Source organism: Flavobacterium collinsii (genome assembly GCF_902804485.1).
GTDB classification, from domain to species: Bacteria; Bacteroidota; Bacteroidia; order Flavobacteriales; family Flavobacteriaceae; genus Flavobacterium; species Flavobacterium collinsii.
Genome location: NZ_CADCST010000086.1, coordinates 1 through 115,343, shown reverse-complemented (window position 1 = coordinate 115,343; position 115,343 = coordinate 1). Strand labels below are relative to the sequence as shown.

General features: G+C 35.2%; 98 protein-coding genes and 2 riboswitches (1 of these 100 running past the window's edge). Of the genes, 51 read left to right on the top strand and 47 right to left on the bottom strand.

All coding sequences use genetic code 11. The features are described from left to right. The 11 genes from FLA105534_RS13220 to FLA105534_RS13175 form a co-directional block, all read right to left on the bottom strand. Positions 1 to 71: the start of a hypothetical protein gene (locus FLA105534_RS13220; protein WP_173966595.1), read on the bottom strand. Its footprint begins 73 nt before the window's first position; only the first 71 of its 144 coding nucleotides appear in the window; it begins with the start codon at positions 69 to 71; its stop codon lies off the left edge, out of view. A 40-nt stretch (positions 72 to 111) separates the two neighbouring features. Beyond that, positions 112 to 255 carry a hypothetical protein gene (locus tag FLA105534_RS13215; protein WP_173966594.1) on the bottom strand — a complete coding sequence of 48 codons (144 nt, stop codon included), beginning with the start codon at positions 253 to 255 and terminating at the stop codon, positions 112 to 114. 35 nt (positions 256 to 290) lie between these two features. Next, a complete protein-coding gene (locus tag FLA105534_RS13210) occupies positions 291 to 434 on the bottom strand; it encodes a bacteriocin (RefSeq protein WP_173966593.1) in 144 nt (47 codons plus the stop codon). A 38-nt stretch (positions 435 to 472) separates the two neighbouring features. Then, entirely contained in the window at positions 473 to 601 is a 129-nt protein-coding gene (locus tag FLA105534_RS23945) for a hypothetical protein (protein ID WP_262888453.1), read from the bottom strand. 61 nt (positions 602 to 662) lie between these two features. After that, complete coding sequence (locus FLA105534_RS13205) at positions 663 to 806, bottom strand: bacteriocin (protein WP_173966592.1); 144 nt, start codon at positions 804 to 806, stop codon at positions 663 to 665. Positions 807 to 864: 58 nt separating this feature from the next. Then, positions 865 to 1,008 carry a hypothetical protein gene (locus FLA105534_RS13200; RefSeq protein WP_173966591.1) on the bottom strand — a complete coding sequence of 48 codons (144 nt, stop codon included), beginning with the start codon at positions 1,006 to 1,008 and terminating at the stop codon, positions 865 to 867. Between the two features lie 135 nt (positions 1,009 to 1,143). After that, complete coding sequence (locus FLA105534_RS13195; protein ID WP_173966590.1) at positions 1,144 to 2,433, bottom strand: HlyD family secretion protein; 1,290 nt, start codon at positions 2,431 to 2,433, stop codon at positions 1,144 to 1,146. A 16-nt stretch (positions 2,434 to 2,449) separates the two neighbouring features. Continuing rightward, a complete protein-coding gene (locus tag FLA105534_RS13190; protein ID WP_173966589.1) occupies positions 2,450 to 4,678 on the bottom strand; it encodes a peptidase domain-containing ABC transporter in 2,229 nt (742 codons plus the stop codon). A gap of 143 nt (positions 4,679 to 4,821) precedes the next feature. Further along, complete coding sequence (locus tag FLA105534_RS13185) at positions 4,822 to 6,558, bottom strand: tetratricopeptide repeat-containing sensor histidine kinase (RefSeq protein ID WP_173966588.1); 1,737 nt, start codon at positions 6,556 to 6,558, stop codon at positions 4,822 to 4,824. A 95-nt stretch (positions 6,559 to 6,653) separates the two neighbouring features. Then, on the bottom strand, positions 6,654 to 7,046 hold the full coding sequence (locus FLA105534_RS13180) for a hypothetical protein (protein ID WP_173966587.1): 393 nt from the start codon (positions 7,044 to 7,046) through the stop codon (positions 6,654 to 6,656). 204 nt (positions 7,047 to 7,250) lie between these two features. Further along, positions 7,251 to 8,213, bottom strand: a complete 963-nt coding sequence (locus tag FLA105534_RS13175; RefSeq protein WP_173966586.1) for a hypothetical protein — start codon at positions 8,211 to 8,213, stop codon at positions 7,251 to 7,253. A gap of 102 nt (positions 8,214 to 8,315) precedes the next feature. On the opposite strand from FLA105534_RS13175, the gene FLA105534_RS13170 reads away from it, so the two are divergent. After that, positions 8,316 to 9,062 (top strand): LA_2272 family surface repeat-containing protein, encoded by a 747-nt coding sequence (locus FLA105534_RS13170; RefSeq protein ID WP_173966585.1) that lies wholly within the window; start codon positions 8,316 to 8,318, stop codon positions 9,060 to 9,062. Between the two features lie 4 nt (positions 9,063 to 9,066). Then, complete coding sequence (locus tag FLA105534_RS13165) at positions 9,067 to 9,684, top strand: hypothetical protein (protein ID WP_173966584.1); 618 nt, start codon at positions 9,067 to 9,069, stop codon at positions 9,682 to 9,684. 78 nt (positions 9,685 to 9,762) lie between these two features. Here the strand turns inward: FLA105534_RS13165 and FLA105534_RS13160 are convergent, their stop codons facing one another. The 4 genes from FLA105534_RS13160 to FLA105534_RS13145 form a co-directional block, all read right to left on the bottom strand. Then, entirely contained in the window at positions 9,763 to 11,898 is a 2,136-nt protein-coding gene (locus FLA105534_RS13160; RefSeq protein ID WP_173966583.1) for a polyribonucleotide nucleotidyltransferase, read from the bottom strand. A 163-nt stretch (positions 11,899 to 12,061) separates the two neighbouring features. Then, positions 12,062 to 12,328, bottom strand: a complete 267-nt coding sequence (rpsO, locus tag FLA105534_RS13155) for a 30S ribosomal protein S15 (RefSeq protein WP_026983900.1) — start codon at positions 12,326 to 12,328, stop codon at positions 12,062 to 12,064. Between the two features lie 87 nt (positions 12,329 to 12,415). Continuing rightward, positions 12,416 to 13,369 (bottom strand): energy transducer TonB, encoded by a 954-nt coding sequence (locus FLA105534_RS13150; protein WP_173966582.1) that lies wholly within the window; start codon positions 13,367 to 13,369, stop codon positions 12,416 to 12,418. Between the two features lie 39 nt (positions 13,370 to 13,408). Continuing rightward, the gene (locus tag FLA105534_RS13145; RefSeq protein WP_173966581.1) at positions 13,409 to 13,864 is read right to left on the bottom strand and encodes a GAF domain-containing protein; all 456 of its coding nucleotides are present in this window, start codon (positions 13,862 to 13,864) and stop codon (positions 13,409 to 13,411) included. Between the two features lie 72 nt (positions 13,865 to 13,936). On the opposite strand from FLA105534_RS13145, the gene xrtF reads away from it, so the two are divergent. From xrtF to FLA105534_RS13115, 6 genes are all read left to right on the top strand, one after another. After that, entirely contained in the window at positions 13,937 to 14,473 is a 537-nt protein-coding gene (gene xrtF / locus FLA105534_RS13140; protein ID WP_173966580.1) for an exosortase family protein XrtF, read from the top strand. Continuing rightward, positions 14,463 to 14,909 carry an exosortase F system-associated membrane protein gene (locus FLA105534_RS13135; protein ID WP_173966579.1) on the top strand — a complete coding sequence of 149 codons (447 nt, stop codon included), beginning with the start codon at positions 14,463 to 14,465 and terminating at the stop codon, positions 14,907 to 14,909. Before xrtF ends, FLA105534_RS13135 begins: the two co-directional genes overlap by 11 nt. Positions 14,910 to 14,954: 45 nt before the next feature. Next, entirely contained in the window at positions 14,955 to 15,350 is a 396-nt protein-coding gene (locus FLA105534_RS13130) for an HYC_CC_PP family protein (RefSeq protein ID WP_173966578.1), read from the top strand. A 114-nt stretch (positions 15,351 to 15,464) separates the two neighbouring features. After that, positions 15,465 to 17,471, top strand: a complete 2,007-nt coding sequence (locus FLA105534_RS13125; RefSeq protein ID WP_173966577.1) for a TonB-dependent receptor plug domain-containing protein — start codon at positions 15,465 to 15,467, stop codon at positions 17,469 to 17,471. Between the two features lie 176 nt (positions 17,472 to 17,647). Next, positions 17,648 to 17,989, top strand: a complete 342-nt coding sequence (locus FLA105534_RS13120; RefSeq protein ID WP_173966576.1) for a heavy-metal-associated domain-containing protein — start codon at positions 17,648 to 17,650, stop codon at positions 17,987 to 17,989. Positions 17,990 to 18,119: 130 nt separating this feature from the next. After that, complete coding sequence (locus tag FLA105534_RS13115) at positions 18,120 to 18,800, top strand: DedA family protein (RefSeq protein ID WP_173966575.1); 681 nt, start codon at positions 18,120 to 18,122, stop codon at positions 18,798 to 18,800. Between the two features lie 207 nt (positions 18,801 to 19,007). Here FLA105534_RS13115 and rodA read toward each other — a convergent pair whose 3' ends face one another. The 6 genes from rodA to purH form a co-directional block, all read right to left on the bottom strand. After that, a complete protein-coding gene (gene rodA / locus FLA105534_RS13110) occupies positions 19,008 to 20,243 on the bottom strand; it encodes a rod shape-determining protein RodA (RefSeq protein ID WP_173966574.1) in 1,236 nt (411 codons plus the stop codon). Between the two features lie 15 nt (positions 20,244 to 20,258). Further along, a complete protein-coding gene (gene mrdA / locus FLA105534_RS13105) occupies positions 20,259 to 22,223 on the bottom strand; it encodes a penicillin-binding protein 2 (RefSeq protein ID WP_173966573.1) in 1,965 nt (654 codons plus the stop codon). Next, positions 22,220 to 22,726 (bottom strand): rod shape-determining protein MreD, encoded by a 507-nt coding sequence (locus FLA105534_RS23820; RefSeq protein WP_246253240.1) that lies wholly within the window; start codon positions 22,724 to 22,726, stop codon positions 22,220 to 22,222. The genes mrdA and FLA105534_RS23820 overlap by 4 nt, the downstream gene beginning before the upstream one ends. Then, positions 22,719 to 23,543: a rod shape-determining protein MreC gene (gene mreC, locus FLA105534_RS13100; RefSeq protein WP_173966572.1), complete on the bottom strand. Its 825-nt coding sequence runs from the start codon at positions 23,541 to 23,543 to the stop codon at positions 22,719 to 22,721. Before mreC ends, FLA105534_RS23820 begins: the two co-directional genes overlap by 8 nt. Before the next feature lie 109 nt (positions 23,544 to 23,652). Beyond that, positions 23,653 to 24,681 carry a rod shape-determining protein gene (locus tag FLA105534_RS13095; protein ID WP_007804822.1) on the bottom strand — a complete coding sequence of 343 codons (1,029 nt, stop codon included), beginning with the start codon at positions 24,679 to 24,681 and terminating at the stop codon, positions 23,653 to 23,655. 54 nt (positions 24,682 to 24,735) lie between these two features. Then, entirely contained in the window at positions 24,736 to 26,262 is a 1,527-nt protein-coding gene (gene purH / locus FLA105534_RS13090; RefSeq protein ID WP_173966571.1) for a bifunctional phosphoribosylaminoimidazolecarboxamide formyltransferase/IMP cyclohydrolase, read from the bottom strand. 166 nt (positions 26,263 to 26,428) lie between these two features. Here purH and FLA105534_RS13085 point away from each other — a divergent pair, with 166 nt between their 5' ends. Both FLA105534_RS13085 and FLA105534_RS13080 read left to right on the top strand, forming a co-directional pair. Beyond that, positions 26,429 to 27,676 (top strand): ABC transporter permease, encoded by a 1,248-nt coding sequence (locus FLA105534_RS13085; protein WP_173966570.1) that lies wholly within the window; start codon positions 26,429 to 26,431, stop codon positions 27,674 to 27,676. 98 nt (positions 27,677 to 27,774) lie between these two features. Next, positions 27,775 to 28,821 carry an NAD(P)-dependent alcohol dehydrogenase gene (locus FLA105534_RS13080; protein ID WP_217427702.1) on the top strand — a complete coding sequence of 349 codons (1,047 nt, stop codon included), beginning with the start codon at positions 27,775 to 27,777 and terminating at the stop codon, positions 28,819 to 28,821. 220 nt (positions 28,822 to 29,041) lie between these two features. Here FLA105534_RS13080 and FLA105534_RS13075 read toward each other — a convergent pair whose 3' ends face one another. The 5 genes from FLA105534_RS13075 to tamL all read right to left on the bottom strand — a co-directional run bounded on the left by FLA105534_RS13075 (position 29,042) and on the right by tamL (position 35,064). Continuing rightward, the gene (locus tag FLA105534_RS13075; RefSeq protein ID WP_173966569.1) at positions 29,042 to 29,410 is read right to left on the bottom strand and encodes a DUF5004 domain-containing protein; all 369 of its coding nucleotides are present in this window, start codon (positions 29,408 to 29,410) and stop codon (positions 29,042 to 29,044) included. Positions 29,411 to 29,464: 54 nt separating this feature from the next. Further along, complete coding sequence (locus FLA105534_RS13070) at positions 29,465 to 29,863, bottom strand: helix-turn-helix domain-containing protein (protein ID WP_173966568.1); 399 nt, start codon at positions 29,861 to 29,863, stop codon at positions 29,465 to 29,467. 575 nt (positions 29,864 to 30,438) lie between these two features. After that, positions 30,439 to 31,293, bottom strand: a complete 855-nt coding sequence (gene accD, locus FLA105534_RS13065; protein ID WP_017498373.1) for an acetyl-CoA carboxylase, carboxyltransferase subunit beta — start codon at positions 31,291 to 31,293, stop codon at positions 30,439 to 30,441. Between the two features lie 83 nt (positions 31,294 to 31,376). Then, positions 31,377 to 32,444 carry a class II fructose-bisphosphate aldolase gene (gene fbaA, locus FLA105534_RS13060; protein ID WP_173966567.1) on the bottom strand — a complete coding sequence of 356 codons (1,068 nt, stop codon included), beginning with the start codon at positions 32,442 to 32,444 and terminating at the stop codon, positions 31,377 to 31,379. A gap of 58 nt (positions 32,445 to 32,502) precedes the next feature. Continuing rightward, complete coding sequence (gene tamL / locus FLA105534_RS13055) at positions 32,503 to 35,064, bottom strand: translocation and assembly module lipoprotein TamL (protein ID WP_173966566.1); 2,562 nt, start codon at positions 35,062 to 35,064, stop codon at positions 32,503 to 32,505. A 37-nt stretch (positions 35,065 to 35,101) separates the two neighbouring features. On the opposite strand from tamL, the gene FLA105534_RS13050 reads away from it, so the two are divergent. Then, positions 35,102 to 35,830, top strand: a complete 729-nt coding sequence (locus tag FLA105534_RS13050; RefSeq protein ID WP_173966565.1) for a TrmH family RNA methyltransferase — start codon at positions 35,102 to 35,104, stop codon at positions 35,828 to 35,830. A gap of 9 nt (positions 35,831 to 35,839) precedes the next feature. Here FLA105534_RS13050 and porT read toward each other — a convergent pair whose 3' ends face one another. From porT to FLA105534_RS13030, 4 genes are all read right to left on the bottom strand, one after another. Further along, on the bottom strand, positions 35,840 to 36,550 hold the full coding sequence (gene porT / locus FLA105534_RS13045; RefSeq protein ID WP_173966564.1) for a type IX secretion/gliding motility protein PorT/SprT: 711 nt from the start codon (positions 36,548 to 36,550) through the stop codon (positions 35,840 to 35,842). A gap of 1 nt (position 36,551) precedes the next feature. Further along, a complete protein-coding gene (ubiE, locus tag FLA105534_RS13040) occupies positions 36,552 to 37,283 on the bottom strand; it encodes a bifunctional demethylmenaquinone methyltransferase/2-methoxy-6-polyprenyl-1,4-benzoquinol methylase UbiE (RefSeq protein WP_173966563.1) in 732 nt (243 codons plus the stop codon). Between the two features lie 572 nt (positions 37,284 to 37,855). Beyond that, positions 37,856 to 38,338, bottom strand: a complete 483-nt coding sequence (locus FLA105534_RS13035; protein WP_173966562.1) for a dihydrofolate reductase — start codon at positions 38,336 to 38,338, stop codon at positions 37,856 to 37,858. A gap of 11 nt (positions 38,339 to 38,349) precedes the next feature. Beyond that, on the bottom strand, positions 38,350 to 38,694 hold the full coding sequence (locus FLA105534_RS13030; RefSeq protein WP_173966561.1) for a 2TM domain-containing protein: 345 nt from the start codon (positions 38,692 to 38,694) through the stop codon (positions 38,350 to 38,352). A gap of 237 nt (positions 38,695 to 38,931) precedes the next feature. Between FLA105534_RS13030 and FLA105534_RS13025 the strand changes: the two genes are divergently transcribed. Next, the gene (locus tag FLA105534_RS13025; RefSeq protein ID WP_173966560.1) at positions 38,932 to 39,228 is read left to right on the top strand and encodes an isoamylase early set domain-containing protein; all 297 of its coding nucleotides are present in this window, start codon (positions 38,932 to 38,934) and stop codon (positions 39,226 to 39,228) included. 39 nt (positions 39,229 to 39,267) lie between these two features. Here FLA105534_RS13025 and FLA105534_RS13020 read toward each other — a convergent pair whose 3' ends face one another. From FLA105534_RS13020 to FLA105534_RS13005, 4 genes are all read right to left on the bottom strand, one after another. Further along, a complete protein-coding gene (locus tag FLA105534_RS13020) occupies positions 39,268 to 40,119 on the bottom strand; it encodes a thymidylate synthase (protein WP_173966559.1) in 852 nt (283 codons plus the stop codon). A 114-nt stretch (positions 40,120 to 40,233) separates the two neighbouring features. After that, entirely contained in the window at positions 40,234 to 40,857 is a 624-nt protein-coding gene (locus FLA105534_RS13015; RefSeq protein WP_173966558.1) for a bifunctional nuclease family protein, read from the bottom strand. Positions 40,858 to 41,023: 166 nt separating this feature from the next. Further along, positions 41,024 to 41,992 carry an electron transfer flavoprotein subunit alpha/FixB family protein gene (locus FLA105534_RS13010; RefSeq protein WP_173966557.1) on the bottom strand — a complete coding sequence of 323 codons (969 nt, stop codon included), beginning with the start codon at positions 41,990 to 41,992 and terminating at the stop codon, positions 41,024 to 41,026. A gap of 73 nt (positions 41,993 to 42,065) precedes the next feature. Beyond that, complete coding sequence (locus FLA105534_RS13005; RefSeq protein WP_173966556.1) at positions 42,066 to 42,812, bottom strand: electron transfer flavoprotein subunit beta/FixA family protein; 747 nt, start codon at positions 42,810 to 42,812, stop codon at positions 42,066 to 42,068. Between the two features lie 470 nt (positions 42,813 to 43,282). Between FLA105534_RS13005 and FLA105534_RS13000 the strand changes: the two genes are divergently transcribed. Together FLA105534_RS13000 and FLA105534_RS12995 are read left to right on the top strand one after the other, a co-directional pair. Next, the gene (locus FLA105534_RS13000; RefSeq protein WP_173966555.1) at positions 43,283 to 44,260 is read left to right on the top strand and encodes a pyruvate dehydrogenase complex E1 component subunit beta; all 978 of its coding nucleotides are present in this window, start codon (positions 43,283 to 43,285) and stop codon (positions 44,258 to 44,260) included. A gap of 70 nt (positions 44,261 to 44,330) precedes the next feature. Further along, the gene (locus FLA105534_RS12995; protein WP_173966554.1) at positions 44,331 to 46,832 is read left to right on the top strand and encodes a DUF5686 and carboxypeptidase-like regulatory domain-containing protein; all 2,502 of its coding nucleotides are present in this window, start codon (positions 44,331 to 44,333) and stop codon (positions 46,830 to 46,832) included. Between the two features lie 150 nt (positions 46,833 to 46,982). On the opposite strand, the gene gwsS is transcribed toward FLA105534_RS12995, so the two are convergent. The 4 genes from gwsS to FLA105534_RS12975 all read right to left on the bottom strand — a co-directional run bounded on the left by gwsS (position 46,983) and on the right by FLA105534_RS12975 (position 49,353). Continuing rightward, entirely contained in the window at positions 46,983 to 47,987 is a 1,005-nt protein-coding gene (gwsS, locus tag FLA105534_RS12990; RefSeq protein ID WP_173966553.1) for a grasp-with-spasm system SPASM domain peptide maturase, read from the bottom strand. Further along, entirely contained in the window at positions 47,968 to 48,171 is a 204-nt protein-coding gene (locus FLA105534_RS12985) for a hypothetical protein (RefSeq protein ID WP_173966552.1), read from the bottom strand. The genes gwsS and FLA105534_RS12985 overlap by 20 nt, the downstream gene beginning before the upstream one ends. Further along, a complete protein-coding gene (gwsG, locus tag FLA105534_RS12980) occupies positions 48,172 to 49,137 on the bottom strand; it encodes a grasp-with-spasm system ATP-grasp peptide maturase (protein ID WP_173966551.1) in 966 nt (321 codons plus the stop codon). Positions 49,138 to 49,206: 69 nt separating this feature from the next. Continuing rightward, the gene (locus FLA105534_RS12975) at positions 49,207 to 49,353 is read right to left on the bottom strand and encodes a hypothetical protein (RefSeq protein ID WP_173966550.1); all 147 of its coding nucleotides are present in this window, start codon (positions 49,351 to 49,353) and stop codon (positions 49,207 to 49,209) included. Positions 49,354 to 49,728: 375 nt separating this feature from the next. On the opposite strand from FLA105534_RS12975, the gene FLA105534_RS12970 reads away from it, so the two are divergent. The 4 genes from FLA105534_RS12970 (at position 49,729) to FLA105534_RS12955 (ending at position 54,744) form a co-directional block, all read left to right on the top strand. After that, positions 49,729 to 50,781 carry an acyltransferase gene (locus FLA105534_RS12970; RefSeq protein WP_173966549.1) on the top strand — a complete coding sequence of 351 codons (1,053 nt, stop codon included), beginning with the start codon at positions 49,729 to 49,731 and terminating at the stop codon, positions 50,779 to 50,781. A 47-nt stretch (positions 50,782 to 50,828) separates the two neighbouring features. Next, positions 50,829 to 51,428, top strand: a complete 600-nt coding sequence (locus tag FLA105534_RS12965; protein ID WP_173966548.1) for a DNA-3-methyladenine glycosylase family protein — start codon at positions 50,829 to 50,831, stop codon at positions 51,426 to 51,428. A 110-nt stretch (positions 51,429 to 51,538) separates the two neighbouring features. Further along, complete coding sequence (locus FLA105534_RS12960) at positions 51,539 to 52,069, top strand: inorganic diphosphatase (RefSeq protein WP_173966547.1); 531 nt, start codon at positions 51,539 to 51,541, stop codon at positions 52,067 to 52,069. Positions 52,070 to 52,191: 122 nt separating this feature from the next. Then, the gene (locus tag FLA105534_RS12955) at positions 52,192 to 54,744 is read left to right on the top strand and encodes a sodium-translocating pyrophosphatase (protein ID WP_173966546.1); all 2,553 of its coding nucleotides are present in this window, start codon (positions 52,192 to 52,194) and stop codon (positions 54,742 to 54,744) included. A gap of 268 nt (positions 54,745 to 55,012) precedes the next feature. On the opposite strand, the gene FLA105534_RS12950 is transcribed toward FLA105534_RS12955, so the two are convergent. Next, complete coding sequence (locus FLA105534_RS12950) at positions 55,013 to 55,627, bottom strand: deoxynucleoside kinase (protein ID WP_173966545.1); 615 nt, start codon at positions 55,625 to 55,627, stop codon at positions 55,013 to 55,015. After that, complete coding sequence (locus FLA105534_RS12945; protein ID WP_173966544.1) at positions 55,627 to 56,445, bottom strand: hypothetical protein; 819 nt, start codon at positions 56,443 to 56,445, stop codon at positions 55,627 to 55,629. The genes FLA105534_RS12950 and FLA105534_RS12945 overlap by 1 nt, the downstream gene beginning before the upstream one ends. A gap of 224 nt (positions 56,446 to 56,669) precedes the next feature. On the opposite strand from FLA105534_RS12945, the gene FLA105534_RS12940 reads away from it, so the two are divergent. The 3 genes from FLA105534_RS12940 (at position 56,670) to FLA105534_RS12930 (ending at position 62,581) form a co-directional block, all read left to right on the top strand. Beyond that, a complete protein-coding gene (locus FLA105534_RS12940; RefSeq protein WP_173966543.1) occupies positions 56,670 to 57,569 on the top strand; it encodes a GLPGLI family protein in 900 nt (299 codons plus the stop codon). Positions 57,570 to 57,600: 31 nt separating this feature from the next. Continuing rightward, entirely contained in the window at positions 57,601 to 60,288 is a 2,688-nt protein-coding gene (locus FLA105534_RS12935) for a carboxypeptidase-like regulatory domain-containing protein (RefSeq protein ID WP_173966542.1), read from the top strand. Positions 60,289 to 60,379: 91 nt separating this feature from the next. Beyond that, entirely contained in the window at positions 60,380 to 62,581 is a 2,202-nt protein-coding gene (locus tag FLA105534_RS12930) for a CDC27 family protein (RefSeq protein WP_173966541.1), read from the top strand. Between the two features lie 60 nt (positions 62,582 to 62,641). On the opposite strand, the gene FLA105534_RS12925 is transcribed toward FLA105534_RS12930, so the two are convergent. Continuing rightward, on the bottom strand, positions 62,642 to 64,414 hold the full coding sequence (locus tag FLA105534_RS12925) for a DUF4153 domain-containing protein (RefSeq protein WP_173966540.1): 1,773 nt from the start codon (positions 64,412 to 64,414) through the stop codon (positions 62,642 to 62,644). Between the two features lie 180 nt (positions 64,415 to 64,594). Here FLA105534_RS12925 and FLA105534_RS12920 point away from each other — a divergent pair, with 180 nt between their 5' ends. After that, on the top strand, positions 64,595 to 66,061 hold the full coding sequence (locus tag FLA105534_RS12920) for a M28 family metallopeptidase (protein WP_173966539.1): 1,467 nt from the start codon (positions 64,595 to 64,597) through the stop codon (positions 66,059 to 66,061). 348 nt (positions 66,062 to 66,409) lie between these two features. Here FLA105534_RS12920 and FLA105534_RS12915 read toward each other — a convergent pair whose 3' ends face one another. Both FLA105534_RS12915 and metK read right to left on the bottom strand, forming a co-directional pair. Further along, positions 66,410 to 68,785: a tetratricopeptide repeat protein gene (locus FLA105534_RS12915; protein WP_173966538.1), complete on the bottom strand. Its 2,376-nt coding sequence runs from the start codon at positions 68,783 to 68,785 to the stop codon at positions 66,410 to 66,412. Between the two features lie 618 nt (positions 68,786 to 69,403). Then, a complete protein-coding gene (gene metK, locus FLA105534_RS12910; RefSeq protein ID WP_173966537.1) occupies positions 69,404 to 70,654 on the bottom strand; it encodes a methionine adenosyltransferase in 1,251 nt (416 codons plus the stop codon). Between the two features lie 533 nt (positions 70,655 to 71,187). Between metK and FLA105534_RS12905 the strand changes: the two genes are divergently transcribed. The 10 genes from FLA105534_RS12905 to FLA105534_RS12860 all read left to right on the top strand — a co-directional run bounded on the left by FLA105534_RS12905 (position 71,188) and on the right by FLA105534_RS12860 (position 84,675). Beyond that, entirely contained in the window at positions 71,188 to 74,034 is a 2,847-nt protein-coding gene (locus FLA105534_RS12905) for a TonB-dependent receptor plug domain-containing protein (protein ID WP_173966536.1), read from the top strand. A gap of 410 nt (positions 74,035 to 74,444) precedes the next feature. Next, positions 74,445 to 74,633 carry a hypothetical protein gene (locus FLA105534_RS12900; protein ID WP_173966535.1) on the top strand — a complete coding sequence of 63 codons (189 nt, stop codon included), beginning with the start codon at positions 74,445 to 74,447 and terminating at the stop codon, positions 74,631 to 74,633. Positions 74,634 to 74,701: 68 nt separating this feature from the next. Then, positions 74,702 to 76,006 (top strand): O-acetylhomoserine aminocarboxypropyltransferase/cysteine synthase family protein, encoded by a 1,305-nt coding sequence (locus tag FLA105534_RS12895; protein WP_173966534.1) that lies wholly within the window; start codon positions 74,702 to 74,704, stop codon positions 76,004 to 76,006. 179 nt (positions 76,007 to 76,185) lie between these two features. Further along, positions 76,186 to 77,274 carry a homoserine dehydrogenase family protein gene (locus FLA105534_RS12890; RefSeq protein WP_173966533.1) on the top strand — a complete coding sequence of 363 codons (1,089 nt, stop codon included), beginning with the start codon at positions 76,186 to 76,188 and terminating at the stop codon, positions 77,272 to 77,274. 602 nt (positions 77,275 to 77,876) lie between these two features. Further along, on the top strand, positions 77,877 to 78,077 hold the full coding sequence (locus FLA105534_RS12885) for a hypothetical protein (protein ID WP_026110069.1): 201 nt from the start codon (positions 77,877 to 77,879) through the stop codon (positions 78,075 to 78,077). A gap of 188 nt (positions 78,078 to 78,265) precedes the next feature. Then, a riboswitch (SAM riboswitch) is annotated at positions 78,266 to 78,374 on the top strand. 77 nt (positions 78,375 to 78,451) lie between these two features. After that, positions 78,452 to 79,435, top strand: a complete 984-nt coding sequence (locus FLA105534_RS12880) for an alpha/beta fold hydrolase (RefSeq protein WP_246253239.1) — start codon at positions 78,452 to 78,454, stop codon at positions 79,433 to 79,435. 1 nt (position 79,436) lies between these two features. Then, complete coding sequence (thrA, locus tag FLA105534_RS12875) at positions 79,437 to 81,851, top strand: bifunctional aspartate kinase/homoserine dehydrogenase I (RefSeq protein WP_173966531.1); 2,415 nt, start codon at positions 79,437 to 79,439, stop codon at positions 81,849 to 81,851. 217 nt (positions 81,852 to 82,068) lie between these two features. Continuing rightward, entirely contained in the window at positions 82,069 to 82,497 is a 429-nt protein-coding gene (locus FLA105534_RS12870; RefSeq protein ID WP_173966530.1) for an OsmC family protein, read from the top strand. 336 nt (positions 82,498 to 82,833) lie between these two features. Beyond that, positions 82,834 to 84,006 (top strand): trans-sulfuration enzyme family protein, encoded by a 1,173-nt coding sequence (locus FLA105534_RS12865; RefSeq protein ID WP_173966529.1) that lies wholly within the window; start codon positions 82,834 to 82,836, stop codon positions 84,004 to 84,006. A gap of 258 nt (positions 84,007 to 84,264) precedes the next feature. After that, positions 84,265 to 84,675, top strand: a complete 411-nt coding sequence (locus tag FLA105534_RS12860) for an RrF2 family transcriptional regulator (protein ID WP_008466594.1) — start codon at positions 84,265 to 84,267, stop codon at positions 84,673 to 84,675. A gap of 106 nt (positions 84,676 to 84,781) precedes the next feature. Here FLA105534_RS12860 and FLA105534_RS12855 read toward each other — a convergent pair whose 3' ends face one another. Further along, positions 84,782 to 85,564, bottom strand: a complete 783-nt coding sequence (locus FLA105534_RS12855) for a sulfite exporter TauE/SafE family protein (protein ID WP_173966528.1) — start codon at positions 85,562 to 85,564, stop codon at positions 84,782 to 84,784. 311 nt (positions 85,565 to 85,875) lie between these two features. Between FLA105534_RS12855 and FLA105534_RS12850 the strand changes: the two genes are divergently transcribed. The 18 genes from FLA105534_RS12850 to FLA105534_RS12765 all read left to right on the top strand — a co-directional run bounded on the left by FLA105534_RS12850 (position 85,876) and on the right by FLA105534_RS12765 (position 110,113). Beyond that, the gene (locus FLA105534_RS12850; RefSeq protein WP_173966527.1) at positions 85,876 to 86,778 is read left to right on the top strand and encodes a sulfite exporter TauE/SafE family protein; all 903 of its coding nucleotides are present in this window, start codon (positions 85,876 to 85,878) and stop codon (positions 86,776 to 86,778) included. A gap of 27 nt (positions 86,779 to 86,805) precedes the next feature. Beyond that, entirely contained in the window at positions 86,806 to 87,516 is a 711-nt protein-coding gene (locus FLA105534_RS12845; protein WP_173966526.1) for a phosphoadenylyl-sulfate reductase, read from the top strand. Between the two features lie 86 nt (positions 87,517 to 87,602). Further along, positions 87,603 to 88,520 (top strand): sulfate adenylyltransferase subunit CysD, encoded by a 918-nt coding sequence (cysD, locus tag FLA105534_RS12840; protein ID WP_202700681.1) that lies wholly within the window; start codon positions 87,603 to 87,605, stop codon positions 88,518 to 88,520. A 109-nt stretch (positions 88,521 to 88,629) separates the two neighbouring features. After that, positions 88,630 to 89,874 (top strand): sulfate adenylyltransferase subunit 1, encoded by a 1,245-nt coding sequence (locus FLA105534_RS12835; RefSeq protein ID WP_173966525.1) that lies wholly within the window; start codon positions 88,630 to 88,632, stop codon positions 89,872 to 89,874. Positions 89,875 to 90,054: 180 nt separating this feature from the next. Then, positions 90,055 to 92,145 (top strand): HEPN domain-containing protein, encoded by a 2,091-nt coding sequence (locus tag FLA105534_RS12830; RefSeq protein WP_173966524.1) that lies wholly within the window; start codon positions 90,055 to 90,057, stop codon positions 92,143 to 92,145. After that, complete coding sequence (cobA, locus tag FLA105534_RS12825) at positions 92,138 to 92,911, top strand: uroporphyrinogen-III C-methyltransferase (protein WP_173966523.1); 774 nt, start codon at positions 92,138 to 92,140, stop codon at positions 92,909 to 92,911. The genes FLA105534_RS12830 and cobA overlap by 8 nt, the downstream gene beginning before the upstream one ends. 105 nt (positions 92,912 to 93,016) lie before the next feature. Then, positions 93,017 to 93,598: a precorrin-2 dehydrogenase/sirohydrochlorin ferrochelatase family protein gene (locus FLA105534_RS12820; RefSeq protein ID WP_173966522.1), complete on the top strand. Its 582-nt coding sequence runs from the start codon at positions 93,017 to 93,019 to the stop codon at positions 93,596 to 93,598. A 96-nt stretch (positions 93,599 to 93,694) separates the two neighbouring features. After that, on the top strand, positions 93,695 to 94,747 hold the full coding sequence (locus FLA105534_RS12815) for an NAD(P)/FAD-dependent oxidoreductase (protein ID WP_173966521.1): 1,053 nt from the start codon (positions 93,695 to 93,697) through the stop codon (positions 94,745 to 94,747). A 365-nt stretch (positions 94,748 to 95,112) separates the two neighbouring features. Continuing rightward, positions 95,113 to 95,227: riboswitch (SAM riboswitch) on the top strand. 325 nt (positions 95,228 to 95,552) lie between these two features. Then, positions 95,553 to 96,557, top strand: a complete 1,005-nt coding sequence (locus FLA105534_RS12810; RefSeq protein ID WP_173966520.1) for a homocysteine S-methyltransferase family protein — start codon at positions 95,553 to 95,555, stop codon at positions 96,555 to 96,557. A 344-nt stretch (positions 96,558 to 96,901) separates the two neighbouring features. After that, the gene (gene metH / locus FLA105534_RS12805) at positions 96,902 to 99,577 is read left to right on the top strand and encodes a methionine synthase (RefSeq protein WP_173966519.1); all 2,676 of its coding nucleotides are present in this window, start codon (positions 96,902 to 96,904) and stop codon (positions 99,575 to 99,577) included. An 82-nt stretch (positions 99,578 to 99,659) separates the two neighbouring features. Continuing rightward, positions 99,660 to 100,016, top strand: a complete 357-nt coding sequence (locus FLA105534_RS12800) for a four helix bundle protein (RefSeq protein ID WP_173966518.1) — start codon at positions 99,660 to 99,662, stop codon at positions 100,014 to 100,016. 69 nt (positions 100,017 to 100,085) lie between these two features. Continuing rightward, positions 100,086 to 101,042 (top strand): methylenetetrahydrofolate reductase [NAD(P)H], encoded by a 957-nt coding sequence (metF, locus tag FLA105534_RS12795; protein ID WP_173966517.1) that lies wholly within the window; start codon positions 100,086 to 100,088, stop codon positions 101,040 to 101,042. A 133-nt stretch (positions 101,043 to 101,175) separates the two neighbouring features. Beyond that, positions 101,176 to 101,832, top strand: coding sequence for a class I SAM-dependent methyltransferase (locus FLA105534_RS12790; protein ID WP_173966516.1), 657 nt, complete (start codon positions 101,176 to 101,178; stop codon positions 101,830 to 101,832). A 167-nt stretch (positions 101,833 to 101,999) separates the two neighbouring features. Continuing rightward, positions 102,000 to 103,223 (top strand): dicarboxylate/amino acid:cation symporter, encoded by a 1,224-nt coding sequence (locus FLA105534_RS12785; RefSeq protein ID WP_173966515.1) that lies wholly within the window; start codon positions 102,000 to 102,002, stop codon positions 103,221 to 103,223. Positions 103,224 to 103,537: 314 nt separating this feature from the next. Continuing rightward, positions 103,538 to 104,947, top strand: a complete 1,410-nt coding sequence (locus FLA105534_RS12780) for a pyridoxal phosphate-dependent decarboxylase family protein (protein WP_173966514.1) — start codon at positions 103,538 to 103,540, stop codon at positions 104,945 to 104,947. 293 nt (positions 104,948 to 105,240) lie between these two features. Continuing rightward, positions 105,241 to 107,586 (top strand): TonB-dependent receptor domain-containing protein, encoded by a 2,346-nt coding sequence (locus tag FLA105534_RS12775; RefSeq protein WP_246253238.1) that lies wholly within the window; start codon positions 105,241 to 105,243, stop codon positions 107,584 to 107,586. A 35-nt stretch (positions 107,587 to 107,621) separates the two neighbouring features. Continuing rightward, on the top strand, positions 107,622 to 108,866 hold the full coding sequence (locus FLA105534_RS12770; protein WP_173966513.1) for a DUF4374 domain-containing protein: 1,245 nt from the start codon (positions 107,622 to 107,624) through the stop codon (positions 108,864 to 108,866). Between the two features lie 92 nt (positions 108,867 to 108,958). Continuing rightward, positions 108,959 to 110,113, top strand: a complete 1,155-nt coding sequence (locus FLA105534_RS12765; RefSeq protein ID WP_173966512.1) for a PepSY-associated TM helix domain-containing protein — start codon at positions 108,959 to 108,961, stop codon at positions 110,111 to 110,113. A 500-nt stretch (positions 110,114 to 110,613) separates the two neighbouring features. On the opposite strand, the gene FLA105534_RS12760 is transcribed toward FLA105534_RS12765, so the two are convergent. Beyond that, positions 110,614 to 112,734: an outer membrane beta-barrel family protein gene (locus tag FLA105534_RS12760; RefSeq protein ID WP_173966511.1), complete on the bottom strand. Its 2,121-nt coding sequence runs from the start codon at positions 112,732 to 112,734 to the stop codon at positions 110,614 to 110,616. A gap of 496 nt (positions 112,735 to 113,230) precedes the next feature. Beyond that, the gene (gene gldA, locus FLA105534_RS12755; protein ID WP_173966510.1) at positions 113,231 to 114,127 is read right to left on the bottom strand and encodes a gliding motility-associated ABC transporter ATP-binding subunit GldA; all 897 of its coding nucleotides are present in this window, start codon (positions 114,125 to 114,127) and stop codon (positions 113,231 to 113,233) included. A gap of 144 nt (positions 114,128 to 114,271) precedes the next feature. On the opposite strand from gldA, the gene FLA105534_RS12750 reads away from it, so the two are divergent. Beyond that, entirely contained in the window at positions 114,272 to 114,850 is a 579-nt protein-coding gene (locus FLA105534_RS12750; RefSeq protein WP_173966509.1) for an outer membrane beta-barrel protein, read from the top strand. Positions 114,851 to 114,925: 75 nt separating this feature from the next. On the opposite strand, the gene FLA105534_RS12745 is transcribed toward FLA105534_RS12750, so the two are convergent. Continuing rightward, a partial coding sequence (locus FLA105534_RS12745; protein ID WP_173966508.1) for a hypothetical protein occupies positions 114,926 to 115,343 on the bottom strand: 418 nt, incomplete at its 5' end.

Sequence of the window (115,343 nt, the reverse complement as noted above, 5' to 3'; positions counted from 1 at the left end):
GAAAGTGGTTTTAGATTTTTTAGTTTTGTATCTTTTTCTGAGTTTGAGATTTTGGATTCTTTTATTGTCATAGTTTTTTATAGTTATAAGATGGTGTAATTAGATTTAATATTATTCCCCAACGCTTGTTGTTGTTCCTCTGGAAGTTATTGGCCCTCCTACAACAGCTTCTAGTTGGCTTTTAGAAAGTGTTTTTAGGTTTTTTAGTTTTATGTTTTTCTCCAAACGAGCGTCTTTTGTTTCTTTATTTATCATTGTGTTTTTAAATAATAGTTTAGGAGTTATATATATTAGTTTTGCACTTGTGTTGTCGTTCCTCTTGAGGTTTCCGGTCCTCCAACAATTGTCTCCAATTGGTTTTTAGAAAGTGGTTTTAAAGTTTTCAGTTTTGTAGCTTTTTCTGATTTTACGTTTTTTATTTCTTTATTTTTCATCTTTTTTGTGATTAAGTATGTTAGAATAGTTAAAAGGTTTAAGTTGCTACTTTTATTTCAGTCCCCCTGGAAGTCTCAGGTCCTCCTACAACAGTTTCCAGTTGGTTTTTAGAAAGCGGTTTTAAGTTTTTAAGTTTTGTGATTCTTTTTGAGTTTGTGGTTTTCATTTTTAGTCTTTTCATGTTTTTTAGAGAAGTATGGTTAGAAGAATCAAAAGAGGAATGGTGGTTAATGACCAACGCTCGTTACAGTTCCTCTGGAGGTCTCAGGTCCTCCCACAATAGTTTCAAGTTGGTTTTTGGAAAGTGGTTTTAGGTTTTTTAGTTTTATTGCCTTTTCTGATTCTATAAGTTTTGTGATTTCGTTCTTCATGATTCTTTTATTAAATAGAGTAGATTTAAATTCTTTGTAAAAGTGGATTTATGTCTCTTTAATGCTGTACAGAAGTCTCAGTTCCTCTGGAAGTCTCAGGTCCTCCTACAACAGTTTCCAGTTGGTTTTTAGAAAGAGATTTTAGTTCTTTTAGTTTCGTTGTTTTTTCTGATGTTGTAACTTTTACAGATTTGCTTTTCATGTCATTTTATTTTTTGGTTATAGAAATAAAAATAAACAAAAAAGCTAGACGGCTGTAAAATAAGGTAGGAAAATTTAGAACAAAATAAGGTTGTTAATTTGTTCAATAGATTATTGTAAAAAAAGAGAATGAAGCTTATCTGCGGATACTTTTCTTAAAACTATAAAACAAACGCTCGGCCAAAGTTTTATTCTCTGTAATAATTTCGGCAGAGGCTGTCATTCCGTTTCTAAAAGTTATTGAGGTATTGTTGGTTGTTTTCTGACCATTAGGAAGAATTACAGTGGCATAAAAACTCTTGTTTTCAGGAGTTGGTATCTGAGCTATCGATTTTATTTGACCTTGGGCTGCGCCAAATTCTTCAAAAGGGTATCCTTGAAATTTAACCAGTACAGTTTGTCCTATTTTTATTTTTCCAAAATTATCCTGAGGGATTTTTATTTCTCCTAAGTATTCATTTTTGCGATTGGCGATATAAAGTACAATGCTGTCCGCTTTAAGATTTTGCTTGGCTTGCAAGGAACCTGTAAAGTTTACAACGCCTTCACTGGGAGTTGTCAAAATGTAAGTATTTTTCCATAAAGCGATAACACTTCTTAATGTATTGAGCGATTGTTTGAAAGTTTCTTTTTGTTCGAGTACAAGTTTGTCCAGATCCAGAAGTTCTTTCTCTTTGGTCCTGATTAACATGATGTTGTTTATCAAGAAGGTCTCGGTATTCTTTATAGGTATTTTTTTTGCTAATAATTTACTTTCTTCTTTGTTTAAGTCGGCTGGTGCAATTATATTTTGTTTGTAAAGAGATTGGTTCATTTTGAACTCTTTTTCCTGTAAGGCTACATCCTGATTTAAGATCACTTTTTGATTTCTCAAATTTTGAGTCAGATGATTTAATTCCTGGATGTCACGTTTTAAGAAATTTTGCTTTTGCTGGTAATATCCTTCACTGAATAAGGCGAGAGTTTGCACATAGACTTTTTGAAAATCCTGATAGGAGGTTTGGACATCTCCCAGATTTTGGTAGTTTTTTAAACGCCAATCTTTCAACTTTGCTAAATCTTTTTGATTGACAATAGTAACCAACTGACTTAGTTCTTTGTCAAGATTTAAAACCTCTTCGTGAACAGCGGTGTTTTCTATATAACCTAAGGTTTGTCCTTTTTTTACAATTTGATTGTCGTTTACAAATAAACGTTCCAGGCGTCCATTCACTTTTGCAATTATGGGTTTTGGTCCCTCTGCCGAAATCAGTTTAAAATCACTGCGAACTATAGAAGGGTACTCGATGAACCACGTAATAGCAAATAAGATCAACAGGACAGAACAAAGAATTATAGTTCCCCATCGTATTAATCGATTTGGAATTTGTTCTAAATAATCTCTTACAGCTTCACTACTGGAATCTATTTCTGGCGTATGTGGCATATCTGATGTATTAAAATTATTCACCAAGTTCTAGTTGGTTTTTTACTAATGTAAAATAGTACCCTTTTTTAGAGACCAATTCACTATGTGTTCCTTGTTCAACCACCTCACCTTTGTTGAGTACAATGATTTGATCTGCATTTTTTACAGTACTCAGACGATGTGCGACTACAATAACCGTTTTGCTGTTATTCGTAATAGAATCTCCTTTAAAAAAATCATTCAGATTCTTCATAATTACAGTCTCATTGTTGGCGTCCAAAGCAGAAGTAGCTTCGTCAAAAAAGATAAATTCGGGGTTTTTGTAAACGGCTCTGGCAATTAGTATCCGCTGTTTTTGACCGCCGCTTATTCCGATTCCGCTGGAGCCAATTTTGGTTAAATAACCATTAGGTAACTCCTCAATGAATTCAGTTATATTAGCAGTATGTGATGCAATCCTTAGTTTCTTCTGGTCGGTCATCCCATTTATGTCCGACTCACTGATGTTTCTGGAAATAGTATCTGCAAAAATAAATCCGTCCTGCATAACAGCACCGCAGTTGGATCTCCAGGAATTAAAACCCAGATTTTTCAGATTGGTGGGGCCAATATAAATCTGACCACTGGTAGGTTCGTTGAATTTTAGCAGTAGTTTTAATAATGTAGTTTTACCACTGCCACTAGCACCTACGATAGCGGTGACCTTTCCTTCGGGAATTGTAATGTTGATGTTTTTTAAAACCATTTCTGAAGCCGAACTTCCATATCGAAAATGGAGGTTTTCAATTTTGATTGTTTTGTTTTCTGGAAGTTCATTGATGAAACCACCATCTACCGGTTCTTCGTTCGGTTTGTTGTGAATTTCAGAAAGTCGGAGTAAACTTAATTTAGCGTCCTGATAACTTCTTATAAAGCCTAAAAAGTTGTTGATTGGCACATTCATCTGGCCAATAATATACTGTACAGAAAGCATCGTTCCCAGAGTCATCTCTCCGTTAATAACTGCTTTGGCTGCAATAAAACTAATAAAAATATTCTTTATCTGATCGATAAAACGTCCTCCTTCATTTTGACTCTGGTTTAAGGATAGATTTTTAATGTTTAGCTTAAAAAGAGTCGTTTGCAGCGCTTCCCAGTCCCAACGGCGACGTTTTTCAGAACCGTTGAGTTTGATTTCCTGCATTCCGTTGATTAACTGAATTGTTGTATTTTGATAGTTTGCCTGCTGATCAAAATAACGGAAATCCAACTCAGCCCTTTTTTTCATGAACAGCATGATCCAGGTCATATATAAAGCAGAACCGATTACGAATACTAAAAAAAGATACAAATTAAAATAAGCCAATATACAGCTAAAGACCAAAAGGGTGAGTGTAGAAAAAAGGACATCAAGTGTGGTAGTGGATAAAAACTCCTGAATTCTATAATTGTCTTTTAGCCGCTGTAGAATGTCGCCGGTAGCCCTGCTGTCAAAATACACAATCGGAAGATTCATTAACTTAATAATAAAATCCGAAAGCATTCTTAAGTTCATTCTGCTTGTAACATGCAGAATGATCCAGTTTCGAAAAACACTTAATGCCGACTGCGATATAAAAAGAACTACCTGAGCAATTAAGATGAGGTAGATAAAGTTGAGGTTGCGAGTATTGATTCCGGTATCTACAATTTGTTGTGTAAGAAACGGAAATATTAATTGTATAACCGTACCAAAAAATAATCCCAAAAAAACCTGCGCAATATATTTCCTGTGGGGTCTAATGTATTGGTTTAAGAATCGGATTAAGTTGGGTTTTTGGCTGGTATGTTCTTCCTCTTCATAGAAAAGAGGGGTGGGTTCTAATACCAATACGATACCTTCAGAATCTTCGTGCGGTTTTTTGGTTGCAAGCCAGCCTTCTAAGAAATCTTTTTTTGTATACGTTATTAATCCAAAATTTGCAGGGTCACCTACAATTATTTTATCTTTTTTGATTTCATATACTACGGCATAATGACGCTGGCGCCAATGAACAACACAGGGTAAAGGAATGTCTTCGGCCAAGGATTCATAGGTAATTTTAAGCCCCATGGTTGCAAAGCCAATTTTTTCAGAAGCATCAACTAACCCAGCCATCGAAGTACCTTGTCCTGATATAAATGATATTTCACGTAAGTATGCCAAATCGATATTTTTAGCATAGTATTTGCAAATCATTTTAATGCATGTAGGGCCGCAATCCATAAAATCATATTGATGATAATGGGGGTATTTTTTTCTCATTCTTTTATTTCAAATTGATGCAGGTTTGATCTTTAGGCAATAAAATACACGCTAATATTTGAAGATTAGCGTGTAATCATTTCCTGTTTTGTAGCTATAAAAGTAATTTTATTTTAAGAACAATCACTGTATGCGGAAAATTTTTACGCAATTGTTTTTGGGAAAGTCAAAATCATTTTAGTTCCTATATTGAGCTCACTTTCTATGGCTAATGTTCCGCCATTTTTTTTGATCATTTGTTTGCACAGCTGCAAACCTAAACCGGTACCTATAATTTCAGAATTATTTTTTTTGGCGAGTAAAAAAGTATTGTCGGTAAGTAATTCTCTGATGGTTTCCGGGCTCATTCCGATTCCGTTGTCCTCAAGGATCAGATCGCAAAAATCAGGATTGGTTTCCCGGGTATAAAAGCTTATTTTGCCATTTTCATTCGAAAATTTAATCGCATTGTCTAATAAATTACGAAGTACAATTTTTAACGAATCGAGGTCTACGAAGATAAAACTATTTTTTGAAACTAAATTCTCAAAAGTAATGGTTTTGTCCAGTAACAAAGGTTTGTAGTTGTATTCGATTTGCTGTACGATAGAATACAAGTGAACGGATTCTTGGTGAAAGTACAATTGTTTGGTTTGTAACATGGCCCAATGCAGTAAATTATCCAACAGGTTGTATGCACCGCTTGCAATAGTACTGTTTTGAATAATGAGCTGATTCAATTCATCATAATTTTTAGTTTCCAGTGTTGCCGATAACTTCGCGTTACTTGTTTTGAGCGCATTTACCGACGAGCGCAGATCGTGGCTTACAATAGAAAACAGTTGATCTTTGGTAGCGTTTAATTGATCGAGTTTGTTTTTTTGTAGCAATATGATTTTGCCGTTTTTTACTTTCTGGGCATAGAGATAAACTCCGGCTGTCAGGATTAATAATAAACCAATGGCGGCAAAAAAGAAACCATTACGTTGGGTGTTCTTAAGTCTATTCTCTACTTCTAAAACTTTTATCTGCTTTTGCTTTTGGGCTACAGTAAATTTTTTCTCAAAGTCGGCAACTGCCCAGATTTTGTTTTGATTGTTGAGGGAGTCTTTCCATTGTCCGGATTCTTTTCTGTATTCTAAGGCTTTTTTGTAGTTTCCTCTGTTTTCTTCAACTGCTGACATGTTTAGAGAGGTTTTTCTTTTTATATCAAAATCTTTTACATTTGCGGACAAAGTATAGGCTTTTTCAAAGTAAGGAATTGCCAGCTGGTCTTTGTATTGAAGATAGTATAAATTTGCTATGTTTAAATATAAATAGATAAGACATGCTGTGTCATTCTCTTTCTCTTGTAATTTAAGACTTTTGAAGAAGTATTCTTCAGCTTTAATGAATTGATTAAGGTGTAAATATGAAATGCCTATATTTGTATAAACGATGCTTATTTTATATCCTTGATTGATAGTAATTGGGAGTTTCTCTATTTCTTTGAAATAATAAATTGCTTTTTTAAATTCTTTTAATTCTAATGAAATTTGACCTAAATTTTTGTTAACTAAAGAATAAGCTTTAAATTTTTTAGAAATTAAATTCATTTCTAGTTTGGCTTCTTTGAATAGTTTTTTTTCTCTAAAACTATATCCTCTGAAAAAATGGCAGTAATCTACTAATTCTTTGTTTTTGCTTGAATCTAATTGTTTCATTGAATAAACGAGAGTAGAGTCCCAATTGTTTTTAGTAAAAAAAAATTGAGCTTTTTTGAAGTTACTTTCATTTTTGTAATTAGAAACTTTTTTCTGAAGCGTTTTGTTGAAAAGATTGTTTATCGGTTGTTCCTGAGAAAACAGAATTAATGGTGTTGTTAAATATAAGGAAATTAAGAATAGCTTAAATTTAATCATTTCAGATGATTCTTTAGTTTTAAAAGAAATATAGATTGTATAAAAAGGATATCGCTTAATTGGAGAATTAATTAAACGATATCTTTTAGTTTTAATTAATTTTGGACTCCTGTTTCAGTTCCTCTGGAAGTTTCAGGGTCCAAATTTCTTAAATAAGATGTAACGGTCTTGATGTTATTAATTGTATCAGAGATATAATCCACTTCAACATACCAAACATCGTAAGTGTCAGGAGTGCTTTCGTCCCAGTCGTAATCAAAATAGATTTCGATATTAGTGTCATTTTCGATTAGGGTTCTAACCGCCGGGCTTTGTGAATCTTTAGAATTAATGTAAACCGTAGCACAGATTTTTAAGGTAAGTACACCCTGATTTCTGTAAAGCTGTGCTGAGGCTAAAGGAGGGATTGGAAAAGTAAGACTGCTTTTATCAGAAAAGACAAAATCTTGCTGATTAATTTTTGTGATTTGGGTAACGTTAAAGTACATAATTGTGTTTTAAGGATTATTAATTTGTTTTTTTGGTGTGTTAAAGATATTTTATTTTCACATATAAATGTAAGGTTTGTCGTGTTTTTTTGTGATTTTTCTAGTAACTAAGGGAAATTTTAGTTATAAAATGCCATAAAAACGAAAAACCCCAATTCAAATACATGAATTGGGGTTTTCTATGAAATTTAATAGAATCTATTTTTAAAAAAATAAGTCGACTTGCGAGTTTATCTTTTCGATATAATAATCGATTTTTCTAATGGCTCTGTTAAAGAATAAATTTTGCTCTTTAATACCTGATTGTCCTAATGGCTTTGAATTACTAATTTGCTGCTTAAAAAACTGATGTACATTTTTGCAACTGTCATCATTGTCAGTAATGAAATAACCAAGTAAGGTATAAGGAACAAACATGGTCAATTTCTGGTCAGTTTCAATAAGCATATTGTTGTTTAGTAAGATCAGTTCATTATAATAAATGGTAAAATTAGTATTGGGTTTATTGCATTTTTCCTGTATTAGATTGATGACCCTTTTTAAGTCTTTACAAAGTGCATTAGCGCTTTTTAAATCTAGCAAACTAGCTTCGTAAAAATATAGAATCTGCTGTAGGCTACTGTTTATAGTAGTATCGTTCCAGATTTCATTTACAAAAGTATTTTCATATGCTTTTTTTAGTTTTTGCATGAATTCGGTAAACGATTCTTCGATAACAAAATTCTCAAAAGAAATTTTTTTCTGATTTGTATTTAAAAGATTCAGCCAAACAAAAGCTTTGAATTTAGACAGTATAGTTCCGTCCATAAAATAAAATAGCGGAATATCTTTTGCAGAATAATAAAGTATGGTTTCTGGATTCTTTGTTAGTATTTCAACTTGTTCTGCTGAGGATTTGAAATACTGAAGCATATCTTTTAAGGTCTCGATTTCGATTGTTTTCTCGACAATGACTTTCTCTTTGTTGAAAAATAAATTGTCTAAAGAGATATTAAAATGATCGGCAAGTTTTATTGCTTCATCTATTGAAAATTTGCTCTTTTGAGATATTCTCCGGTGTGAAGCATCATAGCTAATTTCTAAAATAGCCGCTATCTCATCTATTAAAGAAACCGATGGAGAAACTTTGGATCTAATTGCTTTTAATAAGGATTCTTGATATTTCATAATTTGCGATAATCACAAATGTAGTAAATAGTTTTATTGATTTTTGCAAACTCGTATGTGATAATAGCAATACGTTTGCCTTGTAATTTTAAAACTATAATTATGAAAACATCATTTTTAGTACTGTTATTATTTGTCTTTGGAGTAATACGCGCTCAGGATACAATTAAAATTCAGGTTATTGATTCTGTTAAACAGCATTCGCAAATTTTTAGTCTTTCTCCAATCTCTAAAAAAGTAGACAAAGTAAATGGATTGGTTCTTGGAGTTGGTCATGTTGAAAATAGACATATCAGCTCTCAGGTAATTAACGGTTTAAATATAGAAGCAAATCCGGCACCTGCCGTTGGGGCTTTAATGGGGTTTATGTCTTTGATGTATCTTCCGGAAATTATTAAAAATAATAAAAAAAGCAACCAGATTAGAAATAGTGAGGAAGATTACAAAATTAAAAACATGAGTTATACGCCCGAATTGAAATTGAATGGTTTAAATATTAGCTCAGGATGTTTTTTTACCACGACCAGTATGAACGGATTAAATATTTCGGCTGGAAATAAATTCAGGAATTTTAATGGTCTTTCGGTTACTGTTTTAGGAGCGATTACTGATCATCAAAACGGACTTTCGGTAGGTATTTATAATGCTAATAATGATTTGAGTGGTTCAACAATTGGAGTCTACAATCAATCGTATCAATTAAGCGGGTTGCATATAGGGGTTTTTAATCAAACGAGAATCAATAGGGGTTTGCAGATAGGAGTTTTTAATAAATCGAATTCGAAAGGTTTTCAGTTAGGGATTTGGAATGTTAATAATAAAAGGTCAATGCCTTTTTTAAATTGGTAAGATCATGAGAAGAGTTTTATTGTTGTTAATTTCTATGTTTTCAATAGTTGCGTTTTCTCAAACTGAATCTAAGGATTCTTCTGTTGAATATGAAAGAATTTATATCGAGGCAGGCTTTTTGCAGCCCATAGGAAAACTTTCGAATAAGTTTGATTTATCACCATCGTTTGGATTTTGGTATAGGACAAAAATGAATCGCGAAGATTTTATAGATTTTGGTTTTAATTTTTTCGTACCTAAAAAGCCTTTAAATATTAATTTTAAATACCGTGATTCGGTTGTGCAATATAAATCAAGTCATTTTGCAATAAATATAGGAACTCGTTTTGCAAAAGTTATTTCGTTATCGCAACGAAAAACAGATTTTAATTTAGAATGGAATTCCGGAATTGGATTGGCTCTAAATTTTTATAATGCTCAAAAGGAATTAGAATTTGAAAGTGGCGAGCATACAAAAGAAGTTTTAACTACATTTTATTTGTCGCAAGGAATTAAGCTGAATTACAGAAATACAGGATTGCAATGTCATTATCAGTGGTCGCCGTATGGTTTGTTTAATGACCAGGTCGAAACGAATTTTGGTTCACAAAGTCTTATGTTTGGAATAGTTTACAGGCAATAACTTAAAAACGAAAAACCCCAATTCAAATACATGAATTGGGGTTTTCTATGAATAAACCTTTAGTAAACTAAGATCTGATTACTCTTTTTTCTCCTCACGTGGAGGTCTTTGTAAAAGCGCTTTTCTTGACACTTTTTCTTTTTTAGTTTTAGGATCTACACCTAAGTATTTCACTTGGAATACATCGCCCATGTTTACAACATCGGTAACATTTTCAGTGCGTTCCCATGCTAGTTCAGAAACGTGTAATAAAACTTCGTTTCCTGGTGCGGATGTATATTCTACTACAGCTCCAAAATCTAACATTTTAATTACTTTTACTTCGTAAGCTTCTCCCATTTGTGGTTTGAAAGTGATCGACTTAATTTTTGCCAATACTGCTTCAATTCCGGCAGGATCTGTACCTAAGATTTCAATCACACCTTGTTCGTCAACTTCGTTGATTACAATAGTAGTTCCTGTAGCCTTTTGTAACTCCTGAATTACTTTTCCACCAGGTCCGATCAATGCTCCAATAAAGTTTCCAGGAATAGTTCTGGTGATGATTTTTGGTGCATGTGCTTTTACGTCAGCTCTTGGAGTTGCAATTGTTTCAGTTAATTTACCCAGAATGTGTAAACGTCCTTCACGTGCTTGTCCTAAAGCCTGCTCCATAATGTCATAACGTAAACCATCAATTTTGATGTCCATTTGACAAGCGGTAATACCGTCAGCAGTTCCGGTTACTTTAAAGTCCATATCTCCTAAGTGATCTTCATCCCCTAAAATGTCTGACAATACAGCAAATTTCTCACCGTCAGTAATTAATCCCATAGCGATTCCTGAAACCGGTTTTGTCATTTGAACTCCGGCATCCATTAAAGCCATTGTTCCTGCACAAACGGTTGCCATAGAAGAAGAACCATTAGATTCTAATACTTCAGAAACAACACGAATGGTGTAAGGACAATCAGCAGGGATCATGTTTTTCAAAGCTCTTTGAGCCAAGTTACCGTGACCTACTTCTCTTCTTGAAGTTCCTCTTAGAGGTTTTGCTTCACCAGTTGAGAAAGGAGGGAAGTTATAGTGTAAATAGAATTTCTCTTCACCTTGTTCAGATGGAGAGTCAATTTGATTTGCTTCTCTTGAAGTTCCAAGAGTTACAGTTGCCAATGCCTGAGTTTCTCCACGTGTAAACAATGAAGATCCGTGAACTCTTGGTAAATAATCAGTTTCACACCAGATTGGTCTGATATCTGTTGTTTTTCTACCGTCTAAACGAACGCCTAATTCCAACACTACGTTACGAACAGCTTCTTTGTTCGTTTTGTAGAAATATTTAGAAACTAAATCTCCGTCAGCAGCCAATTCTTCTTCTGTAAATAAAGCTTTTACTTCTTCTTTTACTTCAGCAAATGCAGCGCTTCTTTCGTGTTTAGCCGAGCCAACTTTTGCAATAGCATAGATTTTATCGTATGCTGCAGCTTTTACTTTTTTATAGATTTCTTCGTTTTCTTTCTCACCTTCGTAAGTACGAATTTCTTTTTTACCAAAAGCAGCCTGCAAACGCAATTGCGCCTGAATTTGTACTTTAATAGCTTCGTGAGCAAACTTAATAGCTTCAACCATTTCAGCTTCTGAAATTTCTTTCATCTCACCTTCAACCATAGCAACAGAATCTAACGAAGCTCCAATCATCATATCGATGTCAGATTTTTCTAATTCTACTCTGCTTGGGTTGATTACGAATTTTCCGTCGATACGTGCAACACGTACTTCAGAAATTAAGTTATAAAATGGAATATCTGAAACTGCTAATGCTGCAGATGCCGCTAAACCAGCCAAAGCGTCTGGCATAACCTCTTCGTCATGAGACATTAATTGAATCATAACCTGAGTTTCAGCATGGTAATCGTCTGGGAAAAGTGGACGTAAAACACGGTCAACTAATCTCATTGTCAATACTTCGTTATCACTTGGACGAGCTTCTCTTTTAAAGAAACCACCTGGAAAACGACCTGCTGCTGCAAATTTTTCGCGATAATCTACTGTTAATGGTAAAAAATCAACGCCTGGGTTAGAAGTGCGAGCTGAAACTGCTGTCGCAAGAATCATAGTATCGCCCATTCTTACTACTACAGAACCGTCTGCTTGTTTAGCTAAACGCCCTGTCTCGATTGTGATGCTTCTACCATCACCTAAATCGATCTTTTCTACAAATAATTGTGGAATCATAATTTTTCCTTATTGGTTATACAATGGGTTTTAGTTGTGTTGTAGTTGTTGTTGTGTGTAGTTATTGTTCTAAAACCCAATGAAAAACCAAACTTTTTTTCTTATAAAATGCTTGTAATGTAAAAACAAAAAGAGGCACTCTCGCACCTCTTTTCTATATTGATTATTTTCTGATATTCAATACTTTGATAATCTCACGATATCTGTTGATCTCTTTCTTTTTCAAGTAGTCCAACAAAGCTCTTCTTTTACCTACTAATAGTACAAGTGAACGCTCAGTGTTGTAATCGTGACGATTTTTTTTCAAGTGTTCAGTTAAGTGTGAAATTCTGTAAGTGAACAATGCGATTTGACCTTCTGCGCTTCCAGTGTTTGTTGCAGCACCGTGTTGTGCGAAAATCTCTTCCTTTTTTTCTTTAGTTAAATACATTCCAATATTATTTAATGATTTTTATGTATGTCGTACAACTTTTGTAAGACGGTGCAAAATTAGAACTTTTTTTTGGAAAAACGAATTTTATCGTCCGTTTTTTACAATTGTAATGGGTAGTTTGTATAGAATCCTTGCAGGTATCCCTCTAATTAAGCCCGGATTCCATTTTTTAGCTTCTTTAATTATCTGAATTGCATTTTCATCCAATCCATAACCAACACCTTTTATTACTTTTGGGTCTACCAGATTTCCCGTTTCATCTACTATAAAAGTCATGTATATTTTTCCGGACACTTTGTTTCTTATTTCCACGGGGATAACCATTTTGCTGCTAAAATATCTGTAAAATGAATCAATACCGTTTTTCGGAAGAGGTTTTTTGCTTATGATTTTGTAACTGTGTTCAATGTTTGAAGAATCAATACTCTTTCCGGAAATTAATTTGCCGTTTTCATAATGCTCCGTAAAAGTGTATTTGGTTTTTAGGTTCTTACCTTTCCATATACCATCAGGAAAACCCTCTTTTATGGTGCCGTTTTGTTCAATATCGTACGTAGTATCTTCAACTTTGCCATTTCCTGCAGTTACAGTTTGTTCTTTATTAAGAGTCCAGTAGTTATTAACTTTAAAATCAACCTCTCCTTTTTTATAGTCAGAATACTCAAGTTCCGATTTCAGGTTTCCGTTTTCATACCAATTGAATTCTTTCCCTGTTTTTTTTGAGTTAACGTAAGACACGGAAGATTTTTTGTTGCCATTTTCATAATAAGAGACAGCTTGCCCTTCATTTATAATGACGTCTTTGTTTGTAGTATTTGCAATATATTTTATTGCCCCGGATTTATAATGGTCTTTGTAGACATAGGATTTTTTTTCAGAATAATAGTCTTCAATAAGACGTGTATACTTATAATTTTCAGGAGTACCAGGTGTCCACAAAGAGTCGAGATAAATTAACTTATTAGCCGAAGCAGGGGCTTGAGCAAATAATTTTGCTGAAATTATAAAGAAAAAGAAAACGCGTAAAATTAGTTTCATGGAATTTAATAAAAATAAAATTACGCGAATGTATTATTTTTAGTACAGTTTAGCAACTTCCTGATTTACGAATTCTAAAAATCGTTCGTCAGCTTCTGTAAACGGATCTATAACATGACTGTCGATATCAATCTGACCAATATTTACTCCATCAACAAATAACGGAACAACAATTTCAGATTTTACCGTAAAGCTGCAGGCAATATAGTTGTCTTGCGCCGCAACATCGGGTACTACAAAATTAGCATTACTTTCGGCTACCTGACCGCATATTCCTTTCCCGAAAGGAATAACAGTATGATCCGTTTCAGCTCCAACATACGGGCCTAAGTGTAAGGTTTTGTTCTCGTGATTGGCAAAATAAAAACCAACCCAGTTATAGTATTCAATATTTTCGTTTAGTAACTGACAGATTGCTAATAATTTTTCGTCTCTAACTAATACTGAATCAGAAACAATAGCACTTATTTTTGGTTGTAATTCTTGAAATGTCATGATGTTAAAATTTTATACAAAAGTATTTAAAGCTAAACTCAAAAAATACATAAATTTGAAAAAAAAATTCCGTTGAAAAAATATTTAGTACAGTTTAAGCCCTTCCTGATTTTTATAAGCACTTTTTTTGCGGCCTATATTGTACTAACGTTGGCGTATAAGTTCTATTTGAACGGTTTCGGACCCAATGAAGTAGATGGAATAACCAATGTTGTGGGACGAAATGTCGAACAACTCATGCAATTGTTTCATTGTGATATCAAAGTTCATAAAAGCCTCACCGATTCATGGTTAGAAGTTTGGTACAATAAACATTATTCGGTTCGAATCGTTGAAGGCTGCAATGCGGTAAGCGTTATGATTTTGTTTGTTGCGTTTGTACTGGCATTTTCCGGAAAGTTTAAAGCCACTTTGTTGTTTATAGTATTTGGAATCTTTTCTATTTATGTTTTAAATGTAGCCAGAATTGCACTATTGGTGGTTTTGCTGTTTCGTTTTCACGAACACAATCATTTTTTACACGGAACTTTGTTCCCTTTAATGATTTACGGTTTCGTTTTTCTTTTGTGGACTGTTTGGGTAAACAAATTTTCGAAGTATGCTAAATAAAATCCTCGAACACAAATTCAAATTAGTAATTGCGACAGCGATTGTATTGTGTTTTGCCGTTATCAGAGCTTTTGAAAATCAGCTGTTTTATGATCCTTTTCTAAGTTATTTTGACGGGAATTTTAAAAACTTACCTTTACCGGAAGTAGAGACTTTTGCTCTTTTTTGGAATCTGTTACTTAGATACGTCCTGAATATGATTCTGTCTCTTGTATTAATCTATACCTTGTTTCAGGATCGTGATATGTTTCAATTCAGCCTGTTTTTATATGTGTTTTTTGCCGTCCTGCTTTTGGTAATGTTTTTTGTTATTCTCGAATGTTTTCCACAATGGAATTGGCTTCTTTTTTATGTACGACGATTCATTATTCAGCCCATATTTGTGCTGTTGTTTATTCCTGCATTTTATTATCAGCAACAAAATTTAAAAAAATAACACTTTATGCAGTCTTTTTTGGTGTCTTTTAAATAATTTTGCAGTATGAAACTGAAAAAGTGCACCGGATTATTTTTAGCCTTCCTATTGTTGGTCTCCAACATTGGGTTTGCTTTTGATGTGCACTATTGCGGAGGTGAGATTGCTTCCGTTTCGTTAAACACAACAGCTGCAGCTTCTGAAAAGAATTGTTGTGGAGCCTCTGAAAAAAAGTCATCTTGCTGTAAAGACAAAGTAGTTCATTTTGAGAAAAAATCGGACAATGCTACTCTTAAGATTTTCTTTTTTCAGTTTGCTTTTCTTCCGGTAACTCAGGAATATAAGTCAATTGTTTTTCTTGCAATTCCAAAATTCAAAAGCAGCCAGGTTGCTTCGTATTATTCTGATGCAAATGCACCTCCCTTATTTAAATTATACCATCAGTACATCTTTTATTCCTGATTTTAATGTTTAGAATCAAGTCGCTTTGACTTGTGCTATGTTGTTTTGTTATTTCTTTTTTTGGAGAAATTTCTATAAAAACAGCCTTCTAATTAACATTAAAATCATTTTTTCATGCAAAAAAATATAATGCTTTTTGTTATGTTTTTGCTTTCAGTATCCATGTTTTCACAAGAAGATTTACAGGAAGTGAAAATTACAAAAAAACAGAAAGGAATAAAAAAATCCTATACCCTTACTGCCAATACATCTGTTATCACAAGCAAAGAGTTGCTAAAAGCAGCCTGCTGTAATCTAGCCGAGAGTTTTGAAACAAACCCTTCAATAGATGTAAATTTTTCCGACGCTTTAACCGGAACCAAACAAATTAAAATGCTTGGACTAACAAGTCCGTATTTATTAATTAGCGAAGAGAATCTTCCTTCGGTACGAGGAGCTTCACAAGCTTACGGCTTATCGTTTACTCCGGGAACATGGATAGAAAGTGTTCAGATTACAAAGGGAGCGGGGAGTGTTATTAATGGTTATGAAAGCATTTCGGGACAAATTAATACCGAGCTTTTAAAGCCGTTAAATGATATTCCATTTTTCTTAAATGCTTACGGTTCTACCGATGCCCGTTTTGAATTAAATACCCATTTTAATAAAAAATTATCGGATAAATGGGCAACGAGTTTATTTGTTCATGGTAATGCGCGTGTAGCGAAAAACGACATGAACGACGATGGGTTTTTGGACAATCCGTTGGGGAAACAAATTAATGTTTTAAACCGTTACCAATACTACAATCCGGATAGTGGTCTGGTGAGTTTTATCAATTTCAGATATATGAATGATAAGAAACAAACCGGAGAAGTAGATTTCGATAAAGATACCGATCGCGGGACAAAAAATCATTGGGGTTCAGAAATAAATACGGAACGTTTTGATGTTTCTACTAAGATAGGATATGTATTTAAAGACATGCCCTATCAAAGTATTGGTTTTCAGAATGCCTTTAATACCCACAATCAAAACTCTTATTTTGGTTTGAGTCTTTATGATATCAGGCAAAATAGTTTTTATTCGAATTTAATTTTCAATTCGATTATTAACAATACAAAGCATAAATTCTCTACCGGTTTAAATTTTGCTTACGATCAGTATCAGGAATTTGTAAACGCAAATGATTACAGCCGAATTGATAATTCTGTTGGTGCATTTTTTGAGTATACTTATGATAATACCGATAATTTTAGTTTGATTTTGGGAGGTAGAGTAGACAATCATAATCGATTGGGGGTATTTGTTACACCGCGTCTGCACATGAGATACAATCCTTGGAAGTTTGGAGTGCTTCGTGTTTCTGCCGGAAGAGGGAAACGTTCGGCCAATATTTTTTCCGAAAATCAACAGCTTTTTGCAAGTTCAAGAGCGTTTTCGATTTTAGATCAAGGTGGGAAAATTTATGGGTTGAATCCCGAAATCGCATGGAATTACGGAGTGAGTTTTTCTCAGAAATTCCGTGTTTTTAATAAAAATGCTGAAGTTGGATTTGATTTCTATCGTACCGATTTTCAAAATCAGGCCGTTGTCGACTTGATGCAAAGTCCGCAGGATGTTTTGTTTTACAATCTGAAAGGAAGTTCGTTTGCGAATAGCTTTCAGCTGGAATTTAATTTTGAATTTATCCATAATCTGAATTTAAGAACGGCTTACAAGTATTATGATATTCAAACGGATTATTTGCGTGGTACTTTTCAGCGTCCCTTACAGGCGAAACACCGTTTTCTGGGAAATTTGGAATATGAAACCAAGCTGAACAATGATAAACAATGGAAATTTGATTATACTTTTAACTGGTCCGGAAAACAACAATTGCCTTATACAGCGTCAAACCCGACTGCAGATCAGTTTCCTGATTTTTCGCCTTCGTATGCGGTGATGAATGTTCAGGTAACGAGAATTTTTTCTCCTGTTTTTGAAGTATATGTAGGAGGGGAGAATATTGGAAATTACAAACAGGACAAAGCCATTTTAGGAGCTTCAGATCCATTTGGTCCTAATTTTGATGCTTCTGTTGCGTATGCTCCTATTTTTGGACAGATGTATTACGCAGGATTACGATTTAAGATAAAGTAATTGTAAAATGTGATCTGTGAAAAGTGAGATGTGATCTGTAAAACGTAAAAATTTATTCAACCATCTTATATGAAACATCTAACATTTCAAATAAAACATTTCACACACACAAAAAACATTTTACATGCAGCATCTCACATTTCACATAAAAAAAATAACACTAAATAATAAACAAGATGAATAGAATAATTTTAATGGCGCTGATAACCTTTTTAGGATTTTCAGCTCAGGCACAAACGAAGAAAAACAAGAATTTAAAGTATACCACCGAGGTAAACGGTAATTGCGAGCAATGCAAAAAGCGTATTGAAAAGGCAGCTTATAGTATCCCTGGAGTGAAGTCTGCAACTTGGGATATTAGTACGCATCAGCTTGCAGTGATTTTAAATGAAGAAAAATCATCTCCTGCAGATTTGAATGCTGTTATTGCTAAAGTTGGTCATGATACTAAGGATGTTAAAGCCACGGATGCGGATTATGATAATTTGCATTCTTGCTGCAAGTATGTAAGAGAGTAAAAAAACGGAAGAGCCCGGGTGTATATTCGGGCTTTTAATAGTTAATTTATCTTTAAAATACGGCATTTAATTGTGGTTGAAGCAAATTATTGCTAATTTCACAAACTTATAAATATAACCAAACGCATTTATGAATAATTTTGATTGGACGCAATTAATCAACCCTGAATTTTATATAACATTAAGCATTGGAGGGGTTCAAATTGGTTTATTTATTGTTCTCTTTATAGTTTTTGCAGAAACTGGACTTTTTGCAGGATTTTTTCTTCCGGGAGATAGTTTACTTTTCTTAGCAGGGATTTACAGTCGTGATTTAATGCAGAATGTTGTTGATATTCCGGCAGACTTTCTTAATGTCTTTATACTTTCAACCCTTGTTGCTATAATGGGAGTTTTGGGAAATATGACCGGATATTGGTTTGGAGCCAAAAGCGGTTACTATCTGTTCAAAAAGGAAGATTCTTTCTGGTTCAAGAAAAAGTACTTACTGCAATCAAAAGATTTCTTTGAGAAGTACGGTGGAAAAGCGATTATCTATGCGCGTTTCCTTCCAATTTTCAGGACTTTTGCTCCTATTGTTGCAGGAATTGTTTCTATGGATAAACAAAAATTTATGTTCTATAATGTTTTGAGTTCTTTCTTATGGTCGTTTATATTGATCTTCGCAGGACACTATTTATATGGTGTGTTCCTGAAAGAAGGAATAGACTTAAAACATCACATTGAATATATTATTATTATCATTGTAATCATATCTACATTTCCGGTGTTGGTAAAGCTTTTTAAAAAGAGACCAAGCGAAAAAATATAGTTTAAAATAATTAAGTTATAAAAAAGTCCGAAACTTAGCTGTTTCGGACTTTTTTTATGGGATATGTTTTCTTTTGTGAAATGTAAAATGTGAGATATGAAATGCAACTCTAACTCTAACTCTAAATATCAATCTCTGAATCGTTGAGTTTCTGAATAAAAAACTTAGCACCTTAGTACCTCAGAACCTTAGCGCCTCAAGAAAAAACTACCATTCATTCACTTTATTGGCATCCATTTTTAAGAAGATAAACAACAGAATTGTGAATCCCCAGAGTCCGGAGCCTCCATAAGAAAAGAAAGGCAGTGGAACCCCAATTGTTGGGAAAATTCCAATAACCATAGCGATGTTAACAAAAAAGTGGGTGAATAAAATTCCGGCAACACAATATCCATATACCCTGCTAAATTTTGTTTTCTGTCTTTCGGCTAAGTAGATGACTCTTAGAAATAGCCCCACGAAAAGTGCAACTACAACTAAAGATCCTGCAAAACCCCATTCTTCACCAACGGTTGTAAAGATGTAATCGGTGTGTTGTTCAGGAACGAATCCTCCTTTGGTTTGAGTTCCTTCGAGGAAACCTTTTCCGATCCATCCTCCTGATCCAATAGCAATTTCAGATTGATTGGTGTTGTATCCAATACCTTTCATATCTACACTTTTTCCTAATAAGATATTAAAACGGTCACGGTGGTGCTGTTTAAAAACGTTATCAAAAACATAATCTACAGAGAAAACAAAACCTGAGATAATAAGCAGAAGAATACCGCTTAAGATAATGTTTCGGTCAACGACTCTTCCTTTGAAATGTATGATGGTTAAAACTCCCAGAGCAATTAGAATAACTACATAAGGCTCCAGAACGAGTGTTAATACAAATAATAGTATGGTGATAAAGCCAGTCCAAACATACCAGGATGGCAAACCTTCTCTATATAATACAACAATGAAAATACTGTAGATTAAGGCACTTCCCGGATCGGGTTGAGGCAAAATCAATAATACCGGTAAAAATACAATGGCCAGGGCCTGAATCTGTCGGTTGGTATCTTTCAGGTTGATTTGGGTATCACTTAAATATTTGGCCAATGCCAATGATGTAGCGGCTTTAGCAAATTCGGATGGTTGCAAAGTGAAGCTTCCTATGGCATACCAACATCTTTGTCCGGCAATAGTTTTTCCAAATAAAAATAAACCGGCTAAGGATAATAACGAGACTCCAAAAATAATAGTTGCGTATTTTTCATAGAATTTTCCGTCCACAAAAAGCACCACAAAAATTAGAGGGATAGTACATCCAATAAAGATTAATTGCTTTTGGTAGGTTCCTTCTGTTGATAGTAATGATGAAGAATAGATATTTAGCCACCCTAATATCACCAACGAAATGTAGATAAAAACGCTTATCCAGTCAATGTTATTTTTTACACTTTGATTTTTCATTTGAAATAATCTTTGTTAGTTCTTTTTAGTGGTGTCTGATACGGTCTTCTTTATTTCTGCTTTAGGTGTTACCGGCTTAGGGGTAATGATTTTAGCTTTTAAAAGAGAATCTTTTGGAGTAGATTCAATCGCGCTGGCTTCGTTCATACCACCTAATTTTGCATACTCACTTGCTAAGCTTTTGTTTAAGACCCGGGTTTCTAAATCGGTTCTTGTGATTTTATGTCTTAGATATTTTTCAATCATTAAACTGGCAATTGGACCTGCTACTGTTGCTCCGAATCCTCCATTTTCAATCATAATTGCGATTGCAATTTTTGGATTGTCTTTAGGTGCAAAAGCGACAAATATAGAGTGGTCTTTAAGCTGTGTTCTTTTTCCGTTAATTTTTGCAAAATTCTCTGCCGTACCCGTTTTTCCGCAAATATCAATACCCTCTACGCGAAGTGCGTAAGCCGTTCCTTTGTTGTAAACATCAAACAAACCGCTTATGACCGGTGGGAAATACTTTTGGTCAATTGTGGTAACGTGTTTGGTGGTGAATTTAGCGTCAATTTTCTTTCCTTCAATTTTTTTAATAATGTGAGGCGTGTAATAGTAGCCTTGATTGGCTACAGTTGCCATCATATTGGCTAGTTGAATAGGAGTCATTAAAACTTCTCCCTGACCAATAGAATTGGATACAATGGTTGTGCTTCTCCAGCCTCCGTTAGGATAAATTTTCTTATATGTTTTTGATGTCGGAATGTTTCCTCTTTTACCTGTTGGTAAATCATACCCCATAAATTGTCCCAATCCAAAACTTTTTACGTGGTCACTCCAAACGTCAACCGCTTTAGCAGGATTTGAATATTTGTTTATAGTTAACATGTAAGATTGTGCAAAATAGGTATTACAAGAATTGTAAATTCCGTTATGTAATTGATGAGGTCCAAAACCGTGACATTTCATAAAGCGACCTCTACCATAGCTAAATCCATGATGACACATAAAGGTAGTTTGTTCGTTGATAACGCCTTCCTGCAAAGCAACCAGACCTGTCAGGATTTTAAACGGAGAACCCGGAGGATACTCGGCCAAAAGCCCTCTGTCGTAGAGTGGTTTTGCGATTGAATCGTGATATAAAAGTGTATAGTTTTTAGAACGTTGTCTTCCAACTAAAATTCCGGGATCATAAGAAGGTGCAGTTACTAACGCCAGGATTTCCCCTGTTTTAGGCTCGATAGCGACAATTCCTCCTCTTTTATTGATCATTAACTCTTCTCCGTATTTCTGAAGCTCGGCATCAATTGTTAGATTGATATCTTCTCCGGCTACAGCAATAGTGTCGTACTTGCCATCTTTATAAGAGCCAATTTCTCTGTTGTATTTGTCTTTCTGGATGTATTTTACGCCTTTAATACCGCGTAGAATGTCTTCATAGCTTTCTTCAACGCCTTGACGTCCAATTAAATCCCCGCTATTGTAGTAAGGGTTTTTAGCAATCAAACGTTCGTTTACCTGAGTAATAAAACCAAAAATGTTTGCACCGTAATCTACTTCATAATCACGAAGAGAACGCTTTTGAAAATAGAAACCTTCATACTTTCGAATTTTTTCCTGAAAAGCTGCAAACTCATTCTTGTTCAATTGTGATAAAAATACCGAAGGAAGTCTTGGGCTGTATACTTTAGCTTTTGCAATTCTTTTGTCGTAATCTTCTTGAGTAATGTTCAATAAAGCACAGAATTCAGGGATATTAAGGTCTTCCTTAATTTCTCTTGGAATTACCATGATATCATAAGAAGCCTGATTTGCGACTAATAATTTTCCATGTCGGTCATAAATATAACCCCTTTCAGGATAGTCATATTTTTTCTTTATCGCATTATTTTCGGATTTTAACTTAAATGTATCATCAATAATTTGCAAATAAAAGATCCTGATCACTAGCAAAGATGCTGCAATAATAATTAAAGAGGGCAGCAGAACTTTTCTCATCGTTTATTAGGCTTAATAAGGTAAATTATGATAATTGAGGTGATTATTGTAAAGATAGAACTAAATAAAGTTCGGAGTAAAACATCCAAAATAAATTTAAATTGAAAAGCTTCTAGTATAAATAACACAATATGATGCAATACAACAGAAACCAGAATAAAAGAAAACCGTTCAGGGGTTAAGGAATCATTCAATTTAATGGTTTGATATTCGTAACTAAGCCCAAAAGAGAACTTAAAAATGTAAGGCCTGTAATAAGCAAGTACAAGACAAGCTGTTGCGTGAATCCCACCTGAATTACAAAACATGTCCATGATAATTCCAAGCAAAAAGCTCGATACTATCAAGCCGGTTCTGTTGCTATTAACAGGATACAGGATAATGTACAAGATGTATGGGAAGGGACTTATGTACCCTAAAAAATTCATATTATTGAAAATAACAACCTGAATTGCTAGTAACATAATAAATCGAAAAATATTGAGTAACAAAGCGCTATTCATTTTTTTCCTTGTTTTCTAAATTAATAAGTTCTTCTCTGTCCTTACTTTTGATGATATATACGTGTCCAAGATTGGTCATGTCGTTAAATAACTTAACTTTTATAACATAAAAACTTGAATTTTCCTTTTTGTATATATTTTCTACAGTACCAATATTAATTCCTTCCGGGAAAATTACAGATTGCCCTCCAGTTACGATGGTATCTCCTTTTCTTACAGAAGCTAATCTAGGAACATCTTCCAGTTGTACAAAGCCCGTGCTTTTTCCATCCCAGGTTAAAGAACCAAAGTGGTTTGTCTTTTTTAGTTTAGCATTTATCTGTGATTTCATATTCAAAATACTCACGACAGTTGCGTATCTTGGTGAAGTATTGTCTACAACCCCAATAATTCCTAAACTATTGATTACTCCCATATCTGGTTTAACACCATCATTTGATCCCGAATTTAGCGTGATGAAATTTTCGTGCGTGTTGTAGGAGTTGTGAATTACTTTTGAAACAATAATATCCGCAGGCTTAACTCCTTTTACGCTGTCTGCTAAAGGTAGTTTTGAGGTGTCTTGTTTATTGAATAATAGACTTTTTAATCTTGCGTTTTCAAGTACAAGTTCGTCATTTTCAGTTCTTAAGTTCAAATATTCGTTTACGTGATTGATTTTTTCATAAACACCTCCGGTTAAAAAATTAGCCGAACTGATTATTTTACTTCTGTGGTAGGAATGTGATTGAACTGAGAGCGCCAACGAAATACCTAAAAGCAGCAAAAACAGCAATCGATTACTGTTTCTTATAATGAAATTAAAAATTTGCTGCATTTCTTGTGTGGTTATTTTGTTTCAGGATATGCTTTTGGTTTCAAAATTTATTAGAGTTGAACGTTTAAATTCAACTCTAATAAAAATATATTGATTGTTATTTTGAATCTTATTTGATTAAGATACTTTTAAATTTCGCAATGTTTTTAAGTGCCATTCCGGTTCCGCGAACAACTGCTCTTAAAGGGTCTTCAGCAATGTAAACAGGTAAATCTGTCTTTTGCGAAATACGCTTATCAAGGCCTCTTAACATAGATCCACCACCAGCTAAGTAAATACCTGTATTGTAAATATCGGCTGCTAATTCAGGAGGAGTCTGAGATAATGTTTCCATTACCGCGTCTTCGATACGTTGAATTGATTTGTCAAGTGCTTTTGCAATTTCACGATAAGAAACATCTACTTGTTTAGGTTTACCTGTAAGTAAGTCTCTACCCTGAACTGACATATCTTCTGGAGGTCCGTCTAAATCTTCGATAGCGGCACCAATTTGAATTTTTATTTTTTCAGCAGTACTTTCTCCAACAAAAAGGTTGTGTTGTGTACGCATATAATAAACGATATCGTTTGTGAAAACGTCACCTGCAATTTTTACAGATTTGTCGCATACAATTCCGCCTAATGCAATAACTGCAATTTCGGTTGTTCCTCCTCCAATATCAACAATCATGTTTCCTTTTGGCTGCATGATATCGATACCAATACCAATTGCTGCTGCCATCGGCTCGTGAATTAAGTAAACTTCTTTTCCGTTTACTCTTTCACAAGATTCTTTTACAGCTCTCATCTCTACTTCGGTAATACCGGAAGGAATACAAACCACCATTCTTAAAGCTGGAGTAAACATTCTTTTTTTCAATGCAGGAATACTTTTGATGAACATATTGATCATCTTTTCTGAAGCATCAAAATCTGCAATTACACCATCTTTCAAAGGCCTTATGGTCTTGATGTTTTCATGCGTTTTACCTTGCATCATATTGGCTTCCTTACCAACAGCAATGATTTTGCCTGATATTCTATCACGTGCAACGATCGACGGACTATCAATAACAACTTTATCATTATGAATGATTAAAGTGTTTGCGGTACCAAGGTCTATCGCAATATCCTCGGTCATGAAATCAAAAAATCCCATAAGTTTTTTAGGGGTTTAAAATGTTATAAATTATTTTGAACAAAGTTAAACAAATTAATGTTTAAAATGACGTGTTCCCGTAAATACCATTGCAAGATTGTTTTCATTGCAATAATTTATGCTTAATTCGTCTTTTATTGAGCCTCCTGGCTGAATAACAGCAGTTATTCCTGCTTTTTTGGCTAATTCTACACAATCCGGAAACGGGAAAAATGCATCACTTGCCATTGAAGCACCGGTTAAATCAAATCCAAAAGCTTTTGCTTTGTCAACTGCTTGAACTAAAGCGTCTACTCTTGAAGTCTGACCTGTTCCTGACGAAATTAATGTTCCGTTTTTGGCAAATACGATTGTATTTGATTTGGTGTTTTTACAAATTTTTGAAGCAAATATTAAATCTTCTATCTCTTCAGCTGTAGGCTCAGTAATAGTAACGGTTTTTAAATGCTCTTTAGTATCTGTAATATTATTTCTGTCCTGAATTAACAAACCATTAAGACATGTTCTTACTTGTCTTGAAGGTAATTCAACTTCATTTTGAATTAATATGATTCTGTTTTTCTTTTCTTGTAAAACAGCAATTGCTTCGTCATCATAACTTGGAGCAATTACCACTTCGCAGAACAACTTGTTGATTTCCTGTGCTGTATCCAGGTCGATTTTAGTATTTGCAATCAAAACACCTCCAAAAGCCGATGTAGGATCACAAGCCAAAGCTGCTAGATAAGCCTCGCTGATTGTTTTTCTTGAGGCCAAACCACAAGCATTGTTGTGTTTTAAAATAGCAAATGTTGGTCCGTCAGTTTTAAACTCATTAATTAAGTTTACTGCGGCATCAACATCTAATAAGTTGTTGTATGATAATTCTTTTCCGTGAACTTTTTTGAACATAGCGTCAAAATCACCAAAGAAAAATCCTTTTTGATGAGGGTTTTCCCCGTATCTTAAAACCTGACCATCTGCAATACTTTCTTTGTAAATGGTTTCGTCAGTATTGAAATAGTTAAAAATAGCGCCATCGTAGTGAGATGAGACGTGGAACGCTTTTGTAGCAAGTAATCTTCTGTTTTCAAGAGTTGTTGCTCCATTTTGCTCTGTAATCAAATCTAAAAGCAGACTGTATTCGTTTACCGAAGCTACAATTACGGTGTCTTTGAAGTTTTTTGCACCGGCACGGATTAATGAAATTCCGCCAATGTCAATTTTTTCAATAATATCCTGCTCGCTTGCACCTGAAGCAACAGTTTTCTCAAACGGATACAAATCAACAATTACCAAATCAATTTGTGGAATATCAAATTCCTTCATTTGCTGAACATCACTTTCGTTATCCTGACGGTTTAAAATTCCACCAAAGATTTTCGGGTGAAGTGTTTTTACTCTTCCTCCAAGAATTTCAGGGAAAGAAGTGATATCTTCAACAGGAACAACAGGAATGCCAAGATTTTTTATAAAATCTTCGGTTCCTCCAGTCGAGTAAAGTGTTACGTTTTGTTCGTGTAATTTTCTAACGATTGGCTCTAAACCGTCTTTTGAAAAAACAGATATTAATGCCGATTGTATTGTTTTAGTTGTGCTCATCGTGTAGTTATGATTTTTGAGACTGCAAAAGTAGTTTTTTTAAACCTTATTTTAAAGAAAATTAATGTAACATTATGCTAAAAAAAACTACTGATGAGTAAGTTAACTTTTATTAGGTTTTTGATTTTAAATTATTGAATTTTACTTTATTGAAAAATACTACTATATGCTTGTTTATCTTAGATTATTAAAAGAAAGTTTGAGCTTTGCTGTTAATGCTTTGCGAAATAATAAACTACGAACTTTATTGTCTTTGTTGGGAGTAACAATTGGGATTTTTTCAATTATTGCTGTTTTGGCAGCAGTTGATTCTTTAGATCGTAAAATTTCTAAGGATTTAAGCAGCTTAGATAAAAATACGATTTATTTAGTGAAGATGTCTTTTGGCCCAACTGAAATTCCGCAATGGAAAAGAGATCAATTTCCAAATGTGAAATACGACGAGTACATAGGACTTAAAAATTCTCTTACGAATACTGATCAGGTTGCTTATCAGCTTTTTGTAAAAAGGGAAAGTTTAAAATACGATTCGAAGACAGTTAGCGATGTAAATATTGTTCCTTCGTCAAATGAAATGGTTGATATTGACGGATTGACTTTAGAAAAAGGAAGATTTTATACCGAATCTGAATCGAATTCCGGAGCTCCTGTTATTGTTTTGGGATACGAAATTGCTGAAGGACTTTTTGGTACAAGTGATCCTATTGGAAAAAATATTCGTTTGTACGGACAACGTTTTACCGTTATTGGTGTAATTGCAAAGCAAGGTGCGGGTTTTTTTGGAGAAAGCTATGATACCACCGTTTATTTACCGGCTAATTTTCTACGCCGAATGTATGGTGACAGTGATGCCATGACCCCCGTAATTGTTATAAAACCATCGAAAGGGGTAGATATGGATGCTTATAAAGCGCAGGTTGCGCAAAAATTAAGAGCAATGCGTGGAATGAAAGCCGGCGAAGCGGATAATTTTTTCATTAATGTACTTTCCGGTTTTACCGATTTTATAGATGGGATTTTGGGACAGATGAATGTTGTAGGATGGATTATCAGTGGATTTTCTCTTTTAGTTGGCGGTTTCGGAATTGCGAATATCATGTTTGTATCCGTAAAAGAAAGAACCCATTTAATTGGAATTCAGAAATCATTAGGAGCTAAAAATCGATTTATTCTATTTCAGTTTTTATTCGAAGCGGTTATTCTTTCTGTTATTGGCGGAATAATTGGCTTGCTGATGGTTTGGGGTATTGCCCTTATTTTGACAAAAGTACTTGACTTTGAGTTTGTTTTAAGCACAGGGAATATAATTTTAGGAACAGGACTGGCCGCAATTATCGGATTAATTTCCGGAATATTACCGGCTATCTCTGCCGCAAATTTAGATCCGGTTGAAGCGATTCGAACCGGGATGTAAGCGCACTACAGAAAAAAAAACATTTTTGGATCATTTTAATTTTGGTTTTGCTGTTGAATTTTATCGTAATTTTAATACCCTAATTTAAAAACGATAATATGATACCAGTAAAAGCTTATGCAGCCTATGATGCTGTAAATCCGTTAAAACCTTATACGTTTGAAAGAAAAGAAGTTGGTGCTCATCAGGTTCAGATCGAAATTTTATACAGTGGCGTTTGCCATTCTGATATTCATACTGCAAAAGGCGACTGGGGGCCTGTTGACTATCCTTTAGTTCCCGGTCATGAAATTGTTGGCCGAATTGTAGCTGTTGGAAGTGAAGTCTCTAAATTTAAAGTTGGAGAACTGGCTGGGGTAGGTTGTTTCGTAGATTCTTGTAGAGTTTGTCCAAGCTGTCAGTCGGGTGAAGAGCAATTTTGCGATGAAGGAATGACAGGAACTTATAACAGTGTCGAAAGAGGAACCAATATTCCAACCCGTGGAGGATACTCAAACAGTATTATTGTTGATGAGAGTTATACTCTCCATGTTTCTGAAAAACTGGATATTAAAGGAGTTGCTCCGTTACTCTGCGCAGGAATTACCACTTATTCTCCGTTACGATATTTAAAAGTAGGTAAAGGGCATAAAGTTGGAGTTTTAGGACTTGGTGGTTTAGGACATATGGCTGTAAAGTTTGCCGTTTCTTTTGGTGCCGAAGTTACAATGTTAAGTCACTCTCCTTCAAAAGAAGCTGATGCGAAGAAATTAGGAGCGCATAAATTTGCTTTAACCTCAAATACTGAAACAATGGAATCGTTAGCAAATAGTTTCGATTTTATTCTCAACACTGTTTCGGCAAAACACGATCATAATGCCTATCTGAATTTATTAACTACTAACGGAACCATGATTGTTGTTGGAGCTCCACCAGCACCCGCTGAAATTCCTGTTTTTACTTTAATCATGAAAAGAAGAAGTATTATTGGAAGCTTGATTGGAGGAATAAAAGAAACTCAGGAAATGTTAGATTACTGTGCTGAACATAATATTACTTCTGATGTTGAAATCATAGATATGGCGTACATTAATGAAGCTTACGACCGAATGAATAAAAGTGATGTGAAGTATCGTTTTGTAATTGACATGGCTTCCTTGAAGTAATTGAGGTTCTGAAGCACTAAGGTTCTGAGGGGCTAAGATCTTGAGTTTTTATTACACCGGATTTTTGATTTTGACTCTTAGGCTGCGGTATTTAATTGTCTTGGCATAACACCTCTTCGAAGCTTAATCACATAAAAATAAAGTCCGTAAAGCTTGTCTTAGAGCTTTGCGGACTTTTTAATTTTATTATGTGTGGGTTAGTTTAAGGTTTTTGGATGTATCAGTTGTTTACCTTTTTGTATTCTAAAGTCCCAAGTTGATCTTGGGTAATAACACGTTTCTGGCTGTCGAAGTATTCAATTTGAAATTTTACAGGTATTAAATTAACGGTAACGGTTAAGACATCATTTTTTTTAGAAAGTTTCCATTTGCCGTTGGTAGTTTTGTCTCCTACGATTCCTGTAAATTTTCCATCTTCATTGAAGACCTGAAACACCTGATCGCTTTTGAATTTCTCTTTTATATCTTTTTCTTTCCCGTTTTTAGTGAGTTTTACCAATTGCCATTTACCTACAAGTTCTTTCGAAGTTTGCGCCTGAATGGAGAGTGATGCTAACATGATAAGTGCTAGAAAAGCAATCTTTTTCATAAGGTTACGATTTTAAAGTTAGATTTTGAGGAATTAATATGTTTTTGAAAGAACTTATTTTTCTTTCAATATTTTTTCTAAATACTCAACTTTTTCTTTTTCTGCCTGAAGCATACGTTCGTAGAGTTCAATGACTTTATCTAATGGATTGAAATTGCAATAATTTGCATGAAACATTCCATTTGCTCCATTACAGCTGTTGTCGTAAAAATTATTGAAGTAACTAATCATATTTTCGTCTGTAAAGTTTTTTATAGCTTCAATACTTACACCAAGTGCTTTTGCTACTTCTGCAAGTTTTGCATCATCTATGGTTTCACTATTCTCTATTGCAGATACGGTCTGCTGAGATGTTCCTAAAGCCTGAGCCAAAGCTTCCTGCTTCATATCTCTTAGTTCACGAATACGACTAATTTTTCGTCCTATATGGTTGGGTTTTGTTGTTGTGCTCATAGTTCAAAGATATTTATATTGCTTTTAAAGAAAATGGTTTTGGTAGAAAACAAGTCAGTTTTTGTTAAATACATTTTCTGGTAGTTCGCTTGGGTACAAAACTGTTATTTGTGTATCAGAAACAAAAATACAATTTTTCAGACAAGTATTAATTAGTTGCTATTAAAATTGTTAGTTAAGAAAATTCAATAGGAATTAAATGTCGGTAGGCGGAATTTATCGCGTTGAAGTTAAGATTGAAGCCATACGCCGATAGAAATTCCATAGAAATGAAATCTCTCGGTAGCAACGGAATTTATTCCGTTAAGAATTAAGATTGAAATCGCAAACCGCGAAATATTCCGTAGGAATTAAATATCGGTAGAATTTATCGCGTTGAAGTTAGGATTGGGTTTACACATCGATAAAAATTCCGGAGGAATGATTTATTTTGTAGCAACGGAATTCATTCCGTTGAACATGATCAATTGCGAATCCGTGAGTTTCATAGGAACGGGATATCTTGTTGGTTATAAAAATAAAAAAATCCCAAGAAGCAATTTCTTGGGATTTCGTATAATTTAGAAGTTTAAAAACTATCTAATATCGTTATTCTGAATCAAATCGATATACAAGTTGATCTTGTCTTTTAATTCTTTTCTTGGCGTGATAAAGTCAAGGAAACCGTGCTCTAATAAGAACTCAGCAGTTTGAAAACCTTCCGGTAAATCTTTACCTGTTGTGTCACGAACTACACGTGGACCAGCGAAACCAATCAAAGCACCAGGCTCAGAGATGTTGATGTCTCCTAACATAGCGTATGATGCAGTTGTTCCTCCGGTTGTTGGATCTGTACAAAGTGAGATGTATGGTAGTTTAGCTTCTGCCAATTGCGCTAATTTCACAGATGTTTTTGCTAATTGCATTAAAGAATAAGCAGCTTCCATCATACGAGCTCCACCAGATTTAGAAATCATTACAAAAGGTAATTTGTTTTTGATCGCATGATCAATACCTCTGGCAATTTTTTCTCCTACAACAGCTCCCATAGATCCACCGATAAAGGCGAAATCCATACAGCAAATTACAAGTTCTTTTCCTTTAGATTTTCCCACTCCGGTACGCACAGCGTCCTTTAAGTGTGTTTTCTCCATTACATCTTTTAATCGTTCTGCATATTTTTTTGTATCCACAAAATGCAGAGGATCTTTAGAAGTCATGTTTTTATCTAATTCAACAAACTCATTATTGTCGAACAAAATTTCAAAATAGGTTGCGCTTCCAATTCGAACATGAAAATCATCTTCCGGGCTTACAAATAAGTTTCGGGCTAATTCGTCAGCGTCAATAATTTTTCCTGTAGGAGATTTGTACCACAATCCTTTCGGAACGTCCATCTTGTCTTCAGTAGCAGTTGTAATCCCTTTTTCCTGTCTTTTAAACCAAGCCATTTTTTTAGATTTTAGATCTTAGACTTTAGATTTTAGATTTTAGACTTCGAAAAATCTAAAATCTAAAATCAGAAATCTAAAATTTATAGTGTATTTACGTTATTCAAGTCTGCAAAAGCTTGTTCAAGTCTTGTATTGAATGTTACTTCGCTTTCACGTACCCATTTTCTTGGGTCGTAATATTTTTTGTTAGGAACATCAGCACCTTCTGGGTTACCAATTTGAGTTTTTAAATAGTCAATATTTTTAACCATATAATCACGAATTCCTTCTGTGTATGCAAATTGTAAATCGGTATCGATATTCATTTTGATTACTCCGTATCCAATTGCTTCTCTGATTTCTTCAAGTGTAGAACCTGAACCTCCGTGGAAAACGAAATCTACCGGATTATGACCAGTGTTGAATTTGTTTTGAACGAAATCCTGAGAATTTTTTAAGATTTTTGGAGTTAATTTTACGTTTCCTGGTTTGTAAACACCGTGAACGTTTCCAAAAGCAGCTGCAATTGTAAATTTAGGGCTTATTTTAGATAATTCTTCGTAAGCAAAAGCTACTTCTTCTGGCTGAGTGTATAATTTTGAACTGTCAACGTCAGAGTTGTCAACACCATCTTCTTCACCACCTGTAATACCAAGCTCGATTTCTAATGTCATTCCCATTTTGCTCATTCTCGCCAAGTACTCTTTACAGATTTCGATGTTTTCTTCGATTGGCTCTTCAGACAAATCGATCATATGAGAACTGTATAATGGTTTTCCTGTTTCTGCAAAATGTTTTTCAGAAGCATCTAATAAACCATCAATCCAAGGTAATAATTTTTTTGCGCAGTGGTCAGTATGAAGAATTACAGTTGCTCCGTAAGCTTCTGCTAAAGTATGAATGTGTTTTGCTCCGGCGATTCCACCAGCAATTGCTGCTTTTTCTCCTGCATTAGATAGTCCTTTTCCAGCGTTAAATTGTGCTCCTCCGTTTGAAAATTGGATAATAACCGGTGCGTTTAATTTTGCTGCAGTTTCAAGAACTCCATTGATTGTACTTGAACCAGTAACGTTTACTGCAGGTAAAGCAAATCCTTTCTCTTTCGCATAGTTAAAAATTTCCTGAACCTGATCTCCTGTAGCTACCCCCGGTTTAATATTGTGTGCCATTGTAATTTTTTTTAGTTGTTTTTAGTTTTTAGGTTGCAAAAATAAGAATTAATTAGCATTAGAATGGATAATTTATTCCAAAATTTAAAACCGAGTGCCCAAAATTGTATTCTTTAAACCAGCGATCTCCCTTCTCATGTGCTGGGTTATAGGTCTTAAAGCCCATATCCAAACGAATAACAAAAAAGCTCAAATCGTAACGTAAACCAAATCCTGTACCTAGTGCAATTTCAGCTAAATCGTTTACGCCAGAGAATTTTGCCTTCTCGTCAATCACATTATCGAGCACATTCCAGATATTTCCGGCGTCTGCGAAGATGGCTCCTTTGACACTTCCAAAAATTTTAAAACGAAGCTCGGCACTCATTGCTATTTTCATGTTGGCCTCGTTAAAATCATTTGCAGCATTAGTGCTTCCGGGACCCAAAGCATAGGGCTGCCATGCCCGGTTGTCGTTTGAACCTCCGGCATAATAACTTCGTGAAAATGGGATGTAGTTTGAATTTCCAAATGGAATCGCAATTCCAAAAAAGCTTCGTACTGCCAGTACTTTTTCTTTTCCAAAATCCCAGTGTTTGATATAATCAAATTCAGTTTTGATGTATTCTGAATATTCCAGATTAAAAATTTCATAATTGCCTTTGCCATTTTTTTGAAAGTTCCCAATGTTTGAAATAGCTGATAGCAAAGTACCGGCTGATTCTATTTTGGTTTTAAACTGATAGAATGTATTATCGGCAAGATCTTTTTTTGTGGTTTTGGTAAAAGTATAGCTTGTGGCCAGAATAAAATCATTCTCGGTTAGACGAACTCTTCTTTCTTCAATGCTTTTTACATCTTTATAGTCCTGATCAGGAAGGATTAAATTGGAGTTGGGGGACAATACATCATTGGTGAATCCGGCAGTTCCTTGAGGAATCGTAAGGTTTTGATCGTTCGGATTGTCAAAATAAGACTCGTTTTTGTTGTATTGTTTACCAATGTTATTAAGCTCTCTGTATGATGAAGTGTAAACGTTAAAATAGTTACCCGGATTTAAATTACGTACAAATTGTGCATTAAGCAATTCAAATTTTGCTGTATTTCCTCGTTTTGGAGACCAGTTATAAGCAATACCTCCGGTGAAATTTTCTTTGTCCAGACCAATGTTCCTTTGTTTGGAGAAACCTCCTGCAATACTGGTGGAAGGAATCATTCTTTTCGGAATAATTTTTTCAGTTCCAAAAGGCAATAAAATCCTTGGGAAATTTAGTTTTAAATCAACACCATACTCTGAAACGTTGAAGAAATTGTTGTTGGGATTTGCCATATCGCGCGATGAACCTAAATTCAAACGGGTAGAAATTTCTAAAGTTTCGGCCCTGTTAAAAACGTTTCGAATCGTTTCGGAGATACTGGCTCCGATACCAAAATCCTGAATGTTAGAATGCGTAACGTCAAAAGTGGCTCCGAAACTATATTTCTTTCTAGGCGTGAGGTAAACATTTGCAATTAAAGACTGTGCAGTCGAGTCACGTTTGTCAACTTCATATTGAATAGACGGATAGTTGAAAATTTTCAAATTGTTCAGATATCTTGAAGAAAGTGTGGTTCTGGTATCCGAGAAAGTACTTCCCTTACTGATAAAAACCGCATCGGTAATGGCGCGTGGTTTGTATTTTAGTTTTTTATAACTGTAAAGGTTAAAGTTGTTGTAACTGGTGCTATCTGTAATTTTATTTTTTGCATTTGCAGCAGAATAATCGGTGTAGATGTTTACATCGCTGATTTTGTATAATTTAAAAGGTTCTGTTCTGCTGGAATCTCTTTCCTGAATGTTGTTGTTGTTTACAATTAGCATTACATTGGCTTTGTCTTTTTTACCAATGGTATCAATGTCAAAAGTGACATAAGTAGGTTGAAAATAATAAGCGCCATGATTTCGGAAGTAGGTGGTAAGACGATTTTTTTCTTCTTCAAAATCACTGGTTTTGTATTGTTTTCCTGATTTTAAAGCTGAAGGATCGTTGTTGACTTTATATAATGAGTCCAAGGCGGGAGTCATTATTTTGGTTTTAATAGTATCTAAAGTATAAGCTGGACCGGTTTTGATATTGTAATTTATCTTGGCTTTCTTTCTTCCGACACTATCAATGGTATAATCTGTAGCAACTTTAAAATAACCATTGTTGAAATAATAATATTTTAAACGCAGGAGTGTTTTCTTTGTTTTTGAAGTGTCAATAATTACTGGCGCTTCACCAGTGCTTTTTAAAAATTCATGAATACCTTTGTACATGAAAGATTGTCCAAGGCGATCGACTTGTTTTGCTGATAAAAGTTTTGACTGGCGTTCGTATAAACCTGGATTGTTCTTGAATTTAGCCTGATATGTAGAATCCGGATTTAAATTTGCTAAGTTGTATAAATTCAAACGAAGACGATATCCTAATAGGGTACCATTTGGTTTTTGGTACATTTGATTAAAGGCAGTTTCGTCGTTAGTTGACTTACCATTTACAAGAATAGTATTTTTTACAAGAAGATTTTTTCCATCAGGAACTCTTTTTACAGCATCACAAGCGCAAATAAAAATTGCTATTAGGATAAATGCTATTATTTTTGTGGAATTCTTTTTCAAGTGTTCTTAAATATTTAATTCAAAAGTACATTATTTTATGGTTAGTAAAAACCAAATAAAACTTATCTCAGGTTTACATCAAAAAAAGCAACGTTTTGCAAATCAATTGTTTTTCGCCGAAGGAGTAAAAGTAATTCAAGAATTGTTGCAATCCAATTTTGAATTAGAGCATTTATACACGACTCTAAATGATTTTGAAGAGGTTCATTCTTCAAAGCGAACACTGATTTATGAGCAGGAACTTAAAAAAATAAGCGCTTTGTCTACTCCTAATTCCTGTTTGGCTGTCTTTAAAATCCCTGCCGAAAACGAAATAATCAATTCGGGCTTAATTTTGGCCTTAGATGATATTCGCGATCCCGGAAATTTAGGCACAATTTTGCGTCTTTGTGACTGGTTTGGGATCAAACAAATTGTTTGCTCTAAAGAAACCGTTGATATTTACAATCCAAAAGTGGTGCAGGCTACAATGGGTTCTATCACAAGAGTAAATGTTAATTATGTTGATCTCGAAACGTTTATAACTCAAACAGAATTAGCCGTATTTGGAACTTTTATGGATGGCGAAAACATCTATAAATCCAATTTGCCTCAAAATGGAATCATTATTATGGGTAATGAAGCCAATGGTATTTCGGAGCAAATTGAAAAAATGGTGACAAGCCGACTCACAATTCCAAGATTTGGGGAGCTTCAAAAAACCGAAAGTTTAAATGTAGCTACAGCAACAGCAATTATTCTTAGTGAGTTTAAACGAAATAGTTAAGTATTTGTTTTAATGAAAAGTGAAATTTATTAAAATAGCTCTTGATTTCATAGAATCGATATTGTCCGTCCATGGACTAGGTCCGTTTGCCGGATTATCACGAATAAGTTCATCGGATATACCAAACATTCCGCGTATTGAAGGAGAGAAGATGAAATATTCAGAGAAAATGTCGATTCCAAAACCCAGTTCGTAAGCAGCGGTCCATTGCTTAACTCTGAATTTTCCTTCAAAGTTATCGTCTTTTGATTTGGCGTTACTGGATAAATTAAGTGTCGAAGACATTCCGCCAACTAAATATGGACGTATATTTCCGGTACGCAAAGCAGAGAACTTTAAGAGTAAAGGAAAATGGATGTATGTACTGTTTACCTCTCTTAGATAGTCTTTCTGTAAAGGTAAATTTGGGTAGTGCAAGTCACGCTTTGTATAGTATAATCCCGGTTCAAAACGAAGATTGATGTATTCCTGCAGTCTTAAATCGGCTACAACACCAACATTAAAACCAGTAGTCTTTTTTACTTGAATATCTGGACCTGGAGCTTTGTAGTCAAACTTAAAATCGAAGCTGTTAAACCCAAGATAGTAGCCAAAATACAAGCGTTGTTTTTGCCAGTTTTCAAGATTAATAATAGGATCTTTGCTAAACATACTCTTAGCAAATTGCGAATATCCTTGTGTCGATAAGACTAATAAAAGTAAGACTACAGTTTTTTTCATACTATTTTTTAGATGCAGAATAAATGGTTGCAACGCCGAAAGTTTGAGGCATTGCTACAACATCTATAAACCCAATTTTTCTTAAAATATTGTTCAGAGCTTCTCCGTAAGGAAAAACTGCGGCAGATTCAGACAAATAGCCGTATGCTGAATTGTCTTTAGAAAACAGTTTTCCTATAATTGGAAGGATGTTTTTGCTGTAAAATTTATAACCTTGTTTGTAGGGTGTTTTGTCCGGAACCGAAGTTTCCAGAATTACAAAAACACCATTTGGTTTTAGAACTCTTAAGATTTCTGCAAAACCTTTTTCCAGATTTTCGAAATTTCGAACTCCAAATCCAACCGTTATAGCATCGAAATAATTATCGTCAAAAGGTATTTTTTCAGAATCTCCTAGAACTAAATCGATGGTATTGGATAATCCTTTTGCCTGAACTTTTTTCTTCCCTACTTCAAGCATTCCGGCAGAAATGTCCAATCCAATAATTTTTTCAGCATTTGTTTGCGACATTAAGATAGCTAAGTCACCTGTTCCGGTTGCTATGTCAAGAATGATTTTTGGTTTTGTATCCGAAACAATTTTGAGCACTTTTTTTCTCCATTTGGTGTCAATACCAAATGAGATCACACGATTTAAATTGTCATAGTTACCGGAGATGTTGTCAAACATTTGGGCAACCTGCTCTTTTTTACCTAAAGAAGAGTCTTTATATGGGGTTATTTTTTCAGACATTTTTTTTATTTACGCAAATATAATACAATCTGTCTTAACTGTAATTGGGTTTTTTATTTTGTGTCTTAATTGTTTTAAGAGTAGGTTTTTAATTGGTGCGGAATATCATATTTCTGACCATCACCAAAAATGGTTATTTTGAAAAAATCACCAAAAGTGGGTATTGTGGGGGGATGGATTTATGTGCACTTTTGCCTTAGTAATAATGATGAAGTTTTAAAGATTGATCTTTTAAAATGGCTCAAAGCAATGTGGGTATTGTTTTGCACTTGTACTTAACTTGTTCAGGAAAGAGGTTAAAAAAGTATTGTTCTTGGGGGTCAATACTCTATTTTTTAAAAGTGTGAAATACGTTCTTAGGATTAAATTTGTTTTTGGAAAAATTGTCTTTAATATCTTAGTGGTATTTGTTATTAAAGACGCCCGTGAGATAAAATCTCAATAAACAGTGTTATTCAATTATTTCAAATGTTATTTTTAATATTTGTTATTTTATTAAACTTATTTCCTGAATGAGCCCATTTAAAAGATTAATTATTTTTGAAAACATCCTCCATAAGAGGATGTTTTTTTTATTTCTTAATATAGGTTTCGTAGGTATAATCGTAAAGATGTTTTTCGTCTTTAAAGTTTTCTTCCGATTCTACAAGCTGCCAGTCGGCTTCGCTAATTTTAGGAAAGAAAGTGTCTGCGTCAAAAGTGTGATGTACTTTGGTAATTTCAATGATGTCTGTATATGGCAGGCCAAGGTTGTAAATTTCACCGCCTCCAATAATATAGGAGTCTTCATTTTCAGGGCAGATTGCTATTGCTTTTTCAATAGAGTCAACAACAACACAACCTTCCGGTTGATAATCGCTTTGGCGTGTTATTACAACATGAACTCGATTGGGTAAAGGTTTAGGGAAGCTTTCAAAAGTTTTTCTTCCCATTATAATGTGATGATTGGTAGTAAGAGATTTAAACCTTTTAAAATCATTTGGTAAATGCCAAACTAATTCATTGTTTTTTCCAAGTGCGTTATTTTCGGCAACAGCCGCTATCATTATAATCATGGCATTCTAAACTAAATTTTATTTTCAGAATCTTCATTTATTTTCGACTCTAACTGACTAATTCTTTTTTGTTGCAAGGCAACAAGTCGGTCAATTTGTTCTCTTTCCCATTTTTTGTTCATGAACCGGTCTGTAATATACACTTTGATGAAATGCAAAATAAAGACAAAGAACCAAATTGTTATGGCCCAAACGCACCAATTTTGTTCGCTGGTGGCTCCTAAATCGAAAAATCTATTGCCGATAAACAAAAATAAACTTCCTAAAAGAAAAAGTACAAAATGAAAATAAAGGATTTTCTTTTGTCTGATTCTTCTTCTGGCGTATTCGTATTGTTCGTGTACTTCCTTTTCCATAAGATATAAATGAGGTCATAAAGTTAGAATTTATTTTGTAATGACCCTATTTAGATTCGGGAATATTTCTGGCAAAGTAACTTAGAGCTTTGGAATCTAAAATTTTATGCGGATTTATTTATTGATATGGTTAAAAAAATATTGTGTTTTTGATATTATCACAAATCGCTTATAGGGGTGTCGGGAGTTCAGATGAATTTATGTAATTTAGTCTATGAATCTAAAAATTAAATAGTTATGTCTTTAAAGAAACAGTTTGTAAAAACAAAGCCGGTGTGTAAAGTTACTTTTACAGTCGATGCAAAAGATGCAAATTCGGCAGCAGTTGTTGGTGATTTTAACAATTGGAATCCCGAAGAAGGAACTTTAAGTAAGTTGAAAAACGGAACTTTTAAAGCAACTTATGACCTAGTGAAAGATGCCATTTACGAATTTAAGTACGTAATTGACGGAGTTTACGCGAACGATCCTGAGGCGGATTCGTATAAGTGGAATGATTTTGCCGGAAGTGAGAATAGCGTTCTGGTAGTATAAAAAAATCCGCTTAAAATTTTAAGCGGATTTTTTTATGTTTTATACAGCAACACTTCCTTTTATGCCGGCATGTGGCTCGTAATCTAAAAGTGTAAAGTCGTTGTAATCAAAATCGAATATATTTTTAATCTCCGGATTTAAAACCATTTTTGGTAAAGGTTTTGGCTCACGTGTTAATTGCAGTTCTAATTGCTCAAAATGATTGTTGTAAATGTGTGCGTCTCCAAAAGTGTGAATAAATTCTCCCGGTTCCAGATCGCAAACCTGTGCAATCATTAAGGTTAGCAGAGCATAAGAAGCAATATTAAAAGGAACTCCCAAAAATATGTCAGCACTTCGTTGGTACAGTTGACAAGAGAGTTTTCCTTTTGTCTCTCCTTTTTCAGTATCAGGACTTGTGACGTAAAATTGAAAAAAGGCATGACATGGAGGTAAAGCTGCTTTGTTATTGGCTACATTCTCTTCAAATGATTTTTTGGTATCCGGTAATACCGAAGGGTTCCATGCTGAAACTAGCATTCTTCGGCTATTTGGGTTCGTTTTTAGTTCTGTAATCAATTCAGAGATCTGATCAATTTCTTCGCTGTTCCAATTGCGCCATTGATGTCCGTAAACAGGGCCTAAATCGCCATTAGAATCTGCCCAGGCATCCCAGATTTTCACTCCATTTTCCTGAAGGTATTTTACATTCGTATCGCCTTTTAAGAACCAAAGCAGTTCGTATATGATCGATTTTAAATGTAGTTTTTTGGTTGTAACCATTGGGAAACCTTCACTTAAATCAAATCTCATCTGGTAGCCAAAAACACTTTTGGTTCCCGTTCCCGTTCTATCTCCTTTTTGACAGCCGTTATCTAAAACATGCTGTACTAAATCTAAGTATTGTTTCATGACGCTTTAAGCTTGAGGCTTTAAGCTTTAGGCTTTTCCCTAATGCTCTAAGCTTGTTTTTTATGTTTTTGCTTTAAGCTTATAGCCTAAAGCTTAAGGCTTACAGCCTTAAAATCATCTTTTCGAAATTTCGTCTCGAATTTTTGCTGCTTTTTCATAATCTTCCTGAGAAACGGCTTGATCTAAAAGTTCGTTTAGTTCCTGCAGGCTATGTTTGGCGTAAACATCTCCGGATTGATTGCTTTCTTCTTCGCGGCCAAAAGTCTCAGGGTTCGAGAGTACATCATCAATTTCCTGAGAACCCTGATCGGTTTCTGCAGTATTTGATTTTAAGTAAATTCCGGCTTTGTCTAAAATGTTTTTGTAAGTGAAAATTGGCGCGTTAAAACGTAAGGCTAATGCAATGGCATCAGAAGTTCTGGCATCGATAATTTCCTCGATTTTGTCTCTTTCGCAGATCAAACTCGAATAAAAAACGCCGTCAACAAGTTTGTGAATAATAACTTGTTTTACAACGATGTCAAATCTTTCAGCGAAGTTTTTGAACAAGTCGTGTGTTAACGGACGAGGGGGTTTAATTTCTTTTTCCAGGGCGATAGCAATAGATTGTGCTTCAAAAGCACCAATAACTATTGGCAATTTTCTTTCGCCATCAACTTCATTCAAAATTAAGGCATAAGCGCCATTTTGAGTTTGACTGTATGAAATTCCTTTTATAGATAATTTTACTAGACTCATATATGTGGGTAAAAAAGGGCAATTATTGCCTCATTTTAATACTTTTTTTGATTGAAAAATAAAGGTGCAATTTTAATCAAAAAATATGGAACAAAAAAGCTACCTAAAACAAAGATACGATTTATCTTGTTTTTAGGTAGCTATATTTTTATAGAGAATTTTTAAACTAAGAATGTTGTGCTTTAAAAGCTTTTAATTTCTCAATTAATTGCGGAACAATTTCGAAAGCATCACCAACTACTCCATAATCAGCTACTTTAAAGAAAGGAGCTTCAGGATCATTGTTGATTACAACTTTTACTTTTGAAGAGTTGATACCTGCAATGTGCTGAATTGCACCGGAAATTCCTATTGCAATATACAAGTTAGTGGCAACCGGTTTTCCTGTTTGTCCAACGTGTTCACTGTGAGGTCTCCATCCTAAGTCAGAAACCGGTTTAGAACATGCTGTTGCAGCACCTAATACTGCAGCAAGATCTTCAACTAAGCCCCAGTTTTCCGGACCTTTTAGTCCACGTCCTCCAGAAACTACAACGTCAGCATCAGCGATAGATACTTTTCCGCTTACTTTTTCTACAGATTCTACTTTTACTCCAAAATCATTGTCACCAATAGATGGATTGAAATCTTCTTCGGTAGCAGATCCTGCACTTTCGAAAATTCCGTAAGAGTTTTTAGCCAGACCAAGAACTTTTACATCTGTAGTGATTTCAGTAATATTGAATGCTTTATTAGAAAAAGCATTTCTTTTTACCTGAAAAGGAGAAGTGCTTACTGGTAATCCAACTACATTTGAGGCGAAACCGGCGTTTAAAGCTACTGCAACTAATGAAGAAAGGTAAATACTGTCTGTTGTAGAAGAAAGTAAAACTACTTTTGTAGCTTCTTTTTCAGCGGCTTGTTTGATAACATCAGCATAAGCTTTGGCAGTAAAACCAGCTAATTTGTCATTGGTTACTTTTAGTACTTTGTCTACTCCGTATTTCGATAATTCGCTTACATCACTGATGTTTACGGTTAAAGCGGTAACAGTTGTTCCTAAAGTTTCGGCTACTTTTTTAGCGTAAGAAGCCAGTTCGAAAGCAACTTTTTTGAATTTTCCTTCTGCAGATTCTGCATATATTAATATTGACATAATTTTTTGTTTAGAAGTTTAAAGTTTCAGATTTCAGGTTAGAGAACTGAAAACCGAGACTGAATACTGATTACTAGATAACTTTTGCTTCGTTGTGTAATAAATTGATTAACTCATCTAAATTATCAGGAGAAACTAATTTCACTGCTGATTTAGGAGCTGGTTTTTCAAATTTCACCGCTTTTGTATTTACAGGAGCATCAACTGGTTCAAGAATAGTTAAAGCTTTTGTTCTTGCAGTCATAATTCCTCTCATGTTTGGAATACGCAGGTCTTTTTCTTCAACAAGACCTTTTTGACCACCTATGATTAGAGGTAAAGTAGTGCTTACAGTTTCTTTTCCACCATCGATTTCGCGCACCGCTTTTACATTGTTGCCTTCAACAGTGATAGCAGTACAAGAGTTTAAAAAGTTAGAACCTAAGATTCCTGCGATCATTCCAGGGACCATTCCTCCGTTATAATCTAAAGATTCTTTTCCGGCAATTACTAAATCATAACCACCATTTTTAATTACTTCTGCCAATTGTTTAGCAACAAAAAAACCATCAGTTGGATTAGCGTTCACACGAATCGCTTCGTTTGCACCAATTGCCAAAGCTTTACGTAAAGTAGGCTCAGTGTCAGGTCCTCCAACATTTACAACCGTTACAGTTGCACCTTGTTGCTCCTGAAACCAGATTGCACGGGTAAGACCAAATTCGTCATTAGGATTAATTACATATTGAACACCATTGGTATCAAATTCTGAGTCACCATTGGAGAAGTTAATTTTTGAAGTAGTATCAGGCACGTGGCTGATGCAAACTAATATTTTCATAAGTATATATTTTGATAAATTATAAAATGCTTCTACAAATTTAGAAATTAAAATTGAAATAATATACTATGCGTGCATAATATTTTTTAAAAACTATTACGTTTTCGCAAATTGTGCAATTATGGAAGTCTTTCGGAGTCAACGAATATTGATAATACATTGATACCTGCTGATTCTTAAGGATTTTGCAAAGAGGGGTTTATGAGGACTGTTAAAATTTGCTTCGTTTTATACTATAATTTGAGTTGTTGCGTTAGAGAGGAAGAATTTTGCTGAATCAGAATCCAACAGAAAAAGTTTTTGGTGATAAAGTTGTAATTACATCGATTTCGTAAATATCACAATAAATTTTAAAAAGTTAAAAGCGCAAGACAGGAGGAAGTTCGTGTGATTTTAAATTCAATTTATGCTTTTAAGTTATTTAAAATATTTATTTTTGCTCTTCAGAAAATTCAACATACAATATAAATATGAGAACAATACAATTTAGAGAGGCCATTTGTGAAGCGATGAGCGAAGAAATGCGTCACGATGAATCCATATATTTAATGGGCGAAGAAGTTGCAGAATACAACGGGGCTTACAAAGCTTCAAAAGGAATGCTTGCTGAGTTTGGAGAAAAAAGAGTAATTGATACTCCAATTGCTGAGCTTGGTTTTACAGGGATTGCAGTAGGATCAGCGATGAACGGTTGTCGTCCTATTGTAGAGTACATGACTTTCAACTTCTGTTTAGTAGGTATTGATCAAATTATAAATAACGCTGCTAAAATGCGTCAAATGACAGGTGGACAATTTAATGTGCCTATCGTTTTTCGCGGACCAACTGCTTCTGCAGGTCAATTAGGAGCGACTCACTCGCAAGCTTTAGAAAACTGGTTTGCTAATACTCCGGGACTTAAGGTTGTTGTGCCTTCAACTCCTTATGATGCAAAAGGACTTTTGAAATCTGCTATTCGTGATAATGATCCTGTAATTTTTATGGAGTCTGAGCAAATGTATGGTGACAAAGGTGAGGTGCCGGATGGAGAATATACAATTCCGTTAGGAGTTGCCGATGTTAAACGTGAAGGAAAAGATGTTACAATTGTTTCTTTTGGAAAAATTATCAAAGAAGCTTTTATTGCTGCTGATGAATTAGCTAAAGAAGGAATTTCTTGTGAAATTATCGATTTAAGAACAGTTCGTCCAATGGATAAAGAAACTATTCTTACTTCTGTTAAAAAAACGAACCGTTTAGTAATCTTAGAAGAAGCTTGGCCATTTGCAAGTGTTTCATCTGAAATTACATACATCGTTCAGGAACAGGCTTTCGATTTTCTTGATGCGCCAATTCAACGTATTACAACAGCAGATACACCTGCGCCTTACTCTCCTGTTTTACTAAAAGACTGGTTGCCAAATGCAGCTGATGTAGTAAAAGCAGTAAAGAAAGTAATGTACAAATAGTAAATTAAACGATACTTATAAAACTTCATCAGTCATACTTATTATTGATGAAGTTTTTTTTTGCCAGATTATGAAAAGAATAATTTTACTTAGCTTGTTTTTTGTACTCGCAATGGCGGGCAGCGTTATTGCACAAACTAAAGTGAGTGGAATTGTTTTGGACAAATCTAATCAGCCCATTCCGTTTGCTAATGTTGTTTTTAAGGGATCAAATACTGGAATTGTTTCTAATGAAGATGGGCGTTTCTATCTGGAATCACCTAATACTTATACCACTTTATTAGTAAGTTCGGCAGGATTCTCAGATCGGGAAGTTACACTGGAAAAAGCCGTAAACTATGACTTTAAGATAGTTTTAAGTGAAGCTGAAGCATTGAATGAAGTCGTAATTTTTACCGGAAAAACCTCTAAGAAGAATAATCCGGCACTAGATATTTTGAGAAAAATCTGGGAACGCAAACGTAAAAACGGCTTGTACCAATTCAATCAGTATCAGATGCAAAAGTACGAAAAAGTCGAGTTTGATATGAACACGATTGATAGTGCTTTTATGAAGAATAAACTCTTCAAAGGAATGGAATTTGTATTCAAACATGTTGATACATCGGAGGTTACAGGGAAAACATATTTGCCGATTTTTATAAGCGAATCACTGTATGATGTTTACGGAGACAATAAACTAAAGAAAACAAAAGAGAACCTGACCGGAAATAAAACTTCTGGGTTTAACGGGAATCAGCAGATTTTATCTTTTGTGAAGGATCTTTACTCCGATTATAACATCTACGACAATCATCTTAAATTCTTCGACAAGAGCTTTACAAGTCCGCTTTCCAGAACAGGAATTGATGTTTACAATTACGTTTTAAAAGACAGTGCTTATGTCGATAAAAAATGGTGTTACAATATCGTTTTTTACCCAAGACGTAAAAACGAACTGACTTTTAAAGGAGATTTTTGGGTAAACGATACCACTTTTGCGATCAAAAAAATTAATATGGCCGTTACTAAAAGCGCCAATATTAACTGGGTAAAAGATATTTATATCGAACAGGAATTTGAGGTTGAGAATGATTCTGTATTTCTCTTAACCCGAGATTATATGATGTCTGATTTTGCCTTGAATAAAAAGGAAAAATCAAAAGGAGTCTATGGAAAACGAACGACTTTATATAAGGACCATAAATTCAATCTTCAAAAACCAGAAAGTTTTTACAAGCAGGAAGTCAATTTTATTGATAATGCCGTTTACAACAAATCGGATGAATTTTGGGATGAAAACCGTTTTGAAAAACTCAACAAAGACGAGCAGGGTATTTACAAGATGCTCGATACACTGCAAACGGTCAAAAGATTCAAACAACTTTATAGTTTAGTTTCTATTTTGGGTAGTGGTTACGTCGAGTTTAAGAATTTTGATTTTGGACCTATCTTCTCCACTTTCGGGTATAACGAAGTTGAAGGGTTACGATTGCGAGCAGGGGGGAGGACTTATTTTGGTCCTAATGATCCATGGCGTATACAAGCTTACACCGCATATGGTTTTGACGATAATAAATTCAAATACGGAGTTTCCGGAAAATGGATGGTGGACAAGAAAAACCGAATCATTATTTCTGGGGGAAACAGGCGTGACATCGAGCAAATTGGTGCCAGCTTAACGACTACAAATGATATTCTGGGACGAAGTTTTGCTTCCTCCGCATTATTTACCACGGGAAGTAATGGAAAATTGACCAACATTAATCTGAGCAATATTTCGCTTGAAATGGAGCCTATGAAGAATTTCGTTGTTCAGGCCGGTATTTCATACAGAACTTTAGAATCGGCTTCTCCGATCTTTAGTTTAGACTATTATACTACTTTGCCAACAGCAGCAAATCCGGCTGGTGTAATAGCAAACAAGGTAACACAGTCAGAAGCGAATATTCAGTTTGAGTTTATGCCTAATCGTAAGACAATCGGTTTTGGAGTAGAACGAAATATTGTTGACAGCCCGTTCAGTCATTTCTTTGTAAACTTTAGTTATGGTTTGAAAGGGGTTTTAAACAGCGATTTTGCTTATCAAAAAGTACAGCTGTTTTACAAGCAGCCTATTATTATAGGGCCATTAGGAAGATCGAATATTATCCTTGAAACTGGAAAAACCTTCGGTACCATCCCATTAGGATTGATGAGTGTAATTCCCGGAAATCAGACTTATTTTACCATCGAAAATACGTTTAGTAACTTAAATTTCTACGAGTTTATAACTGACCAGTATACCACTTTACAATGGAATCATGACTTTGGAGGAAGGCTGTTTGCAAGAATTCCGTTCATGAGAAAATTAAACTGGAGAGAATTTGTTGGGGTAAGAGCGGTACACGGAACTATTTCTAATGCTAACCGTGCCATTAATGCTTCAGGATTGCCTTATAATGCGCCGGAAAATGTATATTGGGAATACAATGCCGGGATTGGAAACATATTCAAAGTATTCCGTCTTGATTTTTCATGGAGAGGAAATTATATGAACATGCCAGATGCTACTAAATTTGCGATAAAAGGATCGTTTGGTTTTTATTTCTAAGAAGGTGTCACTAATTTTTAGTCATTTAGAATCAGTGAGTCAGTTTTTTTTAGCTGTAATAAAATTATGTTTTACGACTATATTTTGAGAAGATCCGTAGTCAGATAAAATATATGAAGTAATAAAACAGCTCAAATAACCTTATAGCAATTAATTCCAGGTACTTTGATAGGGGTCGTAATTACAGTGAGTATTAAATTTATAATTTGATTTTTCCGAATCAACTCTTTGAGGAATCCTTCCGTCTGGGCATACATAGCGAAATTCGCAGTCTTTACAAATTTCGATTTCATCTTTAGTGATGTTCCAAAAAGCGCTAAATTCTTCATTTGTAATTACTTTTTTTATGCTGCTTTTAATGATTTTTCCATAGGATTTAGGATCTGAAAAGTGTTTTTTGATGTTGCCAAAAGCATCAATAAAAACAGTTCGGTTAAACATCAGATTGTGATGTAGTGCTTCGTGGTAAATATCCATGTCTAAAACAAAATCAGATGCATGCTCGATAGAAATATTGTAAAATATTTTTTCGAGTGATTGTTTCTCGTAACAAAATTTTTCCTCGATTAATGAAGATTCGTTTTCTGTATTGCAATTATAAAAAATCACCTGTAAAATTCTTGGATTGTCTATTATAAGCGATTTTATTGAGGAAAGCTTTTCTTTGCAATACTCCAGATAAATGACGACATTTTTGATTTTAGATGTTTCTAAAAGAGCGTTAATTTTAATTAGATTATTAATCTCATTATTCTTCAAAATAAGCTTTAAGGTATTTACGCCTAATTCATTAATTTCATTTTTTATGAGAAAATCAAAAAAATCGAAAGAAGCATCTATTTCGCATCCAATCGTATCCAGAACATGAGGTTTTGTAAAATTGCGGTCTAATGAAGGGTAGTCTTCTGTGTTTTCGGATACAATTAGCAATTCATTCGATAAGAAATAGCGGATGTAATTTTTGAGTATCGCTTTGCTTTTTCTAAAATCAGTAAATAAACCATAAATGTTTTTTTCAGAATATTCTTCAATCAAATCTATTATTTGATTAGGAACCTTATGAAGTGTCTTTCTTTGAAAATCTATGATTAAGCCATTTTTGGCTCCTTTTACAGGAACACAACATTGGAATAATTTAAATTTTTTGTCGTTCATTTTTATTGATATGTAATGGTTTTGAAGTGGTTCTACAGCTTAACTTTGAGGTTTGGTAATACTCTGATGTAACATGTTGCTTTTTGGATACGGTTTCCTGTATTTCATAATCCTCTACTTCGGTGCATTCGAAAATAATAGGCAGCGGTATTTCCGGATCAGAAAGGAGATCTCTTACTTTCATTTAATTGGAATTTTGTATTAAATAATCGGCTACTTTTTGATGTAAATTATAGTTACAGGGTTTGCTTGTCATGCCAAATTGCCCAAAAGGATTTACCTCTAAAAAATAATATTCCCCGGTTTTTGACGATTTTATAATATCCAGAGAACCCGTATTTAAATTTATACTACTCATAAATTCGGTAATTTGATTTTCGATTGTTTTGGGTAATGTATAAGGTACAAATCTATTGGGGTTTTCAGAATCATAATTTCTGAAGTCAATTTTGGTTTTTTCATTGTTTTGCGAAAAAATGGCCATCGAATAACATTGTTTATCCAGATAAAAAGTTCTGATTTCTATTTCTTTGTCAATATATTCCTGAAATAGAGAAGGAGAGAATTTTGAAGGAAGTGTGTCTATTTTTTTTATGGTATGTGTAGCCAGAGTGAAAGTTTTATCACTATAGATCACTCCTCGGGCATCTCCTATTGATTTAGTAATTATAGATTGATTGTGGAGGTCATAGAACGCACTTAATTTTTGCTTGTCGGAGGTGATGAGGGTTTTGGGAGTGTTTAAGCCGCCTTTAGCTGCTTTATTCAAAATGTCAATCTTGGAAAAAGCAGGGCTATTTTTGCATAAAAACTTCTTGTTTTCCAATAATTTGAAAATCAATCTGGATAGGCTATTGAACTCGGAGTATAAATAGGCTATGAAGTCATTGTTTTTACCAATCTTTTTCTCGTAATCAATTAAAAAGCCAAATTTTCTATGCCATACTATTTTAATGTCTTTCAAGAAGATTTTTTGAGAATAATGTTCAAAATAGGTTTCATCAAGTTGATCCGGATTGTGATTAAAAATAGTAATGCCCTGCATTAAATCTTCATCATTCAATCTAAAAAATGGTGTTTTGTGCTGTATGAGCCAATCGATTACATGATTTGTGTCATAATCTGTTGGTGTGCTTAAAATTAAAATCATGATTGCTTGTTTGAAATAAAGAAATCTAACATCATCAATGATGTTAGATTTCTATAATCTACTTAACTTTTAAATATCATAATTTACTTCAGAAATTTTATGATCTTTGTAGATATATGTCCATCCAGGCTCATGTTCTTCTTTTATTGGAGTATAACCACCAACAATGTTTTTAGTTTCGATTTTTTCGCATTGAAAGTCTTCTAGGTTTTTCATAGTAATTTTGATGTTATAAGGTTTAATGATCTTCAATTTTTTTAAAGACATTTGAAGCTTATGTCTACTCTTGCGCAAGAATTTCTTTATATTTAATTTTTAAAATTGTCAGAATAAATAGGTTAGTGCAAACGTTTTTAAGGTTGCTTGATTTTGTAAATATATAAGATGTTGCTTATGTATTTGTGAATGATTTGTTAATATTGTAGTAATTGTGTTCTATATTGGTCAATTGTTTGAGGTCTTTATAGTTATTGGATTGCTTTTTAAGAAAGAGTAGTGTAAGAAATTAGCAGACTAATAAATTTGCTAGTAAAGGATCATTTGGTTTTTGTTTTTAGATAAATTGTCAGTTTTTTTCTTAATTTAGTTTCTATGAGTATAACTATAGAAAGTAAGAATCTAAATTGGACAAATAATCTTAGAGTTTTAGCCACCATCAGCGTGATCGTAGTACATGTAGCCTGTGATATTCTGTATCAATACGGTCATATATCCAATTTTACCTGGTGGACAGGTAATGTTTACGACGGTCTTGTCCGTTTTTGTGTACCGGTTTTTTTGATGCTTACCGGAGCATTAATGCTGAACAAAAAATACGAACTGAATGATTTCTTGAGAAAAAAGTTCTCGAGAATTATTTTACCTTTCTTATTCTGGAGCCTTTTTTATGTGCTGTTAACGGTCAGAAGTGAATTTTTGTTAGAATCTGAAAAAGCATTTGTCGATATTTTTAAGCATGCCTTTATACTTATTATCAGAGGGAGCTCCTTTCATTTATGGTACATTTATATGGTGATCGGGATTTATCTTTTTATCCCGATTCTCAGCAAGTGGATTCAGAATGCCAATGAAAAAGAGATATTGTATTTTCTGACCATTTGGATTTTTGCTTTAATGATCAATCAGCCCATTTTTTCTAAGTTCAGAATCAATGTTGATCTGACTTATTTTACGGGCTTTTTAGGATATCTGGTTCTGGGTTATTATTTGTCGGTCAAGTCATTCCAATATGATGCCCGAAGATTGAAACGGATTTCTGTACTCTTGTTTTCTTTTGGAGCCATTATTACCATTTTCGGAACTTATTTTCTGTCGATAGCAGAAGATCGTTTTAATGAATATTTTTATGGTTACTTGACTTTTAATGTGATGCTGGTCTCTATTGGATTGTTTATTTTCTTCAAAAATTCAAAAATTTCAAATCCAACTCTCATTCGGGTTGTTAATTTTATCAATAAATACAGCTACGGAATTTATCTGGTTCATATTTTGGTGCTTCGCTTTCTGGTCTTTTCAGGAATTGATTATGATTTTATAAATCCGATTTTGGCTATTCCGATTACTACTTTATTGTGTTTGTTTATATCTTCTTTTATTATTTACGGAGTGAATAAACTTCCATTTGGGGAGTACATTTCGGGATAATTATCGCAGTAATTTTGTTTAATTTTGAGTAATCTTAAAAAAAAGTTATGCAAGAAGCCATCGATTTTCTATCTGCAAAGAATCCGGTTTTTCTGGAAATTATCGAAAAATATGGACTGCCGCCAATTCCAAAGCGGCCGCAAGGTTTCGAGACCCTGGTATTGTTGATCCTGGAGCAACAAGTTTCAATCGATTCGGCGAAAGCTACATTTTTAAAAATAAAAGCTTATACCACCTGTAATCCCGAAACCATGGCGGTTTTATCGGACGAAGAGTTTCGCGCATTGGGTGTAAGCCGTCAAAAGACAAAATACATTAAAATATTGGCAGAAGCCGTTCTGAGTAAAGACCTTGACATTGAAAGTTTGGCTGTAAAATCGGCAAAAGAAGTTCGTGAAGAGCTTATTAAACTGAAAGGAATTGGAAATTGGACGATTGATATTTATCTGATGTTCTGTCTTCAGGAACCCGATTTGATTCCGTTGGGAGATATTGCGGTTGTCAACACTATTAAAGAGTTATTGGATATTCACGACAAAAAGGAAATGGAAATTCACTCGGAACAATGGAGTCCGTATCGGTCTTATGCCACCTATTTACTTTGGCATTATTATCTAAACAAAAGAAATAGAAAGATTACCTATTAACTCACTGTTTTTTAAAAGAAAAGTACATAGATAAATGCAGTTTTTTATTGTAAAAAGGGATTCTTTAGTTACTTTTGCAGTCGAAATTATAGAAACAATAAAAAACGAAAATGACCGCAGACAAACTAACAACTTTCGATGTGTTGATCGAAATACCAAGAGGAAGCAGAAATAAATACGAGTACGATTTTGAAATTAAAAGAATGCGTTTCGACAGAATGTTATTCTCTTCAATGATGTATCCGGCTGATTACGGATTTATTCCGGAAACTTTAGCTCTTGATGGTGACCCTCTTGATGTATTGGTTTTAGTAAATGAACCAACTTTTCCAGGATGTGTTATGGAAGTAAAGCCAATTGGAGTTTTCCACATGGCAGATGATAAAGGACCAGACGAAAAAATTATTTGTGTACCAGTTTCTGATCCAATCTGGAATTCATTAAATGATCTTTCTGATATCAACGGACACTTATTAAAAGAAATCGAGCATTTCTTCCAGGTATACAAAGATCTTGAAAACAAACAAGTAGATGTAGAAGGCTGGGGAGATGTAAACGAAGCATTTGCAATTATCGCTGAGTGTACAAAACGTTTTGATGATATTGAAAACAAACCGGAAGGATTATTTAGCATTAAATAATTTATAAGCCGCCCAATTATAAAAAAAGCAATACTACCGTCAGGAGTATTGCTTTTTTGTTTAAATTCGTTTGAGTTAGTTTATTGACTTTTAACTATTAACCAAAAAACCATTACTAGATTATGAATGCATTTATGATTTATTTGCCAATCGTTATGGCAATTTTAGGATTACTTTTCATGGGAATAAAAAGGGCTTGGGTTTTAAAACAAGATGCGGGCGACGGAAAGATGAAAGAGATTTCAGAACACATTTACGAGGGAGCCCTCGCCTTTTTAAAAGCAGAATATAAATTATTGACCATTTTTGTAATTATTGCCAGTATTGCATTGGCCGGAATTACTTTTATTCCGGGAGTTAAAACGCATTTATTAATAGTAGTCGCTTTTATATTTGGAGCCTTATTTTCAGCTTATGCCGGTAATATCGGGATGAAAATAGCGACAAAAACGAATGTTAGAACAACACAGGCTGCTCGTACGAGTTTACCACAGGCTTTGAAAGTTTCGTTTGGCGGAGGAACCGTAATGGGACTTGGCGTTGCAGGTTTAGCAGTGTTAGGACTTACTGGTTTCTTTATTATCTTCTTTAATATTTTATCAGGAGGCGTATGGAAAGATACCGAAACCATGACGGTTGTTCTGGAAACACTGGCAGGTTTTTCACTTGGTGCCGAATCTATTGCTTTGTTTGCCAGAGTAGGTGGTGGAATTTACACCAAAGCTGCCGATGTTGGTGCCGATTTGGTAGGTAAAGTAGAAGCCGGAATTCCGGAAGATGACCCTCGTAATCCAGCTACAATTGCCGATAACGTAGGAGATAACGTAGGAGACGTTGCCGGTATGGGAGCTGATTTATTTGGTTCGTATGTAGCAACAGTTCTGGCCGCAATGGTTTTAGGAAACTATGTGATTAAAGATATGGGAGGCAATATTCAGGATGCCTTTGGTGGAATCGGACCAATTTTACTTCCAATGGCAATTGCCGGTTTCGGAATTCTATTCTCGATTATTGGAACGACGCTGGTAAAAATATCCGATGATAATGCCAAAGAAGCACAGGTACAAAAAGCACTAAATATAGGAAATTGGGTTTCAATTGTTTTAACCGCAATTGCCTGCTTTTTTTTAGTACAACATATGCTGCCGGAAACCATGCAGATGAGCTTTTTTGGAGAAGGGGCTAAAGATATTTCATCAATGCGTGTTTTTTATGCCACATTGGTTGGATTAGTGGTTGGAGGAGCTATTTCATCAGTAACAGAATATTATACCGGATTAGGAACAAAACCGGTTATGGCAATTGTGCAAAAATCATCAACAGGAGCGGGAACAAATGTGATTGCAGGTTTGGCGACCGGAATGATTTCGACTTTCCCAACTGTTTTATTATTTGCGGCTGCTATCTGGATTTCTTATGCTTTAGCAGGATTTTATGGAGTTGCCTTGGCAGCTTCTGCAATGATGGCTACTACGGCCATGCAATTGGCAATCGATGCTTTCGGACCAATTTCAGATAACGCCGGAGGAATCGCTGAAATGAGTGAATTACCAAAAGAAGTTCGTACCCGAACAGATATTTTAGATTCAGTGGGTAATACTACCGCAGCAACCGGAAAAGGATTTGCTATTGCCTCAGCGGCTTTAACGTCTTTGGCTCTATTTGCAGCTTATGTAACTTTTACCGGAATTGACGGAATCAATATTTTCAAAGCACCAGTTTTGGCTATGTTGTTTGTAGGTGGAATGATCCCTGTAGTTTTCTCAGCATTGGCGATGAATTCTGTTGGAAAAGCAGCGATGGATATGGTATACGAAGTACGTCGTCAGTTTAAGGAGATTCCTGGAATTATGGAAGGAACAGGAAAACCTGAATATGGTAAATGTGTCGAAATTTCGACAAAGGCAGCTTTGCGCGAAATGATGCTTCCGGGAATTCTAACTATTGGTTTCCCGATTGCAATTGTATTATTAGGGAAACTAGTTTATGCAGACAACAATCAGCTAATAGCTGAAATGTTAGGAGGATATATGGCTGGAGTAACGGTGTCCGGAGTACTTTGGGCTGTTTTTCAAAACAATGCTGGTGGTGCCTGGGACAATGCTAAAAAATCATTTGAAGCCGGAGTGTTAATTAATGGTGAAATGACGTATAAAGGTTCTGATGCGCACAAAGCAGCAGTAACAGGAGATACAGTTGGAGACCCGTTTAAAGATACTTCAGGTCCTTCTATGAATATCTTGATTAAACTGACTTGTTTGATCGGCTTGGTAATTGCACCTATTTTAGGAGAAGGGCATTCGTCTTCAGGAATGACCGAAAAAGGTTCCTGTTGTAAAAAAATGGAAATCCACCTTGGAGGAGATTCTAAATGTGGAGATTTCTCGAAGATGAGTAAAGAAGAATGTGCTAAAATGTGTAAAGAAAAAGGATGTTCTGCCGAAGAAACAGCAAAATGTCTGGCACATTATGATGCTAACGGAAAATACGTTCACCAAAAAACAGATTGTTTTGATACTACAAAATATAGTAAAAAGAGAGTAGAAGTTAACTTGTCTACAGTTAATGGGGTCACAGTGGGAACTGTAACCAAAACCGAAAACGGTAAAACTACTACAGAAGTTTTTGAAGGAACAGAAGCCGAAGTAAAAGCAAAAATAGAAGCTGCGAAATAAGTATAATTATACCTCACAGGTTTTTAAAACCTGTGAGGTATAATTAGGTTTGGGAATCGGATAATGTATTTCTTCCTATTTTTCGATGAGTATTCCCGAAAAAAAGAGCCATCGGCTCGGCCTATTTTGTAGAACCGGATTTTAATCCGGTGTCGAAAAAAATACACACAAAACAAAGAGTCGTAGGTTCGAAACATATAAAAAACAAAAAATGCCTCTAAATATTTAGAGGCATTTCTATTGGTGTAAATTTGTGAAATTCGTGTTTCTAGAACAGTCCGTTCAACTCGGCATCAATTCTATTAATGATGTTTCCTAAGTCTTCGGGATTATCTACGAAATTAATATTGTCAACGTCAATAATTAATAATTTTCCTTTGGTATAGGTTTGCACCCATGCTTCGTATCTTTCATTCAAACGGCTTAGATAGTCGATTGAAATAGAATTTTCGTAATCACGTCCGCGTTTGTGAATTTGACCTACTAAGTTTGGAATAGAGCTTCTTAAGTAAATTAATAAATCAGGAGCTTTTACTAATGACTCCATTAATTCAAAAAGAGAGGTGTAATTTTCAAAGTCACGACTTGTCATTAATCCCATAGAATACAGATTGGGAGCAAAAATATGAGCGTCTTCATAAATCGTTCTGTCCTGAATAATTTTCTTTCCACTTTCGCGAATTTGTAATACCTGACGGAAACGACTGTTCAGGAAATAAATCTGAAGATTAAAAGACCAACGCTCCATCTGATGGTAAAAATCATCTAAATACGGATTATCAACTACATCTTCGTAATGGGGTTCCCATTTGAAATGTTTAGCCAACAATTTAGTTAAAGTAGTTTTTCCAGCTCCTATATTTCCTGCTATTGCTATGTGCATTACGGTGTTACGATTTTATAATTTGTGATTTCTTTAGCTGTAAAAATAGATAAAATTTGGTCTTTGTAGCAGAATTTGTCAAACGATTTTTCTAAAACTTCAATTTCAGAAAATGCATTTGAGTCCGGGGTAGTAATGTCTTTAAAATACAGCAAATTAGCTTTGCTAAAAATATACTGGTGATTGTTAACGATTTCTATAGCATCAAAATCGGGTACTTTTCCCAAAGCAGTGGTTTTTCCAAAAATAGTACATGAAAACCAATTGTTTTTTTTGTCGATCCAATAAAAAGTATTGAAATCAGTTTGGTAATATTTTATCGTTTCTGTTAAAGGTGTAGAAACAGTTTTGTATTCATTATTCAGATAATCAAAAAGGCCGATTTGCTGATTTAGAGTATTGTAAATCCATAACTGGTTTTGTGTTGACATTCCGATTGCGGAAACAATAATTGGTGTATTGTTCAGGGAAAAATTAATGTCTGTGATTTTATTCAGTTGATTGTCCAGTAAAACAGCTGTGTTGAAGTCTTCATAAAATAAAACTATTTTAAGCGGATTTTGTAAATCGACTTTCGTGATTGTTCCGAGAGAAACATTTTTATATTCAAAAACCTCTTTTCCTTTGGTTTTACTGAAGACATTATTTTTAATCTGATAGTAGTAGCCAAAAGAATCATAACCCAGAAACTGATCTGAAGTATTGGTAAAATGAGAAAGAGGCACCGTCTTTATTTTTTGACTTTGCGAAAAAACAGCTGAGAAAGAACAGACCACAAAAAGAAAAGATAAAAGAAATAAATGTGTCGCTCTGTTCATGATGTTTACGTTTCTAAAAGCCAAATTACGAAAAACTACAGTAGAAATGGCGCAAAACACCGAGATTTAGATTTTTGATACTTCAGAAATTATAATTGTCAGGCTAATAGACGATTTTGTCTATAAGATAGAGGAGTTGATATATTTAACTTTCTGTATTTTAAAATAAACAATACATTTGAATATAAGTTTGTTAGACTCTCTCACTTTTTAAAGAAAACACAATGAAAAAAGTAATCTATTATATGTCAATGCTGCTTGTAATCACACAGCTGCAGGCTCAGAAAGAATTTCAGGGAATGGCGGTTTACGAATCAAAAACACAGGCGCCAAAATTTGAAGGCATGAGTACGAACCGTGATATTACGCCCGAAATGCAAAAGAACATAGAAGAGCGAATGAAGAAAATGCTTGAAAAAACATTTATTCTGAATTTTGACAAATCGGCTTCTATTTATAAAGAAGAAGAAAAGCTCGACGCTCCGGGACAACAGGCAGGCGGAATGCGTGTCATGGTAAATTCGTTTATGGGTGGTGGTGGAACCTTTTATAAAGATGTAAAGGCTAAAACTTACACGGTAGATAAGGAATTTATGGGAAAAGAATTTCTTGTAATAGATTCCCTGCCTAAGCTAAATTGGAAAATGGAGGCTGAAACAAAACAAATAGGAGGGTATACCTGCTACAAAGCAACGGCAGTAAAAGAAGCCAGCAAAACCGATTTCAGGAATTTCAGACCTAAAAAAGAGGAGGAGAAAAAAGACGATAGCGGGAAGGCTTCGGGAGAAACGAAGACCAATTTTGCAGATAATTTCGAAATGCCCAAAGAGATTATTATAACTGCCTGGTACTCGCCGGAGATTCCGGTAAATCAGGGGCCTGAGAATTATTGGGGATTACCGGGGTTAATTTTGGAAGTAAATGACGGAAGAACTACTATTTTATGCTCTAAAATAGTATTGAATGCCAAAGATAAAACAGAGATAAAACCTTCTAAAAAAGGGAAAGTGATTTCTCAAAAGGACTATGACGAAACAGTCATTAAAAAAATGGAAGAATTGAGAGATATGAATCGTGGACGCGAAGGCGGTCCTGGCGGTGGCCCGGTATTGATAAGACGTTAATTTTTAACACATCACTTTTAGTTTTTTTCCAATGAAAAATATACTTGTCTTCGTTATTTTTTTAATGACGTCTCTTTGTGTTGCCCAAACTGTCCGTTTTGACGGTTTTATCCAGGATGAGAAAAAGAATCCGCTGGAAATGGCCAATGTAATGGCTGTTAACACCGTTACCAAAGCTATGGATTCTTACGGAATTACTAATGATAAAGGAAAGTTTCAATTGACATTGAAGCCAAACACCTCTTATTCAATTAAAATCAGTTATCTCGGTATGAAATCGAAAGAAATTGCGGTTTCGACTCAAAGCATCAATATCGCTCAGAATATTGTTATGGACGATGCCGGTATTGAGTTGGAGGGAGTTGAGATCGTCCGCGAAATGCCAGTGTCGATTAAAGGTGATACTATCGTTTACAATGCCGATTCGTTTAAATCCGGCACTGAAAAAAAACTGGAAGATGTACTGAAAAAACTGCCGGGTGTTGAGGTAAATGCCGATGGAGAAATCGAGGTTGAAGGGAAAAAAGTCAGCAAATTAATGGTTGAAGGAAAAGACTTTTTTGACGGAGACACCAAGCTTGGCGTTAAAAACATTCCGGCCGATGCTATTGATAAAATTCAGGTTTTAAGAAATTATAATGAAGTTAAGGCATTAAAAGGTTTAGAGAACGATCAGGACAATGTGGCGATGAATATTAAACTGAAAGAAGGTAAAAAAAACTTTTGGTTTGGTGATGTAACTGCCGGAACTGGAGTTGGAGAACTCGATAGCCGTTATATAATTAATCCTAAACTGTTTTATTACAGTCCGCAATACAGTATTAACTTAATCACCAATTTTAATAATATTGGCGAATTGCCACTTACAGCGCAGGACTACTTTAAGTTTACAGGCGGATTTAAAAACATGATGAAAAAGGGTGGAAGCAATTTTAATGTTTCTTCTAACGATTTGGGAATTTCGATTCTGAGAAACAATCGCGCTAAAGAGATTGAAACGAAATTCGGAGCCACAAACTTTGCCTACTCCATTACAAAAAAATGGAATATTAGCGGTTTCGGAATACTATCTACTTCAAAAACAGATCTGGAAACCAAATCGCAAACCACTATTTTAGATTCGGGAAACGAGCAAAAAAGAGATGAACTGACCCATCAGAAAAATAATTTAGGATTATTTAAACTCAGTTCAAGTTATAAACCCAACGACAAATTTCAGTTTGACTATGATATTCTCACGAAATTATCCAAGCAAAATGAAGATACCAATTTACTGCGGGAATCGGTTGTGAGTAATATTTCGGCTTTAGAGACTATTTTAACCAATAAAAAACAGGACCCGACCTCGGTAAATCAGGATCTAAGTTTGTATTATACCCAGAGCGATAAAAACATTTTTGCTTTTGAAATGCAGCATTTGTATCAGGATGAAAATCCATTTTACAATGCTAATTTGCGCACACAGCCTTTTGATCTGGCAGGCTATACTTTAGGGCAGGATAGAAACGACCTGAACCAGCAGCGATTTGTGAAAACAAATAAAGTAGATGCTAAATTGGATTATTACTATATGGTAACACCAAAAAGCAACATCAATATTACCCTTGGAAACACATTTTCGTATCAGGATTTTAATTCGCATATTTTTCAGATTCTGGACAATGGTACTAAAAATGATTTGAATGATTCGGAGAATAACAATCAGGTAAAGTACAATTTTAATGATGCGTTTCTGGGGTTTCACTACAAGATACTGGCTGGGAAATTTACCTTGACACCCGGGGTGAGTGTGCATACCTACAACATGAAAAATACCCAATCCGGAACAGATTATTCGCAAAACTTCGTCAAAGTATTGCCTGATTTTTTTGCCTTGTACCAAATCAAAAAATCAGAAACGCTGACCTATAATTTCTCTTTGTCGAACGATTTTACCGATATCAATCAATTGGCTTCGGGTTATGTTTTGTCCGATTACAGCAGTTTGTTTAGAGGAAATCGCTATCTCGAAAATGCCACTTCACAGGTACATTCGCTGCGTTATTTCAAATACAATATGTTTAATTTTGAGAACATTTTTGCCAACGCAACCTATACTAAAAAAGTAGATGCCATTAAAACCAAAGCCAATTTTGAAGGAATTAACCAGTCTTCGTCGCCCTATAATTCGAATCTGGCCGATGAAACTTTTACCGGAATGGGGAATTACGGACGTTCTTTCCTGAAAAATTATAAAGCTTCTGCCAATGCAACTTTCAATTGGTCAAAATTCAATAATATTCAGAACAATATTCTGGCAACAACGGAGAGTTTTAGTCAAAGCTATACCGTAAAAGCTTCAACAAATTATAAAAACTTTCCGAACATCGAATTTGGATATAATGCACTAATTAACAAATATAGCGGATCAACATTTTATACAGATAAGCCTTTTGCCAGATTGGATTATTACTTTCTGAAAAGTTTTTCGTTTGTTTCTGAATATGAGTTTTACCATTATTATAATGGCAATAAAACGGTGGATAACGAGTATGATTTCTTGAGCGCAAGCTTAATTTATCAAAAAAAGGACAGCAAATGGGAGTACAAAATAGCGGCGACTAACCTCTTAAATACAAAATATCTTAATGATGATAGCTTTTCGCAGTTTTCTACAAGAGTTTCGCAATACACGGTACAGCCTCGTTATATTATCTTTTCGATGAAATATAATTTATAGTATTTTAAGTACAAATGTTATATTTTTAGTACTCAATTTCAATTACAATAAGGTATCTTTGCGCGCGATATTAACAACCAAAATTTTAAACATGCGCAATTTTACATGGAGTTTTTTAATGTTTTTTTGTTTAGTTTTTACTTCTTTTTCTCAAACAAAAAGTATTGAAAAAGGAACTTATCTGTCGGCGAACAGAGGGCAAAAGATCAAATTAAATTTATTAGAGAATAATAAGTACGAATTAATATTGTATTCGGGAGATTACAGTATAAAGGGAGATTCATTATCTTTCTCTCAAGAGTTGAGCACTGAAGAAGGTTTCGATCTTGCTATGATAAAGGATAAGAATGCAAAAAAAGTTAAAGTTAAATTTATAGATCCTTCTTTTTATCCATTTTATATAGGAACACAAAAAGGAAGTGGGGCAATTCAATATCAAAAACTGTTAGATATTAAGAATGAAATAGATCCGGAATGGAGAGATGCGGATATAGAATTTAACATTGATAGAAGTGATTTTTTGTATTTAGTATTAGAAGGTTCTGAAACCGAAACTAAGCTTTATAAGTATGCTCTGCCGAAGGATGTTGCAGAAATAACAATTAAATACAATTCGGGTATTGAGAAGGACTTAAAGATTTCCGGTTTTTTGGATAAGAAAACAAATAAACTTCAGATTTCTGATAAAGGAGGGAAGAATCCGTTGTTTTTTGTAAATGAGAAAGAGCAGAAGCCTGAAAGTGAAGTAAGAGTTAGTGCTATTGAGAGTCAGAACATTCCTAATTGGACCTATCCAGGCAAAGAGTCGTTAGTTGATGAAAATTTTGGCAATGAAGCGGTTTCTACAGATAGTATAGCTGGTGTAGAGGAAAATGATTCTCCGAAGTTCGATTTTAAACTTAAAATCGAAAATAATTTAAAGGATGCTATTGCGGCAACTAAAAATTCAAAAACGAAATTTTTGGTTGTTTATTCAGACGATAAAAATCCTTCCGCAAAAGCCGATTTTGATCAATTTGTGAAAGATAGGGAAGCAGAAATTTCAACTAATATGTATGATGCCTATCATGCTGAATTTGATGTTTTTAATTATTATTTAGCGAGTACAGATGATAAAAACTGGCTTAAGAAAAATAAGTTTGCAGATACACGCAGTGTGATTGTTTTAAATAATGCCGGTGATGTTCTGACCAGTGTGAAATCTACTTTAGAGGAGGAGAAAGGAGTATTTAATTTTTATAACGGATTTCCAAAAAAGCTTGAGAAAGCAAATGCTTTCTATATTTTTAATAAGGTTATCAGAAATAAAAAAGCGACAGATGCTGATCTGATTGCGGCCTTTAACCAAGCAGCCATTTTAGGGGATTATGAGACAGGTTCCGAAACAGAAAATGGAGTAATTTCGACAGGTTTTAAACTGGGTAAGTTTACTTTTGAAAAAAAGAATGTTTTGCAAATTTGGAAAAAAGTAATTGAAAACCATCAAAAAGATACAAAACCGAATATGCTTTTGGTTGAAACGATCCTTAAAGAAATTAATAATCAGGGGTTTTATAAGTTGTTTTTTAATGAAGACAGAGTGTTTAATACTACTGATTTTCTTGCGATTGATTATTTAATTAAGCATTATGATGCGATTGAAGCAACCAAAGGCGAAGAAAAAACAACTATACCGGTGGATTTTTCTTTAGTAGATCAAATTTCCAACGCTTTGTATACGAATGGTAACGGTTTAGGGGATGAAATTCCTGGTAAAACAAATAAAAATCAGACAATTAAGAGTTATAAAAAGTTAATCGAATCAGGCAAGGGTAGCTTATTTCTTTATAAAAACTATTTTGCTATTCTGGAAGATGAGCCTGCATATCCGAAAGAATTTAATGGTTTCTTTAATGAATATTTATCGTTAGAAAAAGGCAATCCGTTTGAAAGATTAGACGAATTGTACAATGCACTAGATTCTTCTGGTGAATTTTCTTTTGAAGGATGGAATTCTTTGAAAGCATATTTTTCTGATCTGTGCAATTCAGCAGCCTGGGAAGTTGTTTCAAAACAGGACAATGTTGATTTTGTAAAAAATGCAATTAATTGGTCTGAATACAGTCTGATTGTAACTAAAAACAATCCTTATTATTTAGATACATTAGCACAGCTGTATTATAAAAACGGGCAAAAAGAAAAAGCAATCCAAACTCAGGAAAAAGCATTGCAGTACTCCGGGACAGTTCAGGATGAAGAAACAGTAAGCGAGATGAAAGAAGTCTTAGAAAAAATGCAAAACGGAACGTACTAAAATAGGAGTCTTTCGTAAAGTAATACCCCGACAGTTTTCGGTAAACTGTCGGGTTTATTTTTACTGATTTTTGATCTTCACCAGGACCTTTATGTTGTAATAATTTAATGTTTTCTTTTTGTTTTTCAGTGAGCCGCTCGCATTAAGATAAGTAATTAAAATTTTATAATGATCCGTTTCAACTTCCTGATTAATTTTTTTATTCGAATTGTGATTTGGACTGAACTTCGGATTTGCATTCACAAAATCAATAATTTTTAAAGGAATATTATCCTGATTGATCTTTAAGTTGAGGCCGTAATCTTCAGTTGTGGAGGTAATCGAATAACTCTTGTTGTTAATTTTGATGCAGTCGGTACACTCGAAAGAGTCATTATTGGAAAGGGTGAAAGCCATATCATAACCATGAATATTCTCCACCGTACTTAAGTCGTAGTTGGAATAATAAAATTGTTCACTTTTGTTTTCTTCGCGGGCATAGCTGGATTCATATTCATAGCCTAAAGCTTCCATGATTTCATAATCGCTTGGGTCTTTCTCTTTTTTAAGCAGTGCTTCCAGCTTGGTTTTGGCATAAGGGACCATAATTTCGATACCATAATTATCCGTTAGAAAAGACACAATACTGCTTAGCTCCTGTTGTTGTTTGAAATTTAGTTTTTTGTCGTCTGTTCTCTGCATATAAGTTTCAAATCGAGTCAGCTGACTGTATTTCGAAATCGAATTGGCGCCTTGTGGTCCGGCTATAGAAAACAAACCTGCAAGGCATAAACTTATTGGAATGAACTTTATTTTAGGATGTTTCTGAAAGAGAAAATAGGCCACAACAATTGATAACCATACCGACATTAACAGCACATAATAGCGTTCATGTGTAAATCCGTAAAGATCTATTCGGTATAAAATAGCCCAAAAAAGTAATCCCAATAGCGGAATCAACAGAAAGTAAAACCAACGATTGAAAGTTCGCATCCAAAGATTACCGGTTTCTGTCGCAATAGGATGAACCAATAAAAAGGAAAGGATTCCGAAAATTGCAAACACCAGAACGAGATAAGAAACCCAGCCGACTGGCAGTGAAAGGGTTATTATAATTTTTGCTTCATAACAGATTAGAATAACCAGATAAAGACTTATCAAAGGCAATAGTACAAACTGAGTAAAGTTTTTAAGTCCTTTAGGATAATTCAAAACCAATGGAGCTTGAGGGCTATTAGTCTCGGGAACTCCGCTCAAAAAGAAAGTCGTATTGAAAATCCCGGCAATAATAAAAAAGACATGCAGATAAATATGATCGTAAAAATCAACATTAAAAAGCTTGTCGACGGCCAAAATTGCCAAGGCCAAACCTGAATAAAGCACGATGCTGTACAAACCGGCCGTTAGAATTCTAAGGAAAAGCTGTTTGTTGAATTCCCAAAATTCATCCTGATTATAAGTTCTGGGCAGAAAACCCGCAAATGAAACTAACAAATGGAATACAATATTCAGGACAAAAAACTGCTGTATTTCTACATCCGTTGTGTATTTATGAAAACTATTCACAAACAGAAAAACCAGACTCCCTAAAACGATACTGACTGTAAAGCGCAGTATGTTATTTTTTTTAGAAGCGAGGAAAAATAAGCTGATGGAGAGAAATAAAACCAGACACAATGAACAGCTCATTAAAACTTTTTCGTAAAACTCTTTGTTGGAATTATTGTAACGCACTTCATTAAGAATGATGGCAAATATAGTTCCTGAAATGGCGGTGATTATTTCTAACGGAAATCGAAGAACCGTTTTTAGCGTTGCGTTTAGAACATTTTGTAAGGATGGTAGTTTGCTCATTTTTTATCAGATATTTTGTACAAAGTAAGGTGAATTGTAAGAGATAAACAAATAAAAATGACAATGCTAAAAAAAGGATGCCGGCATTTTGCTGATTTTGTATTTCAGCAATGTTTCAGAGCCTGAGAAGTGTTTTTTTCTCTTTAAATCACTAAGTTTGGAATACTAAATTTAAAACGTATGAAAAATAAAATGATCCTCGTTTTAATGGCTTACGGAGGAGTAGTTTTTTCGCAGGCGATTAAAAAACCTTTAGTTTCAGCAATTACAGATAAAGACCTCAAAACCGATATGTACCAAATGGCTGGTGATCACTTTAATGGTCGTGAAGCAGGAACTTTAGATGAATTAAAAGTATCAATGTGGTTGGCTAATAAAGCCAAAGAAGCAGGAATGGCTCCTGCAGGTGATGATGGAACCTATTTTCAGTTTTTTGATTTGTACAGGCATCAGGTGACTCCGAATACAAAATTTAAAATTGGACAAAAAGAATACAAGTTGTGGAAAGATGTTTTAGTAGCGGAAACCACGAACATTAAACTAGATGCACCATTGCTTTATTTGGGTGCGGCTACAAAAGAAGAAATTGAAAAAGCCGATATCAAAGGGAAAGCAGTTGTATTATTAGCATCCAAAGAAGGAATCGCAGACGATATTTCGCTTTTTGACAGACGTTATCCGGGTCTGGTTCGAAACAAATATTACGATCTTGTAGTCAAAAAGGGAGCAACAGCCCTTATTATGGTCGCCGATGAATTGGCAGAGCAAAGCTGGTCTCAGGTGGAACCGCAAATGACAAGAGGGATTTATGGAATTGAAGGTTTCCGTGATAAAATTGGAGGTACAATGCCCGTTTTTTGGGTGCACAACGACCAATTGGAATATTTAAAAAGTACCAAAGATTTTTTGTCGACAGAAGTAATTTCAGAAACGTATAAATATCCTTCAGTGAATGTTGTTGGTAAAATTGAAGGAACTGATCCAAAATTAAAAAATGAATATGTTCTTTTTAGCGGACATCAGGATCACGATGGAGTAAGACAAAAGTACGGACAGGATTCTATTTACAACGGAGCCGATGATAATGCGAGTACTTGTGTTGCCATGCTGGCCATTGCAAGAGCCTATAAAAAGCAGCCTGGAAAAAGAACTTCCCTGTTTGTTTTCCATGGTTCAGAAGAGCGTGGTTTGTTAGGTTCAAGATGGTATGCCTCGCATCCTACCGTTCCAGAGAAAGACATTGTAGCGGTATTAAACGGAGATATGATTGGAAGAAACAATGTCAATCAGGCGGCTCTTTTAGGGTCCAGTTCTCCCCACGAAAATTCTTCAGATTTAGTTGCTATTGCTAAAAAAGCAAACGATGAAGGGCCTAAATTTGATTTAGACAAACTTTGGGACAGACCGGAACATCCGGAGTATTTTTATTTTCGCTCTGATCATTTGCCTTATGCCAGAAAAGGAATTCCGTCTGTTTTTTATACCAGTGTTTTACACAGTCAGTATCATACACCGATGGACGAGTCTGAAAACATTGACTTCGTGAAACTGCACAAAATGACCGAATGGATCTACCGTACAGGCTGGATTTTATCGAATGATGCAGGTCGTCCTAAGACCTTGCCAAACGTACAATTAGAGCGTTAGAAAATAGTGGTTTGTGTTGAATTTTAGACGCTGATGACGCAGATTTACTTCGTAAAAACGCTGAAAAAAAACAGATTGAATTAGATTACTATCGATTTATGGAATGTAAAAGCTTTCAGGGATTTTTAGCAACTAATAAATCAGGAAAAAAATTCTGTTTTTATCCGTGCTTTCGCGATAGCGAATCTGTTTCATCCGCGTTGAAATAACGCACAGATTTAAACATTAGAAAACGACCATATTCAATTAAAAAAGAGGCTGTCTAAAATGAATAGACAGCCTCTTTTTGTTTAGATCTGAGTTATTAGCCTTTTTTACTTCGATAGAGTTGTTGTTGTTAGTATTGTTTTATTTATTTGAATCAGAATAACTTCGAATAACTTTTCGTACACTTTTAGAAAAATCACCGATTCTTGGAAAATTTTCTGTAAAATCGCGTTTCTTTAAAACTTCTTTGGCTATTTCTGCCGAGATAAATTTTTTGGGAACATACATCAATTCATAAGGATGATGTTTTAAAAATGCATCAGCAATGGCTTGTGTATATTTTTCTTTAGGTATATCTGAACCAGATATACCCGTATATTTTTGGACAATTTCAGACAACAGTAATTTTTCATCCCAAAACACAGCCCAGCAAGCATCTGCTAATCTTGGGTGATTGATATGTTCCCTAAAATTCGTACTATGCTTACGGGCTAATTGAGCAAATATATCAGGATCGATACTGTTTTTAGCATGATTAAATACATGCTCATTAATGTATTTTCCGGAAATTCGATCAATAGCCATAGGGTTAATATCTATCGCTTTGCAGATCATTTCGGAACTGTAGTATAGTGATGGGATATAATGGCTTTTTTGATAGCTATAGGCCAAAGCTGTTAAATACATGTGTTCATCACGATATTGGTCCGGAACATTCTCAATAGAATGGGTTTTGTGCTGAACGGCTTTTAGGCATAAATTGTAATTTAATAAATGTTTGGGCAGTTTATTTAGTTCAGAGGTAACGGTAACCGCCCAATCACACAATTCCTGATCCCATAGCCCAGCAGGAATATATTTAGGATCAAGAAAATCACCTTTGGATTTAAGCAGCAGCTCTTTGGTAATACATTTTTTAGGAACATAATTAAGGCTACAGATGCTGTGTTCTAATAAAGCTTCGATAAGCTCATTAGTTTCAAGCAGGTCTTTTGGGAAATACTTCGCAATACTTACAATATAACCAGAGCGAATCATTTTTATAGCATTGATACAAAAGTCTAAAGTTCTGTATTCCTTAGGAACTTTATTAAACTCTTCATATCCTTCTCTTTTTAAATAATCTAACCAATACGCACCATCCTGAACAATTTCGGTTACTTCAATGTTCTCATCTGTCCAGTTTACTTTAGTTGGAGCTTTATAAAAGAAATCGGAACTGTTATTTATGTCATAATCTGCTTCAAACCTTTTATTTGTTTTTTTAGCCAGGTCATGGTATTTTTTTGCATTCTGTGCATCACCAAAATGATGAAATACCAAGCCCATCAGCCAATTTGAGGAACTATGGTCATGCATTATATCAAGCGCTGTTTCTAAGTCAGATTTTGCTTTGTTCCAATCTCCTTTGAGGAGATAAGCTTCTGCGCGTACGCGATACGAAAAATGCAGTTTATCTTCTTCATTATAATAATCATAAGCATCTTTATTTTTATCACGATCTGTCTTTTTATCGCCTATTGAAAAGTCAGCCCATTTTACCGCTTCATCTAATTGGCGAAGACGTATTCTTGCCAGGGCAGTAAAATCGGCAGCTTGATTACTTAAATTTTTAAATTTATCAGGAAAGAGATTGGCTGCAGTATCTAAATAAGGGATTGCCTGCTCGTAAGCTCCAGTATTAAAAAGGAGTATTCCTGCCCTGAAGTATGGATCATAATAGGCGGGTGATAATGCTAATTGTTGTTTGCGTATAGCAAAAGCTTCTTTAGAGCGTTGTAAACGGGTATACTCTTTGGCTTGTTCCTCAAGAAGTAAGGAATCAGGATTAAAGCCCTCGATAAAGATGCTTTCGTCTTTTTGCAGTGTTTGAGATATCATGTCAAAATTCCATATTGGAGAATCATCGACAGCGCCATAGTAAATCGGATATAATAATTCGGGCTTTAGGACAAAAATTTCACTATGCCAGAAAAAACAAGGGTTTTTAAAAGCCATTTTTTGATAATCTGAGCCGTCGCAGAGGATAAAAACAATGGCGTCACGATTTAATTTAATATTAGATAAATCGTAAAACCACGAAAAGACATATGGGGTTTCAATCTTTAATTTAGAGGTGGTCCACAATACTTCATGGTCTTCGGCTAAAAAAGAAACAAAATAACGGGCTGTTATTTTTCCTTTCACTCTTAAAGATGCAGTATTAGCAAGAGAGTCGCAATAAAGGTTACCAGTAACCCATAAATTATTACAGCCGGTATGAAAATGTCCTTCAAGGGTAAGATTACCTTTTACTGCAATGTTAAAATGATAATCTTTTTCTTTTAAGGTTTTAAGCTGATTTTCAGAAAGAGTGACATCGCCGTCAAAATACAGCATGTCTGGATTCTCTGTGTCATCTTCATCTTCGTCTTCATCATAAATATAAAATCGGGATGGTGGTGGAAGTTTGCCTATCTTTTTTTCTATCTCACTTGCAGCGAGAATCTGGTACGAAGGTAATTCTTCTTTTTTCATATTATATGAATTTTGTTGTTCATTATCTTCGTTTATAAGTCAAAGATTAGTAAAGCTTTATTAAGAAACTTTGTTTTTTTCTTACAGAAGAAGCGTAAATTTAATTTCTTATTATAGATGATTTTGTGAGAATTAAATAAGTGGTACAAATGATGGAATAAATGGTCGAACAACGAAACAACTGGTTATAATCAATTGAAGGAAGCGATAGAAAATATGTGTTTGTGTTGAATTTTAGTCGCTGATGATGCAGATTTACTTCGTAAAAACGCGGATCAAAACGGATTTACTATTTGAAAACTATCGAATTAGCTGAAAATACCAAAAGGCTTTCTAAAATTTTAGAAAGCCTTTTTTTGTTATGTCTATTTTCGGATTGGATTATAATTCAAATTGTATACCTACTTTTTTGAATTTTCTTCCAGTAAAGAAGTCAAGAAAAAATCCGTTTTCATCCGCGTTTTTACGAAGTAAATCCGTTTCATCTGCGTTGAATTAAAATATTGATTTTGTCGAATGATACAGCTCGTCAGATATTAAAATAAAAAAACCGATTTCTAAAAATAGAAACCGGTTTCTCTTATGCTTAAGACAAATAGTTGTCTAATAATTTAAGATCTATAATCCGAAAGCAGCTTTTACCTGATCAACGAAATCAAGTTTTTCCCAAGTAAACAATTCCACAGTAACTGTTTTTTCGTTTCCGCCCGGAGCAGAGAAAGTTTTAGTTACAGTTTCTGGTTTACGTCCCATGTGTCCGTAAGCCGCAGTTTCGCTATAAATAGGGTTTCTTAATTTCAAACGTTGTTCGATAAAGTAAGGACGCATATCAAAAATAGCTTCCACTTTTTTAGCGATTTCACCGTTAGTTAAGTTTACTTTAGAAGTTCCGTAAGTATCAATAAAAATACCCATTGGCTCAGCAACACCAATTGCATAAGAAACCTGTACTAAAATCTCGTCAGCAACACCTGCTGCTACTAAGTTTTTAGCGATATGACGTGTTGCATAAGCAGCACTTCTGTCTACTTTACTTGGATCTTTTCCTGAGAATGCACCACCACCGTGAGCACCTTTTCCACCGTAAGTATCCACGATAATTTTTCTTCCTGTTAAACCAGTATCTCCGTGAGGTCCTCCAATAACGAATTTTCCTGTTGGATTAATGTGGTAGTTGATTTTATCATTGAATAAGTGCGCGTGCGCTGGATTTTTAGCAATGATTCTTGGAATCAAAATTTCGATAATATCTTTTTTGATCTTAGCAAGCATGGTAGCTTCTTCGTCAAAATCATCGTGTTGAGTTGAGATTACAATCGCATCAATACGAGTTGGTTTATTATCGTCACTATATTCTAAAGTTACCTGTGATTTAGCATCAGGGCGTAAATAAGTGATTTCCTTATTTTCTCGTCTTAAGATAGCTAACTCTTGTAATAATTTATGAGACAAATCAAGTGCCAATGGCATGAAGTTTTCGGTTTCGTTTGTAGCGTAACCAAACATCATTCCTTGATCTCCAGCACCTTGCTCTTCTGGCTTAGCTCTGTCTACCCCTTGATTAATATCTGCTGATTGCTCATGAATTGCCGAAAGAATTCCACAAGAATTAGCCTCAAACATATATTCGCTTTTAGTATATCCAATTTTACGGATTACTTCGCGAGCAATTTGCTGCACATCAAGATAAGTATTCGATTTTACTTCACCAGCTAAAATTACCTGACCTGTAGTAACCAGAGTTTCACAAGCTACTTTTGAGTCAGCATCAAATGCCAAAAAGTTATCAATTAATGCATCCGAAATTTGATCTGCAACTTTGTCTGGATGCCCTTCACTAACAGATTCTGACGTAAATAAATAAGCCATAATAATTTATTAAATTAAAATTAAGCGAGAAAAAATAATTGCTAAAAAGGGCTAAAGGAGAATTTCTGCTTTAGCATTTTTTACTACCGAAATCTATGTTTCAGTACCCATAACGAACCGTTTCATTATGAAGAGGTTGCAATCAGTTCAAATTTTTCCTCTGTATTCGCGTGCAAAGGTATAAAACCATTTTGATTTGCAAATTAAACTTTTCATTTTTTTGATTTTAGAAGCAGAAATTTAACATATCATACTATTTTGATAGGGTAATAGAAATTATTTTGGTTTTTGTTTGGTCGATTAAAAAATAGTTCGCAAATTTGCCCCATCAAAATAAAACAAAAAATGAAATTAACGATTTGCAATATGTCATGTATGATGCCGGAGCCTTCCGCAGAGACACTGTTGTAGTTTTTTTAAAGAAATATACATATAGAACCTCTGCCGCTCGCAGGGGTTTTTTTGTTCCAAAAAGAAACCGGATTGTAAATCACTTTTTAAGTCAGAAAACAATATAAAACCAGAAAAAAGTAATGAAAAAGAATGTAGTAGTAGCTTTAAGTCTTTTGACCTTTTCGGGCATTTATGCGCAGGAGAATAAAAAAGAACAGGACAGTTTAAAAAATAATGAATTGACCGAAGTGACCATTGTAGGGTCACGCAGCAAAAACAGAGTAAAAACAGATGTACCGGTTCCGGTTGACGTTTTTAATATTTCAGAAATAACAAAAGGAGCACCACAAACCAGTGTAACCCAAATTTTAAATTATGTGGCACCTTCTTTTACCAGTAATGCAACTTCCACCGCAGATGCAACAGACCATGTTGACCCTGCGCAGCTAAGAGGTTTAGGGCCGGATCAGGTTTTGATTTTGGTAAATGGGAAACGAAGACATACAAGTTCGTTAGTCAACATTAACGGTTCACCGGGAAGAGGGTCTGTAGGAACAGATTTAAATGCCATACCTTCATTTGCTATTGAAAGAATCGAGGTTTTGCGTGATGGTGCAGCGGCTCAGTATGGTTCGGATGCGATTGCGGGAGTTATTAATATCGTATTGAAAAAGAATGCCAATTATCTTTCAGGAGATATACAATATGGTACCAACTTATCTTCGGGATCGAATAATTTTAAAGGAGGAGCTGATGGTCAGAATTTACAAGTTGATTTAAATTACGGAACCTCTTTGGGTAAAGCAGGGAGTTTCCTTAATGTTACCGGTAGCGCTGTGACCAGACAGGCAACAAGCCGCGCAGGAATTAGAAGCAACGCAATTTTTAATGCCTACAATGCTGTCGAGAACAGAGCAGCTCAGAACGGTGTGAACATTAATTCATTTTTCAGTAATATTAATAATACCCCAAATTCAGCGCAAATTTTGAATTCGCTGAAACAGTATGCACCACAGGTGGGTTACTTTACACCGGCACAGCAAAATGCAATTGCTTCGGCAGGTACTATTGCGCAAATGCAAACTGCTTTGAATTTTGATGTAACCAACAATGAGTTGGCGTACAGAGGTCAGGAAAGAAGCGACTATAATATGAGTGTAGGTCAGTCTGAATTAGCATCTGGACAATTATATTACAATACAAAGTATCCGTTAACAGAAACAACATCTCTATATTCATTTGGAGGTTTGTCTTATAGAAATGGTAGATCGTATGCTTTTAACAGACTTCCAAACGGTTCAGGAACTTTTACGCAGGTGTATCAAAACGGATTTTTACCAGAAATAGAATCTTCGATCTTAGACGCTTCTGCGGCGGTTGGAGCTACTACAGAATTATTTGGTTTTGATACAGATATCAGTACAAACCTTGGAACAAACTCTTTTAAATATGATGTGAACAATACTATTAATGCTACTTTGGGGACAAATTCGGCTTCAAGTTTTTATGCCGGTAAAGTTTCGTTTTTGCAAAGTACAACCAACTTGGATTTAAGTAAAAAGTACGATGTTTTAAATGGACTAAACGTTGCCTTTGGTGGAGAATTCAGATATGAAAAGTATCAGATTCAACAAGGAGAAGAAGCTTCTTACGGACTGTATGATACCAACGGAAATTTGGTTCCGGGAATTTTACCAAGCAATTCACCTTTAATAGTAACCGACTTTTTTGGGAATAAGCGTGGAGCCGGAGCACAAGGATTTTCGGGGTTTCAGCCTTCAGATGCTAAAGTTAAAGACAGAAAAAGTGGCGCAGCTTATGTAGATTTAGAATTAAATGCAACAGAAAACTGGCTTCTAAACGGAGCAGCGCGTTACGAGAACTATTCTGATTTTGGAAGTACAGTTACCTTTAAACTGGCGTCTCTTTTGAAATTAACAGACAATATCAACTGGAGGATTTCAGGACAAACAGGTTTTAGAGCCCCTTCCTTACAGCAAAAATATTTCGAAAGCAGTTCAACTCAGTTCATAAACGGTTCTCCTTATCAGGTGGGTTACTTTACAAACGATTCACAAGCGGCCAAAAGTATTGGAGTTGAAAACTTAAAAGCGGAGAGATCAAAAAGTATCAGTACTGGATTTACATTCAAAATTCCTGAAGCAAACATTACCATTGCAACAGATGCTTATTTTACCAGAATCGATGACAGAGTGGTGCTTACAGGACAGTATGCCAGGCCAACAGATGCACAGATAAATGGAGTAACATCACCGGAGCAAAAAGATGCTCTAACCTTATTTCAACAGGCATTTGACTTAAAAGGTGTGGAAAGAGCTTCGTTCTGGACAAACGGAATCAACTCCGAGACCAAAGGTATTGATGTTGTAATTTCGCATAAATACAATGTTATTCCGGATTTCACGATCAGAAATGATTTTGCATTGAGCTACAATACAACCAAAAGAGTTGGAGAATTAAATGTTCCTCAATCCATTATCAATGCAGGTGGAGAGCCTTTTAAATATTCATTCTTTCCGGAGTCAAGCCGAATTTATTTAGAAGAAGCCATTCCAAAATTGAAAGCCAATTTGATGACTACGTTTAGTATCAAAAAACTGGACATTTATTTGAGAAACAGTTATTTCGGAGCGGTGACAGACCCGGGAGCGACTGATGTAAATTTAGACGGATCCTCTTCTGTTTACGAACATCCTGAATACAGCGCTAAGCTGGTTACCGATTTGTCTTTTGGATATCAGATTAACGAGAAATTCAGATTCACAGTTGGTTTTAATAATATAGGTGATGTTTATCCGGACCGTAACAATCCTGCAACACCTGCCTTTACTAATACAACGCCAACATTGTCGCCTGCGCCAAGTACAGATTTAAGCAACGCCAATCAGTTTGCTTATTCCAGAGCAGTATCACAATTTGGATTGAACGGGAGATTTGGTTTTGCCAGATTGAGCTTTAAATTCTAAATAACATAATATTGGCCACAGTTTATAAGAGTTAAAATGATTGTAAGATGAATTCAAATCTGTTTAATCAATATAATCTGTGGTTTTTTTTTCAGCGTAAGGCCAGTATTCACAAGGGGTAATAAAATTTTTACATTAAATATTACTATTTAATTTGGTAGTTCAGAAAATACTTATTACATTTACTCTATAGAATTAGTCGAATTAAAAAAAGACAATAATTTTAAATCAAATAGAAATGAAAACAATAGCAAATAGTATGATGATGTGTTGTGAGATGATGCAAATGTGCATCCCAAATTGCTATTACCAAAAGTGAAAGAGTGAATCTTTGTTATAGTTAGAACTATAAGCCCTTTTGGTCGCCATCCGAAAGGGCTTTTTTTAATTCTGAAACTAAAACGAATGTCATGAAAACACTACATATTATATTAAGAGAGATTTTATACCGATTGAAAACAGATTTTAAACGATTTGCAGGTATAGTTAAGAACAAAAGAGAGAATGCAGTTAAAATAAAAGGAGAGTTGTATTCGAGTGAATCAAACTCCCTGCTCTTTCAAATGTATTTACACGAAGAAGAAGATCTTTTTATATGAGATAAAAAACGACTTAAGAAATCAATAATAAACCAAAAGCTATTAACAATATCTAAAACTAAGAAATCATGAGCACACAAAAATTTGCCACAAACGCACTACACGCAGGACACGATGTTACTAAAAATGCAGGAACCAGAGCAGTTCCAATTTATCAGACATCATCGTATGTTTTTAACAACTCAGATCACGCAGCCAATTTGTTTGGTCTTGCTGAAGCTGGATTTATTTACACCCGATTAAATAACCCTACAAATGATGTTTTGGAACAACGTCTTGCGGCACTTGAAGGTGGAATTGGGGCAGTAGTTACAGCCTCAGGAGCCTCTGCAATTTCCACATCTTTATTAACTTTACTAAAAGCAGGAGATCATATTGTGGCTTCTAATAGTTTGTACGGAGGAACGTATAATTTATTGAGTGTAACTTTACCGCGTTTAGGGATCACAACTACCTTTGTAGATCCTTCAAAACCCGAAAATTTCACTAAAGCTGCCAAAGAAAACACACGGGCATTTTTTGTTGAATCTTTAGGAAACCCAAAATTAGATGTGCTTGATCTGAAAGCGATTGCAGTGGAGGCTAAAAAATTTAAAGTTCCTTTTATTGTAGACAATACAGTAGCTACTCCTTATTTATTAAATCCGATTGCTTACGGAGCAGACATTGTCATTCACTCCCTTACCAAATATATTTCAGGAAACGGAACCTCATTAGGAGGAGCCATTATCGACGCCGGAACGTTTGACTGGGCGAATGGTAAATTTCCTGAGTTCACAGAACCTTCACCGGGATATCATGGCTTAGTGTATCACGAAGCTTTAGGAAATGCCGCTTTCATTGCTAAAGCGAGAATCGAAGGATTACGTGATTTTGGAGCAGCTTTGAGTCCGTTTAATGCTTTCCAGATCATTCAGGGATTAGAGACTTTACCAATTCGAATTCAAAAACACAGCGAAAATGCTTTGGCTTTGGCTTCCTGGTTAGAAAAACAGGAAGAAGTAGCCTGGGTGAACTATCCGGGCTTAAAAAACAATAAATATTATGACCTGTCACAGCAGTACTTACCAAAAGGGCAAAGTGGTGTCGTTACCTTTGGATTAAAAGGAGGTTTTGAAGCAGCCAAAAAAGTGGTAGATGAAACCAAACTTTTCTCGCTTCTGGCCAACATTGGTGATACAAAGTCATTAATCATTCATCCGGCAAGTACAACGCACCAGCAATTGTCTGATGCCGAACAATTAGAAACGGGAGTTTCAAAAGATCTGGTTCGACTTTCCGTTGGATTGGAAGATATAGAAGATTTAATTGCTGACTTGCAAACTGTTTTTGCAAGCGTGACCGAGTCACAATACAGCATTAATAAAAACTAGGTTTTTTTGTTTTTTGTTTGAAAAATTGCCTTTAGCAGCGTGATTTCTGCTAGAGGTGATTTTTTATAAAAAGCAAATCAGTATAAAAGTTTTAAACCTTATAGGTGTTGAGGTTTAATGTAGAGTGCTACAGTGTACTTAAAATAGTTATAAGGTTTAAAAAATTAAAAAGTAAAATTATGTCAAAGCTTAAAATAAATATCATCCTTTTTGGAATTGGAAATATAGGGAGTACTTTGATCAATCAAATTATTGAAAGTCAGGAGTTTTTTCTCAAAAGTAAGAATATCGATTTTCACTTTCCGATTATCACCAATTCAACTGTAGCTTTTTTCGAGAAAGAAGGTGTAGGATATGCTTGGGAAACCAATTTTCTGGAATTGGCTGTTCCTTTTAAGGTTCAGGATATTATTGAATTTGCCAAAGAAAATGAATTTGAAAATTTAATCGCTGTAGATGCTACGGCGAGCGATGAGTTAATACATCATTATAATACATTGATCGAAAACGGATTTAATATTGTAGCGGTAAATAAAAAAGCCAACACATTGCCGATTGATTTATACAAAGAGATTAGGTCAAACCTTAAAAAGTACGACAAAGAGTTTTTGTATGAAACCTCAGTAGATACCGGATTCCCGGTTTTACAAACTTTGAGAGACTTGTATTATTCAGGCGAAAAAATCACAAAGATTCGTGGTGTTTTTTCAGATAATCTGAGTTATGTTTTTAATCGCTTTGCTGCCGAAGAAACAACCTTCTCTTCTTTATTAAAAGATGCGAGTTTACTCGGTTTAATGCGTTCCACCTTTAAAGAAGATTTATCCGGAAATGATACAGCCAGAAAATTGCTGATTCTCACGAGAGAAATTGGAAAAGATTTTGAGCTGTCAGATATAAAAATTAATTCCCTTATTAATGAAGAGCATCTGGAGCAAAACGGCATTCTGAATAAAGAAGCGCTCGACAGATCGTTTAAAATTGCTAAGATTAGTCAGGCAGATGATCATGTACTGCGATACGTGGGAGAATTTGATGTTGTAAAAAACACATTAGAAGTCAAACTGGTTTCAGAACCCATTACTTCAGCAATAGGTCAGTTGAAAGGATCAGATACCATTTTCGAAATTTATACACAATCGTATGCAGCTGTTCCAATTGTGATTCAAAGTGCTTCGGCCTGTAAGCAAGCCATTTCAAGGGGTGTAATTACAGATATTTTAAAAGTAGCCGAAAAGATCAAAAATAAAGAAGCAGTCTGGTTGTAAGTGGTTTCGAAATACTAGTAAGTTGTTCTTTGATATAATGAAACAGGAAAGTTTTTAAGTTATTTTTTGTAAGATTTATCTTTTAAATATTGGTATGTTAATTTTGTAAGATGTTTTTTAACCTAAAAAGGCCGCTTTTTAACGTTTTTTGGGATTAATTTATTGAGTCTCACTTGCATAATTGATAAAATATTCGCAAATTTGTAAGACTTCAAAACTAAAGAAGAAATAATTTAGTATTCTGAATGAAAGTTACATCGATTGAGGCAAAAGTTTTGTACTCTGTTGATTAAAAGAAGAGTAAATTAGAAATATTTCTAAAGTTTAAAGAAGTTTATTAAAATAGAAAAAATGCAAGAATTTTTTAAAATAGTAATTAAGTCCCAGATGAATAAGTCCCTACAGATGAACAAGATGTTTAACGTCGCACGTATTTGTGTATGCGTCTGTTGATACTAAAAGTATATATAAGTTGTAAAAAACTTGAACCCTTTTGGTATTAAAAACCCAAAAGGGTTTTTTTATTCCATTTGATTACGATAACAAAGAAATAAACATAAAATAAAGATAATAACACGCAAACTAACATAAACTTAAATGTCATGAGCACAATAAACTACCTAACAAAGACTTTTTCAACATTGAAAAACATTAGAGCTAAAAGAAACAATGCACCGCCAACAAATGAATTGACCGATTCAAGATTCGGGGTGACTGAAACAAATAAAAAAGCGGAGAAGAAAAATCCGGATTCATTATTATTTTTGATGTATTCAAAAGAGAATGAAACGCTTTTTATTTAAATCTAAAAGCATCATAAAATAGAGGGAAACCTGCTTAATTTTACTGGGCAAATTGTTCGGTAATTTTTTGCGTACACTAGTTTTTGTTTGAATTATGTTTAAGAAATTGAGGAATCAGTTTCGATAAAATTTGTTTGTTTGAGAAATTAGTAGTTAATTTGCACCTTTAAGTTCAAAAACGTATTGAAATGTTATAAAGAAAGGACGAGGGATTAGACCCGATGAATCCTTAGCAACCCTTCGTTAATTCGAAGAAGGTGCTGCATTCTACCACGCCCAAACGTGGAAAGATAACAACAAGAAATTTTCTGGTTTCACTCTAGACTTTCTTTCTAATATTTCCACATACAAATCAAAATTAAAAAGATTTGAAATTGGAAAATATACCAAGTCCCATTATAATTCAGGAATTCATCACCGAAAGTGGTGTGTCCTACTCATCATTACCTTTAAGTTTTACACTTTCCGGTTTACCATTGTATAGTGCGCCTATTGTTCTCGTTAACCATGCTTTGACAGGGAATGCTGAGGTTACCGGAGCAAACGGCTGGTGGAATGACCTTATTGGGGAAGAGAAAACAATCGATACCCATAAATTTACCGTACTGGCTTTTAATGTGCCCGGAAACGGAAATGATTCCTTTATCATCGAAAACTATCAGGATTTCACTACCAGAGATATTGCCCGCATTTTTATTAAAGGTCTGGAGCTTTTAAATATTCACCAACTACATACCATTATCGGAGGTTCTGTTGGTGGTGGCATCGCCTGGGAAATTCTTGCATTAGAACCCCATATTACTCAAAACCTGATTCCCATTGCAACAGATTGGAAGTCGACCGACTGGATGATCGCCAATTGCTATTTACAAGAGCAAATTTTGAACAATTCTTCAAAACCTATCGAAGATGCCAGAATTCATGCTATGTTGTGTTACAGGTCTCCTGAATCATTCAAAGAGAAATTTCAACGTACCATCAATGCCAACCGTCCTGTTTTTAATATAGAAAGCTGGCTGGCGCATCATGGTGAAAAACTACAGAAAAGATATCAATTGGCTTCGTATAAATTGATGAACCAATTGCTTAAAACCATAGACATCACCAGAAACAGAGAGGATTTTGAGACTTTGTTATCTAAAACAGACGCTGCGATTCACATTATCGGAATCAATTCGGATTTGTTTTTTATACCCAAAGAAAATCGGGAAACTTTTAAGGAATTAAAAAAGTTCAAAGACAATGTTTCTTACAGCGAAATAGATTCGGTTCACGGACATGACGCTTTTTTAATCGAGTACAAACAATTAGATCATTTACTTGCCGATATTTTTAAGGCAGAAACAATAGAAAAATAAAATGAAAATATTAAAATTTGGCGGTAAATCGTTATCAAACGGAGAAGGACTTAATAAAGTAGTTTCAATTATTACGGATAAAGTACAGCAGAATGAAAAAATAGCTGTTGTGGTTTCGGCCCGCGGAAATGCAACAGACGAGTTGGAATACATTTTAAAAATTGCTGCGAAAAATGGGGATTATAAACCATTATTTGAGAATTTTAAAGCGTATCAGATTTCAGATTATCCTCAGGTTGATTTGTCGGAAGAATTTAATGTACTCGATAAACTTTTTGAAGGAGTAAGTCTTATTGGGGATTACAGCAATAAAATTAAAGATCAGATTTTATCAAAAGGAGAATTACTTTCGGCTAAATTGCTGACTGCCATTTTAATTGGAAAAGGAGTTCCTGCAAATTTTGTAGATTCAAGAGAATTGTTGAAAACCGATTCTAAATTTGGTGATGCACAGCCTTTGGAACAGCTTTCTAAGAAAAATGTGATCAATTATTTTAAAGAACACAACGGTTCAACGGTTAACATCGTGACCGGTTTTATTGGATCTAACAATAACAACGATACAACAACTTTAGGAAGAAACGGGAGTAATTATACCGCATCGCTAATTGCGAATTATCTAAATGCCGAAGAATTGCAAAACTTTACGCATGTTGACGGAATTTACACAGCAAATCCTGATCTGGTTGCCGATGCTAAAAAGATCGAATTCCTGTCGTTTAATGAGGCGAATGAATTAGCCAATTTTGGCGCTACCATTTTACATGCGAAAACAATCATTCCATTACTGGAAAAAAATATCCCGCTTCGTATTTTAAACACCTTTAATCATGAAAATCGCGGGACTTTGATTACTTCAGACTCTGCTAAAGAAGGAATTAAAACACTCTCTGTTTTAGAGAATGTATCTTTGGTGAATCTGGAAGGCCGCGGCTTACTTGGGAAAGCAGGTGTAGATGCCCGAATTTTTAAAGTAATGGGCGATCACAACATCAGTGTGAGTATTATTTCGCAAGGTTCTTCAGAGCGAGGCATTGGTCTTGTGGTGGCGACCGACAAAGCTACATTGGCGATGGTTGAATTAGAAAAAGAATTCGAAAATGACTTCTATTCTAAAGATGTAAATCAAATTACGGTAACCGATAATGTTTCGGTAATTTCGATTATCGGTCAGGATTTGAGTACTTTTCATAAACCATACACAGCATTAATCAAAAATAAAATTGTTCCGATTTTGTTCAATAATACCGTTACGGGTAAAAACGTGAGTTTGGTTGTTAAAAAATCAGAACTACATAAAGCCTTAAACGTAATTCACGGTGAGATTTTCGGAGTTTCCAAAAAAATCAATATTGCCATTATTGGTCATGGATTAGTGGGAGGAACCTTAATCAATCAGATTTTAGAATCGACTGACGCTATCGAAAAACGAAAAGATGTGAGACTGAATGTTTTTGCAATCGCCAATTCCAAAAAAGTACTTTTAGATAAAAACGGAGTAAGTTCGAACTGGAAAACAGACATTGAAAAGGAAGGACTTGCCTATACCATTCAGGATATTATTGCTTATGCGAATCAACATCATTTAGAAAACCTGATTGCGATTGATAATACAGCCAGTGCAAAATTTGTTGAGAATTATATTCCGTTGGTGGAGAGTAGTTTCGATCTTATCTCTTCTAACAAAGTAGCCAATACACTGAGTTATGGTTTTTATAAAGAATTGAGAAAATCTTTAGCCGAAAATCAGAAGAATTATTTATACGAAACCAATGTTGGTGCAGGATTGCCATTAATTGATACGATTAAATTATTGCACCTTTCAGGAGAAAACATCACAAAGATAAAAGGAGTATTTTCCGGTACATTGAGTTATTTATTCAATAATTTTTCGGCAAAAGACGTTCCGTTTAGTGAGATTTTACAGGAAGCGATTGATAACGGATACACAGAACCGGATCCTCGTGAGGATTTATGCGGAAATGATGTGGGAAGAAAATTATTGATCTTGGCAAGAGAATTGGACTTGCAGAACGAGTTTGAAGAAATCTCAATTCAGAATTTAATTCCGGAGCATTTGCGTGAAGGTAACGTTGGAGATTTCTTAACGAAATTGAAAGAGTTCGATCCGATTTATGAAAAAATAAAAGCCGATCAAAAACCGAATCACGTGTTAAGATATATTGGTGAATTGTCTGGAGACTTGCAAAACGATAAAGGAATCTTAGAAGTAAAACTAGTTTCGGTACCTTCTGACACTGCCTTAGGCGGATTAAAAGGATCTGATTCTTTCTTTGAGATTTATACAGAGTCTTACGGAGACCGTCCAATCGTAATCCAGGGAGCCGGTGCAGGTTCTGCGGTAACAGCGAGAGGAGTGTTTGGTGATATTTTGAGATTATCAGATAAAGGGTAAGGAATTTGAGATTGAAGATTTGAGATTGCAGATTTATAGGTCCAGTTTGTCATTTCGACCGAAGGGAGAAATCACACAAGGAACTCCGCAACGAAACATTTTAATCTTTGTCAACAATCTAATGTGATTTACTTCGTCTGTTCGCTATCGCTCGAGTCTCCTTACGTCGAAGTGACAAGATTATAAAGAATAAAAAACAAAAAAAAATAACAACACAATGAAAGTAACCTTAAACAGAGTAAACGATGCGTTTCATTTTAAACTCAAAAATGAACGTGGTCATGTAGTTGACGTTGACAGCAGAGCCGAATTTGGCGGAAGCGATTTAGGTGCAAGCCCAATGGAACTTGTATTAATGGGTGTCGCGGGATGCAGTGCCATTGATATGATTTCGATCTTAAAAAAACAACGTCAGGAGATCACTTCTTTTAATGCTGAGGTAGAAGGAGAGCGTGTACAGGTTGGTGAAGCGAAGCCTTTTAAAGAAATCAATGTGGTTTTTTATTTAGAAGGAGATGTTAACCCTGAAAAAGCACAACGGGCAGCCCAGCTTTCCTTTGAGAAATATTGCTCGGTTTCTAAAACAATTGAGCCTACCGCTACCGTAAAATATAAGGTAGTCCTGAACAACGAAGAATTAAAGTAATTGGATAATTGGATAATTAGTCAATTTGAGAATTTGAGATTTTTTTGACCACTTTTATACAATGAAAATTCACATTAAACTTCTGGCGAAACGCTGTGTTTTGTTTTGCGAATCTTTGTGAAATTTTATAAAAGAAGCGAATTTGTGCTAATCAGTGTAATTCGTGTTTTAGTCAATTTGAGAATTAGATAATTTTTTGATTTTTAATCACACCATGAAAATTCACATTAAATTCTAGGTGATGCACTGCATTTTGCTTTGTGAATCTTTGTGAAATTTTATAAAAAAGCGAATTTGTGCTAATTAGTGCAATTTGTGTTAAACAAAAATAAAAAAATGAACACAGAAGAATTTGGTTTTGAAACCCAAGCCATCAGAACACAATTAGAAAGAAGTCAGTATTTAGAGCATTCGGTGCCATTATACTTATCGTCAAGTTTTGTATTTGAAGATGCCGAAGACATGAGAGCTTCTTTTACTGAAGAAAAAGAAAGAAATATTTACAGCCGTTTTAGCAATCCGAACACAACAGAATTTGTTGATAAAATCTGTAAAATGGAAGGTGCCGAAGCGGGTTATGCTTTTGCAACCGGAATGGCAGCAGTATATTCTACTTTTGCAGCGTTATTAAATTCAGGAGATCATATCGTGTCAGCGAGCAGTGTTTTTGGTTCGACACACGCTTTATTTATGACTTATTTTCCGAAATGGAACATCGAAACCTCTTATTTTGATATTACTAAGCCGGAAACAATCGAAGGATTCATTAAACCAAATACAAAAATTTTATACGCAGAGTCGCCTACAAATCCGGGTGTTGATGTAATCGATTTACAATTGTTGGGAGATCTTGCTAAAAAACACAATCTGATTTTAATTATCGATAACTGTTTTGCGACACCTTATCTTCAGCAGCCTATAAAATTTGGAGCGCATTTAGTTGTGCATTCAGCAACTAAATTGATCGATGGTCAGGGTAGAGTTTTAGGAGGAGTTACGGTTGGAAGTGAAGATTTAATCAGACAAATTTATTTGTTCTCCAGAAATACAGGTCCTGCTTTGTCTCCGTTTAATGCATGGGTTTTGTCAAAAAGCTTAGAGACATTGGCAATTCGTGTTGAAAAACACTGTGAAAATGCTTTAAAAGTAGCGGAGTTTTTAGAAGGACACCCAAATGTAAAAAGCATCAAATATCCGTTCCTGAAATCACATCCGCAATATGAGATTGCCAAAAAGCAAATGAAATTGGGGGGGAATATTATTGCCTTTGAAATTAAAGGCGGAATTGAAGCCGGAAGAAAATTTTTAGATAAAATAAAACTGTGTTCCCTATCGGCAAATATTGGCGATACGAGATCGATTGTGACGCATCCTGCTTCAACAACACATAGTAAGTTGTCTGAAGAAGATCAGCTAGCGGTTGGAATAACTCAGGGATTAGTGCGTGTTTCAGTTGGTTTGGAAACGGTCGAAGATGTAATTGCCGATTTAAAACAGGCGCTTTCTTAAAATAATTTTAGATTTCTGATTTTAGATTTGAACCAGGAATTGATTTTAAATAAATAACGATTTTTGACTCATAATAAATGCAGTTGAAAATCGTTTTTTATTTGGCTTTGTTTAAACTATATCAATTTAGTAGAATTTAAAATTTGGTTCTATTACTATTCTCATTTAAAAAGTTTATTTTTGTGGCAGAAAAACAAGACGATTGTTGTTTTAGGTCAGAGGCCTAAAATTGGCAATAGCGATTAAAATATATAAAAAGTGCTTTCAAAGAAAACAAAATACGGAATTAAAGCTTTAACTTATTTGGCCAGACGTGAAAATAATGAGCCGGTACAAATTGCAGAAATTGCGAAAAGTGAACATATTTCAATTAAGTTTTTAGAAAGTATTTTGCTGCTGCTTAGAAACTCAGGTTTTTTAGGAGCTAAAAAAGGAAAGGGTGGTGGTTACTATCTGATAAAAGACCCCAAAGACATCAGTATGGCTAAAGTCTATCGTATTCTGGAAGGACCTATTGCATTGCTGCCTTGTGCAAGTCATAACTTTTATGAAAGGTGCGACGATTGTGATGATGAATCAACCTGTGCTGCACGAAGATTAATGACTGAGGTTAGAGATAATACCCTAAAAATTCTTGAAAGTAACTCGTTGGCGGATATTGCATTTTAATTAGATCTTTCATTCAGAATTCATATAAAAGACCATTTCATTAAAAATATTGAAATGGTCTTTTTATTTTAGGTTCAGATTCTATTTTTGAAAGCCTGTAATTAATTTAAAAGATCAATTTATAACCGGCCAGGAAAAGCATCACTGCAATGGCATTTCTAAGAAATAAATCAGGTACTTTACCGCTAAGCATACTTCCGATAAAAATTCCCGGGAGTGATCCTAGTAATAATTGTCCCAATAAAATAAGATCTAAATTTCCCATTGAGGCATGTCCGATTCCGGCAACCAGTGTTAGAGGTACTGCGTGTGCGATTTCGGTACCAACCAAACGTGGAGTGGGTAAGAGCGGATATAAGAAAAACAAAGTAACGGTACCTAATGCACCAGCTCCAATTGATGTCAAGGTTACGGTTGCTCCCAGTAAAATTCCAATTCCAACAGTGAGCATATTTTGCGTATGACTTTCGCTGTGAAACTTATCTCCCGCATGTTTTTGTGAAAATACCAATAGTTTTTTCTTGAATAGAATGGCAATAGAAGTAAATAGTAGTGCCCATCCTAAACTGTATTTGATGACGGCATTTATGGTAGTAATGTCAGTTTTGATGCTATTCAGGATCCATAAAGTCAGTAAAGCGGCAGGAACGCTACCCAGAGTGAGCCAGCCAGTAATAGACCAATTGATATTGCCTTTTTTATGATGTACAAAAACACCTCCCATTTTGGTAAAAGCGGCATATAATAAATCGGTACCAACCGCTGTTGTTGGAGGGATGCCAAACCATAATAAAATTGGAGTCATCAAAGAGCCGCCTCCAACACCCGTTAAACCCACGACAAAACCTACAACTAAACCTGCAATTACAAGACCTATTTGAAAATCCATGAATAAAAATTTGAGGTAAAAATAACAACATTTTTATAATTATCCTATAGATATGGTAGACTTTAAAAAGTGTATTTCAAGAATAATAAAATTTTTAGCGATATAGTACTGAAAAACAGTATAATAAGTTTTTTTACTTGTAAGGATGATTTGTTAATACCTTTGTGAGGTCCTCTCAATTGACCTTATGCTAAATAGCTTTATAAAAATATTAAATATTGTTTTGATATTTAGAAATAAGTAGTAATTTTGCCATTCAATCTACTAGCCCGATAGGGTAATGGATTTTTAAAATAAAACAAACCATTAGAATGGAAAAAGAGCTAAAAATAAATACTGTAGAAGTTAAGTCTGATGCTGCAATAAAAGAAAGATTGTGGGTTTTAGTACCGGCCATTTTGCTTATAGGTTTGTTGACAACGTTGATTTACAATCACCATGCGGAATTTTCATGGAATGCGTTTATTGATGGTTTCAATCAGGAGTTTTTAGTGTTTTTTGCCATTGGAGTTTTTGCACAATTGGTTGACGGGACTTTAGGAATGGGTTATGGGGCAACTTCTACATCCTTTTTATTAGCGTACGGAGTTCCGCCAGTGATTAGCAGTACTGCGGTTCACGTGTCTGAAATGTTTACTACGGGAGCATCGGCACTTTCTCATCACCGATTTGGAAATATCAATAAAAAACTGGTCAAACATTTATTGATTCCGGGAGTTTTAGGTTCAATAATGGGAGCATATTTATTGTCGGATGTTATTAATGGTGATATTATAAAGCCTTTTATTGCAGTTTATATGATTGTTCTGGCGATTATAATTATTCGAAAAGCTTTAGTTAAAAAGATCATTAAAAAGAAAACTAAAAAATTAGGATTTCTGGCCATTTTTGGAGGTTTTATGGATTCAGTTGGAGGCGGAGGCTGGGGGCCTATTGTGACTTCAACATTATTAGGAAGAGGAAGAAATCCAAGATATACTATAGGTTCTGTAAATGCAGCTGAATTTGCAATTTCGTTCGCAAGTGGTATAACCTTCATGCTTTTTGGAGGAATCCACGGTTGGCAGGTTATTATAGGTTTGATTCTGGGAGGTGTAATCGCAGCGCCATTAGGAGCTTATCTTTTAAATAAAATCAGAAGAAAGCCAATGATGATTGCAGTTGGGATTTTAATAATACTATTGAGTTTAAAAACATTATCTAAATTATTGTAATATTTTTTAGAAGGAAAGAAAGAGAATATGAGTGCGACTATTATACAATCATTATTAGATAAAACGAAAGACTTTTCACTGGATGAAACCTTAGTTTTCTTAGCAGGTGAATATCCCGGAAAAGTGATTTTTTCTACATCTTTTGGACAGGAAGATCAGGTTATCACTGATTTTATTGCAAAAAGTAATCAGGATATAACCATTTTTACATTAGATACCGGAAGGTTATTTCAGGAAACGTATGATGTTTTTCATAAAACATTAAAAAAGTACAAAAAGCCGATCGAGGTTTATTTTCCAGAAGCAGCAGCAGTAGAGAATTTACTAAAACATAAAGGTCCAAACAGCTTTTATGATTCAGTTGAGAACAGAAAAGAATGCTGTTTCATTCGAAAAGTAGTTCCGCTACGAAAAGCGTTGGCAGGAAATTCGGTTTGGATTACAGGTCTAAGAGCAGAGCAATCCGAGAATAGAAACGATCTGCAATTGTTTGAGTACGATGGAGGCTTTGAGATTATAAAGTTCAATCCATTACTAAAATGGACTTTAGAAGAGGTTGAGGTTTATTTATCAGAAAACAATGTTCCTCAAAATGCTTTACACAAACAAGGTTTCGTAAGCATTGGTTGCGCGCCTTGTACCAGAGCAATTTTCCCGGGTGAAGATATCAGAGCCGGAAGATGGTGGTGGGAATCAAGTCATAAAGAATGTGGTTTGCATAGCGCTAAGAAAGATTAGAGAGGATAGAAACAGGAGTATAGAGTAAAGAATAACAGTAGAAAGTTTTAGGAAACTCACAATAAACACAACCTGAAACTTTAAACTTGAAACAAAAAAACAAAATGAGTTCAGTATTAAAAACAAACGCTTTAGAGAGCGAAGCAATATATATTTTCAGAGAAGTAATTTCACAGTTCGATAAACCGGTTTTGCTTTTTTCTGGAGGAAAAGATTCGATAACATTAGTGCGTTTGGCACAAAAAGCATTTTTCCCGGCAAAAATTCCGTTTCCTCTTTTGCATGTTGATACCGGACATAATTTTCCGGAAACTATTGCTTTCAGAGACAAATTGGTAGAAGAATTAGGATTGGAATTAATCGTACGTAATGTTCAGGATGCTATTGATGAAGGAAAAGTGGTTGAAGAAACGGGTAAATATTCCAGTAGAAACAGTTTACAAACGACCACACTTTTAGATGCAATTGAAGAATTTAAGTTTGATGCCTGTATCGGAGGAGCGCGTCGTGATGAAGAGAAGGCAAGAGCAAAAGAGCGTATTTTTTCAGTTCGTGACGATTTTGGTCAATGGGATGAAAAAAACCAACGTCCGGAATTATTTGACATTTTGAACGGAAAAATAGAGAATGGTCAAAACGTTCGTGTTTTCCCAATTTCAAATTGGACAGAATTAGATGTATGGAGTTATATCGAGAAAGAACATATCGAAATTCCATCTATTTATTTCTCACATAAAAGAAAAGTTTTTTTGAGAGACGGTTTGATCTGGTCACATTCTCCTTTTGTGTACCAGGAAGAAGACGAACAAATCGAAGAAAGAATTGTTCGCTTCAGAACCGTTGGAGATATGAGCTGTACAGCAGCTGTTGAATCTTATGCAGCAACCATCGAAGAAGTAGTAGGAGAAATCAGAAGCTCTACGATTTCTGAAAGAGGAGCCAGAATTGACGACAAACGTTCTGAAGCTGCAATGGAAAAGAGAAAACAACAAGGATATTTTTAATTGATAATTGATAATTAAAAAGTAGAATCAAGAAAACAAAAAACATACAGATTTATAAGTTTCGAGAGAACATGAAACCTGAAACTTTAAACCTGAAACAATATATAAGATGGAAGTTTTAAAAATAGCAACAGCAGGAAGTGTAGATGACGGGAAAAGTACTTTGATCGGAAGATTACTGTACGATACAAAATCATTGACTACAGATAAAATCGAAGCGATCGAGAAAAGCAGCAAGCAAAAAGGATACGATTATCTTGATTTTTCACTGGCAACTGACGGATTAGTGGCGGAGAGAGAACAAGGAATCACAATTGATGTGGCGCACATTTATTTCTCGACTGCAAAGAAAAGTTACATTATTGCCGATACTCCGGGGCACGTAGAATATACCAGAAACATGGTAACAGGAGCTTCGACTTCTCAAGTGTCGATCATCTTAATTGATGCCAGAAAAGGAGTAATCGAGCAAACATACCGTCATTTTTTCATCAATAATTTATTGAGAGTAAAAGAGGTAATTGTTGCGATCAACAAAATGGATTTAGTGGATTATTCAGAGGAAGTTTTCAATAAAATCAAAGCCGATTTCCAGGCTTTAAATGCTAAGAGTACTTTCAAAGAACAAAACGTAAGTTACATTCCGCTTAGTGCCATCAACGGAGGGAATGTTGTGGACAAATCAGAAAACATGAAGTGGTACGATGGACAAACGGTGTTGGAGCATTTAGAAGGGTTACATTCTTCAGATGTTTTTGAAGCAGGAAAAGCACGTTTCCCCGTTCAGACAGTAATTCGTCCAAAAACAGAAGAATACCATGATTTTAGAGGTTATGCCGGGAAATTATACGGAAACTCAATAAAAGTAGGAGACGCTGTTACGGTACTTCCATCATTGACAGAATCAAAAGTTTCAAAAATTCATTTTTTCGACAAACAATTTGATGAAGCCGTTGCAGGCTCTTCGATCACCATCGAATTAGAAAATGATATCAATGTGACAAGAGGTGATATGATTGTAAAATCGTCAGAACTTCCAAAAATTGAAAAAGAAATCACTACAACAGTATGCTGGATGGACAGTAAAAAACTGGTTCCGGGGACAAAATATATCGTTCAGCACAACACCAATTCGGTTTTGGCAAAAGTAGAAAGTATTAAAAATACCATCTCAACGGATTATTCCGGAACAAAAGAAGCTTCACAATTAGCCATCAACGAAATTGGAGAAGTAAACATCAAATTAAGCAAGCCTTTATATTTTGATGCCTACAACGATAATAAATCAAACGGCGCATTTATCTTAATTGATACCGCAACAAATACAACGGCAGGAGTAGGATTTATTAGGTAAACCTGCTGTAAGCAATTTTACCGCTGTAAGCAATAAGCTTTAGGCTGTAAGCTTTTAGCAAAAAACGTATAAAAAGGTATGCAAGAAGCCTACAGCTTATTGCTTAAAGCCTAAAGCATTAAAAAAACACAAAGTTTAAAAAGCTTATAGCCTACAGCTTAAAGCCTAAAGCGAAAAAAAATGGAAAGTTTTAGAACAGAAATAGAAAATCCGGTAGTTCAGAAAGAGATTATCGATTTAGAAAAAAAGATTCATTTGTTCCGTGGAGGAAAAATTGATGATGAACGTTTTCGTAGTCTTCGTTTAGCGCGTGGAATTTACGGGCAGCGTCAGGAAGGTGTTCAAATGATTCGTATTAAATTGCCTTATGGTAAAGTAACAAGCGAACAATTGATCCGTATTACAAAAGTTTCTGATGAATATTCTACAGGACGTTTGCATATTACGACGCGTCAGGATATTCAGATTCACTATGTAAGTCTGGACAGAACTCCCGAGCTTTGGGCAAATTTGGCTAAAGACGATGTTACTTTACGTGAAGCTTGCGGTAATACCGTTAGAAACATTACCGGAAGCGAATTAGCAGGTGTAGATGTTAACGAACCGTTTGACGTTTCGCCTTACGCACACGGACTTTTTCAATATCTGTTAAGAAACCCAATCTGTCAGGAAATGGGGCGTAAGTTCAAAATTTCGTTCTCTTCTTCAGACGAAGATACTGCTTTGAGTTATTTGCATGATTTAGGATTTATTCCAAAAATTGTTAATGGCGAGCGTGGTTTCAAAATTATGTTTGGTGGAGGATTAGGTTCTCAGCCAGCCCATGCCGAATTGCTTTCAGAGTTTGTACCGGCGAATCAGATTATTCCAACGGCAGAAGGCATTATTCGTATTTTTGACAGATACGGTGAGCGTGCAAAAAGAATGAAAGCCCGTATGAAATTTTTAATCAAAGAAATGGGAAGAGATGTTTTCCTTGATTTGGTTGAAAAAGAGAAAAAAGCAATCGCTTTTGAAACCTACGAAATTGATACAACTGCTTTTGACGGACCAATTCCGGAACCTTTATTGGAAGTTCCGCAAGTTACAATTGAAGATACGGAAGCTTATGAAGCCTGGAAAAAATCAAATGTAATCGCTCAGAAACAGGCAGGTTATTATGCTATAGGAATCAAAGTTTTATTAGGAGATTTTTACACCGATAAAGCCAGATTATTAGCTGATTTAATTAAAAACTACGCCGCAAATGAACTTCGTTTTTCATTGCGTCAAAATATTGTAATACGTCATGTGAAAGAAGAGAACTTACCTTTCTTCTATCAGGAATTAGCTAAGTTGAATTTTGTTCATCTGGGATATAATTCAACGGCAGATATTACAGCATGTCCGGGTACAGATACTTGCAATTTGGGGATTGCAAGTAGTACCGGAATTGCAGAAGAATTAGAGAAAGTATTAAGTGCTGAATATCCTCAGTATTTAAACAACCGCGAAATTGAAATTAAAATTAGTGGTTGTATGAATGCTTGCGGACAGCACAATATGTCAGCGATTGGATTTCAGGGAATGTCAATCAATTCAGGGAAACTGGTAGCTCCGGCTTTACAGGTTTTATTAGGCGGAGGCAGATTAGGAAATGGAGCAGGACGTTTTGCCGATAAAGTAATCAAAATTCCAAGCCGAAGAGGACCGGATGCTTTGCGTACCATTTTAAATGATTTTAATGCGAATGCAAATGGACAAAAATTTCTGAATTACTATGATGAAAAAGGTGAGAAATATTTCTATGAAATTTTAAAGCCTTTATCAGACGTAACGAACTTAACCGAAGCTGATTTTGTAGATTGGGGTAATGCTGACAATTACGTAAAAGCTGTTGGAGTTGGAGAATGTGCCGGAGTAGTGATTGATTTGGTGGCGACTTTATTGTTGGAAGCCAAAGATAAACTGACTTTTGCTCAGGAATCTTTTGACGAAAATAAATGGTCGGATGCTATTTACCATGCATACGCCGGATTTGTAAACGGCGCAAAAGCGTTGCTGCTTTCTGAAAACGAAAAAACAAACAATCATGCAGGAATCGTTGATTTATTTGATACCGTTTTCATTGCAGCCGGTAAAATTGAACTGGCAACATCATTTAGAGAATTAGTGTATCAAATCAATGCAATACAACCCTCTGAAGCTTTTGCAAAACAATACATTCAGGAAGGAATTGCATTTTTTGATACGATAGAAAAATATAGAGCTCAAGAATTAGAAAATGCTTAATATCAAACCAAAAGTAACTTTAGTTGGTGCGGGTCCCGGCGATCCGGATTTGCTTACGCTCAAAGCCGTAAAAGCACTTGCTGAAGCGAATGTGGTTTTGTACGATGCATTGGCTAATGAGGAAATATTAGCGCACGCTCCCAAAAATGCGATTCGAATTTTTGTGGGAAAAAAAATAGGGAATCATGCTTATACACAGGATCAGATCAATCAATTGATTGTTGATAATGCATTAACGTACGGAAATGTAGTGCGTTTAAAAGGTGGTGACCCGTTTATTTTTGGACGCGGAAGTGAAGAAATTGAATTTATAGAAAGTTTTGGAATAGAGACATTTGTAGTTCCCGGAATATCTTCGGTAGTGGCAGTTCCGGCGAGTCAGGGAATATCAATCACTAAAAGAGGAGTTTCCGAAAGTTTTTGGGCCATAACAGGTACAACTTCTGACAGGAAATTGTCGTCGGATGTTGCTTTGGCTGCACAATCGTCAGCAACAGTCGTAATTTTGATGGGAATGCACAAATTGCCTCAGATTATTGATTTATTTCAGAAAGAAAGCAAAGGAAATTTACCCGTAGCGATTATTCAAAACGGAACGTTGGCCGATGAAAAAGTAGGTGTAGGAACGGTAGATTCGATTTTAGAAATTGTAAAGGAGAAGAAACTAAGCTCACCAGCAATTATCGTTCTTGGAGAGGTTGTTCGCGAAAGCAACAAACTAAAAGGGTTTTATGAAGAGTTCCTCCCAAATGAAATGATTCGTTAATAATTGTTTCATCAGGTACAACCAATTTTGTAGCTTCAGGTTTTAATCCGATGTTTGCATGATAAATTGTTCTGAACGAACTTTATATCGGTAATAAAAATTAAAATGGAACAAAACGAATTATATCCCGTATTCCTAAAACTTCACAATCTAAATGTTCTGATTGTTGGCGGAGGAAATGTAGGATTAGAAAAACTCTCTTTTTTGTTAAAGTCGAGCCCTAATGCAAATGTTGAGGTAGTAGCGCCAAATTTTCATTTAGAAATAAAGATTTTGGCTGAGAAACATCCTTCGATTACATTGACAAAATCGAAGTTCAAAAAGAAAATGCTCAAAAAACGCCATATGGTAATTGCCTGTACCGATGATTTAAAAGTCAATAAAAAGGTATACGAATTATCCCGAAAGCGTTATTTGATTTGTAATATAGCCGATACACCGGATTTGTGTGATTATTATTTGGGAGGAATTGTAACCAAAGGCAATGTGAAAATTGCCATTTCGACCAACGGAAAATCGCCAACAACAGCCAAAAGACTTCGTGAGTTTTTTGAAGAGGTAATTCCCGAGGATATCAATAAAATGGTCGAAAACCTTAATGAATATCGAAAGACATTAAAAGGTAATTTTGAAGAGAAGGTTAAAAAAATGAACGAAATAACCGCTTCATTAAAAAATAAAGAGTAAAAAATTCCGCAAAGAAATCAATGACAAAAATCATTGAAAATAGAATAAATTATTCGTTCCTTTGCATTATTAAGAATGATTATAAACAACAACATAATGATTAAAACAGATATACTTATAATTGGAGCAGGCCCAACAGGTTTATTTGCCGTTTTCGAGGCAGGATTATTAAAATTAAAATGTCATATTTTAGATGCTTTACCACAAGCAGGAGGTCAACTTTCAGAATTGTATCCAAAAAAGCCTATTTATGATATTCCTGGATTCCCGGAAGTATTAGCTGGAGATTTAATTGATGGATTGCAAGAGCAAATCAAACAATTTGAACCTGGTTTTACTTTAGGAGAGCGTGCAGAAACGATTGACAAACAAGAAGACGGAAGTTTTATTGTAACCTCGAATAAAGGGACTAAATTTCACGCATCGGTTATTGCTATCGCCGGAGGTTTGGGAAGTTTTGAACCACGTAAGCCACTTATCGAAGATATTGAGTTTTATGAAGATAAAGGAGTAAAATACTTCATCAAAAATCCGGAGAAATTCAGAGACAAAAGAGTGGTAATCGCCGGAGGAGGAGATTCAGCATTAGACTGGAGTATCTTTTTGGCGAATGTAGCTTCAGAAGTTACTTTGATTCACCGTAGAAACGAATTCAGAGGAGCTTTAGATTCTGTAGAAAAAGTACAAGAACTAAAAACTGCTGGAAAAATTAAATTAATTACACCGGCAGAAGTAATCGGAATCAATGGTGCTGAGCATATTGAATCATTAGATATCGAAGAAAACGGGGCACACCGTAAAATCGAAACGGACTATTTTATTCCGCTTTTCGGGCTAACGCCAAAGTTAGGACCAATCGGAGATTGGGGATTAGAAATCGAGAAAAATGCTATTAAAGTAAATAATGCATTAGATTATCAAACCAATATTCCGGGAATCTTTGCCATTGGAGACGTAAATACTTATCCTGGAAAATTAAAACTGATTCTTTGTGGATTCCACGAAGCAACTTTAATGTGCCAGGCCGCATACCAAATTATCAATCCAGGTAAAAAATATGTTTTAAAGTATACAACAGTTTCTGGAGTAGATGGTTTCGACGGAACTCGTAAAGAAGCTCCAAAAGCAGTTGTTAAAGCGATAGTTTAGTTTTGAGGGGCTGAGGCTCTAAGATACTAAGGTGCTAAGATTTTTAATATAGTAAAGCTCAAACTTTTAGTTTGGGCTTTATTTTTTTTAAATATACAAAACATAGCCGGTGGTTTCAACCACTGGAACACAATGCATGAACACAACGCATTGATATAAAAACAATTTATCACCATCGTGTCCCACGGTTGAAACCGTGGGCTATATTTGAAAAATAATAGCCCAAACTTAAACTTAGAAACTCAGTATCTTAGAGTTTTAGTCTCTCAGCGCCTTAAAAAGGACCTTAGCCCCTCAGAAACTTAAAAAAAACTTGCAATTGTTAAGCTTATGTCTTTACTTTGCACTGTTCTTAAAATTATTGAAAGTTATCACGAAAGGCGGAGGGAAAGACCCAATGAAACCTTAGCAACCCTTTATCATAAAGAAGGTGCTACATTCTACTTAATACAAATTCATTGTATTTAAGATAGATAACACAAATACATTACTCGTATTTCTCAAACTTTTCCTGACAACCTTACAATATTATTTTACTGAATTCAGTATCATGAGCGAATTATTGGCGCATTTTTGCCGTCAATCGTTCCCGCTTTTCGTTGCAATCTTTTATCCGCCGCGGCGGACAAAAGGATTTCCACTTCAATCGGGGCTAAAGAGCCATCAATAGTGAATTTTTGGAATTAATGTGAATCAAAATAACGTGTCCTAACAGGTTTCAAAAACCTGTCAGGTATGATCAAGTAAGTAAAAAAACTTAGCATCTTAGCGCCTTAGCGTCTTAGTAGCTAAAAGATAAAAAGTAATGGCAATAACAATTCAGGAAGCAATAAAAAAAAATATCCTAATCCTTGACGGGGCAATGGGAACGATGCTGCAACGCTATAATTTCTCTGAAGAAGATTTTAGAGGAGAGCGTTTCAAAGATTTCCCTCATCCCTTAAAAGGAAACAACGATTTACTATCCATAACACAACCACAAGCAATCCGCGATGTTCACGCTGCTTATTATGAAGCAGGTGCAGACATTGTAGAAACCAATACTTTTTCAGGAACTACGATCGGTATGGCCGACTATTTCCTGGAAGATTTGGTTTATGAATTGAACTACGAATCGGCTAAAATTGCCCGTGAAGTAGCAGATGAGTTTACAGCTAAAAATCCGGACAAACCACGTTTTGTTGCTGGTTCAATCGGACCAACAAACAGAACGGCAAGTATGTCACCGGATGTAAATGATCCTGGATACAGAGCTGTAACATTTGATGATTTGCGAATTGCCTATAAACAGCAGGCAGAAGCATTAATGGATGGTGGATGTGATCTATTATTAGTAGAAACGATTTTCGACACCTTAAATGCCAAAGCGGCACTTTTTGCGATTGAAGAAGTAAAAGAAGAGCGCAATCTGGATATTCCAATCATGGTTTCGGGAACCATCACGGATGCTTCAGGAAGAACACTTTCAGGGCAAACGGTGGAGGCATTCCTGATTTCGGTATCTCATATTCCGTTATTAAGCGTAGGTTTCAATTGTGCATTAGGAGCCGATTTGTTGAAACCGTATTTGAAAACATTATCACAACATACGCAGTTTAATGTTTCGGCACATCCAAATGCAGGTTTGCCAAACGCTTTCGGGCAATACGACGAAACCCCAGAGCAGACTCAAGCCTTAATCAAAGAATATTTAGACGATAATTTAATCAATATTATTGGAGGTTGTTGCGGAACAACTCCGGATCATATTCGATTAATTGCTGAGGTAGCGAAGGATTATAAACCGAGAGTGGCACCTGTTCTTACGTAATATAATTTTATTGATTTCGGGAATGGATTAAAATCCATCCCTGCAAAATAGCCCGAGCCTAAGACTCTTAAAAAGTTCCGTAGGAACGATATATTTTGTAGTAACGGAATTTATTCCGTTGAAAAAAATGAGTGATAAGTAAGAGTTCCATAGAAACGAAACATTATATGTGTTGCAGTTGTAACATACAATATGTAGAAGAGCCAAAATGGAAATAAATGTTCCGATAGGAACAACATATCGGTAAACGAATATACCTACAAGGTTTTAAAAACCTTGCAAAAAGAAAATAGAATAAAAAACTTAGACTCTAAGCATCTTAGGATCTCAGTAACTTAAATAAAATGGCAGAAAATAGAAGAGACCTTGTATTAGCAGGATTAGAACCGTTAATTATTACACCTACCAGTGTTTTTGTAAACATTGGGGAACGTACGAATGTAACGGGTTCCAGAAAATTCCTTCGCTTAATCAAGGAAGAGAAATATGATGAGGCACTTGATATTGCAAGACAACAGGTAGAAGGAGGAGCACAAATCATCGATATTAATATGGATGAAGGAATGCTTGATGGAGTTCAGGCAATGACTAAATTTTTGAATTTAATTGCATCAGAACCGGACATTTCGAGAGTACCTATTATGATCGACAGTTCGAAATGGGAAATCATAGAGGCGGGTCTTAAAGTAGTACAGGGGAAAAGCGTTGTAAACTCGATTTCGTTAAAAGAAGGAGAAGAAGCCTTTATTCATCATGCTAAATTAATCAAGCGCTACGGAGCGGCAGCTATAATCATGGCTTTTGACGAAGTGGGTCAGGCTGATAATTATGAGCGAAGAGTTGAAATTTGTCAGCGTTCCTATGATATATTAGTCAACAAAGTTGATTTTCCTCCACAGGATATCATTTTTGATTTGAATATTTTCCCGGTTGCAACCGGAATGGAAGAACACCGTTTGAATGCTCTGGATTTCTTCAGGGGAACAAAATGGGTTCGTGATAACTTACCACATGCACATATTAGTGGGGGAGTAAGTAACGTTTCGTTTTCTTTTAGAGGAAATGACACCGTTCGTGAAGCGATGCACTCGGTATTTTTGTACCATGCAATCAAGAACGGAATGACTATGGGAATCGTGAATCCGGAAATGCTTTCGATTTACGATGACATTCCAAAAGATTTACTGGAACATGTTGAGGACGTAATTCTGGACAGACGTGACGATGCAACCGAACGGCTTTTAGATTTTGCAGAGAATGTAAAAGGAGAAGTAAAATCAGATGAAAAAGCAATTCAGGAATGGCGTTTGGGAACCGTTCAGGAACGTATTACGCACTCACTGGTTAAAGGAGTTGATGCTTTTATTGAAGAAGATGTGGAAGAAGCACGTTTGGCTGCTACAAAACCAATTGAAGTTATCGAAATCAATTTGATGACCGGAATGAATGTCGTGGGAGATTTGTTCGGAAGCGGAAAAATGTTCCTGCCACAGGTAGTAAAATCGGCACGTGTAATGAAAAAAGCCGTAGCGTATTTATTGCCTTACATTGAAGCCAGTAAACAGGCTGGAGACAAACAAGGAAACGGAAAAATCCTGATGGCTACTGTAAAAGGAGACGTTCACGACATTGGTAAAAACATTGTTTCGGTGGTTTTGGCCTGTAACAATTACGAGATTGTAGATCTTGGCGTAATGGTGCCTCCGGAAAAAATTATTGCAGCTGCTATAGAACACAATGTAGATATTATTGGATTAAGCGGATTGATTACGCCTTCGCTTGACGAAATGGTGTATCTGGCCAAAGAACTAGACAAACAAGGAATTAAAATTCCGATTATGATTGGTGGAGCAACCACTTCGCGCGCGCATACAGCCGTGAAAATTGCGCCTCAATATAGAGAAACTGTAATTCACGTAAACGATGCTTCGAGAGCCGTTACTGTTGCAGGAAATTTATTAGATCATAATCGTAAAATATATGCAAGCGATATTCGTGCAGAGTATGATTCTTTTAGAGAAACATTTTTGAATCGTTCGAGAGATAAGAATTTCTTAAGCATTGAAGACGCGCGTAAAAACAAATTACAATTGGATTGGGAAAATTTCAATCCGGTGAAGCCAAATATAATTGGAGAGCAGATTGTTGAAGTCGATTTGGACGTTTTGGTTCCGTATATCGACTGGACACCGTTTTTCAGAACCTGGGAATTGTTTGGAAAATACCCGGCAATATTAACAGATGAGGTTGTAGGGAAAGAAGCGACTTCTGTTTATGCGGATGCACAGGCAATGCTGAAAGTAATTTTGGAAGAGAAAAAACTATCTGCGAAAGGTATTTACGGAATCTTTCCAGCCAATCAGATCAACGATGATGATATTGAATTGACGGATGAAAACGGAAAGCCGCTGCAGACATTTTTGACCTTACGTCAGCAATCACAAAAAACAAAAGGGGCGCCCAATATTGCATTAGCTGATTTTATCGCTCCGAAAGAAAGCGGGAAAGTTGATTATATGGGAGCATTCTGCGTAACAACTGGTTTTGGTGTTGACGAATGGGCAGCTGAATTTGAGAAGGACCTGGACGATTATAATTCGATTATGGTAAAAGCATTAGCGGATCGTTTTGCCGAGGCTTTCGCTGAATATCTTCATGAAAAAATACGTAAAGAAATCTGGGGATATTCATCAGAAGAGAGCTTAACTAACGAAGAAATGATTTCTGAAGAGTACAAAGGAATCCGTCCTGCTCCGGGTTATCCGGCATGTCCTGACCATTTGGAGAAACCAACAATCTGGAAACTTTTAAATGTAGAAAAAGAAATAGGCGTAACATTAACCGAAAGCATGGCGATGTGGCCGGCTTCATCCGTTTCAGGATACTATTTTGGAAATCCGGAAAGTAAATATTTCGGACTTGGGAAAATAAAAGAGGATCAGGTAGTTGACTATGCCAAACGACGCAGTGTTTCAACCGACTATGCAATGAAATGGTTGAACCCTAATATAGCGGATTAATTTGGTTGATGGTTGTTGGTTTTTGGTTGATAGATTTTAACTCAAAGTGCCATCAACCAACAATTATTAACGAAAAACTAAAATGGAATACAGTGAATTGGAAGTTTGGTTGGAAGCTAGGAAATTGGTGAATTTGTTATATGATTCTTCTAAACTGTTTCCAAAAGAAGAATTATTTGGATTGACAAATCAAATGAGAAGAGCTGCGATTTCAATACCTTCAAATATTGCTGAAGGTTGTGGACGTCAGACATCTAAAGATACAATACATTTTCTTCATATTTCAAGAGGATCATTATATGAGTTGGAAACACAATATTATTTAGCACTTGATCAAAATTACATAGATAAAAATAATTTCAATATTGCTTTTGAACAGATTCAAACATGTAAAAAACTATTGAATGGGTTTATTAACTATTATAAAAAATTAATATAGTTGACGGTTGTTATTTTCACCTGCAAAATAAACTATCAACCATCAACCAAAAACTATCAACTATAAAGAATGAAAGTAACAGAACATATAGAAAACGCGAAAGGAAATACATTATTCTCGTTTGAACTTATTCCACCTCAAAAGGGAAAAAGCATTCAGGAATTATATGACAACATCGATCCTTTGATGGAATTTAAACCTCCATTTATCGATGTAACCACTTCGCGCGAAGAGTATATCTATATTGATAAAGGCAACGGACTTTTAGACAAAAAATTAACACGTATGCGTCCGGGAACACTTGGAATTTGTGCTTCTATCAAACATAAATATAATGTAGATACCGTGCCGCATTTGCTTTGTGGCGGTTTCACACAGGAAGAAACCGAATACATGCTGGTAGACTGTCAGTATTTAGGAATCAATAACGTAATGGCACTTCGTGGTGACGCCATGAAAGACGAACAGTCTTTTGTGCCAAAAGCCGGAGGAAATAGGTTTGCGATTGATCTGGTTCGTCAAATCAACGACTTAAACCGCGGAAAATATCTGCATGAAGTGATGGATGCTGATAATAAGGCTGATTTTTGTATTGGTGTTGCGGGTTATCCGGAGAAACATTTAGAATCCCCTTCTTTACAATCTGATTTAAAAAGATTGAAAGAAAAAGTAGATGCAGGAGCCGATTATGTTGTGACACAAATGTTTTTTGACAATGCGAAATACTTTACTTTTGTTGAAAAGGCAAGAGAAATTGGCATCACAATTCCAATTATTCCAGGAATTAAGCCAATTGCGGTTCAAAGACATTTACAGATTTTGCCTCAGATTTTTAGAATCGACCTTCCTGAGGATTTAATTGATGCTGTGGATAAATGTAAAAATAATGCCGAAATCAAGCAAGTCGGAATCGAGTGGGCCATTCAGCAATCATTAGAATTAAAAGCTGCCGGAGTCCCTGTTTTACATTATTATTCAATGGGGAAATCAGAGAATATCCGCCAGATTGCAAGGCAGATTTTTTAAGAGTTTCAGCATAAAGTTTATCGTTTCGACCAAAGGGAGAAATCACAATCACTCGAGTCTCCCTTCGGTTGAAAAGACAAAATTTTACCGATAATTACTTTTTAGGACTAATTTTGAATTTATTTTAAAGACGATGAAAAAAGAAGAATTACAGGCAATAGCCTCTCAGCTAAAGCATCCTACAGGAGAAAAAGGAATAGAAATGGCGAATATGATGCATGAAATCAACATCAATATGACGCGCCATTCCGTTCAAAATCTGCACGTAATATCGGGAAATACAATTTTAGAATTAGGCCACGGAAATGCCGGACATTTAGAGTATGTACTAGAGCAAGCTCAGGATCTGACTTACTACGGACTTGAAATGTCGGAGTTAATGTGTCAGGAAGCACAACAAATTAATGTCGCTTTTGTAGCTAAAAAACAGGCTCACTTTTCTCTTTATAACGGAACCGATATTCCATTTGAAGAAGCCTCTTTTGATAAAATATTCACGGTAAACACCATTTACTTTTGGCAGGAACCGGAGAAGTTACTCTCAGAAATTTACAGAGTTTTAAAACCGGAGGGGACTTTTTGCATCACCTTTGCTGAAGAAAGTTTTATGAAACAGCTTCCTTTTACTCAGTTCGAATTCAATCTTTACAGTACTGAAAAAGCGGAAAGTTTGATTGAGAAAACAGCTTTCCAAGTCGTGCATAAAGAAACGCTGACTGAAAGTGTAAAAAGTAAACTGGGCGAATGGGTAGACAGAGCTTTTACAACTTTGGTATTAGGAAAACGTTGATCTGCTGATCTTCATCACCGTTTTTTTTTAAAATATTTTTATAGATTCGGGAGTAATTTGGCTCCTTGGAATTAAAAAATTGTACAGTTAATTTTAGTACTCCTTTTTTGAGTAATTTAATTGACTTTATTTTATGTTGCTATTTCTGAATGTAATCCTTTAAAATTATGGAGATTAAAAAGATCGATTTTCTAAAAAGTTACAGCAGTATTCTATTGCTTTTAGGTGGAATCCTGCTTGGAAGTATTTTGGGATTGGTTTTCAAGGAAAAAGTTGAGGTCATAAAACCATTGGGAGATATTTTCCTCAACCTGCTCTTTACGGCGATTATCCCTTTAATTTTCTTTACCATTGCGTCTTCAATTGCCAGTTTGGAAAGAACAGAGAAATTGGGTAAATTGTTTGTAATCATGGTTTTGGTTTTTTTAAGCACCGTTTTAATTTCGGCAATCGTAATGATTTTGGCAGTATATCTTTTTCCAATTCATCAGAATATTATAGTGTCTAAAGTCCCGATAGAAAACATCCAATCAGGAAGCATTGGTGAGCAAATAGCACAGCTGGTTACCGTAAATGATTTCTTTGAATTGCTGTCCCGAAAAAGTATGCTGGCACTTATTATTTTTTCTTTTTTAATTGGTTTTGCGAGTCTGCAATCCGGAGAAAAAGGTAGCGCTTTCAGAAGTTTTTTGGATTCAGGTAACGAAGTCATGAAGCAGCTTTTGAACCTCATTATGAAATTGGCTCCAATTGGTTTGGGGGCTTATTTTGCCTATCAGGTTGGAGTTTTTGGCCCGCAATTGTTTGGCGTTTATGCCAAGCCTTTGGGTGTTTATTATGCGGCCTGCATCTTCTATTTCTTTGTGTTTTTTAGTTTGTACGCCTTAGTGGCCGGAGGGAAAAGTGCTTTTGTGGTATTTTGGAGCAATAACATTACGCCGGCTTTAACGGCGGTTGGAACCTGTAGCAGTATTGCCACCATTCCTGCGAATCTGGAAGCCGCTGAGAAGATGAACATTCCTAAGCACGTTCGCAATTTGGTCATTCCGCTTGGAGCGCCCTTGCATAAAGACGGTTCGAGTATGTCTTCTATCCTTAAAATAACCGTTCTTTTTGCCATGTTTGGAAAAGATTTTACGGCACCTTCGACCATACTTTTAGCGCTTGGAATTACCGTAATCGTTTCAATTGTAGAAGGAGGAATTCCAAATGGAGGTTATATCGGAGAAGTTCTGGCCATCACAGTTTACGGACTGCCAATGGAACAAGCCCTGCCAGTTGCCATGATTTTAGGAACTCTGGTCGACCCGATAGCGACTTTGCTAAATGTCAATGGCGATCTCATTTGTTCGATGGTCGTCTCGAGGTTTTCCGAAAAAACGAAGTGGTAGCGGGCTTTCTTCATAACAAAAAAAGGACTTGACATATAGGAGAATCGATTTTAGGATGTGAAATGTGAAATGTAAGATGTGAAAAGAATGTTTAGAAGAAACATATTTTTTTCATGCCGTTTCTGTGTTTTATTAAAAGTGAAACGTCTTTTTTCGGCTGGAAAAATCTATGTTCCTATGTGTTAAAATAAATTATACCCAACGAATTAACTTAAATACTAAAATCAGCGTTAATCTGCTTAACCTGTAAAATCCGTGTGGCAATTTTTAGTAGCAGGGAAGTTTTACAGCTAGGCGTAAAAAAGTAGTTTACAATGAATTCAATACTTCAAAATGATCTCAATGATCTTGAAAACATCCTGGAGAAAACAAAACAGTACGGAATAGCGTTTTTGGACAATCTTGAAAACATTTCCACTTCCAGTAAGAAAACAATTGATCCAACCCGAAAACTAAACGAGACAGGTTTAGGATCCTTAGCAGCTTTAGAAGAGTTTAATCAAAGACTGGCACCCTTGATGGTAGCTTCACCGGGTCCAAGATATTTAGGTTTTGTAACCGGAGGATCTACACCGGCGGCTATTGTGGGAGATTGGCTGTCGACAGTCTATGATCAGAATACGCAGGCGGTAAAAGGCCAGGGAGGGACTTCGGCTTTAATCGAGTTCGAGACTATCCATTTATTGCGACAGTTGTTGGAGTTGCCGGAATCATTTTTAGGAGGATTTGTTACAGGAGCGACAATGTCCAATTTTACCTGTTTGGGTGTGGCAAGACAATGGCTGGGAGCGCAGTTGGGGAAAGACTTTGCTAAAAATGGAATTTCGGAGCCCATAAATATCTTAACTGCGACACCTCATTCTTCATCCATAAAAACATTATCGATGCTGGGGATTGGAAGTAACAATTATACGGTGCTTAAAACCGCAGAAGGTAATAGAGAAGCTATTGATATCGACGACCTGCAGAAGAATATAGAAAGTTTAAATGGAGAGCCATTTATCCTGATTTCGAGCGCGGGAACAGTGAATACAGCCGATTTTGATGATTTTGTGGCTATTGCCAAACTTAGAGAAAAATACAATTTCTGGTGGCATATTGATGCTGCTTTTGGTGGATTTGCTGCGGTTTCTGAAAAATTCAGACATCTTGTGGAAGGATGGGATGGAGCAGACAGTATTACAATTGATTGCCATAAATGGTTAAACGTACCTTATGAAAGCGCTTTTTATTTAATTAAAAAAGAGCATATTGGACTGCAAATCGAAACGTTTCAGAATTCTAATGCCCCTTATTTAGGAAACCCGTTAGAGAATTTTAACTACCTGAACGTATTGCCCGAAAATTCACGCCGATTAAGAGCATTACCGGTTTGGTTCTCTTTACTGGCTTACGGAAAAGAAGGATTTAAAGACATCATAGAGAAAAGTACGGCATTGGCACTGCATTTTGCAAACGCCCTTATCGAAGATGAGAACTTCGAACTGTTGGCTCCAATCCGACTGAATAATGTTTGTTTTACGCTAAGAGGAGAGGACAATCGGGAACATGTAAGTAAATTTTTGACGCATTTAAATGATACCGGAAAAGTATTTATGACACCAACGGTTTACCAAAACCGTAAAGGAATCAGAGCTTCTTTTGTCAATTGGCGTACCACCGAAAATGACATTAGAATCATTATGGAAGAAATAAAAAACACCATTTCAGAGTTGGATATTTAATCCGGTTAACTGAATTTTTGAAGGCCCGATTGCATTGCGATCGGGCTTTTTTTTGTTCTTTTTTGGGATTTTAAAGAAGTGAGTGCTGAAATTTTTAACTTTTACGCGATAAAATATTAATGAAATATTAAGGTAAATTTAATTATTCTTTAAGAATGTACTTGTTCGTTATTTATTCTTAGGTTTAAAAGTTAATTATTATTCTTATTTAGAATAATTAAAAATAGTTTGGAAAAACCCTTTTGAGAGCCTAATTTTGTTGCTAATTTAATTTTCAAACCAAAATTTAACGGATGCAAATAAGTAGATTAATGCTCTTGATCGTCATTTCTTTCACTTCACTTCAGGGGTACTCGCAAAAGAACAAAGTAAATTTAACCGGAGTTATTATGACTCATTTGGGGAAAACTGCCGAAGGAGTTTCGGTTGCTTTAAAAGGAACGGAATACAGAACCCTAACCAACAATAAAGGAGAATATAAAATTAGTGCCGAATCGGGAGATTATATTTTGCTCGTTACTCATGTAGGGTATAAAACAACCGAATCGGCAATTTTTTTGAAGCAGGGAGGAAAACCAACTCAAAATATTACTATGGAAGAAGATATGGCTACTTTAAATGAAGTTGCCGTGACAGGAAAGTCCAAAGTCCAAAGAGCACGTGAGCAGGCTTACAATATTACTGCCATAGATTTAAAGAAAACCTATAATACGTCTGCTGATTTGAATCAGGTTTTGAATAAAACAACTGGAGTTCGCATTCGTGAATATGGAGGATTGGGATCGGCATTTAATTTTTCGCTGAATGGTTTCTCCGGCAATCAGGTTAGATTCTTTCTAGACGGAGTGCCTATGGACAGCTATGGTTCAGCACTTACACTGAATAACATTCCGGTAAATATGGCCGAACGAATTGATGTTTACAAAGGAGTCGTTCCTATAGAATTGGGAGCAGATGCGCTGGGTGGTGCTGTGAATATTGTTACCAACAAAAATGTAAACCGCTACATCGATGCTTCTTACAGTTATGGTTCGTTTAACACCCATAGAGCCGCAATAAATACCAGATTCTCGGGCAGAGATGGTTTTATCGCCAACATTAACGCTTTTGCAAATTATGCCGACAACGATTATAAAGTAGATGTAAGCGTGGTGGATAAAAACACCTCGAAATTTTTGCCGGAACAAAAATACAAGCACTTTCATGATGCTTATAAATCCGGGACTATAATGGCCGAAGCCGGGTTTAAAAACAAAAGTTTTGCCGATTATCTGCTTGTTGGTTTTGCGGTAGCCGGTAACAAAAAGGAAATTCAACAGGGAAGAACAATGCAAAAAGTCGTAGGGCAGGCCTTTACAGATAGTCAAAGTTTCATTACCTCTCTGAAATTCAAAAAAAGTGATCTTTTTACCAAGGGATTGTCTTTGAGTGTTAACAGTACTTATGCTTTAGTCAATAACCGTTCTGTAGATACTTCTTCCAGAGTATACGACTGGACAGGCAATTATGTGTACCGACAATTTGCCGGATCCAATGATAAGGGGGAGCTAGGAAATAAAACCCTGTACGTTTATGATGAGACCAATTCGCAGGTTACAACAAATCTAAAATACCAGTTAAATGACCAGCATTCTTTGGCGGTTAACTACTCTTACTTAGGATACAAACGTAAAGAAACAAATGAATACTTAAGAGTTGTTGAACTGGGGGAACCCACTATTGATAAAAACATACTGGGACTGAGTTACAATTTTAGTGGTCTCGATAACCGATTGGCAATTTCGGGTTTTGGAAAAATGTTTGATTTGGCCACTCAAATGATTGCTAACAATGTAACGCAATCTTCATCGTCGACCAATTATGGTTATGGTGCAACTTCAGCCTACCATTTGTCCGAACAATTTCAAATTAAAGGGTCTTATGAGCATGCTTATCGTTTGCCATCGGCTACAGAAATGCTGGGTGACGGGTTGACCATAAACAGTAACATCGGATTAAAACCGGAAAGTAGTGACAATGCCAATCTGGGGCTGGCTTTTAATACACAGAACAGCAAAAATCACTTTAATGCCGAAACGAGTATCATTTACAGAGAAGCAAAAGATTTTATCAGAGAAAGACAAGAGGGTGACAAAACCGTTTATGAAAACCTTCAAAACGTACAAGTAACAGGTGTTGACGGTGTTTTGAGATACGGGTACAAAGACTTCGTAAATTTTGAGGTGAACGGAACCTATCAAAAAAGCCTCAATAAAAACAGATTCAAAACGGGAACGACCAGCCCCGATGCCTTGTATAATGCACAATTGCCCAACGTTCCAATCTTCTACGGAAACGCTGATCTGACGTTTAATTTTAAAAATATCAAATATCAGGACGATAAACTTTCTTTAAACGTAAGTGCCAATTATATCGATGCTTTTTACCTAACATGGCCGGTATTAGGAAGTTTGGAAACTAAAAAAGCAATTCCGGAGCAATTTACACAAAATGCTATGGTGGCTTATTCTTTCCTGCACGGCAAGTACAATCTGGCTTTCGAGTGTCGAAATATTACCGATATAAAGGTGTACGACTACTTTAAGGTTCAAAAACCGGGACGCGCTTTTTCAGTGAAGTTCAGATACTTTCTGCAGTAATTCAATTTTAATAATAACCCTTAATAATTATAATCATGTTTGTAAACAAATTCGCAAAATGCTTTGCATTGGCTTTTCTGTCATTATCTACCTTTTCATGCAGCAGTGATGATTCGTCTAAAGATGAAACACCAGCTGTAAATGGAACTAAATATGTTGCATCATACTGGTTGGCCGATTATACGCAGTATATATTGGATTTTAATTCTATAGATCAGTTAATGACCGGAGAAATTAGTGCAAAAGGAGTTGGAATCGAGCAGGAAGGAAGCTGTTTTCCGGTGAGTAATACCTTTTTTGCTCTAAGTACAGGTGATGAAGGCTCAGTATCGTTTCGTTTAAACAATACAGGAAAATTAGCAGCAGGAGATAAACTTTCTTTCGAGTCTTCTTATGCAGTTGGTTATACCGACGATAAAAAAATGATCAATATTGGTGCAACCTGGGACGGTAGTTCATCCGATTATGAATTGATGATTTACAACCCCGCTACTGTTTCTATCGATGGACGTAAGTTTAACGATTTTAGCGTTAATCCGGCAAACAAAAAAATATTGTACTGGCCAACAGGAGCTGCAGTTTCAGGAGATAAACTTTTCGTTCCGGTTTATACGAAAGATGTTAGTGACGGAAGCAATAAAGTATTGTCATCTGATGCTACGGTAAGAGTTTACAAATACCCTTCTTTAGAATATGTAAGTACCATAAAAGATGCAAGAACAACCGCAATTGGACTTTACTATACCAATACCGGAATTGTTCAGACAGAATCCGGAGATGTTTATACGTTCTCTTCAAATGCCCGTGCCGGAGGGTATCCTGTTACAGGTGTTTCTTCAGGAGTTTTACGTATTAGAAAAGGGGATGCTAAGTTTGATCCAGGTTACTTTTTTGATCTTCAGTCTAGTACGCTAAAAGGAAAAGTGCTTGCTGCGTATCCTTTAGGAGGAGAGAAAGTTTTCATTTCCTATATTCCTACCGAAGTTGATGCTGCCAATTCTGTGTACAGTTTCCTTAACACAAAAACAATTTTCAAGTCGGCAATACTTGATTTATCTGCCAAAACAATTTTAGCCGTTACCGGATTGCCTGATCATGGAGGAGATGAATTCTTCGGATTGGGAAGTATGTTTGTGGAAAACGGAAAAGCCTACAAAAGTTTTGTAACAGGAGAACAGGCTCGTGTATACCAAATTGACATTGCAACCGGTGCTGCAAAAGCCGGAGCACTTATTAAAGAAGGTCTTTACTTGCCTTCAATTGGTAAACTTACCTACTAAATTAATGCCCCTTTAAACGGTTTGAGGATTTATAAACAATCCTCAAACCGTTTTGTTTATAAATCCTGTCCTAGTTTCTAATTATTATTGTAATGAATATTTTTAAAAGTCGTACCGGCAAGCCGCCCAATAAAGGAAAATCACGTTTTAGTAAAATCAATGCCTGGCTGCACTTATGGCTGGGACTTGCTTCAGGAATAATTGTATTTATCATGGCAATTACGGGTTGTATATTGGTTTTTGAGCATGAAATCAAACAGCTTACCTCGCCCTGGCTCAACGTTGAGGCGCAAAGTCCGGAGCGATTGTTGCCTCCTTCCCAAATTTATGCAGCTGTTCAAAAAGTATTGCCCAACAAAGAAATCCATGGGGTCTGGTATAATGGTTTAGACAAATCAGTTAAGGTCGATATCGAATCGGATTCGTTGATTTATGTGAATCCTTATAATGGCAAAATTACCGGAATGGTAGATCATGAAGATTTTTTTCATATTATCGATGAAGGACATCGAAATCTTTGGCTGGAACGGGATATTGGGGCACAGATAACGGCCTGGGCAACCTTTATCTTTTTCTTTTTACTGATAAGCGGACTTATATTATGGTTTCCGAAAAAATGGAACAAAACAACCCTTAATAGCAGTTTTAAAGTAAAGTGGGACGCTAAGTTTAAACGTCTTAACTATGATTTGCACAATGTAATGGGGTTTTATGTACTCATTCTGGCCTTGCTAATCTCGTTTACCGGATTGTTAATGAGTTTTCATTGGTTAAGAGAAAGTACTTACTGGATTAGTGGTGGATGGGAAGAAGTAAAAGAACAAACCGTTTCGGTTGCAAAGCCTCTGTCTAAGCCCCAATTGGACAAGCTGGCCGCTGCCGATTTTATTTGGAAAAAGGTTCGGACAGAAATTGCCCAGGAAAATAAAGAAGCGGTCATCATTCATTTTCCCGATGATCCTAAAGATGATTTTTACGCCTGTACGGACATGTACAAAGGCATTTGGAGAGATTTGTATTTTGACTCCAAAACGCTTGAATTACTTCCAAAATCAGAAAAATATATTGGTAATGAACGTTTTTCGGATTGGTTGATGCGATCGAATTACAGTCTTCATATTGGTGCAATAGGAGGATTGTCGACCAAGATCATTTATTTCACTGCCAGTTTAATCTGTGCGAGTTTGCCCGTTACCGGATTTTATATTTGGTGGGGAAGAAAGAAAAAACAAAAATCAAAAGGGTAAATCCGTTTGATTCTAATTGTTTAATGTTGGTTAGTTTCCTTAAAGTCTTTTGTGTGAAGTAAGATTCCTCAAAAGACTTTTTTTTTGCTTTGTGGGACTTCGACTTCGCTCAGTCTGACAAAGTTCTTAATATCATTTTCAAGGTCTTTTTACTTGTGGCAGTGTGCTACAGGATAAATAATCTCAACAAGATGATAAGTGCCAGAAAATTAAACTTTGCGTCTCTGCGTCTTTGCGAGCAAAAAATACTATGCCTGCTTTGCGGTTGACCCCGCAACCTCAAGACTTTTTTACTTGCGGCAGTATGCTGCAGGATAAATAATCTCAACAAGATATTAAGTGTCAGAAAATTAAACTCTGCGTCTTTGCGTCTTTGCGAGCAAAAATACTATACTTGCTTGCTTTACGGTTAACCCCACAAACAAAAAGAGCCTGCTAACTACAACAGGCTCTTTCATTCAAAAAAAAAACAAAAACAAGGAAACTAAAGATCCAAAATATTATATTCTGTACGTAAAGGCTATAGTAGCAATACGGTTGTCGAGATCGTATCTTTTATTGATGCTCGTTTGCGCTATAACCGAATTGATGTGAAAATTATTAGTATTAAAAATGTCTGTAATATTAAGTTTGATATTTCCTTTTTTAGCCAGCACCTGTTTTGAGATACCAATACTAAAATCAAAAAAAGCATCTCTTTCATAAATCCCAAGATTAGATTTTGACTGGTATTGTGCGTTGGCTTCGGCTTTCAAGCTTTCGGTAATCGTAAACGAGTTCTGAACACTTAGGTTTAAAGTAACAATTGGATCAATTTTATCCGTATTTACCACATTCCCCATAAATCTATTCTCGAAAATATTGAAAAGAGTATTCACTGACCACCATTTGTAAATTTCGGCTGTATTGGTAATATTTACACCATAATTGTACGATTTGTCCACGTTTATTTGGGATGTCACAGTAGTATTATTGGCAGGATTATAATCGTAAACCTCTGTAAAAACATCTTTGGTTTTACTGAAATACAGCGAAGCCATAAAAGCACTTTTCCAGGCATATCCAATTTCTGTAGAATGTGTAATCTCCGGAACCAAATTCGGATTCCCCTGTGAATAGTTGAATGAATCATCGTAAAAACGAAACGGATTAAGATCAAACTGACTCGGTCTGTTGATTCTTTTACTGTAGGAGGCGTGCAAGGAATGGTCGTTGCTTAGCTCATATTTCAAAGAAACACTTGGGAACCATTTTAAATAATCGTCTTTGTGCGCTTCATTTAAGGTCTTCTGTAAAATATTTATGGCAGTATATTCCGTTCTTAAACCTCCCTGAATATTGAAATTCTCCAATTGGTATTTATAATTGGCGTAAGCGGCATAAATTTGCTCTTTGTACTCAAAATGATTAGTAGAGTTAAGGTCAACGATCCACTGATTGTTGTTGTAATATTCATAAACCGATGGGTTGTCATTGTTTTTCACACTGGCTTTAACTCCCCATTCGATCGATTGTTTTTCCTTTAGCGGATTGACGAAATCAATTTTTCCTGTAAAAACACGCAATTGCGACGGAATAAAGCCTCTACGATCATTCACAGCTATAGCTGCGGGATTTGTATTTTTGGCACTCTGAAACTGATTCGATCTGAACTTTGATGTCTCATACTCAAAATCAAACGACATGTTTTTTCCTTCGGTATTAAATTTATGAACTCCTGAAAAGCCATACGTATAATCATTCCACTTTTCTTTACTGTCGTTGAAGGTTATAGCATCAAATTGTACCTGATTTGAAGTATTTAGCAATGTATTTCTACCGTTAGCGATGTTCTCGTAACGCCCCAGTTTGGCATCAATATAAACTTCTAAATTCGTTTTAGGAGAAACTTCGTAGGTAGTTCCAATTTTAAAATTATTAGAAGTCAGTGGTTCATCTGTAAACGAGGTCTGATGGTTTTTTGTTGAAATAGTTTGACGGGTGTTGTCTGTGTATTGAATCTGATCAAATTCTTTGCGTTCTTCCTCACCTCTGAAAGTGTAGCTGTAATTTCCGTAAACGCCAAACTTATCTTTGTTGTAACTCAGGTTTACGCCTGAATTTGTTCTGTTTTTACGGCCTCTTCCATAGTTGGTAAATGCCGTTCCTTTAAGTCCGCCCACATTAGGTTTTTTAAGAATAATATTAATGATTCCGGCCTTTCCGGTGGCATCGTATTTTGAAGAAGGATTGGTGATCACCTCAATTTGTTTGATATTGGATGAGGTTGTAGACTTTAGGTAATTCGCTAGTTCCTTTTGCGAAAGTTGCGTTAATTTACCATTAATCATTACCCCGACACCTTGTTGTCCACGAATGGATAACTCTCCGTCCTGTGATACCACAACACCGGGAGCGCGTGATAAGACGTCTAAAGCGGTACCGCCTTCAGAAACAATGCTATTTTCGACATTAAAAACCAATCGATCTGATTTTTGAGTATATAAAACCTTCTTTTTTGTAATTACAATTTCATCCAATGCATTGATCGAGGTTTCGACGATGCTGTCTCTTCCTTTTTCTGTCTGCGAGTATCCGTAGACCGAAAATGCGAGTACAATAGATGTTATAATATGCTTCATGATGTTTGTAATGTTTTTTGCAATGGGGATTTAAAGTAATTTGGTAATCTGGACGGATAAGCAGTAGCCAATATTTTTTGCCAGATGCGCTTTACTGTAAAACGAGTTGTTCGAGTTTGTCAGAAAGCATGTTTTGAAGAAGTGACAAGCGGTTTGATAACTTGTAAATTGTGGTTTTTATTGGAAGGATTGTGGAAAACATAGGAGTGATATTTGATTTCAGTTGTCAAATATAATACTATTTATATTAAGTCTAAATAAATATAGTTAAAATTTACGACAAATATTTTAACTGCTTAGTTTTTAAGGTTTTTTATTTTTGATAAAAAGCGTAAAATAGAAAAGAATAAAGGTGATTTACTGAAGAAGTCAATAAAAGTAGGGCTTCATGGCTTTTTAGAAAAGTGTGGAGAGACAGTATAAAAAAGAAAACCAATTTATTCTAAAGTAGAATAAATTGGTTTTTATCTTTAAAATGAAGCTGAGAGCGGAAGGTTTATTTTGTAATTTCTCTAAAAACGGCTTCCAGATTTTTATTCTTCTGATTTAGTTGTAGTGTTTTTAAACCATTTTCGTTGGCAAAATCAAAAATAGCGGGGCGCATGTCTTTTTCGGAAACAAAAGTCAGCTCCCAGGTCATATCGTGAGTGTTTTTATAAGCAGTAATATTTTCAAGTTTTGCTAAAAGCTGTTCTTCGATTTGATAATCAAATTCAACTTCAATCACTTGCGCTTTATCTTCAGAAACCAGGTGGTCTAATTTTTTATCGGCAACAATTTGTCCTTTGTCAATAATTATGACACGATCGCAAATGGCTTCTACCTCTTGCATAATATGAGTAGACAAAAAAACGGTTTTATTTTTCCCTACATTTTTAATTACATTTCGAATTTCCATCAACTGATTGGGGTCCAGTCCAGTAGTAGGTTCGTCCAGAATTAAAACTTCCGGATCGTGCAGTAAAGCGTTGGCAAGGCCCACACGCTGGCGGTATCCTTTAGACAATTGCCCTATCTTTTTATGACTTTCACCTGACAGTCCTGTCAGTTGAATGACTTCTTCAATTCTTGATTTTGGAACTTGATAAACATTGGCATTAAAAGCCAAATATTCACGAACATACAAATCTAAATACAATGGATTGTGTTCCGGTAAATAGCCAATAGAACGTTGAACTGCTTTCGCATCCGTCATGACATCGTGACCGTTTACAAGGGCTGAGCCATTATCTGCCAACAAATAGGTGGTCAAAATTTTCATTAAAGTAGATTTTCCTGCTCCGTTTGGACCAAGAAATCCGACGATTTCTCCTTTTTCAATAGAGAATGAAATTCCGTTTAACGCTTTTTGAGTTCCGTAACTTTTTGATATGTTGTTTACTGCTATCGACATGACTTTTTATTTGCTACAAAAGTAAACAGAAATACGCTCGATTGCTACATTTTTGTCTTTTAAAGAAATCATAAAAAAAACATAAAAGCCAGTCGTTGCGGCATCGTTCTTGTTAAAGGGATATCAAATTTAAAATAATTTATAATGAAAAAAATGTTGGTGGTTCTTGCATTAGCTATGGTTAGCTTTGCAAACGCACAAAAAGGAACAATCTTAGTTGGTGGTGGTATTGGTTACAAGTCTCAAACCAAAACTTTAGGAAACAATGAGGTTAAAACGAATGAATTTGATTTTTCTCCAAAAGTAGGTTACCAATTTCACGACAACTGGACTGTAGGGGGTGAGGCTTCTTTTGGTTCAAGCAAAACGGAGCAAGGAGTAAACGAAGTGAAACACAACACTACTAAATTAGGTGCGTTTTTACGTTACACTATGCCATTGAACCAAACTTTCGCTTTCTTCGCTGAATTGGGAACTGGTTTTCAAAGTGCAAAAGACAAAACGTACACAGGGTCACTTACTTCAACTGCTAAAGCAGATGGTATGTACATTGGTATAACACCAGCTCTTTTCATCGATATGAAAAAAGGTTTTGGTTTAAACTTTAATATCGGTGGTTTAGGTTACAACACCTTAAACTATGATAACAACGGACCAGAAGTTAAAAACTTCGATTTTAATTTTGGTAGAACATTTAACATTGGAGTTTCTAAAAACTTCTAGTCTTAAATACTATTCAATTTCAGAAAAGCATCCGCCGCGGCGGATGCTTTTTTTTTAACCTTGAAATAAATGTTCTTATTTCTGTTTAATGACATTGTTGAAAATTTCATTTATTTTAGAAGAAAAACTGCATTCATTAATAGAATTTGGAACTATTAAAACATAATAAAAAAGTTCATCAAACACTAAATTAATTTCTTGAGGATTAAAATCTCTAACACCATCAAATTCAAATAAAGATGCTACTCCATTTAAATTAGTAACTTTAGCCTGAACGGAGAAACAACCCTCAGTATTAATATCGTTATTATATCCATTACTCATGTGTAAATCATAGATCTCTTTGTTTTTGAAAAAAAACAAGGATTCTTCATTCTCCCATATCGAATATTCGTAAAGAAAATTAATTTTAGAAGCTTCAGTTTTTAGAAGCTCGAATAAAATTTTTATAGGCTTATTAGAGTAAAAATAATAATATGTACCTGTCCATTCC

Excerpts from the sequence above, each read along its gene's own strand:
- FLA105534_RS13215 (WP_173966594.1), bottom strand. The coding sequence starts at position 255 with ATGATAAATAAAGAAACAAAAGACGCTCGTTTGGAGAAAAACATAAAA.
- FLA105534_RS13210 (WP_173966593.1), bottom strand. The coding sequence starts at position 434 with ATGAAAAATAAAGAAATAAAAAACGTAAAATCAGAAAAAGCTACAAAA.
- FLA105534_RS23945 (WP_262888453.1), bottom strand. The coding sequence starts at position 601 with ATGAAAACCACAAACTCAAAAAGAATCACAAAACTTAAAAACTTAAAA.
- FLA105534_RS13205 (WP_173966592.1), bottom strand. The coding sequence starts at position 806 with ATGAAGAACGAAATCACAAAACTTATAGAATCAGAAAAGGCAATAAAA.
- FLA105534_RS13200 (WP_173966591.1), bottom strand. The coding sequence starts at position 1,008 with ATGAAAAGCAAATCTGTAAAAGTTACAACATCAGAAAAAACAACGAAA.
- FLA105534_RS13195 (WP_173966590.1), bottom strand. The coding sequence starts at position 2,433 with ATGCCACATACGCCAGAAATAGATTCCAGTAGTGAAGCTGTAAGAGAT.
- FLA105534_RS13190 (WP_173966589.1), bottom strand. The coding sequence starts at position 4,678 with ATGAGAAAAAAATACCCCCATTATCATCAATATGATTTTATGGATTGC.
- FLA105534_RS13185 (WP_173966588.1), bottom strand. The coding sequence starts at position 6,558 with ATGATTAAATTTAAGCTATTCTTAATTTCCTTATATTTAACAACACCA.
- FLA105534_RS13180 (WP_173966587.1), bottom strand. The coding sequence starts at position 7,046 with ATGTACTTTAACGTTACCCAAATCACAAAAATTAATCAGCAAGATTTT.
- FLA105534_RS13175 (WP_173966586.1), bottom strand. The coding sequence starts at position 8,213 with ATGAAATATCAAGAATCCTTATTAAAAGCAATTAGATCCAAAGTTTCT.
- FLA105534_RS13170 (WP_173966585.1), top strand. The coding sequence starts at position 8,316 with ATGAAAACATCATTTTTAGTACTGTTATTATTTGTCTTTGGAGTAATA.
- FLA105534_RS13165 (WP_173966584.1), top strand. The coding sequence starts at position 9,067 with ATGAGAAGAGTTTTATTGTTGTTAATTTCTATGTTTTCAATAGTTGCG.
- FLA105534_RS13160 (WP_173966583.1), bottom strand. The coding sequence starts at position 11,898 with ATGATTCCACAATTATTTGTAGAAAAGATCGATTTAGGTGATGGTAGA.
- rpsO (WP_026983900.1), bottom strand. The coding sequence starts at position 12,328 with ATGTATTTAACTAAAGAAAAAAAGGAAGAGATTTTCGCACAACACGGT.
- FLA105534_RS13150 (WP_173966582.1), bottom strand. The coding sequence starts at position 13,369 with ATGAAACTAATTTTACGCGTTTTCTTTTTCTTTATAATTTCAGCAAAA.
- FLA105534_RS13145 (WP_173966581.1), bottom strand. The coding sequence starts at position 13,864 with ATGACATTTCAAGAATTACAACCAAAAATAAGTGCTATTGTTTCTGAT.
- FLA105534_RS13135 (WP_173966579.1), top strand. The coding sequence starts at position 14,463 with ATGCTAAATAAAATCCTCGAACACAAATTCAAATTAGTAATTGCGACA.
- FLA105534_RS13130 (WP_173966578.1), top strand. The coding sequence starts at position 14,955 with ATGAAACTGAAAAAGTGCACCGGATTATTTTTAGCCTTCCTATTGTTG.
- FLA105534_RS13125 (WP_173966577.1), top strand. The coding sequence starts at position 15,465 with ATGCAAAAAAATATAATGCTTTTTGTTATGTTTTTGCTTTCAGTATCC.
- FLA105534_RS13120 (WP_173966576.1), top strand. The coding sequence starts at position 17,648 with ATGAATAGAATAATTTTAATGGCGCTGATAACCTTTTTAGGATTTTCA.
- FLA105534_RS13115 (WP_173966575.1), top strand. The coding sequence starts at position 18,120 with ATGAATAATTTTGATTGGACGCAATTAATCAACCCTGAATTTTATATA.
- rodA (WP_173966574.1), bottom strand. The coding sequence starts at position 20,243 with ATGAAAAATCAAAGTGTAAAAAATAACATTGACTGGATAAGCGTTTTT.
- mrdA (WP_173966573.1), bottom strand. The coding sequence starts at position 22,223 with ATGAGAAAAGTTCTGCTGCCCTCTTTAATTATTATTGCAGCATCTTTG.
- FLA105534_RS23820 (WP_246253240.1), bottom strand. The coding sequence starts at position 22,726 with ATGAATAGCGCTTTGTTACTCAATATTTTTCGATTTATTATGTTACTA.
- mreC (WP_173966572.1), bottom strand. The coding sequence starts at position 23,543 with ATGCAGCAAATTTTTAATTTCATTATAAGAAACAGTAATCGATTGCTG.
- FLA105534_RS13095 (WP_007804822.1), bottom strand. The coding sequence starts at position 24,681 with ATGGGATTTTTTGATTTCATGACCGAGGATATTGCGATAGACCTTGGT.
- purH (WP_173966571.1), bottom strand. The coding sequence starts at position 26,262 with ATGAGCACAACTAAAACAATACAATCGGCATTAATATCTGTTTTTTCA.
- FLA105534_RS13085 (WP_173966570.1), top strand. The coding sequence starts at position 26,429 with ATGCTTGTTTATCTTAGATTATTAAAAGAAAGTTTGAGCTTTGCTGTT.
- FLA105534_RS13080 (WP_217427702.1), top strand. The coding sequence starts at position 27,775 with ATGATACCAGTAAAAGCTTATGCAGCCTATGATGCTGTAAATCCGTTA.
- FLA105534_RS13075 (WP_173966569.1), bottom strand. The coding sequence starts at position 29,410 with ATGAAAAAGATTGCTTTTCTAGCACTTATCATGTTAGCATCACTCTCC.
- FLA105534_RS13070 (WP_173966568.1), bottom strand. The coding sequence starts at position 29,863 with ATGAGCACAACAACAAAACCCAACCATATAGGACGAAAAATTAGTCGT.
- accD (WP_017498373.1), bottom strand. The coding sequence starts at position 31,293 with ATGGCTTGGTTTAAAAGACAGGAAAAAGGGATTACAACTGCTACTGAA.
- fbaA (WP_173966567.1), bottom strand. The coding sequence starts at position 32,444 with ATGGCACACAATATTAAACCGGGGGTAGCTACAGGAGATCAGGTTCAG.
- FLA105534_RS13050 (WP_173966565.1), top strand. The coding sequence starts at position 35,102 with ATGGTTAGTAAAAACCAAATAAAACTTATCTCAGGTTTACATCAAAAA.
- porT (WP_173966564.1), bottom strand. The coding sequence starts at position 36,550 with ATGAAAAAAACTGTAGTCTTACTTTTATTAGTCTTATCGACACAAGGA.
- ubiE (WP_173966563.1), bottom strand. The coding sequence starts at position 37,283 with ATGTCTGAAAAAATAACCCCATATAAAGACTCTTCTTTAGGTAAAAAA.
- FLA105534_RS13035 (WP_173966562.1), bottom strand. The coding sequence starts at position 38,338 with ATGATTATAATGATAGCGGCTGTTGCCGAAAATAACGCACTTGGAAAA.
- FLA105534_RS13030 (WP_173966561.1), bottom strand. The coding sequence starts at position 38,694 with ATGGAAAAGGAAGTACACGAACAATACGAATACGCCAGAAGAAGAATC.
- FLA105534_RS13025 (WP_173966560.1), top strand. The coding sequence starts at position 38,932 with ATGTCTTTAAAGAAACAGTTTGTAAAAACAAAGCCGGTGTGTAAAGTT.
- FLA105534_RS13020 (WP_173966559.1), bottom strand. The coding sequence starts at position 40,119 with ATGAAACAATACTTAGATTTAGTACAGCATGTTTTAGATAACGGCTGT.
- FLA105534_RS13015 (WP_173966558.1), bottom strand. The coding sequence starts at position 40,857 with ATGAGTCTAGTAAAATTATCTATAAAAGGAATTTCATACAGTCAAACT.
- FLA105534_RS13010 (WP_173966557.1), bottom strand. The coding sequence starts at position 41,992 with ATGTCAATATTAATATATGCAGAATCTGCAGAAGGAAAATTCAAAAAA.
- FLA105534_RS13005 (WP_173966556.1), bottom strand. The coding sequence starts at position 42,812 with ATGAAAATATTAGTTTGCATCAGCCACGTGCCTGATACTACTTCAAAA.
- FLA105534_RS13000 (WP_173966555.1), top strand. The coding sequence starts at position 43,283 with ATGAGAACAATACAATTTAGAGAGGCCATTTGTGAAGCGATGAGCGAA.
- FLA105534_RS12995 (WP_173966554.1), top strand. The coding sequence starts at position 44,331 with ATGAAAAGAATAATTTTACTTAGCTTGTTTTTTGTACTCGCAATGGCG.
- gwsS (WP_173966553.1), bottom strand. The coding sequence starts at position 47,987 with ATGAACGACAAAAAATTTAAATTATTCCAATGTTGTGTTCCTGTAAAA.
- FLA105534_RS12985 (WP_173966552.1), bottom strand. The coding sequence starts at position 48,171 with ATGAAAGTAAGAGATCTCCTTTCTGATCCGGAAATACCGCTGCCTATT.
- gwsG (WP_173966551.1), bottom strand. The coding sequence starts at position 49,137 with ATGATTTTAATTTTAAGCACACCAACAGATTATGACACAAATCATGTA.
- FLA105534_RS12975 (WP_173966550.1), bottom strand. The coding sequence starts at position 49,353 with ATGAAAAACCTAGAAGACTTTCAATGCGAAAAAATCGAAACTAAAAAC.
- FLA105534_RS12970 (WP_173966549.1), top strand. The coding sequence starts at position 49,729 with ATGAGTATAACTATAGAAAGTAAGAATCTAAATTGGACAAATAATCTT.
- FLA105534_RS12965 (WP_173966548.1), top strand. The coding sequence starts at position 50,829 with ATGCAAGAAGCCATCGATTTTCTATCTGCAAAGAATCCGGTTTTTCTG.
- FLA105534_RS12960 (WP_173966547.1), top strand. The coding sequence starts at position 51,539 with ATGACCGCAGACAAACTAACAACTTTCGATGTGTTGATCGAAATACCA.
- FLA105534_RS12955 (WP_173966546.1), top strand. The coding sequence starts at position 52,192 with ATGAATGCATTTATGATTTATTTGCCAATCGTTATGGCAATTTTAGGA.
- FLA105534_RS12950 (WP_173966545.1), bottom strand. The coding sequence starts at position 55,627 with ATGCACATAGCAATAGCAGGAAATATAGGAGCTGGAAAAACTACTTTA.
- FLA105534_RS12945 (WP_173966544.1), bottom strand. The coding sequence starts at position 56,445 with ATGAACAGAGCGACACATTTATTTCTTTTATCTTTTCTTTTTGTGGTC.
- FLA105534_RS12940 (WP_173966543.1), top strand. The coding sequence starts at position 56,670 with ATGAAAAAAGTAATCTATTATATGTCAATGCTGCTTGTAATCACACAG.
- FLA105534_RS12935 (WP_173966542.1), top strand. The coding sequence starts at position 57,601 with ATGAAAAATATACTTGTCTTCGTTATTTTTTTAATGACGTCTCTTTGT.
- FLA105534_RS12930 (WP_173966541.1), top strand. The coding sequence starts at position 60,380 with ATGCGCAATTTTACATGGAGTTTTTTAATGTTTTTTTGTTTAGTTTTT.
- FLA105534_RS12925 (WP_173966540.1), bottom strand. The coding sequence starts at position 64,414 with ATGAGCAAACTACCATCCTTACAAAATGTTCTAAACGCAACGCTAAAA.
- FLA105534_RS12920 (WP_173966539.1), top strand. The coding sequence starts at position 64,595 with ATGAAAAATAAAATGATCCTCGTTTTAATGGCTTACGGAGGAGTAGTT.
- FLA105534_RS12915 (WP_173966538.1), bottom strand. The coding sequence starts at position 68,785 with ATGAAAAAAGAAGAATTACCTTCGTACCAGATTCTCGCTGCAAGTGAG.
- metK (WP_173966537.1), bottom strand. The coding sequence starts at position 70,654 with ATGGCTTATTTATTTACGTCAGAATCTGTTAGTGAAGGGCATCCAGAC.
- FLA105534_RS12905 (WP_173966536.1), top strand. The coding sequence starts at position 71,188 with ATGAAAAAGAATGTAGTAGTAGCTTTAAGTCTTTTGACCTTTTCGGGC.
- FLA105534_RS12900 (WP_173966535.1), top strand. The coding sequence starts at position 74,445 with ATGAAAACACTACATATTATATTAAGAGAGATTTTATACCGATTGAAA.
- FLA105534_RS12895 (WP_173966534.1), top strand. The coding sequence starts at position 74,702 with ATGAGCACACAAAAATTTGCCACAAACGCACTACACGCAGGACACGAT.
- FLA105534_RS12890 (WP_173966533.1), top strand. The coding sequence starts at position 76,186 with ATGTCAAAGCTTAAAATAAATATCATCCTTTTTGGAATTGGAAATATA.
- FLA105534_RS12885 (WP_026110069.1), top strand. The coding sequence starts at position 77,877 with ATGAGCACAATAAACTACCTAACAAAGACTTTTTCAACATTGAAAAAC.
- thrA (WP_173966531.1), top strand. The coding sequence starts at position 79,437 with ATGAAAATATTAAAATTTGGCGGTAAATCGTTATCAAACGGAGAAGGA.
- FLA105534_RS12870 (WP_173966530.1), top strand. The coding sequence starts at position 82,069 with ATGAAAGTAACCTTAAACAGAGTAAACGATGCGTTTCATTTTAAACTC.
- FLA105534_RS12865 (WP_173966529.1), top strand. The coding sequence starts at position 82,834 with ATGAACACAGAAGAATTTGGTTTTGAAACCCAAGCCATCAGAACACAA.
- FLA105534_RS12855 (WP_173966528.1), bottom strand. The coding sequence starts at position 85,564 with ATGGATTTTCAAATAGGTCTTGTAATTGCAGGTTTAGTTGTAGGTTTT.
- FLA105534_RS12850 (WP_173966527.1), top strand. The coding sequence starts at position 85,876 with ATGGAAAAAGAGCTAAAAATAAATACTGTAGAAGTTAAGTCTGATGCT.
- FLA105534_RS12845 (WP_173966526.1), top strand. The coding sequence starts at position 86,806 with ATGAGTGCGACTATTATACAATCATTATTAGATAAAACGAAAGACTTT.
- FLA105534_RS12835 (WP_173966525.1), top strand. The coding sequence starts at position 88,630 with ATGGAAGTTTTAAAAATAGCAACAGCAGGAAGTGTAGATGACGGGAAA.
- FLA105534_RS12830 (WP_173966524.1), top strand. The coding sequence starts at position 90,055 with ATGGAAAGTTTTAGAACAGAAATAGAAAATCCGGTAGTTCAGAAAGAG.
- cobA (WP_173966523.1), top strand. The coding sequence starts at position 92,138 with ATGCTTAATATCAAACCAAAAGTAACTTTAGTTGGTGCGGGTCCCGGC.
- FLA105534_RS12820 (WP_173966522.1), top strand. The coding sequence starts at position 93,017 with ATGGAACAAAACGAATTATATCCCGTATTCCTAAAACTTCACAATCTA.
- FLA105534_RS12815 (WP_173966521.1), top strand. The coding sequence starts at position 93,695 with ATGATTAAAACAGATATACTTATAATTGGAGCAGGCCCAACAGGTTTA.
- FLA105534_RS12810 (WP_173966520.1), top strand. The coding sequence starts at position 95,553 with ATGGCAATAACAATTCAGGAAGCAATAAAAAAAAATATCCTAATCCTT.
- metH (WP_173966519.1), top strand. The coding sequence starts at position 96,902 with ATGGCAGAAAATAGAAGAGACCTTGTATTAGCAGGATTAGAACCGTTA.
- FLA105534_RS12800 (WP_173966518.1), top strand. The coding sequence starts at position 99,660 with ATGGAATACAGTGAATTGGAAGTTTGGTTGGAAGCTAGGAAATTGGTG.
- metF (WP_173966517.1), top strand. The coding sequence starts at position 100,086 with ATGAAAGTAACAGAACATATAGAAAACGCGAAAGGAAATACATTATTC.
- FLA105534_RS12790 (WP_173966516.1), top strand. The coding sequence starts at position 101,176 with ATGAAAAAAGAAGAATTACAGGCAATAGCCTCTCAGCTAAAGCATCCT.
- FLA105534_RS12785 (WP_173966515.1), top strand. The coding sequence starts at position 102,000 with ATGGAGATTAAAAAGATCGATTTTCTAAAAAGTTACAGCAGTATTCTA.
- FLA105534_RS12780 (WP_173966514.1), top strand. The coding sequence starts at position 103,538 with ATGAATTCAATACTTCAAAATGATCTCAATGATCTTGAAAACATCCTG.
- FLA105534_RS12775 (WP_246253238.1), top strand. The coding sequence starts at position 105,241 with ATGCAAATAAGTAGATTAATGCTCTTGATCGTCATTTCTTTCACTTCA.
- FLA105534_RS12770 (WP_173966513.1), top strand. The coding sequence starts at position 107,622 with ATGTTTGTAAACAAATTCGCAAAATGCTTTGCATTGGCTTTTCTGTCA.
- FLA105534_RS12765 (WP_173966512.1), top strand. The coding sequence starts at position 108,959 with ATGAATATTTTTAAAAGTCGTACCGGCAAGCCGCCCAATAAAGGAAAA.
- FLA105534_RS12760 (WP_173966511.1), bottom strand. The coding sequence starts at position 112,734 with ATGAAGCATATTATAACATCTATTGTACTCGCATTTTCGGTCTACGGA.
- gldA (WP_173966510.1), bottom strand. The coding sequence starts at position 114,127 with ATGTCGATAGCAGTAAACAACATATCAAAAAGTTACGGAACTCAAAAA.
- FLA105534_RS12750 (WP_173966509.1), top strand. The coding sequence starts at position 114,272 with ATGAAAAAAATGTTGGTGGTTCTTGCATTAGCTATGGTTAGCTTTGCA.